Origin of the sequence: Bacillus sp. TE8-1 (assembly GCF_008368855.1) — a bacterium.
Lineage (GTDB): Bacteria > Bacillota > Bacilli > Bacillales > Bacillaceae_G > Bacillus_A > Bacillus_A cereus.
The window spans coordinates 2,305-104,082 of the sequence record NZ_QPET01000001.1; the positions used below are offsets into that span (position 1 = coordinate 2,305).

A 101,778-nucleotide genomic window follows, 5' to 3' on the forward strand; every position below is an offset into this window, starting at 1 on the left:
TGGGAAGAGGACGCAAAAAGGGAAAAATGGTGAAAGTTTTACAGGAAGAGTACGCAAAACGGGAAAGGTGTTGCATGTTTTACAGGAAGAGTACGCAAAACGGGAAAGGTGTTGCATGTTTTACAGGAAGAGTATGTAACGTAGGAAAGATGTTGCATGTTTACAGGTAGGGTACGCAACGCGGGAAAGATGTTGCATAATATTTTTATTAAATATAAAAAAAGAAGACGGAAAATCCGTCTTCTTTATCTAAGGCCAAATAATATCTGCTGATTTGTAAGCCCAGTCAAGGTATGCTGCTTTACCGCCACTACTAAATGAGAGTTCAAAGTCACCAGCCTTAACGCCTTGTGGAAAACCTTCTTTGTTACTTTTCCATTCTAGCGCTGGATCGCCTACTCTAATTTCTTTGTTTTCAAAGTATACTTTTCCGCTAGCTACATGTTTAAGTGAAACATATAGGTTAGATTGGCCACGGTTTTTGATGTACACTTTAAGGTGACCGTATCCTGGGGTAACACTAAACTTAATAGTATCACTGCTTTTTGGCGGGTTATAGTTAGCCCCATTGTAAGTACCGCTATTCTCATCCATTACTCGAGCGCTAGCCCCCGTTGGAAATGAAAAAGCTGCAAAGACAACACTAAACATTAAGGACACAGAAAATAATACTGCACATATTTTGTTCCGTTTCATAACTTAATCCCCCTATCTTCTAATAATTCATCTCAAATTTATTGTGAGATTTGGGTTGAACATATTGAAAATCATTCAGAGGCTGGTGAAATATCTGCTAAACGCCAAGAGTATATACTGCCTATTGAACAAGCTTTTGAGAAATATATGAATATAAGTTTAGATCCTAATAACGAACTCCCAGAATTTGATATCAACAATATAGAAAAACAAATAATGCGAGAAATTAACAATAATTCTAAACATATAATGATGGAAAATGAGCGTACAGAACTTATTAAAATCTTTAATATATTACAAGATGAAATAAATGAGCGAATTAGAGAGTTGATTATTCCAGGTCATAAAAAGAAAAGAAAGACTTCTATATAACAATTATTGAAAAGATATTAATAATTTAAGACAGAATATATAGCCCTTAGTATAAAAAGGAATCTGGTATCTATTAAGATATCAGATTCTTTTTTATGAATGTATATACGAGTGGATATACATTCCAATATAAAATATAATTCAAACTATGATGATATATCATCTGAAATAACGCAAGGTGTACCTCTAGAAGGGGAAATTTAAAGTAGGGAGTAATTGAAATGAATGAAAAAACAAAAGAGACTATTTATGCAATGGCTAAGGGGGCTGCAGGTACTGTACCGGTAGCAGGACCGATGCTTTCAGAACTATTTGGAGTTGCATTTGCAGATCCTGCGAGTAAGAGAAGAACTGAAATTTTGGAAGAAATGGATCGTAGGTTACATGCTCTTGAGCAAAAAGGTTTTAATATAAGTGAACTAGCTGATAATCAAGAGTTCTTAACAATTGCTATGCAAGCATATTCAATAGCTTTAAAAACACATCAAAAGGATAAAAGAGTAGCATTAATGAATTCAATTTCCAATACGCCTAAATTGGGGATAGAAGAAAATGAAAAGTTAATGTTTTTAAATTATATAGACCAATTTAATGAATGGCATTTGAAAATATTATCATTCCTAAATTCTCCAGAATCTTATTTTGCAGCTGAAACAAGACCTAACCTTTTCTCGGGAGGAAAAGCTACAATTTTAGTTTTAGCATTCCCTGAATTAGGAGACAGACGTGACTTTTATGACCAAATAGCCAGAGATTTGAAAAATAGAGATTTAATTGCCTATGACACACTTCATAATACAATGAGTGAAACAGGATTGTGGCAATCAGGTACTACAGAGGGTGGAAAAAGATTTTTAGAGTTCATTTCAGAATAATCTAAGCAAGCGTCTATAACTTAGAAGAATCTGTTTTTATTTTTTAGAACGGATTTTTCTAAGTTTACCAGTGAAAGACTACTTATTTCATAGATTAGTATTATGCTAGATGGTAATCAAATTATACAAAAGGAGAGATTTGATGAGTAAGTTATTTTTAATTGGGAATATAAATTATTATTTCTTTAAATTACTCATAACATACTTAAGTTAAAAACTTGTAAAACACGGTGCTACTACAATCGTAATTGTGTAATGTATAGATATATCGTTAGTATATTTGATTCCGTTTATTCCCACACCTTTTTTTGTGTTGTGGTTGAGTTGTAGAAGCAAGTTGCGTCTTGTTTCATTTGTGAAAGGGCTTCTTTGAGCCGATTAGTGTATATATAGCTTATTTTGCTATGCACCTTTTAATCAACTTGAAGAAGCCCTTGTGTGTTGTCTTCAGGTTTGAGGTTATTGTATAGCCAGCACTTTAGGTAATTATTATATTACGAAACATCATAAGGGAAATTATAAAATAATACTCATTTACATGACACTATTGAAGAAATTAAAGAACTAGCGAATCCTTTATGGATCAGTTCTTTATCAATGTTGCAAGCGCGCAATAAAAACTTCAATACGAAAGCTACGACATTTAATGATATTACTATTTCTGATTTAAGGAATTTGAAAGTAAGCTTAAGTCTCATTTATGCAACAAGGAATATTAGTCGTACAAGTATAGAAGAGTTGAATCAGAGCTTATCCATTCAATCGGGAAAGAAGATTACTTCCTATGAGGAATGGTTGCTTCATGAAAACAGAGGGATTATATGTGAAATGATTGATGAATTTCGAAAGAAAGAGTGGATCCATCCAGATTCAAAATTCCAATTAATGTAGGGGGGATTATTATGACGAATATAATGGAAAGTTTACAAGCCGAATTTCCATTCGAACAATTAGGTTGGAAGATTACATATACATTCGAAAGCCAAGGGCATTTTTACGCGTATATAGCTCCATTTGTTGACGCTCGTGCCATTCAGGACCGATTTGATGAAGTCTTGGTATTGATAGATGGCAAGTGTTCTATGAAAAATAGGGTGAGAAAGCAACAAAATGTACCATATAGATGTTGTTTCGGTACAAACTCATCTAAGTTTATGTATACCAATTGATTTTGCTTATCTTCTTGTTTTCCCATCATAACCGAACAAAACCTCTAAAAATAAAAGAACCTATATAGTTTATAGTACTACATAGGCACTGAAAATGCCCGAAGAAACTGATCAATTCGAAGAGTTTGGCAAGAGTCCTTTGTCGAAGGTCCCTGACTGCTGATAGCAATTATATTTTTTAAATACCGACTGAGTTGATTAAGCCATTTCTCGGTTATCGAAACCAAAAAAGAGATGACGGGCAAACGTTGCGTAGCTTGCCGGGTTGTGTATTGCATCATCTGCACTCATCTCATTGTAACGTCTAGCAAATTCCGGCCTATTGTTGAATATGGGAGTTAACCCCAGTACTGGCGCTAGCGCAGGTGATACATACCACTCGCTGATGTGAGTTGAAGGTGTGTTGCTTAATCCGTCATTGACGTGCACCGCCTCGTGAATCACCGATGAGGCACGGTTGCGCTCCGAGCGGAGTGGAAAGTTGCGGGTAAAGTTTATCCGCGTAGCTGCGCTCGGGGGCCATGGACTGGTGTAGGCGGCAGGGATATCAGGTCTGAGATCGGAGACTGCTTCATCATCAGTGCGAAAACGAAATATCCGTGCACTGTCGCGCAAAGTTGCCTCGACTAATGCGAAGGTATTAGAAATATGGGTAATGCGCGCTGTGTCTGAAGGAACGAAATGGAAATGAGTATCTAAAGCCTGCGTCATTACTGCCTGGTCAGCCGAAGGTAGCGTGCCACTCACTAGGGCAGCCAGCCGATTTCTCGTCACGTTTAACCACTCTAGCGCCTGCGACTTTGCTTTTCCCGCTAACAACAGTTCAGCTAAGCCTTTCCAGTTTTCTTGAATAGATTGAATCCCCCCGTCCACATGAGGTTCCCCTACTGTCACCCATTGGAACTTTAAGTACTTATCGTCCTTAAACAGGTAACCGGCATTGATAAAGGGTCCTCCCCCATCTACAGCAGCATCAATGCCCGCTGCAAATGTGGCCGGCATACCGACCATGTTGCTAATCTGCTTTGGATAGTTCGCATCTACTGAACCCTCCGCCCAGATGTACCGAATGTACTCGTTTCTCTTGAAAAAGTAGCAATAAGAATCGCGATTCAATTCGCCGTTGAACGAGGCGTCAATATTAGAGAATGTATTTGGCAGATTCCACGACGATATCTCTCGGGTGGAGTTTGGATCAAAGGCAGGGGGAGCAGGGCTCCATCTGAATCGCATGTATAGATTCCACAACAATATCTCTCGTGCAGAGTTCGGATCAAAGGCAGGGGGAGCAGGGCTCCATCTGAATCGCATGTATTTTTCACCAAGGAAGAAGTATGCATATCCGAGATAGGGCCCTTTTCCTCGCAACGCCGCATCTAGCTTTGTAGAGGACCCAGCAGGGGCGAAGGAAGATGGGAAGCCAGAAACATTTCCCGGGGGGAAGTTCGTCAAAGGATAAACCCCATCCCTCACGCGATCTGGAACTGTAGCGTAATCATAGACGACGTACTGATCTGCCAAGAAGAAGAACGCCACATTCGTGCCGAGTTCACCGGCAACCGCTGCATCTACGAATTTTTCAGCCATAGTATACTCCTTTCCTTACAAATTATAATTTTTTCACTTGTTCAAGTTTATGTTTATGTCACTTCTAAAATGTTAATTTTATTAAATGATTTTACTTTTAACTAAAAAAATACTTGTAGACGTTGAAAGACAAGCGATTTTGGGCGTTTATTTAATAATTCTCATTATCCAAAGTAATCCCATCTTCCCAGGTTGCTTTGGATAAATTGAGGGTTCTGTTGCAAAGTGCTCTAAACCACGTTACATTTTATAAAAAATGAGTAGGAGTACGACAAGATGAGATATTTTAAAGGAAAACAGTTTAAGAAAGATATCATTTTAGTAGCCGTTGGCTACTATTGTCGTTTTTCTCTAAGCTATCGTGATGTGTCTGAAATTCTGAAGGAACGTGGTATTTCAGTTCATCCACAACGATTATGCGCTTGATACATGAATATGGCAATCTGATGTATCAGGTTTGGAAAAACAAAACGGTACAGTTATCTTGGCGTTTGGATGAAACCTATATTAAAATTAATGGAAAACGGTGTTATTTATATCATACCATTGACAAAGAGGGGGCAAACGCTTGGTATTCAACTACGTAAAAAGAGAGATACACAAGCGATATATGCTTTTATGAAAAGACTGGTTCTCACTACAGATAAGGCCCCTTCTTTAATTTGCGTATTTAAAAAATTACAGAGGATAAACTTTTACAAAAATACCTTTCATCGTACAATAAAATATCTCCATAATCTCATCGAGCAAGATTATCGACACGTGCAGCGCCGTTTCGCTCATTCCTTAGGATTTCAAAGTCTTGAAACTACCAATCACTATACCTTTATCGTTTTACTAATTTCTATTTTACAAGGGAATGATATCCATATAGGTTATACGTTGATTGGTTTCCGTTGGTTGAGCACCATAAAATACATCAATTTCTTTGACAACAAGCCGTAATGGATATCCTTGATTTTCCTCTGGGATGGTCACTTGACCTTCCCATATGAACACACCATTCGCATCAGGGGAGCCAGGATGGAGCACTATTTCATCTAAATTCGGCACGTCCTCCCAACCTATGGTCTCATCCTCAATCTGAGAAAGCTGACGTTGAACTTGGATATTCATCAAACTCGTAACAGGAACTACCGTATTGTTTTGTACGTTTAATTTTTTTGCAGAATAGGTTACACCGCTTATCGAGACATTATAGACGCGAAGCTGGTTTGGGTCCTGTGTGACAGTTAAAGAACGATCGGGTGCAGTTTGAACGATGTCTGCAAGAACTACGGGTGATATACGTAAATCAGCAGGAACGATCAACGATTTTGGTTGGAACCGGACAAGGGCTAGACGAATAAACGGGTAATAGGCATTACCGGTATTAAGTTCCAGGTCACTGTACCACATCTTGCGTTCGCTATCCCAATCTACATCGAAGCAAATGACCTTTACAGTCTCATTTGGGAGTTCGAATAAGTTAACATCATAAACCTCTTTATAATTCTTAAAGTCTGCTATGGTCGGCAGTGAAAGTTCCGGTGATTTACTGATTGGATCTTGACCCCAAAGAGTCAAATAACTGTAAAGAGGCTCACTTTGAGCTGGCAGTTTATTTTCGACTAAAACGACACCAAGCATCTCACCGAGTCCGGAAGACCACCATCCCCGGTCGAGATAAACCCGGACGCCGCCTTTTCGCACACTAGTAATCTCTCCTTCAGGCTCAACTATTTCTTGCCAAGTAAAAGTGGGCAAAACGTGTTTAACTAGAGTCTTGGAAGGCCTTGCGGTGCTAAGGACGTCAATTTCAATCTCTTGAGTATCCCGAACAAGGTCCTGGTTTGGTATGCTGGGTGAGAAGTACTCACGGAAGCGTGTAGTAGCCCTGACTTTATAGCGGACACGCCTGTACTTCGTATCTCCAAAACTATGTTTCGCCACCTTGCTCGCCAAATTTATTTTTTCTTGTTGATCTGGAGAATAAGGTTTCAGATTCTTAAGTATATTTTGCGCTTGATAACTGTTGAACACCAGGCGTGATTCGTTAGGCTCCAAACGTAAGGCATCAGGATTGGCGGCATCCGAAATATTAATTTCTTTTTCTTGCTCCAGCCAAATAGGCAATTCCATCACATGATCACGGAAATCGACGGGGACTAATTCTGGTTCAGGTTTCGTTATGTCGTCAACGCCTTCTTCCCATTCAGCAAGGATATCCACTTTGGAAGTGCTTGGTATATGCACATAGATATTTCCAAAGAGGTATGCTTCTGTTTCTTCCGGCTCACGTGCCTTTATTTGAAGAGTAGGCTGCGAAGGAAAATCGAGCGGCTGCTGAACGGCGTGAACAAGAGTGATTTCCCGATAAGGGGTGAACATCCATGGGCGCCCATTTAAGATGTCTTTTTCCAGAGCAAATCGATTCGCATCGTTCCACCAGGTTTTGTCTTCCTTTACCCACTGCAAAAGTCCCATTTCTTCAAGATTTCCTCCAGACATGGAGCTGACGCGAATGTCGGCTTTGGTTGCCTTAGGGAGATAAATGGTAAGAACCCGGTTGATTTCGTCCCACTTAGGCACAAGGGAGCCTTCAACAATACGCAGGCGGAAGGGTTTAACATCATACCAAGGATATCTATCAAATTCAATGAAAAACAACTCCCCAGTAAAACCAGGCAGTCCTTTAAATACCACACCGGATGCCCATGGGTCAGGCAAGTAAGGAAGAATCAGCTGCTCTTCGGTGTGGACCGCGTAGCCTTCGTTCGATGAAGGGTCCGACCCCGTGCAAATAAAGCGTACGGAAGGCAATGAATAATCATCAAATGTGCCAGCCTCACGAGTTGCCAGGTTATATACATCCTGGATAACGGCACGAATCTGATCCGGGGGCATCCCGCTATTCTTGGCATCAAGAGCTTCATCCAGGAGCCCATGCATCTCTATCATTTCAAGCGAGGCTTTAGGTGCTGCGACATGCCTTTCGTTAAAAGGCTGATAGACACAAGTGGCAACAGCATATTCCTTTGCCGTTTTGTTATAGTTGCTTCGTATGACCAACCTCTCCAATGATTCACCTTCTGCATAGGCAGTCGTATCAGGACTATTCAAATTGCCACTAGGGCTATACAACTGTCTAGGAACAAGTTCCGGAGGATTGACCGGATCAAAGCGGAGGTACTTAAGGAAACCAATGGGCGAATTTTTAAGCGATAACGCTGCTTCAATCTCTTTTGCTTCATCCAAATTTGGTCCATTGCCTGCCAAATCGACTGTTCGGACACGGAATGTATAATCCTTCCCAAAACGGAGACGGGGCAAGGTTCCATTCTCGACCGTGAATTCTGTCTCTAGTCCAAGTCGGGTCATGGCAGTGTTCTCAACTTTCTGTGGCATAGTTTCCGGTTCGGCAGGATTTGGAGCGCTCGAAGTCCGGCTAATACTCTTGCCAGGGCGAGGGGCTGACAAACTCCAGTTATGCCATGTGAAAAGAGACTCGTGAATGTAAAGTTCCTTAACGGGATCATTCGTTGCAGGCGAACTTGTGACGCTTGGTTGTACAAAGCCCTCGTCAATAATCTCAAATGAGGTTGAAGCGTTAAGTATTTTATATTGGCCAAGCCTCCAATGCAGTGAAAACCGATTATCCTTTTCATCTATGACATCCAGGCGGTACCCGCGAACCAGGTCTTCTGCATACAGGGGTTCAATGGTACCACTGGAAAGCTTCTTGTCTAATTCGCCCGATCGGTTGAAAATATCGTTTAAATGTTCGGCATTTTTGCTGCGTACAACTGAGATGCCTCCAGTACGCAAGGGTGATACGCCGGAATTTTCGTTTGCATCAATGGGTTTATCGTTCACCCCTTTTCGATATTGAGCCGCTATACCTGCCGCCAGGTTTAAGGTCTTGAGTGCGGCACCATCGACATCAACTTGAACCAATTCGACTTCGTCTTTTTTAGGGGTCCAAATTCCCCCGCCTATTTCTTTTGATTTAGAATGAGCAGTAAATAGTTCTATACCATTTTCCTCCCAATAATTAAAAGCCGTCCATGGACAATGGTCTTCCGTCCAGGAGGATTGAGAGGTATTTGGATTGCGGGTAGGGGATTGAGATTTCCAACTAGGAACGATACGCAGTTTAAACTTGTCGGAATCCTTACCTGTTTTCGGTATGGAATCAGCAGGGATATATAAGTCTATTATCAGTCCCAAGCGGCGCAAAAGCTCAGGATAATCACCTAAAGAAGAGAGCATTTGATGAAAGTCGATTTCCTGTTCAAAGTGCGCTTTGGCTTCAGGACCTTCAGGCAGTGTAGTTGGTTCTGCCTTTGCTGGACGATAGTGAAAGAGCATGGTGCGGTAATAGGCCTTTTGAACATCAATATTACGGACACCGTCAGGATTTTGCGTGCCACTTGGTCCGGGTGGTGCCAATGGCGGTCCACCAGGTGGGCCTTTTGGAGTTGGTGGTTTAAAAGGAAGTTCCGGTATAATCGCAGGTCCTGTCTTTCCAGAAGCACGCCGCGTACGAGCTCTGGCTTTGGCTTCTTCAAGAGAATTGTTCAACAGTTGGCTTAATTCATCCTCCTTTTTTTCTTTTAAATTGTTGTAAACGAGATCCTGGAATTCGACCAGTTCTTTGATTAATCCATAGATACTCACACATTCTTCATTCGAATCTTCCCTATACGAATCTTCTCCATTCGAGCCGCCTCTTGGACCTCCTCCATTAGAATCTTTTTTTGGTGGAATTGTGCAAGGCAGGTCATTGCGCGCTTCTTTAACAAGTCTTTGATAAAATTTCTTAAGATAATCCAAAACTTCTGTAACCGGATAACTCACGATAGGTCGGTTGGAAAAGTCATCAAACACGTGCGGATGAACGGGAATATCTGATTTGAAAAGTGAAGACCAAAGCTCTTGAATGGGAGGAGGGGACACCCTGATTGCTGGTACCTGCCTCGGCTGTATCCCGTCATGCACCTCGATAGAAAATTGCGCTCGGTCGGGATGCATATTATATGCCCAGTTCAGAAAATCGGGAAATTGGTCCAATTTATTATTATTATTATTTTTATTATTATTATCGGTCGTATTTTCATCAGGATGTAAACGTGGGTTTACATAAACAGACAGTCGCAAATATTGCTTCTTTCCACCCTTTGTCACGATATCCGTTGTCACCCCATTGGGGAGGGCAATCCAGAGAAGACTTTGAGTTGTTACCATAAGTAGCTCCTTTCTAGTACAATTTAATCAATGGAATGAAATTTATAGATTGATAACTTTTATGCAAATGCCATGCAATATTTTTCCCACTCATAAGGATAGCCGCCTTCATATTCAGGCCCCATAATCTGTGCAAAACTGGGATCCCCTGACGCCCCTGCGAACCGGCGTTCGACAGTGAGGCTGATGCTCTTACTAAAGAAAGCAATCTTAACGCCAACCGTCAAAGTGGCTTGCCCCCAGACTTCTGATCCTGTTCCCTTATCACGGTAGGTTAGACCTAGATAGAATTCTACCGTAACCGAAACCAAACCCAGAACTGTCACATTGCCGCCACAGCGAAGGTAACCAGTCAGCTTTACTTCTTCACCGGTCATGCCAAAGTAAATGCCTGCCATAATATGGACACCGCCACTGGCCACTCCTAGATTAATGCTGATATTCCCGCCAAATTCAATGGATGCCTCAATCCCTTGTATTCCCTTAGCACTGAGTGCAAGACTAAAGAAACCGCCGCCTGCAAAGCCCATTACCGAGACAGTGAATGGCTTTTGGCGCTCCGAAATGGAAAACGTTACACCAACAGGCTGATCAACGAAAGGAAGAGACAGAGCAGCAGAAAGATTGATATTCTGTAGGCTGAAAATCCCAACGCCGAAGGCCGGGATGCCGAGTGTGAAGCCTGCCCTAATGCCGGATGCTGTCACATCTATGAAAGGGGGGTCGGAAAAGGCATTAGCAGGTATGATGTTTTTTAATGTTTCCACAAACTCGAGTGGTCCCTTGAATACGAGATCGAGGCCTTCCGCAGTGACGTCCATTTTCTTACCGTTCTCAGCTGTAAACCTTAACAAAGTAAATTTAAGCAACATTGCATTTGCAAATTCCAAAGCAAACTCCTTTAGGTTACCTAGGGTCCTATAGGTAGGAGGCCTGCCGTCAGGCGGTGTAACCATTTGTGCATCTAATGTCAGCTGAGCATTGTTCTTAAATCCTGTAGTACCTCCTTGTGTAAGGAATTTAAAGAAAGGTACTTTATCTGCATCTTTAACCACTGGCTTCCAGAAGAAGCGTGTTTCTATGGCGTTATTTTGCAGACGACGATTCGTTAGCATAGGGGCTTCGAGCTTAAAAGTGGGATCATTCAGTTTATTTACTAATTGTTCGGGTGTTAAAGTTTTTTCCAATTCCTTGACTTTTAATGGATCAAAATTAAGAACTTTACCCAGAATATCCTCTAGTTCGATACCCCCTAGGAATTTTGCACCTACAAACATATGTGTGGGGTCGAACGTGCCTGTTTTTATATCTTGTAATTTATCGACAGGGCCCAGCGCCCGCGACAACCCTGCAATCGATGTATTAGGTGTAATGAGACCGCCAGCCTTCTCTGTAGGTAAGGATAGTTTCAGCGGGTCAGGTGGCGGGTCCGGCAACGGGTCCGGCAGCGGTATCTGTGGCGGATTTTGATATATAGATTTAGCTAGCCTCACAAAAATTTCACCTTTATTATCTGTTCGGTCAAAACCTTTCTTTAAGTAAGTCTGTTCAAAGACTATAGGTTTTGGCTCAAATTTCTGGCCGGTAAACTGTTCAGCGGCAGGAATGGTTACTTTTGCAGACTCAATTTCTGGAAGAAACCTAGGTTGAAAGAAAGGCAAGTTTTTTAACAGGTTATCTTTACTTTCATCAATAAGCTGTGCCCTAAATGTCACGTTTTCAGTTTCGAGTGTGGTTTTTCCCTTACTGTCAGCCTCGGTTTCCGCAAATGCAATAGGCTGTTGTTCAAATTTCGCAGTTCGTTTTTCTAAATTTTCGTTTTTATTATAAGCATTTACAATGTTAACCCATTCCAGCTTTTCTATATCGAGCCGAACGCACATAAGTGGCCTTTCAAAGGAAACGATGTTCCCATCCCAATCTTCTGCGACCATTTTGAAGCGAAATGGCTCATTCCCATCCACTGGAGTGGGCCAGAAGAAAGGTTCTTTATCATCTTTTAGGTGCGGAGTTGTACGATCGGTTATTTTTATCCATTTAAAAGGCATTTCTCGACGGTTGTTTTTGTACACTTGATCTAAATTTTCATAATTTTTAAAAGGCTCTCGGACTTCGATGTATTTATATTGTCGTAGAACCGCTTTCGGACCTGCACCTTCTTGTTCAAATCGTCGTTCAGTAATCTTTACAATGGCTACGCGATGGCCCGTATCACATAGAAATGCTTTTTTTACGGTTTTCACAAATTGGTCTCTGCCCTGAGTCATACGGTGCTGCCATTGCTCTAGGGATAAGTTGACATAGCCAAGGTTGTCATTAACATCTTTTAAGATCCAAGGGTAATTCCATGCACCTTCAATGTTAGCCCAAGCCCCAGCAGATGAAAGCATCAGTCGGCGTATATTGATGGGACTCGGTTTGTAATCAGATGGAAGAGGAAGACCTTGCGCTTTCAACTGCTGGAGCCAGTCTACTACTTTAGGTATCCCTACGGGCTGCTTTGGCAATGAGAAATCTCTGGTTAACTGTACAATTTCATTACGTTCTTGTTGGGTTAAGGAGCTATTGAATTTATCTAGATGATTTGAAGTAGAAATAAGTTGCGTAGTGCCGCCTTCAAGGTAAAAGTTTTCGTTTTCTTTCTTCTTTTCTCCAAGTATTGTATGCCATAACACAAATCGTCCATCTTGTCCCTCAGGTCGAATGATATTATACCAAACCGCAGATTCTTCAGGAGAAAGATAGAGACCTGTCGGGATTTCCAGTGCAGTCTTCCCCTCAAAAATTTCCGGGATATATGGTGTAAATGGCGTAGTCGAATCTGGTAATTTTGGGACAACAGGTTTGTAATCCTTCCAGTTTAGCAGAGTATCAAGTGTGAGCGGCCAGACATCTTGATAGTCTGGAAGCTTGAACACAAGGCGGCTTGGTCCGGAAAGCATGGCTTTGACTGGAGTTGCTATTGCTAAATGCTGTCCTTCATTAAGGACTTCTTCCACGATATGCTGTGGGGGAAAGTGAACGGTTAAGAGCACTGGTTCAAATGCATTACTCCGGACAAGGTGGAGCGGAAATCCTGTAGTATGTACGTTGGCCAGTTCAAAAATCAGGTCCAGAAAGTCTTCCTTACGTGAGGCTCGGATAAAAAGATTAGACACAAATTTCTCTCCCTTCTTAAAGAAAAAGGATTAGCCTGTCGTCGTAAAAAGCTTAATAAATTTTAAAATCCCCATATTAAATACAGATATGCTTAGAGGAATAGTCCTAGACCATTAATAATGGCACCGGACCAAGGTGGGGGTATTAATTAAAAAATTTTTCCAATTCCCTAATTGTCATATACAACTTATTGTCAACGTCATGTTTCTTTTCAAAAAAACAAATAAGCCCAAAAAGGCTGAAACGGTAAGGATTATCAATAAAGGTGGAATAAAATATATTCCTAAAACCTCTCCCCTGACAGGTTCCAGCGTAACAACGTAACTCGTTCACCACTGTCAATTTCCATTATAAAATGAGAGGTAGGTTAAAAGAGTGATAGAGGGGAAGACTTTAAAAGATAATAGAGTGAATTTATCTTTTACGAATCGGCAGCATTCAAACCTAAAAAGATTTTCAGTGAGCTTAAATATGCGAATAAGTAGCTTAGGAGCTTTGTTGTTAGATATAGGACTGTCCGATAAAAAACTTATTAAAGAGCTGGAACAAGAAAGGCTTATACACGGTTCTCAATTGATTGAAGCGAAAGGAGGAGGCAATAAGAAAATCAATCGGGTTAATTTATCACTAACTAATCAGCGATTTATGAAGTTAAAACGACTCTCAATGCGATTAAATATACGACACACAAAACTTGCAGCCGTAATAATTGAAAAATGCTTGTCCAATGTAGGACTGATAAATATGCTTCAAGACAAATACTGCACCCAAAAAGCTTATCGAATTGTTCCTATTAATAATGGTGGTGGTGAACTCACATTTGTATTAACAGGAAGGGATGACTTATGAACTGGGTAAGTTTTATTTCAAGTGGAATGGCCGTGCTTTTTATTTATGCCTTGTTTGCAGAGCAGGAGGAAGAAAACGAACTCGAACTGGACCTTTATCAATGTATCAAATGCAAACGGCACGTTGATTTGAGGAAAATCTAAAAAAATAAAAAAATCTCCCCAAACAAGAAAATATCATTATAGTAACATTCGAAATTAGCTAAAGTTCTCACGGCTTGATGTAATTCTGAGTTGTCTTAAATGCGACGACGTACGAACCCTGAAAGTATGGTCTTCAATGTTCGATTGAGAGCGAGATCCGGATATATAATCATCTTTAGCGTAATCCCATTTAAAGGAACCTTCTTTAACAATGACAAATTTCGCCCATTCTTCATTCCAGTCTAATTCATTAATGCTTGCTATTTCGTATGTATATCCAACCATTTCGTCTTTAACTGCAAATAATTCTCCCTTCATATTTATAAACAAATACTAAATCTTTCTCGTGCAAAATCTCAACTCCTATTAGTCACCTAATTTCCCTAAATACTTTAGCTATCTTTCTTTTAATTCCTGCTTAGACAAATTAACAATTATTGTTTATGATTTTATCGAAGATGAAAAATAGGGGGGCTATTGATGTCATCTGAATTAAATTCAGGTGATTTAAAAATACATATTGAAGGTGAAGGCAAAATTTTTGGTGACCTAGATCTTCTTGTGCAAATTTAAAATCCTTAATTGAATCATTGGATTTTAAATTTGTACAAGAAGATGATTTTGAAATCGACAAAAAACTTATTTGGTTCTACTCGATGCAATTAGTGCTATGCTGAAGATTGATATGCCTGGTTTCGATAACGATGAAACAAAAAATATTGAAGTTGTTCATCAATTCTTATCCTGGGTTTTAGAGCAAAGAATTCATAAGAAACCTCAATATGCTGAACTATTGGATCAAGATAAGGACGATTTAGATCATGATTGGTAAATGGCCATTCTTTAGACATTGCTTTTAAGTATAATGCGAAAAAACAATCCTTAGAATTGACAATCAGCTTCTAAAAGGTTTTTTATAGTTATTTAATGGAGGTTAGGTATATCTTTAGTTTAAACAAGCTAAATTATTAATAGTTAAAAAATTTTATCCGTTTTTCCCTTGTTTTAAAGGGAATATACATAATAAAAAGAACATATATATGATTATCCGAACCCAAAAGTTTCTGATCTCTTGACAGAATATGCAGGAGGGGTAAGAAATTACCCAACGGATGGGAGTTGCACTTCCTGATCATTGAGATCAAAATGTGCCCTATAAGATGGAGATGACTTCCCTGCCTAGAAGCGAAGTGTCTTTTTACAGAAGAGCAAAGGAGGGCTAAGAATGAGCCCAGCGCCAGTACACAGCGGCATACTCGGTGGCTCGTTGATCGTGAACGACTACTACCGGTTCAGCCAGCTTGAAACCATCGGTCCGGCTCAAATCGAGACCGAATCGACGACCCGCTCGTTCAGCACGCTTGACGAACTGCTGGACCACATCCTGGCGACGGCGGAGCAGACGCACATCGTCGTCAACCATGGTTCGCCCACCCAAGGGCTCCTCATCCGCTTCAGTCCCAACTCGCCGTACAACGCCACCGGGCTGGTCGCGCAAGCGCTCGCCAACCTGGTGGACGCGTTAGTGCAAGGGACGCTGCCTCCTTTCGACGGCAGGTTGCTAAACGTAGCTCTCCAGATGGGCGTTAGCCCGCCGGAGGCGCTCCTCCTCCTCGAAAAATTCGTTCGCGTGCGCCAGCGGAATCCGATTCTCCACTTCCGCGGCTGCAACTTGGGCGGGAACACGGCTATGCTGAACTTCTATAAGCTGCTCTTCGGAGCCGCTCTAATCACGGCTCCGAACTGTCGGATGTTCTATCTGCGTATCCGTCCCCGCCGGCCGGCGAGCGGCACATCGATCGCGCAGCTCGCCGTGCAGGCGCCTTCCACGGCCAATACGAGGCGGAGGTTGTTCCAGGCACCAGGTGTGAGTTCTGTGGGCCCACTGTTGGTTGACGTGAGGGACATCGACGGGCATACGAATGTTGACTCGCCGCTCTCGGTACTCGACGATCCTGCTCAAGCTCAGAGGTGGGGGGAACTCTTGACGGGACGCTGGACCAACACGGCGCCGGAATTCGTCCTCCCCGTCTTGTGGAATGACTTCGAGACAAGCTTTCCCTGCCCGCTTGAGGTCAGTTATCGCCAGCGGCTGTCTATGGTGTAACTAGCGACGACAGAATCATTAGCACTACTGCGTCAAGTCCTGGATGTTTTATGCAAGCTCTTATTCAATATAATGGCCCTTTAGTGGAGTAATTTATAAAAACACCCCTTTAGATAACAGATCCAAAGGGGTGAAACACCGTAATTCTTTTTATTTTTTTAATAAAAATCTACGAGCTGTAAGTTTGGATGCTCCTCCCATTGCCCCCATCATTCCTCTCCCAGATCCGGTACTATACCACATGTTTCGAAGAACAGAAGGACTCTTTATTAGAAGAACACAACATCCTATCAGTAATAAGAAATTAAAGAATATAATGTCCTCATTTATTAAGATACTAAGAGTAGCCACGAATAAGAAGATTTTTGCAAGAACAGTAACGATCTGACTTAATAATCCTCGCCACCAAATCCCCAGATATTCATTATCATCAGCGATAACAGAAACACAAGCTAAAGGGCTAAGTAAGTATAAAAACATGATGTCTGCATGGAAAATTGCAACTGAAAACACAAAAGCAATGAACGTAATTGCAAATACAGCTAGTAATATGAGAAGAGCGGCCCCCTGAAAATGAAGTGTTGCAAAGTTTCTAGGATCTAACATTTGTTCAATTTTCTCTTCACTAATTTTACTACCTTCAGAAATCATCCAGTTTCCCATGTTGTAAGCTACCTCTTCTAACAGTATCTTCTGGATAAAGGGCATAGCTGGTATCAATAAGGCACTTTTTAACATGTTAACAATAACTGGTCCGTAAGAAATGGCATCCCCTGCAGCGTTTTTGGACATAACCTCGATAATTTTATATAAAACGATAGTTAAAACAATAGTAGATTTTATGTCCAGTAAGAAGTTATTAACTGTCGAAAAAAACTGAATCTCAGCACCTTTTTTAGCAATAGATCATTACACATGAGAAGTGCCCACTGAATAAAATCTTGCAGCATCTTTTGAATTGCTTCAACAATCTTTTCTTTGAAATCAAACAAGAGTATTCACCCCTTATTCAGCTTTTTTAACCTTCACGATTTTCCATACACCTTCTTGTTTTTCTAGGGTAATCAATTTGTGATCAAAGTCATTACGCTCTATATTAAAAGTAAATGTCTTTTCCGTTTCATTAAGTGAGGTTTCTTTAATTTCTGTATCATATGTAAACAAAAGATTGGATTGTCTTTCTCCATTATCCAGATCTTCAGCCTTGTTCATAGTTAAAAGATATAGAAGTCTTATTTAATCTTCTTCACTTAAATCCTTAGATAGAGAAGGTTTATTTTTTTCTTTGAATTTTCCCCAAGCTATTGCATTGGCTTCGTCACTTGTTTTTGCTTCAGCTAATTCTTCTTGATCATCGAATGAGTATAAAAACACTTTTTATTACTTTAGTTGCTTTCTCTTGTTCAACTTTAGGATTGAACTGTTCACCATTTCCACCATTACATGCAGCCAGGAATATAATCATTATGGCTGGTATTAACAAAGTAATTTTTTTCAACCTAAAGGCTCCCTTCCTTTGCTGAATTTGTACTATTCTTCTGAATTCGTGTCAGAAGCTGCACCCATTGTGGCGAAGAAACTCATCGCAAGCTCTTCTTGTTTTTCAGCTTCTTTCTCAGCTTTCTTTACTTGTTGCTCATGCATTTCAGCTTCAGCTTTTTCTACTGCTTCTCTTCGTTCATCGGATCTAATGTATTCTTCATACTCAGCTTCTTGTTTTTCGAACCATTCGAGCACATCTTTTGTAGGGTTGCTTTTATATTTAAGTTGGCTTACACGATAAGAATTTGTTACATTTGGGAAAAGCTGAAATTGTACTGCTTTTTTTGCTTTAATTGGATATTTTCCAGTGATTATGATTATAGAATCATCGGGACTCATTGTTAAAATTTCATCCACATTCATGAGGTTACGTGATGAATAAGAATAACTACTTGATGAGGATGAACTTGACGACTGACCTTTCGAATTTGAAGTTGAACCAGTTTCCATTCTTGCGGTTGTTTTTCCCATGAGCTCAGAGTAGTATTTTGCTGTTGTCTCATTTACGTTACCTAGGCAGATTTTAATACCACAATTACCAAGAATGGACTCAGCTTGTTCACGACCGTATTTTTCTTGCAATTGAGTTATATTTTGGACTATCGTACAGACTCCAATTTCATAGCCCTGGCAAGTTGCCAGAAACTTCTCATAGTCGGGAAATTTCCCTAGGTTCGGGAATTCGTCAAGAATAAAAACCACAGGTTGCGGTAACTTAGCACCGTGTTCGGCACCCACTTTATATAGTTCTTGGAACATTTGATTAAAGAATAAATTAATTAAACCTTCCAAAGTTGAGTCCATAACCGGAATAATCACGTACAACGCAATTTTCCTTCTTCCCACATCTCCCAAAAGAAGTCTGAAAAGCTTGTGAACCGTGAAACTGAACTAGATGTAAAATCACCAATTGTCGTAAGCATACTAACAATAATATTCGCGCGAGTTTTTTCTTGAGACTTCTTGAATCCAAGTTCATATGCTCTTCGTGCCGGATGAGTCTTATCAAGTCTTAAAAACTGTTCGTCTAACTCACTTGCTCCACTTGCACTTGTTTCTGGATCAAATTCTTGTAGAAAACCCAGAACACCAGCCATGTTACGCTGTACAGGAGGTAGTTCATGAACAGCGTAGAGAATGAGAGCTTTTAGTAAGGAAAATTGGGCATTGTACCAGAAATCTTTTCGTGTCGGATCATTTTTGGAAGCAACAATGGTATTTGCCACAGTAGAAGCCTGTATTTCCTCTCTGACGTAATCGAAAGGATTATAGCGATCTGATGAATAGTCCATCTCCATAAAATTGACTACATGAACCTCGTAGCCTTGTTTTCTCTTAATCTCACTTGTCATTTCAAAGACTTATTGTGATAGGTAAGGGTTTGATGTTATCTCCACCTTTTCCCCCACATCGCACCGTACGTGATGGTTTCCCATCATACGGCGTTCCATCGTTTTCAACTGACACTATAAGTTGTTTTATATTGTAATCGGTTCATTTTCAGACTTAGTACGAAGTTCATTTAATTTCCTTAGTGATTTCTCATTAAAATTGAGCGAGCGAAGTATGCCTTTGATTTTCGCTATGTTGGTCATGTGAATTAACCTATGGACGAATGAGTCGACAATGACTAAGTTGCTGTAAGTATCAGTCCCTCCTTTATTAAGAGGGACTATATGATGACAATGTACTCTGTCGATTCCAATGACATCCCCAATCACATAACATTTTCCATATTGAGCGACATACTTAGATATCCTGTTGTCGTTATACTCGATGCTCCTATTTTTAGAAAAGGTAGCCATAACTTGTTTAAGAACGTCCCTAGGTATGGATTGGAGATTTTCATGGATTTTATTTCTTCCCTCTACTGTGTAATTACAAGTGTTTTGAGAAAAATTCCATGGGTTTTTATGATGCATACCTGTAATAGGAAGTAATGGTGTGTTACAAACCGAATATATTTTGGTATTAGGCAGAATGCCTTTGGCTCGCTTTTGAAACTTCTTAGGAGTTTCACTAAAACAAATTTTCTTACTGTTTTCCCTAAGTCTGTTTTTAATGGATTTGAGAAGAGTGTAGCTAACCTCTGTCAAATTAATGTCGATTTTAGTCGCATATTTGTAGTAATTTTGTATTCCAATAAGGGTAGTGTTATATCTTATAACCGCTTCAGCCGTTGGATTTTCCTGTATCCCTCTAATCTTGTCTTTTAGAATTCGTTTGGTCTTTTGTATAGCTTTGTCTGTCATACTCGTTTTAGCTACATATCCATACCTGGATTGTCCTTGTTGAACTAATTTGACCTTAAATCCTAAGAAGATAGATGAGTTCTTTTTGAGATTTACAACTTTTGATTTATCTTTATTAATATCTAGTCCGAGTCGTTTCTTCAGAAAATCCACGGTAGCATAGTAAAATTTCTTGGCATCTGTATATGTTTTACACATTATTTTGAAGTCATCTGCGTAACGAACGAGATGTCCACCTTTTAGTTTTCGATTCTTACGCGCCCATACAAGCCATCCAGGTGATAGTTTTGCATGTTTAGGGGTGAAATTCTCCCATTGATTGCACACCCACCAGTCAAGTTCGTTAAGTACTATATTAGAGAGTAAAGGCGAGATAATCCCACCTTGCGGTGTGCCCTTAGTAGGAACTCCTTCTCCATGAATTTCAGATTTGAGAATTTTAGAGATTACACACAGAAGTGATTTATCTCTAATTCCCAATGTCCACATCTGTTTTAAAAGTTTACCGTGGTTGACATTGTCAAAGAATCCTTTGATATCAATATCTACGCAGTAATGGTTGCGATACATATTCATAAGACTAACCATTCGACTTAAAGCGTGATGTGTGCTTCTATTCGGTCTGAAACCATAGCTATGGTTATAAAACTTTGCTTCACATATAGGTTCAAGAACTTGTAATATGGATTGTTGGACTAACCTATCCCAGATAGTGGGGATTCCTAAAGGACGCGTTTTACCATCTCCCTCTTTAGGTATATATACCCTCCTGACTGCATTCGGTTTATATCGCTCCAATCTACGTCTAACTTCTTTAATAATTTGTAAATCATTAAGGTACCAGATGTCTTTAATTGTTAACCCATCTACACCAGCAGTTTTACTACCTTTATTGGTTTTAATGTTTCTATATGCTAGTCTAATATTTTCTTCTGAACCAATAATATCCATTAGCTTATAGAAATTGTTACCATTGAGACTACTTGAATATAATTCGTCATACTTAGATTGCATGTCATAATACTCGTTATGTCTCAGCTTTGGTTTCTTCAACATGGGCTGTAGCCTCCTTTTCAAGAGGGAACTACATCTCTTAGTCTTACCCGAATCCATGTTTACCGTTAGTAACTGTTCAGTCTTCAATCGACTAGTGGCTATCCCTCCACGTTCATTAGACGTTTCACAGGTACTGTGCCACCACTTTCACTACCATAAATCCTGGTTATATAACGAACTAATATCATTCGTACTTTCCCACGAAACGCTTCACTGGAAGCAAGCCCTCTGCGTTGGTAGCTTACCACGTTCCATCATTCTTATCTGTACATATACACTTTTAGGTTTCTCCTATAAGCCTGTTATCTTGATATTGCCTGTAACAATATATGGACGTTCATAAAGGAGACTTTTACTAATCCACAATAACGACACTAATTGTGCCAGCATACCTTTCGATATGCTCCCGTTATAGACCCGTACAATCGGAGATTCGTCTGCACATTCAAATCTCGAATTGCATTATTGTGCATTCTAACCATAAGTGTTTTGTAGACTCCCGGCCTATAGGCTACACTATCCACCTCTGGACAGCTTTCGTATCTGTTTGATTTACGGTAACTCTCAGCCGACTTCTTCGAGCTTCATACAATAAAATTCTTGCTAACTTTATTGCATGTCGAAGGTTTAGAGGAAGCTCTTCAAGGCGTTACCCTATCATTTAACTTCTCAGAATGACAGTTCACTGTTGAACTGTTTGTTCGACAGTGCCTAAGCTTTTCACTTAGGAACGTGTCGCACCACCCTTTGGATCAGTAACGACCAAAGAGCATTCTTTTTCATATAACACATTTGTTATAACATAGCTTTGTGTTTTAAATGAACCGGACCTCCAGTTACAAAGTGGTTTCGATTCGGAAGCTTTGAATTCATTGGCTGTACAAGAACGGAATTATTGACAATCCCTAGAACTAAACCGTTATAATCCATATAATTCTGCTTGCTCAATTTGCTTTCTCCCCTTCCGAAACGAGTATACTAGCTTCAATGTCTTTGATAAACTGTTTTGGTGCTACTGCAACAGTCTCACCTTGTTTGAAAATTTCATGTTTATGGGTAAATCTGCTTGAACCATGAATCCCGTATTTGTCAGCTAATTCATATTTACCCTTGCTACCCTTCATGAAGAAAGCAACGTAAATAGCTAACCCGACAGCAGCACTGCCGAGTATGAAAAGAGGATTCTTATCTGCAATTAAGCTATTAGATTGACTAATTGGATGTAGTACGTTTTGGATGATAAAATCCATAGAAGGAGCTTGTGATACATTCGCCTTATTGGCTGCTAGAAATGGAAGTAGACTAGCTATATTGATCACGAACAGTTCAAGAATTACGAGTAGAACAAAGGTTAAAAATATCCGTATTCCAAACGTTTTCATTGTTTTTCCTCCTTTTTGATCACCATTTCAACATGGCTTGATTAATGACCTTCAAACGGTTCAAAAGCCCCCATAAATTCAAGTTTGTTAATTACTGAATTTTTACAACAAGTTTTTTTGTAGGGTAAAGAATTCAAAATGATATCGGAGAGGGAAATAAGGGGACTGGCGAATTGAATAATCAATAGAGAATGCACTATTAAAGACGAATTGAATAAATTAGAGAGAACAAATGAAAGGGGGTATGCACATGGATTGCTGTCTAAACAGACGTACCTTTATTACATTAACTGATGGTTCCGACTTTTGGTACTATCCGATTATTATTGAAAGAACGACAGTTGCTGGCTACCGTTGGGATGGGAACTGTTGGGTGGAGAACGGAATTGACCTAAGAAAAATCCGCTGGTTTAATTGTTTATAAGAAAAAGAGTAATAGAGCGAATAATCAGATGATTTTTATTCCATTATAAATATGACAAGTCTCCAATTTAAACAAAAGGAATATACATCCCATAATGTTAAGGGGGTATATTCCTTTTTAAGATTCCGGAAAGGCAAATAATTTAATATCTAGGGAAAGGAATGCTTGTAACTAAAGGAGCACCAGGAATAATTGGCCATGAAATGTTAAAGTAAATACCCTTACCATTACTTCTACTATTTGCTTCAGTTAATCTAGTAATTTCCACTCCGAGAATGGCAGTAATAAAGGCCAATGGAATGCCGCCTGGAGTAGTTATAACACCCATTTCAGCCAACGTAGTTGCAATGAGACTAGCTTCAGCACCCGTTATTATTGCATCAATTAGATATAGTGTGGCTTGATAATCAAGGGATACTCGCGCTCCACAGACTCCAAATGTAACCCCACTGGTGGATTATAATTGTCCACTCTGTGGAAAACCGGGTATACAGTAGGGTGGCTAACAGGAAATTGATTAGGATACATAGACATATTCCAGTAACCATTGTTTGGACCTATATTAAACATTATTCTTAATGACCTCCTCTTTTTTCATCAATAAGAGTATTCCAGTCTATGTACTTTAGCATAATAGCGTGATAGCGTGACAAAAGGCCCTATTAAAAATCAAATTCTAAACATAGGTCTATGCTTTGTTTAATACAAAGAGTTGAAAAACAACCATGGTTTTCTGAATAACTTCACATAATATTTCCATGATATAGACATCCACCTAATTGAAATAGGAAAACTATTATACATTACAGATGAATAATTATTAGGTAATGGAGGTAGTTATTCAATCTATGGACAATATATTCACAGTAAAAAGGACGTCCTACCTATGACACATACACAATCACCCATTTATATAAGGACAATCAACATTTAATTCTGGATTAATATATAATATCTGGAAAATATAATTAAGGTGAGGAGTGACAGCCTTGTATTATCATCCATTTCCATATTCAAACCAATTGCAGAACCATCATCTCTATTATAAACATAACACATTAGCAAACCCTTTAAGTTATCATTCAAATGCATATCAATCTTATGATCATCAAAGAAATCCGATAATTTACTATAATCCGTATCAAAATGGAAGTTATCACTATAGGCCAGACACTATTAAAGTTGAAGTATATTTAGCGGGAATCTTATGTGAACAAGCTGGTTCAGGAGAATTGAATGATTTAGAAATCTACGGTAATATCATGGCTAACGATACTTTACTATGGAATGTTGATTCAAACCATCATGTGAAAATTTTAGAAAGTAATTTATACCCGATTCAAGTAACAAGACAAATCATTTTAGATTCAGATCAACCTCTAAGAATACACGGTCATTTATGGTCAAATCATTCACTATACTATTGTGAACCATATATTACAAATAATCGACCAGCTGGAGCTGCTGTTTCAGGTATCATAACCGCAATTGATTCTGCCGGATCAGCCGTCGAAAAGGTCCAAAATACCCTTAAGGGTTTTAATAAACCACGATCAGTGGTGCTTGAAATTGATAACAACACCGGCCTAACGTTTACAAAGAGTTCCGAACAGCACCTATACGGTGATTGGGCTGCCATGCCTCCAGATAAGATTCCATCCAAAACAGCGGTTGTATTTGGTTCCCAGAGCCCTGGATCAAGCTCTATAAGAGGGACAGAGGGTTGGATGTGGTTCACGGCACCAGGCCTTGCTATTCGTATTTATTGGGAGAACCCAATGTGGGGAACAAAAAAATGTGATGTAGAAATTTACGGGGAAGATGCTGATAAGTACCGGATTGATAAAAAGTGTAGTAGCAATGATATAGGTGCACTTCTACGTTATGAAATATATCCTCGCTAAAACAGAGCAAAAGGAGGGTGCCCTTGACATATTAGAATTGGGGTCTCTTTTTTTGTTTAATAAACGTATTTCAATAAATATGAATGCTACCTAACATTTGCTTTCCACATTCATTATATAATCTCGTATGGTCTCTTCCGGTTTTGGAAGTAATCCTGCTAGGAACACATCAGATAGTGGACCCATGGGTAAGGGAACAAGATCTGGAAGGTGAAAGAAACTTAATTCGAGAAATTTAAGGAGCTCTCGACGGAGTGACACTTCATCAATAGATGGAAAGCGGATATGATGAACAACGGTATGAAAGCGTTGGTTCGGGGCAGCAGGATTTGAAGTGGCTTGATCAGGCCATTGGCCGAGACCGAGTATAGGATCTTCGATGGTGCTGGTATTAGTTAGGCCCAGGTGTTCCTTCCATATTTTAAGCCTAAGCTCTTTTGCAAAACTCCATACCAGTACGCTGACACCATTCATCATTCCTGGCACGGTAGTCTCATCCACAATACCTAAGTGCATCTCTGAATCTGTGGTATGGCTTCGTAAATTGATGTTCACCGAACCGACTGCGGCATAACAGTCGTCTACAATTATCAGCTTGGAGGTACGTAGATGTCCTTCTCGGGGCCGGTCTGCTGTAGATGATAGACGAAAATGTTGCCAGGGTTATTCTTACGAATCAGGCTGACTGCTTCAGCCCTCATTTTCTCGTGGACATCGGAGATGGATCGCATTTCGTACTTGTGTGAGAGAACCAAAATAATCTTCATGCCCCGATCGGCGGCTTGACGCAATTTGTCGGTCAAAGTGCAAGGCCAGAAGTACTGGTCTTCGATGTAAATATAATGCTGGGCACGATCAATGGCTCGTTCATATGCCAGACGCACTGTTTGTTCCCCTCCAGGGAAAAAGGAATAGATACTTTTACAAGCCAGGGTTCGTAAAACCTGTACATGTTGATTACCTATTGAAGCACCAGCCGGCGGTGGCTCCGCAATGCCTTCTGCCTTCGAACCGCCTGGAACACCTGGTATCGAATGTGGTGCTGTTTCATCGTTCCAGCGCTGACGGAAATTATTCCACACTTGTGCCACGGCTGGCCCTCTTACGGCAACCTGTACGTCATGCCAGGCATCCATAAACTCTTTTTGGCGCTGCGGTGGACTGTAGTGCTCGGGGGTATCCCATCGATTGACGCAAATATCAATCCCCCCACATAGGCACAATTGAAATTGGCTGAACTAAGAATGATGGTTTTCTGGTGATGAGCCCATCACTATCAAGCTAACAAAACAAAACCCCCCTAAAATGAAAAAACGCTATCCTTTCTGTATATTTATTTCTGTATCTGATGAATTACAACTATTTGCTCAAGAGATTCAAAGTTTTTTATCTCCAAATACCTTACGGGATCTTGCTAGAGATGTTGGTTTTGTACAACGAACTAGTAAGTATCAAGCAAAAGATTTAGTAGCTTTATGTGTATGGGTGAGCCAAAATGTAGCTATGACTTCTTTAACTCAATTATCTAGCTATTTAGAAGCATCAACAGAAGTACTCATCAGTCCTGAGGGACTGAATCAACAGTTTAATAAGGCGGCCGTCCAACTTTTACAATACCTACTAGCCGAACTACTAAGCAAAAAATTGGCCGCATCTATGCCGATTTCTTCTCCATACACTTCTGTTTTCAAGCGTATTCGTATTTTAGATTCAACTCCCGGATGTATTTTCATCGGTTTATCCAGGTGCAGGAGGATGCAGCCATACAGCTGGAATAAAAATTCAACTTGAATATGATTTGTTAAGTGGACAGTTCCTACATATTCATACAGGTCCAGGTAAACAACATGATCGCACCTACGGCTCTCTGTGTGTCCCAACTGTGACAGCAAACTATTTATGTATCCGAGATTTAGGTTATTTTCATTTAAAAGACCTTCAAGATATACAAGATAAAGAGGCCTACTATATCTCTCGTATCAAGTTGAATACACGTATGTATCAAAAAAATCCTAATCCTGATTATTTTCAAGACGGAAGAATTAAGAAAGGTACAGAGTATATACAGATAGATATGGAGACGTTAATGAACCCCCTTCAACCAGGACAAACATGTGAAATAGCTGATGCTTATGTAGGAATGATTGATAAAGTGCCAGCTCGTGTAGTTGTTCATCGATTAACAAAACAACAGTAACAAAAACGATTACAAGATCAAATTGTAAGAGAAAAAAGAAAGGAATGACATATTCTCCTCGTAGTAAACGACTCAGTGGTATCAATGTATATATGATAAACACCCCTACAGATATTGTCCCGTTGGGACAAGTACATGATTGGTATTCTTTACGTTGGCAAATCGAAATTTTATTTAAAACGTGGAAGTCATTCTTTCAAATTCATCAGTGTAAAAAGATAAAACCAGAAAGATGGGAGTGCCATTTGTATGGACAGTTGATTGCCATTCTACTCTGTTCTTCTATCGTGTTTCAGATGCGGCAATTGCTTATTATAAAAAAGAAACGAGAACTGAGTGAGTATAAGGCCATATATATGATTAAAAATTATTTTCTTCTTCTTTTCCAAGCTATTCAGAAAGACACCCAAGAGCTATCAAAGGTTCTATTTCGCCTATTCAACCTCCTACAGCAAAACGGGCGAAAATCTCATCGATACGAGAAGAAAATAGTCTTTGATATAGTAGGTCTCGTTTACAATTGTACCATGTCTGATAATCAAGCGGCTTAATTGAAAAAAGGAAACCCGTTAGGATTTATTTCGTATGCAAATCTTTAAAGCACCTACATATAGGATTTCGAAAAAAAGAAATCATCTTGCTTATCGTTGACGTTATATGAGCTTAGCTTGATAGGTATGAGGTGATGGGCTCAAAAACGTGGAACACGATCATCAAGAATGGCTGCCGCCCTTGGGCTATTCATGGCATTGATTTTCTGAACGAACTCCATGTTTTCCACAGGATGTTTGTAAGCTAAACCGGCTCAGACCGGGTAATGTCCATTTTATCACGGCTGAGCCAAAGTGATACCACAACATAGCTCGGACGTTTACCGCCTTGTTGATGAGTGCTATGACTTGCTGGATTAAGGTTGAAGGGCCGGGAAGCGTCGGTTCAAGAAATTGGTCCGGCGAAACCCGTCAGCCAGTCAAGTGAAAATAATCACCGTCTTGCATTGCTGAAATGCGGGCAGCTAAATGGGACATATATGCTTCCCCATCGATGAGGGGGGTGACCTCATTTCCTGAATTAAAGTGAGGGGTTCTCGGTATAATGTCTGCCGGTAGAAACCAGTAATTTGGGTCTGTGTTAGCCACATGCAACTCTTCTCTACTATTATTCTTAGTTATCGCAAAACCATAAACATTGATTAGCTAATGAGTTATGGAAAGAATAGAGCGAATTAGCCAACAAAACTCCGCAGTCCGCCTTCCATAACTGCTTTCTTTATTATTATTCGCTGTGAAATTCTAACTTTCATCAAAATCATTTTTCCCATTGTGGCGCGAAATGCAAGTGTGTTTAAGAAATATGATAGTACGGAGTTTAAATTGCAGAGAATTCGCGTGGGTTTTGATCAGAATATAAAGGAGAGTTGATGCATGAAGGATAGATAATGGATGGGGAGAAAAAGAGCTGGCAAACCAGCCCTTTTTCGAAGGTGCTTCTTCAAATAAATGTGAGGTGGATAGCAGCTATAACGATGGATATAAAGTATTCAGAATTAGGAGCACTTTTAAGGGCCAGCTAAATAAAGGTCGATGGTGCGATCGACAATCGAGCGAAGTGCATTTACCGAATCGTCATCACTAAAGCTATTCTGAAAGACTACTATAAAGTTCGCCTTTGAAAGGTCACCTATATTTCGTTGCACGATTGCCCCTTCAGAAGCGACCCATTCCCTTGACTTTAATGGTCCTAACCCAATTTTTGAATGCGTTACTTTGAAGTTTCTTTCAGGAAGGTGGGGTTTTCGACGCTTGAAATCCAACCAAGATTCGTTATTTCCCAAAGCAGCTGAGACAATCAACATATTCTCCATTAATTTACTATAGGTATTATCATTTTCAGATGTGCTTTTATAGTCCACAAGAGTATGTTGATATATATGAGCAAACAGATTGGCCATATCAAAACATGTAGATGCTTGGGCTGCATCACCATCATTCTCAGTTGGTATACGAATGGGGGGCATGGAACCGGTAAAGGTTCCTCCAACCCAGATTCCGGTCCTGCCTTCTGGGAAAAAAAAACCTCCGGCGGTCAAAGTTCCGTTAATCCAGCTGTAACTAAGTGCCTGGATGCAGGCCGCCGCAGCGTTATTGTCACCTTTAATAATCATGTCTTGGAGGTGCTTTTGGAACGGTGGGAGGAATATGACCTCATGACTAGGGCTCAATGTGAAGATTTGCTCATATATTGGTGACTTCCTTGCATCTTGTTCGTTCACAGGAGTTAATGTTACGTGTGCCTCCCTTAGTATCGAAAGGAATCTATTTTTAATTGTTTCGTCAAAGTCCGATTTTAGCCGCGTATACAAAACGTCTGGTGTAGTTATACCGGAGTCAGTTACAACTTGATTGGCGCTTTTACGCAATTCATATGCTGCGTATAAGACGCCCATTTTGACGAGGCTTGCTGTGTAGAAGCTTTTACCGTACTCTATTCCTGCATGTTTAAAGTCCATAGTTGTGGTTTCGTTGATTGTCACAAATGAGATTGCTGTTCGTTTAATGCTTGGTAATACATCAGCTGCTTCATTAACAGCCCGATCCAAGCACGACTGCAAAAATGGATCAGCCCCAAGTAGTGTCGGATAGGGAACTGGAAATGGGTTTGTCATTAGTTAATCTCCTTTCACTCGGAATGAATCAATTTTCCCGAAAGATAATACTTGTTACTTAGTCCTGAATTAACTTCCCTAAAAGATGTTTAAATACTATCTTTTTGGCTCGTAAATATTTTATTTCCTTTTAGTAGCCGTTGGCTACTACTGTCGTTTTTCTCTAAGCTATCGTGATGTGCCTGAAATTTTGAAGGAACGTGGTATTTCAGTTCTTCCACAACGATTATGCGCTGGATACATAAATATGGCCATCTGATGTATCAGGTTTGGAAAAACAAAACGGTACAGTTATCTTGGCGTTTGTATGAAGACAGAAGAAATTCAGACACCTCAACTGAATCAGCAACAGGTAAATAAGTATATTAATTGGTATCAGCAGAAAATCCTCCAATATAATGAGGAAAATAGATGTAGTTTAAGAGATATTGGAAAGGAAATAGAACTTTTCCCTTCTAATCTTTCGAAATTGTTAACGGGTAAAAGAAAAAGTTTAAGCGGGGAAACACGTAATAAATTAGAGAAGAGGATTGAAAGGCAAGAAGTAGTGAATTTATTGTAGTATAAAAATCTTTATGTTACAGATTGAACAGGGTATCACCAAGTAGATTTCATCTCACTTGGGTAATACCCTGTTCAAATTATAAAAGAAAAAGTGAATTGTAATTTATAAGAGATAATCTTTTTAATATATTTTGTAATTAATGAGTTAAAACCTTCAAATATAAAAAATTTGAAATACTTCTAGTTTCAATTAATTCGTGATATTGTTCATAATTTATTTTTATGGTTAAGCACGAGTTAAATTAAAATATCCTTTGTACGAACCACCATCACCGTTTAGTAAATGAGTTTCTAACTTCTTACGGATTAGATTATGAGACAATTCTTCTGGACGAAGAGCGAGTTGGACCATATCCTTCACTGAAAGATTAACAGTAAATTCTCCTAGGAAGTCATCAGCTGTACCTAGTAAGTTGTTTATTTCTTTTGAGATTACTGGTTCTAATGCTTTTAATGCAACTCCTGCAGCAACTCCTACACCTGGGGTCGATAAGGCTTAGCCCTCCTGCAATACCAAGAGAAGCCTGTTCAACAGCCTTTTTGACTATCCCCATGTGTACATTAGGATCGCCTTGATCTCTTTCAAATAAAACAAAATTTAAAGTTAATCCCATAGGTTTACCATGATAGAGTTCAATGTTGTCAGGAACACTCTGCTTATCATCAACATCTTTGTATAACCTAGTCATACCTGTTGCAGGTTGTGAACCAGGAGCAAATACAGTAAATATAGCATAAATTTCATCTTTTCCGGGCCCATCGGTAGTACCAAAGCAATGAATACCACTATAGGTCATCAAAACTTGATTCATGTCAATGGGACCTATATCGTTCCACCAATAAATTTCACCTTTTTCAAAATGGCTTATTATTCCTCCATCTTCTAACCGGACTTCGTCCGAGGTAGGAAATCCAAGCCAGCTCCTAAATCCCCCCAGTGCATCATACTTTTTACTAATAAAATTAGGAACCCAATAAGCTGGTCCGGCTGCATTTTTGGTATATATGTCACCATTTTGATAGCGGATACGGTAACCCTGTGCATAACCAAATAGACTTCCAGGTAACTCTGGTACAACCCCTAATTTTTCTAAACCAGATATAGGATTTCCTGTTGCTCCTGTTGCACCACCTAACCAATTCCACTTATTTTCAATTGTTTGTTTTGCCTGATTTACAGGAGGATGAAAATGAGGGGCTGAACCAGGTATATCATGACCTGTTACACCTGGCCCTGGCGGTCGTTGAAGTTTACTTACGGGGTTGATCATGTTGAGGATCGACTGGATAACCAAAGTAGTTGTTCATATTGGCTCTTTGAGGGGGAGGTATCTCAGTAATAGTAAAGTTAAGCAAAATAATTTGACCAGATTCTTCAAATCTTAACTTATATTCTGTGCCTCCAGGATGAAAATGGTGTACAGTGATATCTTTATAACCCATATCATCATCTTCATCAATAGGGGGACGGTCCTTTTCATATAAATGACCACCTAAATGTATTCCTTTTTTTGGATCTACATTTTTAATAACTAAAGGTTGGATATCTTTGAAAAAATAAGCACCATGTTCTGGAACAATGACAGCGTTGTTTCTGTCTACATCCCACATTATAGTCTGGAAGTTCGCTCTGAACCAACCATAAATTTCCAATTCATATCCTTCGCCAAAACCTGTACTTTCACAATAAAGAGAGTGCAACTTTACCTCAACTGTTTTAGTTTCATTCCTATTTGTGTTACATGTATATTGATGCGGTATAAAATTAATATCTGGATAGTAGTAGTCTGAAACAAGTAAATATTGGTTATCATTAGATAAGGATAATAATCTAGATTGGCAATAGGGTTGATAGTAGTAGCCTGAAATAAATGGATATAGGTTGTCATCATATAAGGATATTGATCTGGATTGATAATAAGGTTGATAGTAGTGCCATTGTATATAGGGTAAAAATGGATATTGATACAAAAGAGTCACTCCTTAAGTTGTTTTACGTTATTATATTTAAGTTTATAATATATTGAAGTTTGTCTTGTGTATAAATGGGTATTAGTCTCTCACTCAGATATCGAAGATCTGTGTACGTTCTTTTTAGTGAGATTATTATAGAAATCCAATTGCCAAATGGAAATCATTTGCATAGAAATTTATATAGGAAATTACATAATGAAAATTCCTTGATATTAATATCTTGATTGTGTAATATATAAGTATATTGTTAGTTTATTTGATTCCGTTTATTCCCACACCTTTTTTTGTGTTGTGGTTGAGTTGTAGAAGCAAGTTGCGTCTTGTTTCATTTGTGAAAGGGCTTCTTTGAGCCGATTAGTGTATATATAGCTTATTTTGCTATGCACATTATTAATCGACTTGAAGAAGCCCTTTTTGTGTTGTTTTCAGGTTTGCAGGCGGGGTTATTTATTATTCATAAAATAACAAATTAAACAGTAGAGGAGATAGTAAAATGAAAAAAGATTGTAGACACTTAAAACTAGTACCAACAGTAGAGGAACATAAAACACGAATGGAAAAAAATCAGAAATCATATGCTGCAGCAGCAATGTCATCTGAATCCAGAGCAAGAGTGAATCAAATGAGAGAGTGTTTTGAAGCCGAAATTATATTACCGGATGGTAAATTTCAATATTTTAAACCAAACACTCTTAATGAAAAGGAAGCCATTCACGAAATCGCATTATTTATTGAAGGCATTCAGGAAGCAAAAGAAGGCTATCTCATCTTGTGGCGCTTTGTCGGGCAACAAAGTTTTTATCATAGTACAAAGATCGTAGCTGAACCGAAGTATCGTACACTCCTACGTAAGATGAAAGATTATTTTTTTGATTACGAGGAAGTTGTTTATGAAAATGAAAAATAAGAACGAAAGAGGGATATGAAAATGAAAAAAGATAACATGTGGACAGTATTAAATGATCCAAATGAGCGGGAAACAAGAAAGCAATCCCAAGAGCCGGATGATATTTTTGCTGGTATGGATGAGCTATCGGAGATTATAGATGAAGAACTACCATTTTAATAAAGTCGAGGTAGTTTATAGAGGGTAAAAGGGAGAACTAAGTGATGTATTTACTTGGATCTTCCTTTTTTTATTGTAAAAAAAGAACTTGGAGGAAACGATTATGCGTTTAGGAAATGATTTAGTGGCGGGATTTTATCCAACACCACTAACAGAAGGGAATCATTTAATTCAGTTGTTACAAATGGAATCAGAGCGAGCTTATGCTTGTTTTGATCCATGTTGTGGAGATGGTACAATTTTACGAAGTTTTGCAGACGAGGTGAAACAAGTTGGTATACAACTTGATACGTATGGAGTAGAAGTAGATGCAAATCGATATGGAAAAGCAAAAGAGCAATTAGATGTAGTGGTACGCTCGAGCTTTGAAAGCATGATGATTAGTCATGACTATTTTCCACTAATCTTTTTAAATCCACCTTATAATACGGAGCTTCGTACAGATAATGAAAAATCAGAGAAAATGGAGTTCAACTTCCTAAAACGCGCTCACCATTATTTAGCAGAAGGTGGAATTATGGTATATGTTATTCCATATGACAGATTTACTAGAGATGATATCAGTTATTTCTTGGCTAAGAATTATGAGGAAATAGGCTTAATGCGTTTTGATGATGAAAATAAGGAGTTCGATGCATTTAAACAGTGTGTCTTCATCCGTCGTAAGCGTGAATCTACGAAAAATGATACATACTTCAACGATCGATTCGCGAATTTTTGCGAAAACATGTCTGACCTTTCTTTCGTCAAAAAACATGTAAATACATTAGCAGAAATGGTAAATCATAAGGACTGGGCTATACCAGAATTGCGTCATCAAAACAAACTTATTTTTACATCACGAGTGGATTATAAAAGTGCTTATGAAGGTGTGGGAAAATCAGAAGGTATCTCGACATTTAAGAAACGCTTAAATAGAGGAAATGGTTACTCACTTCAAGCTGAAAAAACAGCTGTAGAGAGAGCAAAGATGCCAATTGCTTCTGGACAATTAGGACTATTGCTGATAACGGGTGTGGCAGATGGTTTGCTTGGTGAAGGTGATACACTCCATGCAGTTCGTGGATCTGAAAATGTGTATTATGAAAATTCATTTGAGCAATTGGAAACAACAACCAAAGAAGTTGTATTACAAAAACGCCGTGCGAAATTTATCATTGCAACACCAACTGGCGAAGTCAAAGAACTTGTCTAGGAAAGGAAGAAGGCTATGTCTGTACTATTAGGGATAGGAGCACTATACATTGTATGGGAGTTTAGCAATCGTATATTTCGTATTGCTATTGTACTTACAGTCATTTGTTTATGTGCTTCTCAATTAGGTGCAGGTACATATCTGGAAGTATTAGAGCAATTCTCTGTGTTTCAAGGTGCAGGTGATATGCTACATGCGGCTGAACAATCATTACCAGAGTGGAAACAGTTTATAGATTTTTAACCAATAAATTGAATGAGTGGGACATGAAACGTATCGAATAAGATGCGTTTTTTATTTTAGGAGGGAACTTTATGATGAAGGAAATGATTCAACAAAATACATTTGATCAAGAACAAACACCAGCGATGTTGCAATTAGAGACGGGAACTGTCTCATATACAGCTTTTTGTTTTGCAATGGCAGTAAATCGTCATCATCAAATCCAATTTGTAGTACTAGGTGGGAATGACAGTACATTAAAGTCATTTCGTGCTGCCATATCAATGGGAACTAGTCGCTTGTATTTTGGAGAAGGAAAAAAAAGAAGAATTACATTACGTGTTAGGAAAAAAAATGAATGTAATCTCTACTGGACAATTTGAGTTTATAAATACACAAACAGTAAATAGAAAAAAGGCAATTATTGCGTTTTCTAAAGAATTAGAAGAAAAGTATATTGTTGCAATTGATGAAGCGCCAGAAATGCAAGTAAGAGATTTCTTAATGACTCCTCCGTATGGTCTCCCAATCTTAGAAGAATGGGCGAAGCCAATTTATGAAGAGATGTTAACAAGAAATTTATTACAACCATTAAATGTGTATTTTGATAGGAATGAATTTACTTCTCTATCTATTGCGCAGGTAGCGTTAAAAGAAGAGGATTGTAAAGAGTTTTTATCAGAAATGATACTTACTGGAAAATGTCAATTCCCGCATGAGGGTACAGGTGAAAAAATCAATGAAATTAATGATTTAAATGAATATCTATTGGAATATTCACCTGTCATGCTTGATAAGGTAACAAAATTAGATGAGCCTTTACATCAACCGATGAAAGAACAGGCATTATCTCATTTTGATACATACCAAAGACCATTATTCCCTGTACAGGCACATGTAGCAACAGGTGCAGCAAAAGCATTACAAGTGCAAAAAGGGATCATTATACAAGGGGAAATGTCGAGCGGCAAAAGTGCAATTATGACAGCTACAGTAGATGGATATTTCCATTTGACAGGACAAAAAGGATATCGTACTTGCGTATTTGTTCCACCAACTCTAACTGAGAAGTGGGCAAAAGAAGAAATACGACACTTATTACCAAACGCAGAGATACACCTTATTAAACGCACAGAGGATCTTATTCGTATTCATCAATCTTGGATTCAGGCCGGGAGACCAAAGCCACAAAAAACAACCTTCTTTGTTATTAGTTTTACAACAATGCGAGGAGATTCTATCAAAATGATGCCATTATCTTATAAGCAGACTCCTCTTTCTAAAAAATCTGAGGAAGAGGTGCAAAGATATTATAAGAATGGCTACTACTGTCCAGATTGTGGTGCTAAGTTACGTAAAAAAACGTCTTCTATTATGGTTCAACAAGCTAATGGTGATCAGAAAGAAGTCTACCAGTATAAAGATTTCACAGGAAGTGACTTAGATTCGAAAACAAATAAAAACAGTGTATGTGCTGATTGTAATTCAAACATTTGGAGTCCAAAAGTAAAAACGAAATATGCGAGTTTTAAAGATTGGACCAAATATGAAAATAAATTAGTGCAAGCAATAAAAGAGGGAAATAAACCACTGCAAAAACAACTAGAGTTAGAGAATCGTGTGAAGCCATATGATGCGAAACAATCAGGACGAGCATATCGAAAGGTAGCTACTGTTGAGTATATCCGTAGAAAAATGAAACACTTCTTTGAAGCTTTAATTTGTGACGAAGTCCACGAATTAAAAAGTGAAACAGCACAAGGAACGGCCCTAGGAAGTTTAGCAAAGGTTTGTAAGAAAGTTGTAGTTGGAACCGGTACATTATTTGGTGGGCACGCAAGCGATGTATTCTATACATTATGGCGTTTATTCCCTCAAAAAATGGTGAAAAGTGGTTTTGGATATAATTCTTTAATGGAATGGAATGAAACTTATGGAAACATTGAGAGAACATATTACCATGATGGTGAGGTCACATCTAATATAGCTTCACGCGGAGCACAAGGTACATTAGATAAAACCAAGGTCGTACCTGGTATTTCACCTTATGTGTTTACTCAATTCTTAATGGATACAACCATTAATGTACGCTTAAAAGATGTTTGGCCAAATCCTGTAGAGTTAATTAATGTACCTACGATTCTTGTCGAGATGTCAGAAGAACAAAAACAGGCTTATGAGCATATGAAAGAGTCTTTTGAGAAGGCGATTGAAGGGGCGAAAGGTACACCAGATGTCGGGAAACTATGGCTCACTTATATTCGTACAGGAAATTCGTATCCAGATAATATGAACCACTATCCAAACTATCACTTAGATAATGCGGAAAGAGAATTAGTTTGGTCCAACGAGGAATTCAGATTTGATGAGGATTGTATACAACCGAAAGAGAAGAAGCTGCAAGAAATATTGCATACTGAAATCTCTGAAGGCCGTCCAACCATCATTTATGTATCTGATACAGGATCTACAGTGAAAGAACGAGACATTCAGCCTCGTTTACAAAAGGTTGCAGAGCAAGTACCTGGTGCAAAAGTAGCTATACTTCGCACGAATACAGTTACTCCTCCAAAGCGCAGTGCATGGTTAAAAGAGCAAGTGAAAAACGGTGTGAATGTCATTATCTGCTCGCAAGAATTGGTGAAAGTTGGGTTGGATTTGTTGGCGACACCATCGCTCATTTTCTACCAACTATCATTTAGCCTATTTACGTTAAATCAAGCTGCAAGAAGACACTGGCGTATTGGACAAACTAAGCAATGTAGAACCTTCTATCTGGGCTACAAAGAAACATTCCAAGCTCAGATGGCACAGTTAATTGCTCAGAAGAATAAAGCTGCTGAAGCAATGAATGGTGATGCAACAAGCGATGGACTGAATGCAATGCTTGGTGATACTGGAGGTTTACAGACTCTATTAATTCAAAACATTAAGAGTGGAAATCAATTAAAAGGTTCAACAGAGGAATGGACAAAAGCAGCATCTGATGAATCGAAACGCGTCCTTGCGAACAACGGTAATGTCATTACACCTGTATTTGAATCAATTGAAATTCAATTTACGAATTGGGTGGGAAAATTACCAGGAACTATGGATGTTGCATTTATGAAAGAAGTTCAATTTGTACAAAGGGCTGTTGAATGTATTAAAAAAGAGCAAGTACCTGGAGTTCGAGTGAAGCAGAATGTACTTGAAGTAGATGGAGAGATAGAGGATATCATTCGAACTTTAACAACAATGAATACTGATAAGCGTATGCTTGTACAAAAACAAGATATCACATTCTGGGATTCAGTTATTGTTGAAGTGGATTCCTCAAAAAAGAAAGAAAAACGAAAAAATAAAGTAATCGATGGACAGTATAAGTTTGATTTATTTGGATGATCGAGAGGGGAATATTATGTTTACGAAAATTTTTATTGGTCTATTTTGTTATGTGTTTTTGGTAGTTCGTAATTCAAGGGGAAAATTTCTAATAGAAGAAGCCAAGAAAAAAGAAATGGAAAATAAACCGGTGGAACGCCCTGTTTATTGGTGCCCAAGAGAAAATAAACCTATTGGAAGGGAACAAGAGCGTGTTACTGTTCCAACAAAAGAGATTACCTTAGAAAAGGATGTAGCAAGTATATATGATTTAGTTGCTACATCTGTTCATAAGAATTTGGGTGAGGAAGAGAGTGACAGGTTAAAATATGAGGATATAGAAGAAGTGGAGTATGCTGAAGATTTTCATCATACTCCACTCCTGAGGCTGTTTATGATATTCCTTTTCCAAGTGATGAGGATATACCAGTGGAATTATTAGAATATGAGGACATGTATCCACAACAAGAATATGTTTCAATTCCACCGGAAACGGAACACGTTTTTCCTGTTCAACAAGGAGTAGCTGACATTGAAGATATGGATTTTGTGAGGTGGACTGCAAAAGTAATAGAACAAGAACAAGGACTGACACGGGTCATAAATATGTCTAATAAGAAGCGTTATTGGATTCATACAGAGGGAGAGATATTACCGAAAAATCAATTACTGTATATGGAATTAGAGGTCGATTCACCTTATTCTTATACACTATTTGAATGGAGTAATAGATAACTAGGAAATATATAAATTTATTTCCTAGTTGTATTTTCTTAGTTAAATAGCATGATATACAGCATTTTCTCACTCATTTGTACAAGAATGAAACATTTTTTTATTTTTGTACAAATGAGTGGGACAGAATGATTCACCATATAAGAATATTCGACTATAATGAGGCATTGTACGTCATTGTAATATTAAAATGTATTAAGATTAAGTGATTATAATCTTAATACAGGAGAACTGAGAACTCTTCGCAATATTACAATGCTTAAAATAGATTAAATCCAAACATGAGGATTATATGAAGTGAAAAATATTTATGAGTTAAAAAAATAACAATTTTGAAAGGTGAATGTAAATGATTATTAATTCCCTAAGTAACAATGTAGTAGAAAAATTAGAACAAACGGTGCGCTATGAAAAGAAACAAGTTCAGGTATTACGTGTAAGTAAAAGTAGCTCAAATGTACATGCTTACATGATTTTTCCGGAATTCTCAGAGGTTAAAATTTCAAATACCGAACTGAATGAATATATAGAAAACCTGTCAACAAGCGTGAAGTATGTCATTGATCGCAAGCTGAGTCAACAAGAAATTGAAAAACAAAATCATTCTTTCATTATGACGTGTGAAGTCGAGGAAGATGGTGTAATAGATGATGAAACGATTCATTTTAATACGACATATGTAAAACCACCAACAATTGCAAATAAAGTATTTAAGTTGGTATGTGGATTAGGGAATCGCTTAGATAGCTTAAAAGAATTACATATTACAGTATTAAATAATAATATTAACCGAATTGAAATTGAGTTTTACAATGAAAATGAAACATATGTGGCAGTAGAAAAAGAAGAAATTGCAAATGCTATTATGGGAGCATATACGAAGGCAAATATCTATTATGCAGCAGATCTTTATTATGTTGCGGAAGGAAATCAAATCAAATTAAAAAGCGTTAAACCGAAATTAGCGGGTGATGTATGATGAAACAAGAAAAAGGGATGATTGCAGTCCTATGTACGCTCATTTTAATGATTTTACTACTTATGCCCTTACAAGCAGCTCAGGCTTCTGTAAAAGTAGATTTTAATAAATCGAACGGGAATGACCTTTCGTCATCCTTTCAAGAGGGATTGAATAATCGAGCGAAAAAAACAGAGAAAGATGATTCATTCGGCTCATCAATCATACAAAAGATTGAAGGTATGTATGCACCGGCTTTTAAAGTAGGAGTAAATATCTTTTCTATTTCATTCGTATTAGGCGTTATTGTTATGGTTATGGCATTAATTACAAAGAATGGTCAATGGATGAAGTGGGCGACTGGAAGTATGATTTTCTCGTTTATTAGCATGATGTCCATGAGACTAAGTGTGTACTTCTTGTTTAGTTCCGATGTATTTTCGTTTATGAACATCTTCACGGATTTTTTAGACCTGTTTAAAGCAACAGCACTTATTTTCACACCATTTATGTTAATTGCAGGTATTCGTTTAAGAAAGATTCATGAAAATACGAAACAGCCTGAGTATTATCGTTGGTCTAACCGTGTCATAACAGGATCTTGTTTGCTGTGTATGTTAGCCGTACTCGCTCCATGGCTATTTGCTAATATGTAAAGAACTATATATAAAGATAGGAAAGGTACTGAATCTACATTCAGTACCTTTTATCTACCCATTAAGTTCTTTCTTTCATATTCTTCAAATACTTCTTCTGAAATTGGCGATAGTATGCCGCTCAAATACACAGCGGTATATAAAAAGTATTGCTCATCCCTTGTTTTAATTGTATGAGTACCGTGTTCCTCATTGTTTGGAATAATTCGTTCAATTTTGAGTTGTTTTTTATCACAAATGATCTCTTTTACTCTATATAAATTATGTATCGGTAAACGATCAATATACAAACAAAGGTACTCTAGTAGAAATAGAATAACAGTCATTTGTAGAATGAAAGCAATTTTTAATAGAGTTGGTATGGATGCAAATAATACTAGAAATATAGAGACCAAGAAGATATTTAACTTTGAAAACCATTTTTCGTGTTGATTTAAAGAGATAATACTTTTCTTATTCGGAAACACCTGGAACCTTGTTATAAGAAAAATAATTACAAAGATTCCTTCATAACTAAACCAGGTTTTCCACTCTGTATCAGTAAGTTCTAGCAATATATATATGATACCGGTAGATACGATCAGTGGTACCAGCTGTACCAAACTAAATAGTATGGTATGTTCTAACATTCTTTTCTTGTAGATACGATTAGTAATTGAATCCAAGTTTCTTAACTCCTTCTGCAATTTTCATGATGACACCACCAATAAGAAGATGGTATTCGCCAATTCCTTTTTCATTTACGTACCAACACATATAGTGCCAGATTCCTTCTTTTGCACCATGGTCATGTAAAGGAAAAGGAGATGCGTATTTTTTAGATGACATATTATTATCACCGAAAGGTACCTGTTCTGCAAGTGCAAAACGTTTCTTCGAATCATTTATAATCCAACAACCATAGTTTACAGATCCATACCATATTGCGTCTTTATGAATTGGATCAATAGAAGGTTGTGCTGGATAGCTTTCAGCTAGTATTTGCGCTTTCTCTTCACGAAGTTGCTGATGTATGTGTGAATTCAATGGATCTTCCGTTCCGATTTCATAGGTTTCCTCAAAGTTACCACACTCATAAGGGACAAGGGGATTATTTGAATCAGCTGCTAATTGCAGACTGCAAGAATCTGATTTTGAAAGATAATATACACAGTCTTTGCAAGTGAAAAAGTTTGAAAAAGCTGAATCTGTTTCTTGTTCTGTTACAGTATTATCTACTACAAGTTTTAACATGTCTATCACAATCCTTTTTAGGCTAGTTCGTAAATTAATATAGACGTATCATATCATGCTTATAAACGAATGTAAATATTTACCAAATAAAAATAACCTTATTAATTTTGAAAGGACTGTTTGTATTGAATAGAAATCGAGAATATATTGCTTTGCGAAATTCTATATTAATAGGTTGGTTACTGACATGCATCGTAATAGGCCTATCTATCTATTTTTCTTCTTTTGTTTATTTATTAATCGGATGTTTCATTCTATCGTTAAAATACGGATTAATAGGTACCGTGAAAAATGTGGAAAAACGTTTGCCTACCTGGGCCAACTTTGGCGTCATTGAAAAACCAGTGAATCGAAGAGTGACTAGACCTTTTCAGTTTCGAGGTGGGCTCCTTGTTTCATTAGCATTAGGATTCGTAGAGATGGTGATTAAAGGCTTATGTATCTCATATTTTATTTTAGGATTAGAAACGCATGTATATCGTTTAATGCGCAGAAACGCAAAGATGTAAAAAGGGGGCTTCTATTATGAACGTATTGATATTTGAATTAATTCTCATTGCGGTTCTGATTCCGTTGAATATTGTTGTGAAAAAACATGTACCAAAATGGAAAGGAAAAGCTGGAGAGAAACTGGTAAAACGTATACTAAGTAAATTAGATCCAAAAAGTTACTTTGTGTTACATAATGTGACGGTTTATACGGAGTTCGGTGATACAACGCAAATTGACCATATTGTTATCGCTGAAACAGGTGTATTTGTTGTAGAGACAAAGAACTATGAAGGATGGATCTATGGAAGTGAGAAAGCGGCAAGGTGGAAACAGGGTATTTTTAGAAAGAAATCCTCTTTTCAAAATCCATTTCGACAAAACTATAAGCATATAAAAGCAATTGAATGGGTGATGGAACAACAGTTGCCGTTTGCCAGTTTACCGGAGCAGTTTCAGGGGATTCGTGAGATTATCCAGGAACAAAACAAAATCCAAAACCACTCCTGGATCAACAACAATTAGAAGAAATAGGGCGAATTTTAAACCAATCTTTATGTAGGGAAGAAGAAATACATATAAGCTATTATCGGCAGGGATATATTCACCATGAAATGGTAACGGTAATAAAAATTGATCAATATACAAGAGAAGTGATTACCACTGACGCTTTCCGGAATCGAAGTATATTTACAATTGGGGAAATAGTAGATTGTTGTCTTGAAAAGTAATGTGGATAAGAATAACGTAAAAAGCGCAAGAAAAACATTTGATTGTTTATTCTTGCGCTTTTTACGTTAGTTAATATTTATAAATTGTGATATCTATATCCACGTTCTCTGAATTATAGAAGTAAAAAACTAATGCATCAGGAGTTAAATTTTGTCCCATAAAAAATATCTTTTTATTATCAGGAATTTTGAATCCAGCCCAATTGTAAGATCTTTTGATTTCAACAGGGTTAGTTTCATTTGTTTTAATTGTTTTTTGCTCGCTTTCTAATAAATCAGGATTAAAATTTTTTAAATGTTCTATGTTGAAAAACAATATGATCCCTCCGACATTCTGTTGAAATGATTTAATAAACAAAATTAGTTTGCCAGATTTTCCAATAATTATACGTCAAAACTTAAAGAGGATATATTAAAAAGTAAAGAGAAAATGAGAAAGTAACCCTTGATCCCAGGGGTTACTTTTTTCTTATCGCATCATTACAGGAGGAAAGAAGTGAATAGAAATGTGTTTAGTATTGAAAACATATCGTGTAACGACGAATATATGTACAAATATTTATAGAATGATTGCCGAGATTGCAATTTTAAGACGATTATCTTTTGTTTGGTGTACACTCTATCGTTAAATCGCTTGAAATGACAGATTATTAAAAGAAGGATTACTCTCAATGTCAGTGGCTTCTATTTTTTGTTTTATATATTTTTCAATTCCATCTTCATAAGGTATTTCAATATTATCATGAAATTTCACTACGACTTTCTGTTGCGGATTACTCATTTTTTAGTACTCCTTTTTTGTAAATTGCATGTAATTAATAGGAAACATCAACTACCTTTTGTAATTCTAGCCTACCGATACCACAAATCCACTTCTCCGTCTGGATTAGCATTACTTGCGATAATAGTATGCTGTCCGCAATCTATTATCAAGTTATTTACTTCCCAGGACAGAGGAATGTTATCTCCATCCGAAATTGATGCATTTTCAGCAAGGGAAACTTTTATGTTGATATTGGTCATAGCAGTAAAGTCCGTATTTGGATAATCTGAGCATTGCTGGATTTCATAACATTCCAGTGTTTCGGTTGCCACAACTAGTTCTGAAATATTGTTAATGGACAGTTCGGTATTTTCAATTCCATGGAAATGGCATTTATAACTAAAGGAGCCGTCTAATTGCCTTGTTAGTAACATTCTTCCGTCTAAAGTATCCCCCTCATTCACAGCTACTGGTTTTGTATAACGAGCGTTTCCATTACTTTCTACAAACCAAGATGCAACTGACCAGAAATTACCACCTCCTGCAGCTGAAGGACCCCATTGTAAGACAGGCTGTAGAATATAGCTATATTGTGCGTCCATCAACCCGTTGAATAGGAAGATGGTCTGTCCAGACTGTGTGGTGGGAGCCGGCGGCACAGTCCAGACAGTTGAGAAAAAGTTATACGGTTTGCCTATTCTATTAGTGAACGATGAAGAGGTAATCCAACCACTCACAAGTTCAGAATCTTGGAGAGTAGGCGGACTAAGTGGTAGCTCAATGTCTGTATCTGTTCTTAGGTCAAGTTTTCGAGCTTCGTTGCCATCCCAATTTATTTCTTGTCCCTTTTCTAGTCTGTGTATCAATGATGGATGTCGGTAACCTCCTGGCGTGAGAGCCAGATTATTTGAACGAAGAGGGTTGATAACAGCGTCGCTAGGAATCAGGCGGATATCTTTGTTATTGTTAGGGGTGGACATTGCAATTCCTCCTTTATTTTTGAGTGTAATAATCAATAACTATATCTTTTGATAAGGAAAAAATTTTATACTAGGGTTCACCATATATACCCATCAACTTAAGCTCAAAAATAAGATAAACTTACATTTAAATAAATAAAGAAATTTTTAAAATATGTGTTTTCTTTAAAAATAAGCATACGAAATAAACCCTAACGGGTTTCATTTTTTTACTTATGCAGCTGGATTAGTCAACACGTAGCAAGCGATTCTCTTACTCGATTATGTAGTCAGCTTTATGTAAATACAGCTACACTCTCATGAGTCCGGAAGGACTGAATCAAAGCTTTAATCCAGCAGCTGTCACATTTCTTCGAGAAGTCTTTACTTCTCTTTTCACACAAAAGCTCTGTTCAAATCACTCACTTTCTGCACATATAATCTCTACTTTCAATCGTATCCGTATTCTAGATGCAACAGTGTTTCAACTACCTGATTAATTCGCTACTGACTATCAAGGTTCAGATGGAGTAGTAATAAGGCAGGCGTGAAAATTTAATTAGAATATGATTTACTTAGTGGTCAATTCCTTAACGTGCAGCTTGGACTAGGAAAGAATAATGATAAAACATATGGTACCATCTGTCTTGAAACCGTAGAAGCAGGCGATTTGTGTTTACGTACTCTTGGTTACTTCGATTTAGGGTTTCTTTGCCCATCTCCCGGAAAGGGAGATTGATACAAATTATTCCGAATTTGTGATGGTACCGTTTTGGATTACCTGGATCATTTGGTGCTGGTAAAACAACCATATGTATGATAACAACGAGCTTTCTTAGTCTATCTGAAGGATTACTAATTGATTCTGTAACATAAATGTGTTCGTTTTTGGTACAATATTTCTTTTTAAATTCTAAACGAGATTGTATTGAATTTAGATGTAACTAAATACTGTCTCAAAAGTAATTTGTCACAATATAAATCTTCTACCTTTTTGTTACGTTGATAAATTTATAATTGGTATTTTCTGTCTTATCCCCCTTTTTCGGGGGGCATAGAAACCCATGTAGGGATAAATTCCCACTTATTGTGATAGAATTGTACACATTATTAGTAATAATATAAATACGAAAAGGGGAAACAACGATGAATGAACCAAAGCACATGTTAATTACGTATAGTTCCGAAAAAGCAGAGTCTGGACACGTAGATCCGAATTTCACAAAATTGGTGTACGGAAACAGTAAAAAAAATGGTGAAGTGATTAGAAATAACATAACACCAGGTTCTTATATCTTTTTTAATACCCGAATTGATAATAAAAGATATATTACTTCGTATTTTTATGTAGAAAAAATGTTATTTAAGGATGAACATGATCAAGAAATTAAGGGATTAGGTTGCAGTGCTTCAGAGGATGCGGTAATCGTTATTGGAAGCAGAACATTTTCTAAAATTTTAACAATTCCACTTGTGCTAGATCGAAAAATGATAGGTAAAATTACATCTTTGAGAGCAGATTCGAAATACTTCGCAGCAAAAGAGAAAAAAGGTATAGGTGAACTGGAGGCAATTAAAGATAAAACGTTAAATCCAGCCATTATCACAGAAGAAGAAAAGGAAATGCTAATTGATTTATGTGAAAATAGAGGTTGATCTTGTATAACCTAATAAAAAACGATGAATCTCAGGATTCGTCTTTTTTCACTTCTTCTAGTAGTAATTGATTTGTTACTTATTTATATAATGGGATAGCACCAACAAAACGCGAATTTCGTACGCTAAGGAACCGACTTTTTAATTTGGGTGTTTTTCTGAAATTAGAGGATTTATGGACAAGGATAGAAGGCCCCGCTTGTAGCCTGTACACCTCCACCTTTGATTGGATCAACATCATCATATATTTGTCCAGTGATTTCTTCAGCATGACTTTTTTCCTTTCTATCATCAGTACATCTAATATCTAGTTCATGTATGTTCACACTAGTCCATAAAGAACCTCCATGAGTATTTTTGAATTCAAACTGAAGCAATGGTCCTGGATCATGATTACGATCTGCAAAAATAGTATGATATCTTCCTAATGAAACCGTATATGAAAACGTCATTCTATCCCTTCGATCCCCTTTAATGATAGTAAGTATTGGATTTTTCAATGTAACTAAAACTACACTCTCGTCATCTGCCCATACTATGTCCCAATCTTCAAATGGGAAAGAGAGAGATGCTAAAGTCCCTTCCGGTCTTACACTTGGTATGGCTTTATTTGCTAAAGAAGCTTTTTCTATATCCTTCATTCTATTTAATACACCTCTCTTGAAATTTATTCATTTTTTATTATTTACACCAAGTAGAAAATTTATGTAATTATGTCCTCAAATAATAATGGAACCTTCTTAACGTACAGAAAAATCAAGTTTTTTAAATGCAAAAGTCCTTAGCGTACGAAATTCGCGTTATGTTGGCGGGACTCCATAATGTTTCAGCCCCTTGGCGTGCGCTCCAAGGGGCTGATTTTCGAGAACTTTTATTTTTGAGCATATCAATGAAATACTGGAGTATATGACTAAAATATTTTATAACAATATATTAGGTTTTTCAATGATTTATAGAGAAAAGTATCTCAAAAACGAAGGGGAAAATAATCATCTTTTTATCTCATTTATATTTTCAGCTTATGATTAATTATTGTGATGAATGTATATTTGGTACTGAAGAAATGAAGCTTGACCCTGCGGCTCGACAGAATCATCTACCCTATATATGCCTATTATGCATTTTAACGTTTCGGTACTTCGTTCCCATTCAGTTTTGAAAGATGTTGGTATCCAATTAAAAAAGGGATTTTTCAGATAAACATTGGATTGAAAAGGTTTTTCAATTTCACATATATACTCATCATCTGTTTTTGTTGGGACACACTTACTTATAAACGGTTCTATCAACTGAAATTTACCCAGTTGATTAATGTTGGGAGGAATAAGAAATTCAGTGGTGAAATTAGCTGATCCAATAACTGTAGGTACCCCAATGATATTGTTTAATTTCTGATTGAGAGTTATTGTAACAGGGTCAGCTCCCGCCGAAAAAATATCAATTCCGATATTTCCTAAAACAATTGTTAATGTACCAGTGCCGATAGGAATATCTAGACGTTGGACATCATCGTTGTCTATATTAATCGTAATATTCCCCATAAGAACCCTCCTTTAATTATTTGAATTTAGTGGCCTTATAAATCTCTTTTAATAATGTAACTTTCTTAATGGTTTAAATCCGTTATTCCCTAAAGATTCGCAGATGTAAAACAAGTTGAAACTTTTCATATTTACATCCAAAAATCATATTCATCTACGTTTTTGCCTAGCTTTTTTAGCCCTTTGATTATTTGAGTTATCGTTGAAAACTTAGGTTTATATCTTTTGTCATTACAAAGTTTAGAAATAGTACCTGTACTTAACTTAGATGTTCTTTCTAGTTCGATTTGTGCTATTCCATTTCGATCAAGAAAACGGCCAAATTTAGTGCGTTTTTTTCCTAGCCCGTACACTTGTATCACCTCATCAACATCTTGGCCTATTTCTCATTTTTTTAAACTTAGGAAAAAATTTTAAAACTAAGAAAAAAAGTAAGAAAATGTACAAGCTGTACGCAATATGATGTACCAAAGTAACTATCAAAGTATTTATAAAGGTACTTATTAAAGTTACCCTATCAAGGTTTTTTGTTCATAAATCCATTTGTAATCAGTAGTTTGAAATTTGTTTATAAAGGGGGATAAGGTATGAGCAGTAGGATGAGGATTGAAGAAACTTGTGAGTATTGTAAATGTCTTTTATCAGAGTGGTTATTTTGGAAATGGGAAGGAAAGAAGTATTGTTCAGAGTTTTGTGTAGAATGTGATAAATAGTAAAGGGGACGGGTTTATGCTTACGAGAAAACAAGTAATTCCATTTTGCTCTTTTGTAGATGAATCGTATAAGAATAGTAAACAACAAGCAAAAAAATACAATTCTATAAGTCCATTGGCTTTTTTCCATATGTCAGATCAAATGATGGGCACCTATATTGCAGTTGGTGCAATAGGTAGTGTATTGATTGGTACAGTTTTATTGGAGAAGTACCTGGTACGGAAAGATTATATAACGGAAGCTAAATTTGTCAGTGATGTAATTTTTCATGGAACCCGTATAAGTGGGATTTGTTTAATTGGTTATTTGTTCATTAGAACAATAATAATGTTTTAGGAGGACTATATGGGGATTATAAAAGACTGGATATATAAACGAAGTCTAAGGAATCGGCTTATAGAGGTATTTAATAAGAGTGGTTTATATATTGAGCATCAAACAAGAGGGGGAAAACTTATTATATATCCTCAAATCCATGATGTTATTTGTTCAAATGAAAAGACACGGTATGTATTTACGATTCCAAATGGATTAGACCCAGCGATGATTAAGAAAAAGTGGTTTTGTTTTCAACAAGTATTTGGGGCAAATACTGAGATTGAAGGTAATATTAAAAGGTTTGTATTGAATGTATTTCATACAAATACAGGAATGCAGCCATATAATTATAGTTATAAAATGTGGGAGCCATTATTAAAAAAATATTGTCTTCCTATAGTAGTAGGCCGCGATCAATCGGGAAACCTGGTTGTATATGATATGGCAGGTGCGAATACACCTCATCTTTTAATTGCAGGGGAAACGGGAAGTGGTAAGAGTAGTATGGTGCGTGTCGTTTTATCTACGCTCATACATTATATGTCTCCAGATAAATTACATTTGTATTTGGGCGATTTAAAGAACTCTGAATTTCATTTCTTACGAAGAGTGCAACATGTAAAACAGGTTTGTATGGAAGAAGTTGAAATGGATATTATGATTCAAAAAGTTTGGAAGGAGATAAAAGAACGAAGAAAGATTATGGAAGAATACGAAGTTGATCATATCGATGAGTATAATAGGTTGTTTCCTGGTAATCAAAAGCCATATATACTAATAACGGTCTGATGTTGACCATGTGGTGAACATATGTGACACGGACAGCGATGGAGAGCTAATTTATAGGGAAGTGTACGAATATGCCGGTGTGAATAAAAAGCAATCTTGCGTATATAAATCCTCCTTTGAAGCTGCAGAACTAGAAGCCTCTCAACCGATTAGAAAGCGCGTCTAAATATGATGGACTAGCTTATTCTGCTAAAGCAAGGCAGTATCTGGATTATCTATTAGGGATAAATATAACCAGGGGATACACCACAAAATTAGAATAAAATAAATTCTTATTGTCATCTGTCCATGTACAAATGTGTTGTACAGCCTCGTATATTTAGGGGTTATTTCCATTATTATTTTTCAATTGATAGATATTGTTCCTTCAGAATTTTTACTGGATCTTTTGTTATATTTTTTACTTTCATTAAGTGTGTTGGGCTGTGTTTTTATATTTATCAACAGAAACAGGAAAAATTACTAATATGAGTTAGGCTTTTTATCTTGTTCTGTTAGACAATTGGACAAAATATTTCTTTTAATAAGTAAAATTAATATACTGATTATGAAGGAATATAGTCAAACTAACAGCCAGGTATATTTAAGTAGACCACATAAAATGATTTATTTATTATAAAAACTTAAGGGATTCAAATTTAAAACTCACACATTATGATTTATCTTTTGTCAAAATATGTGGGTTTCTTCTAATTGTTCACTGAATAGCTATGGCAATATTTATCCTCATATACTCTTCAATAACTTGCACACAAGATAGTTTTTATCACTGGATTCGAACAGGAAGTGCATTCTGAACAAAGCCTAAAGTTCTAAGCAAATAAGAAATGTTTAATATATTATTTTTTAGTATAAAGCAATTACATTTGTTAAACATATTAAGGATATAATTCTTATAATTTAGGGAGTACGCTAGATTATACATTGGGGGTAATATGTTTGGAAAAATATTCAAATCAAATGAATTTGAACAGTACAGATTTTAATCATGAAAAATATCTAAAAGAGCCGATTGGAATGTTTTCTTCTGGGGTGTTATTAGAAACAAAATCAAAAATAGATATACATCCTTCACCTAAGATAAGATCGAATTATTATAACATATATCAAAAACCCTTGACTTTAGAGCGCCCTCAGTTGATAGAAGAAAAATATTCTATGGCAGATTTAATTAAATTGAACAATGAACAGTTAGTAAATTTATTGGTAACTATTGAATGGGAGCAAATCACAGATTTATTTCAGTTTAATGATGCAGCGGTAACATTTTATAATGATTTAGGGCGTATAGAAGAACTAATAAATGCTTTATATACAAGAGGGAAATTATATACTAAAGATGATGCAATGGGAATTGAAACACTGGTGGAAGTTATTCGTGCTGGTTTTTATTTAGCGTTTTATTATGTGGAATTTAGTCAATTAAATCAAAGATCTTTTCATGACAAGTGTTTACCCGCTTTGAAAGCAATTGCTGCCAACCCCAATTTTACATGGGGAACAAAAGTACAAAGTACAATTATACAAGAATATGGTCTCTTGATTAATAATGCATCTTGTGATGTTGAGGTAGTTAATTTGGTCTATCCTATTCTAAAAGAGTACTATGATAATTTAGATAAATTCATTGAAAATTCTGAAATAGGAGCTGCTGTGTATGCTCTTTTATCAGGTGTTAATTATGATTTAGAAACTTATTTATTACAAACAGGTAGTAAACCTGAGGATACAATATGGTATGGAAAGATTGATGAATTTATTAATGTAGTTATTAATTTTGCTTTACTAGGAAACGTTACACAAAAAAATTCTTGGATTATTAATAATGGTATTTATCATATAGCTAACCTGGGTAAATTTCATAGTACACCAAATAAAGGGAATCGAGTATTAACAAACGTTTTGGTGATATATCCTTATTTAAGTGAACAATACTTGTGGGCTGTGGACAGAATTTCATTTGTCTATGGAGGGATAGATGCGGATGGTAATGTAATTGAACATGAAAAGATTGTTGAAGAAGGAAAGGGATATTATTTACCTAAAACATATATGTTTGATAATAATTCCATTGTTTTTAGAACAGGAAATGAAATAACTGAAGAAACGGTTAAACGATTATACTGGGCAATAAAAGAAGTAAAGGCACAATTTCATCGTATAATAGTAAGTGATGAGCCAATTGAAAATGAGGGTAATAGTGAAATTCTGGTGAATGTTATTTATAACAATCCTAATGAATATCAATTGAATCGTCTACTATATGTGTATGATACAAACAATGGTGGGATTTACATTGAAAAAATTGGTACACTTTTTACATATGATCGTACATCAAAAGAAAGTATTTACAGCTTAGAAGACTTAGTTCGACATGAATTTACCCACTATTTACAGGGAAGATATGTAGTACCTGGTTTATGGGGAGATAGTGATATATACAATAATGAGCGCCTTACATGGTTTGAAGAGGGTAATGCAGAATTTCTTGCGGGAGCAACGCGTATGAATAATATTCTACCAAGAAGAAGTGTTATCGAAGGTCTTTCTTCCAATCAGGGGGATAGCTATTCAGCATTACAAGTATTACACGCGAGATATGGGATGCGAAATTTATATAATTACTGTTTTGCAATGCAATCTCATATGTATAATAACCATGTTGATATATTTAATAAAATATACAGTTTAATTCGTACAAATGATGTAGTAGGCTATGATGCTTATATTGAATCATTAGGAAAGGACGAAATATTTAATCAGGGTTATCAAGCATACGTACAAATGCTAAAAAGTAACCAAGAACAATACCCTAACCCGAGAGTATCAGGCGACTATCTGTTACAACATTATCCGAAATTAATGTCAGAGGTTGCTAAAATGATTCAAGAGGAATTTGATCTTACAAGTATAGTTATAAAAAAGTATCGTTCCCAATTCTTCAATACATTTACATTGTGTGGGAGTTATATAGGTGGAGTTTCTAAAGGAGAACATGAAGACTGGAAAGTGATGAATAAAGTAGTAGATAATGGATTAAAATATCTTACTGAAGAAGCATGGAGTGGTTATAGAACTTTGACTGCATATTTTAAGAATTATCGTGTCAATTCATCCAATCAGTTTGAGTATGATGTTGTTATTCATGGTGTTAATACGGAAGAGGATGGGTAATAAAATTATTACGAATTAGGATATGATGAAAGTAACAAAATAATTCTAAAACTATTTTGCAAAAGAACACAACTAAGAATACATATGCAATAGGTGTGTCCTTTTTTATTTGTTTTAAAAATTCGGAACCAAAAGGGGAGATAAATGTTGTGTGTTAATGAGATTACACCAACAAATGCATCTTTTTAAAAAGTATGAGAGAGGCATGGTATTGGAATGTCCAGAAGGTGAAAAGCAATCCTTTAAACCTGTTTTAATGATTATCCGAATTAGATTCAGTGTTGTATTTGTTGTAATTATCGAGCGCTAAATTCAATTTATAGTCCATTTGTTTATTAAGTAGGAAGAAGCGCTTATTAGGAGGATAATACATTATGAAATCTTAGATTAGGGTTATTTGTATAACATCATTCGTTTTTCAAATGACTGCATGTAAAAGTTCGACACAAGTAAATGGTTCAAAACCTGTCCAGAAGAAGTAGATTTTTACCGTAGTATTGATGCAGTAGAGGATTTATTAGCGTATTTGGACAATACAGATGCTAATAATGAACCAGAAGACCAAACGCATTTGAGATGCTGATTTATTCACGGAGATAGGGGCATGATGACCGTTATACACTTACTCTTAATGAGCAAGAATGGCATGATTCCCACCAAACATATACGGGACAGTCAGGTAGAGCATCTTATTAGTAACTTTGAACGCCTGGTCAGGAATTGGACATAGCAACTTGGCATTCAAAAGATAATTTTCAGTCAGCCCTACCGGAAAATTAATTGGGCTGTTAACAATGGTCATATTATCGAGAAACCTTTTAAATGAGCAATAGTTGATCCTGCTATATCACTTGCCTCTATCACTGCTTGCTATATGTGCCCCTTAGCATGTCATTGTTACAGCTACATGACTCGCTTAACTGATTATTGTCTCAGTATTACCTAATCCAGATTCATTAATTTTTAAATGGCCGATATCTGGTGGCATTTGACGTGGTAACAGCGCCGTGACTGGCGAAGAGCTAGGTAAACGTGTCTCGATTAAACCGACCAGGTTGTCGCAAGGTGACCAGGAACTGCAAGATACCAAAAGCTTTCCAATCCAGGGATTAACATAGTATCTGTAAAGTTGATTTCAGGGCCAACAGCATTTAAAGTGGAAACTAGCGGTCCCATGGTATCAATATTTAAATTTGAAATTAAGCTTGTGTTCTAAAAAACAGAATAGGAAAAACTATTATTGAGTGATCGGTGAATTTTACATCGTTAAAAAGAAGCTCCCGTGTGGGAGCTTCTTTTTTGGTTATATTTTCATGAAACCACTGTCACTTTTTGAATGTGTTGATACGTAAATTTAAATGGATTATTATTCACGAGACATAAACTTGCTTCTTTATAGAAAGTAAGGATTATACATATATTGACATTGTATCTTTAATCCTTTTTTGACACACTGCGCAGAAAGAAACTCCAAGATTCCGCATCTTGCAATCATATTCAGGTCGATATAGTCCACAATGATAATAACCAGCACCTTCAAATGTTCCAACTGTTCCAGTAGGTACTGGGCTTTGATTTGAATTACACTGTGTACAGTTTGAATTTGGCATTGTAGGCATAGTTGTATTTGGAAGAATTAAATCTTTCCATTTATTTGTTGTAATATCGGTATCAGCTGTGATATTAGGCTCAGAAGGTTCGACACCTGTATAGCGATCTCTATCTGTGTCTTGACCACAACCTGCATAATATGAGTACTCATCAGCAAGCCCAAAAATGGTATGACCCATTTCATGGATTAGGATTTCAGCTGCTTGTGGTGCTGTAGAAGCAACTCCTATTGCTCCACCAGAACCGCCGTAAATAGGAGAATTTACTAAAATCATTATAGCGTGATATTCTGGTACCTCACTACTTGCAACTGAAATAGCAGTAGAAACATCTGCTGTTAATAGACGCTGGATGTTATTGGTACAAAAGGTTGAATCAAAATAGGTGCGCACCGTCGATCCTGAACCTCCACAATTTGCTGGATCATCGGCCCCGCTATCAGTTGAGGCAACATCAACTCTATAGATGTTAATACCATTCCACAATTGGTTAAAAGGCGGTGTTGCTTGAAGTATATTTATAAAGTCTTGAACATTCGTTCCGAAAATTGATATTTCATCTTCCTTATACCCATCTGAAAGTATCACAAGGTTAAATCGCTGGTTCGGTGAACCATTATCGATGACCTTCGTGGTACCAATAACATGTCCATCTGAAGTGCTCATTCCTTCACCTCATTTGTATCGGGATTGGCGTGAATAAGAAAACGTGCAAGTTCCGTAGCCGGCTGCAAGTTAGAGCTATTATTTGTAATATTAAATTGCTGAATTGCTTTCGTAGGACTTCCAAATAATGCAACACTGTGCCCTTCACTAATATCTGGTACTAATAAGATCAAGGTGCCTTTTGGGTTTTCCACTTTTCTTCTTTGAATAGAATTTTCACGTTCATTCGTAAAGACTTCTACTTCTTCGTGAAGCCGCTGGCGCGTTACTCTATGATAGAGCGAACGTCCATTATTATCCTCCAAAGAATACCAAAAACCTGAATGTTCCCTATTTTCTTGAATATTATCAGATGGTGGTGGAATAATATTTACTTTGTGAGATGAAAGTAGTTTTATATTATCACCTTCATAAGAAAAAATAAGGCGTATAGACTTAACTATTTTGTTTTTTTTGTTTACATCATCCGAAATTTGTGCCAAATTAATCATTCCTTTTACAAGAATTAATAACAAATTCGTTTTATATATTTTCCACTTTTATATGTTGTATACGTTTTAAATGCCCGTTTTCTCGAGGGTATAGTACAAATATATAAGGAAGTATTTAGATACTAGGAGTGCTAAATGAAAATGAATATAAGATTATTCTTTTGGGAATTCACCTAGAGATATGTTCGGTACATATCTCTAGATGAATTTCTAGTTTTAAAATTAAGATTTAAATATGTATAAGTTAATATAGAAGAACTTTCATATATTTAATGATGAAGTTCATAATTGTCATTAAGTAAGTGCTAACTAATAAGTATTTACTTTCAGGGATGTTGAGATTGAAGGTTATATATGTTCATCAATTTTAAAAAACAAGTTATCTCATAAAAACGATAAAAATAGGCTTCGGTGCTTTAAAAACACAAAATATCCATTTAGGGGTACTTTAAAATCTTATTTGATGGATATGGGCTGTACCTCTATAAATAATCATTCAAACTTTATTAGTAAAAAATACATAGTTAATCTTATTAGAATTAACAGATGGTTTAATCTCTACATTGGATGTTATTAGTTCAAATCGTTAATAAAAAAATTTTAATGAGGAATTATAATTATGTACATCTAAGCGAAAGGAAGGAATTTGATGAGTATAAAGTATGTAAATACACCTGGTTGGCTACTCGTTAATTTTTTGAATGAAGAGGAACGAGTTCCATTGGTACCTTACCTAAAAGTTGAATTTTACTTAGCGGAAAATGGTAAAGAGTATTTTAAGGTGCTTGAAGGAAATCATATTAGTAAAGAGGGATATGTCAATCAGGGGGATAGTAATAGATTTTTTAGTGATGTAAATCCGTTTCTTCCTGAAGGATTAGTTCATTTCGTGAAAAATACAAATCAACTCTGGTATTATAATGAGCAATGGATAGGGCCACTGAATGCTTCAACTGATGCTTCAAATCCGTTGCCGGTAGGGACGTTTGATTTAAAAATACCTGATGAGCCACATGGAGTATTCAATCCCGAGTATTATTATTCTACCACTTGGTTTCCTATTGATTATGAGACAAATAATTTCTTACATCCAAATGTGGAAACTTCAGCTCCAGGATGTACCGTAATGGACGTTGCAAAATGGGAACACATTTATAAATATTTAATAATTCGAAGAAAAGGTGATAATAAAAGCGTAGGAACGATTAAAGTTTTTGAAACTGAAAATGATAGAGAAATTTAATATGTAGTGATTACCATCCACACCCATTAAATTAAGACGTTTTAATCTAACTAATTATCAAAAAATGTTATTCTTTCTAAATAATCTAGATCAAAAAAGGATGACATTTTCTAATGAATCTCTCGATTTAAGATGTATTACAACCATTTACGGAAGAATAACCACGATATCTTACATCTATATTTTTAGAGAGATTTGTAAGAAAAATTAGATACATTAGGCAGAAACGTAAGTTTTTCAACTCAGACATTTCCCTTTTGATCGGTCAACGGATGGAGATTAATCCTTTAGAATGCCTATTATATAATAGGTTTTTATGTAAATACGGGTTCTTTAATTAGCTCTGAAGGCTTAATTAAACGTTTAAAGATCAAATTAGTTTTTTATAACAGATTTTTTAGTAAAACAAATAGTTTGTGAACAAATATCTAATTATCTTTTCTCTTATTTTTCATGAATTTGTATTTTAGATGCACCATATTTTGAGTGCCGAATTCTTTAGAGGATATACTCAGGCAACTGTAATCAAAATTCTAATAGAGTAGACCTACATAATGGTGGAGGTCTACAATTAAACAATTCTTAGTTGTGCGAGGAGATAACCTCCTTCTTTTTGGCTTACATTCGTCTGAATTCAGTTTGGAGCTAGAGGGGGATTCTAATTGTACTTAAAAAACTGGTATGGCATAGTGGTGGAAATAGTGAAGAAACAAGTCACTGCCTTTTAACAATTCGTTACGTTTCAGGCGACATGGTTCACTCCTAGGAAGCAAGTGTCGACCGGTTAAAGTATATGTTTGGATGCAACGAGCAGCAAGCGAGGAATTACTCCCGCATCATAATATAACAATGTTTTGAGAATAAATTTATGATCAGCGGGCATTAATATACTGTGTTATCGCTGTTAAGGGTGACCTGAAACTGGCGCATAACGCAAGCCGTAGTTAACGTAAGTAATAGACTACCTAGAGAGGAGTACAGTAAAATGAAGATTGACAAGAACATCCCGAGCCCTCCACCCACTTCCTTCGAAGTCGATATATCCGCAGCTGTAGATAATTCGGGATTTACTGGTGGGCTGGGTGGCCCTAACCAGGGAGGGCATCAGGCACCAAATTGGTATATCCAGTATGGCATGGATATCGGAGCCGACGAGGGCACCCAAGTATACGCGGCATTCGATGCCCACATTACGAAGTTCACACCGCACAACCCTGAACAGGACAACGGCGGAGTGTACGGCGCGCAAATTTTCATGCGCGCCCCGAATGATATGATGGGTGGTTTCTACACACACCTAACGGACGTGCCGTCGGGAATATCCGTCGGAACAACTGTCTCCCGCGGTGACCTGCTTGGTCGAGTGCATCGATTTGGCGGAATTCCACCTCACCTACATCTAGCACTGGTCGAAATCATTGGCGGGGCACCAGGCGGGCAGTACGTCGGCGTGGATCTCTACCAGTTATTCCTAGACTTGGAATCGGCGGAGCCGGGAACGGTCATTCCCGTAAAGTTTTGGCAGGATGGGTCCGCTCCCTCAATTGTGGAATAAAACTTAAATTTTTAAACGACTTTATTGAAATGATTTTTAGTATAGTGAAGTATATTACATCAAGATTGAATAAGCATATCTCCTTCTAAAATTTAGAATGTGGTTATGCTTATTTGAATTTTTAAAATTTCTGTAGTCTTTTCAGAATAAATTAATTAAAAATAAAAGACTACATACTTTACGAGAAAAAGTATAAAACAAAGGAATTATATAAGGGGGTAATTGATTTTGGAGAAGGACGTAGCCATAGTGGGAGACATATCCGCAGATGTGAAGCATCGAGGACCTTAAAAATAAGAATAATAAACTAAACAAAGGATTATAAATTAAATAAAATAATCAGCTGTCTAGAAAACTATTAGACGATACAATATCGGGGTTTGTAAATAAGAGTAATGGAGAAAAATTCGATGCACTAAAATGCATTACGTTTATAAAGGATAAAAAGAAATAATATTGTAAAATCTTAAATTTCGTATATAAAATTAATAAGAAGTATGGTATGATAAAAGTAACAAAATACTTCTAAAACTATCTTGCAAAAGGACACACCTACGCATACATATGCTATAGGTGTGTTCTTTTTTATTTGTTATGAGATTTCAAGGCTCAAAAGGGGGATATATATTGTGTACCACTAGTATAGCATCTACTAATGTTTCTTTTGAAAAATTGAAAAGTCAGGAAGAGAATGAAGAAAACATAGTGTCAATATGTCCAAATTGTAAGAAACGCTCATTTAGAGCGCTTTATAATGATTATCCAAAATGGATACAGTTTTGCCTATGTTGTAATAATCGAGAAGTAAATACAATAGAGAGTCCGTTTGTTTATTAGATGCAGCTATTTACTTATTTTTATTAGGAGGAAGAAATTTCGATATGAAAATATGGATTAAGGCTATTTGTATAACATCATTCGTATTTCAAATGGCAGCATGTAGCAATTCGACGCAAACAAAAAATGATTCAAGACCTGCCCAAGCAGTACAAAACGGGATACAACAGCACTTGGAAGGGAAAGGTATTGTTGATATTCCAGAAGCTTATAAGGGGAAAATAAAAGGCTTAGAGACTGTTAAAGGGAAGGTATTACATATAAAGGACGGAGATACGTTAGACGTGAACGTAAAGGGGCAGAAACAGACGGTAAGGTTACTGTTATTGGATACCCCTGAGTCTGCATCTCAAAAGATCCCACCACAAAAGATGGGAAAAGAAGCCTCTTCCTTTTTAAAGAAACAGCTAGAAGGGAAAAGTGTAACTTTGGTTTATGATCGGGGACAAAAAGAAGACAAATACGGTAGGAAATTGGCTTATGTATTTTGTAACGGAATACATATTAATGAATTAATGGTCAAGTCTGGTTATGGGATTATAGCTTATATTTCTAGACCTAATACTACATTTCTACCTGAAATGCTAGAAGCAGAAAAAGAAGCAAAAGAATTAAAGGCTGGTGTGTGGAGCATTAAAGGATTTGTAGATGAAAAGAATCGGCATTATAACCGTAATGATGCAGCTTAATATCAATACTTATTCCAAAAGAAGGTTTCTTGAATGAATGGGAACAAAAGAAACATGCTCTTATCTTTTTTTATTTCTACTTTCTTTATTTTTTTGAGTCTATTTCCATTTAGCAGTTATGAATATGTATATGTTATATCAAAAATTGGAGCTGCAGCAGGTGTAATAAATATTGTCATCATGAGTGTGTTCTTGTATTTTCAAAGCAAAAAAATGAGACATCTCTTAAATTAATATGAAAAAAGTGCTCATTTTCCTTACTCGTATATAAAAGAAAAGGGTAAGGAAAACCGAAAGGGGAATGTTTTAGATGGGTCAAATACCAGGGTTCTTGAAGTTCGTTTTAGCAAAGGAAAGACGATATGTATATTTGGCTGTAGCAGAAAAGAAAAACAAACGAGTGAAAACACATATTGTATATAGATTCGGTTCACTAGAGACAGCATTAGAAACTATGTACGGAATGCGTGATGATTTTGAGAATTGCTTTCCACCAGAGTTGAAAGATAAGGGGTATGACTAGGAAGATCTAAATGATTGGATACTATTCATTGAAACCGGTTATTCCAAATACGGAAATAAGTTAGTGACATTTTAAATAGATAATCGAGATAATATCACATCCTTATTATAAAACCCTTAATGCAACTAAAATCGTGTGAGGAGAACATAAAATGGAATGGATTCGTAAGTACTACATTGCAATTGCTTGGACGATAGCTGCTAGTGCAATGTTAATTAGTTTGTTTTTTAGTGAATGGATGAAGCTGCCGCCATGTGATTTGTGCTGGTACCAAAGAATGGCCATGTATCCATTAGTATTAATATTGGGGATAGGAATGTATAGAAAAGATCCGCACGTCAGCACGTATGCATTTCCATTTGCGTGTATCGGTTTAATGTTATCTGTATATCAAATTACAATTCAAGCGTTTCCTATTAGTGAGATGAAGATTTGTTCTGTAGGGGTTTCTTGTACAGAAGATTACTTAAATTTATTCGGTTTCATCTCGATACCTATGTTATCTTTTGTTGGATTTTTAGCAATTATAATACTTATATATATTAAATCTGATAGGGAGACAAAAAAACAAACAACATAGTGGTTATGAATAATGTACTCAAGTAAACACAACATACTTAAAAATAGATAATTAAAATAAAACGAAATTATAAAAGGAGAAATTAAAATGACAACTATTCAAGCAAGTAATGAAATGTACAAAATCCCAGAGGCGGATGTAGAATTATTAAAGATTATGGCTCATCCAGTTAGGTTACAAATTGTGAAGGAGCTAGAACACCGCAAAATTTGTAATGTAACACAATTAACAGAGCTATTAGATGTCCCTCAATCTACCGTATCACAGCATTTGTCTAAAATGCGCGGGAAAATTTTGCGTTCAGAAAGAAGAGGATTAGAGATGTACTATCATATTGCAAATTCCAAAGCATGTCAGATTGTTAGTGTGTTAGGTTTATAGAAGAATATTAGATGGTAAAACAAGAATCTCATTTCATTTTGGGGTTCTTTTTTTACTAAAGTCCTGACAATTATAGTCTTAATATTATGAATTTTATTGATATATATTTGAAAATACGCCTATGAAATTATAAATCCTGTTATTATATTATTAAAATAATATATGATAATTGGTAATGAGGGGGTAGATTATGAATATAGCAGTCAAAGGAAATGAACAGATTCTAGGCTTATTAAATGATTGGTATGTGGAAATCCGTGCGCGGCGCGTAAGTAATGCACATCGTTTAAAAGAAGAAATTGATGATAAAATGCAAAATATAGAAGAAGATCAGAACTTATTATTATACTATTCGTTATTAGATTTTCGTCATCAATATGTAATTGATAACTTAGGTGTTTCTACAAACAGTTTTGATAAAGTAGAGTCTTTTGAGATTCCTTCTAACAATACTTTAACTTATTATTATCATTTCTTTAAAGCTATCCATGCTAGTGGAACTGGTAGTTATAAGGTTGCAAAAGAACACTTTGATCAAGCTGAAAAGTTATTAGAGCTTATCAATGATGACGTTGAGAAAGCTGAATTTTATTATAAGTTAGGTGCATTCCATTTTGATATTTGTGATTCACTAGTCTCTTTTCAGTACACAACAAAGGCAAAAGAAATGTTTTTAGCACACGCTGATTATGAGCGTAATGTCGGTTTTTGTGAGAACTTGTTGGGGTTAGCTTGTATAAACTTAAAAGAGTGGTCATTGGCAGAGGAACATTTTGCGGCTGCAATGGACAAGTTCCAAAAAGTCGGAGAAGATAAGTTTATTATTATGGTGCGCCATAACTTGGGTTGGATGTATTCTAAACAAAACCTATCATCTTTAGCAATTCGTTATTTATCTGAAGTCATTGAAAAGTCTCCAAACCATTACAAAGCCATGTATGCAAAGGCATTGGAACATTACAAACTGGATGAGCGAGATGTCGCAGCAGAACTCATCGTGAACGGTTTAAATATTAGTAAGAAACTAAATCAAGAAGAGTTCATACATAGATATCTCATTTTACAAGAGCTGAACAACGGTTCACCTACTCAAATACTTGAAACCGTAGTGCTAGCAGGAATTGATTACTTCGAAAGAGAAGGATTGTATGAAGATGTTCAAGAGTCTTATGAGACCCTGGGAACAAAATTTTATGATGAAAAGAATCATCATGCGGCGAGTAACTATTTCCATTTAGGATTGCAAGCGAAACGAAAATTTTTTGAGGAAGGAGCTTTAAAATGAAAAAAGTAGTATTGAGTTTAATGGGAATTGTCACCGCTATAACCTTGACTATAGGTGTGACGAATATAGCGAAGACTCCACAATCTTACGAAGTGATTCAAGGTATTTCAATTGGAGATCACGGTGGTTGATACACTAATTTAATGTATAATAAAAAGGGCTAGGATTAATCATCTAGTCCTTTTTTATTGATTGGATTTTTTAATTGATCCTTATCAGCTTTAATACTAGGACAAGTTTTCTTAAGGTTCAATTCGTAAAATTAGTAAGACGTATGCTGTGATTCAATTCGAAATCTACTGCGTTTTTGGTTCAAATAAGAAAAAATACGATCGGGGAGTAAAGGTCAATAAAAAATCATATCAGGAGCTCTCAAGGACAACTATTGCAAACAAATAAGAATTTTGTTCTCACTTAAAGCAAAAACAGCGTGAAACTATATCAACTTGGCTGAGAGAAGCTTATATTGAGAAGATTAAGGTTCATAACCGTAGATTGAAACCAAGAGAACATGAGGGTGTTCTAGAAATTGTAATGAGTAAAATCTATGATCATGAAATTTGGATTCCGGATTATAAGGTCGAAAAGTATTACAAAGGAAAAATAAATAAATGGTATAACAAAAACATTTCATTGGAAGAAAATGATAGGGGGAGATATTAAACATGATATCGGAAATGTAATTATCAAGCTTAGTATAATTTTTTATTTAAGAAGAAAATGATTAGACGTAACAAATCAAAATAAGGGGAAATTTGATTATGGATATGAAGGAGAAAGTAGATTCCGTTGAGAACGCTCTAATATTTGAAAACCAAAAGAATAATTTAATAGATGAATCCGTAATAAGTAATAATATTAATGGTTTAACAGCAACGGATGCAGTGTCAAGAATAGATTTAAGTGGGTATAAATCGGCGATAGATGCGGTTTCAAAAATAAGCTCTTTTAGTTATTTGTTAAATAGTAGAGGATATCCAAATTTAGAGGGGACAGATTTAATCATCTAATAAGTGACGCATATGGTACTACAGACCGTGACTTTATGTATAATATCCAGATCATGGTAATGAATATCATGACCTGGTATTTTCCTCTTTAACGATTAATTCGGTAATGAAGTTGCCTCATTCAAATCTGGATTTCCGTGATATTGCCAAATTTCGGCATCAGCGCCTCCAATTTTTGGGGGCGTCCAACTAGGTAAACAGTTTGTTTCTGTATTGTTTCTTGGCCAACTAGCTACCCAAACATGTGAGGTGTAGTTGTTGAGAGGTAATTGATCATTTGTTATCGTTCTCCATTCCCCAGGCGATGAGTAAATACCTACAAAGCCTGAGGCACCTACACGTTCGTTCACCCCATCGATAAAACCAATAATAACTTGATTATTGAACTCGCACCAGTTAATTCCATTTATATTTCCGTCAGCACTGTTATACCAGCCTGAGTCAGTATTTTCAACATCTCCAAAAATAGTTTTTTTTCGAATGTTTGGATAACTAAGCCAAGCATCAACCGCAGCAGTGCCTTGTTGCATTCCCCAGTCATGTGCGTCTTGTAATGTATTTACCGCATGGGAGGAATATCCGTTGATTCTTCTACCACTACTACAGGTGTAAGATGATTGAGTAGAATCTGGATTCGCAAACTTCGGCCCAAGAATAAACCAATAGCCATACGTATTTTGCCTATTACGGTCAATTAAAAATTTTGCATTAGTATCAGTATTCCCTGTATTCCCTATATTTCCAAAGCAAATATTCAAGGAACTATTATATACCCACGAATCTCCTTGTACAGAACCCATACCCATCTCACCAATATAAAAATCATCCGTACATGAATCACTTTGAGGACTAGTATTAGAATCAACTCCATGGTAATTTGTCAAGGTACTCACTCCTTTAAAATGTCTATTTATTGAACAATTCCCCCTTTTTAAAGGGACCTTTTATATTTTGCGAAATTTGATACTAATAACTACTGTAAAATATAGGAAACTCGGTTATGTCCTAACCAATGGTATGTAAGGTGGTAATTTGTATAATCTTAAACGTAAACTCCTACAGTAGGTTCGTCAAACACCTGGTCGTTCATTTCTTTGATGCTAATTCCCAACAACTATGAAAGTGCTAGGAACGCCATTCGACAGCTTCTTTTTCATATTTTTTGGGGAGTTGTTATTCCTAGCTAGTTGGTTTTCTGCCTTTTGAATCATTTTTAAATAATACACCACTATATAAGGGGAATAATGGAATAATTACTCTTTCTCGAGGCTGTTAATATTAATACCATCATTAATAGTTTCATCATTGACTAGACCAGAGGTAATCAAATCATTTTCATCTGTAAATGAAAGAAAAAAATTTGGTGCAGTGGCATTGGTACCTAGCTTTAATTCAACTACGGATTGGAAGACATACGGTGCTACTGTAGCGACTAAAGAGACTATCGTTAATAAAATAGAAAATCTTAAGGATAAACAGTATTCAAAAACTTTAGTGATTGCAAATAGATACGATGGTATCGATTTACCTAAGAATACTTGCAGAGTCTTAATATTAGATTCCAGACCGTACTTTGAGTCATTGTATGAGAGTTATTTAGAAAAGTGCCGCTGTTTCTCAGATAGATGTCCCGTGTTCATTCATATAATAAAGTACATCTAGTTTAGACTGGGCTGGGTAGAATGTATAGCACTTTTCAAAGACCTTTTCACCTGAAGACTCATATATCGTCTAATCCACTCACGAAGTACGCTAGGGTTAACTCCTATCGATTTAGCAATTGTTTTTCCACTTTCTGTACCATCTAAATATCGTTTTACCGTTTGGATTTTTTCTTTTGAAGAAAATTTAGCCATAAAAAATGCATACTCCATGAAAGGGTGGTTGTTTTTATACGAAGAATTAATAAATTATTGTTCAGAAAGTAAACAGTCAAGAAATGAATCTAATATTTATATTTTAAAACAATCTACCCCATCAATTGTACAAGATTATAGCCAAAAAAATTAAAGAACATATTGAGAAGAGTATGATTGTTACCATTCATAATCATTTGTGAGGTTTAAAGCGATTGGTATTTAAAGAGAATGACGGTAACGTGAAAATAGGTATACCAAAAAACAAAAGAAAGCATACATAAGAACTTGATTTGGGGTATTTTAACTAATTTTTAATTGCTAACAATACGTTCAAAGCAACACTGCAGCAAGATATAAATATATCCATTGACCTTTTACTTTGATAAACGATGCATCTCTTCCCTAGAATTTGTATTTTATACCTTCCTATTTTGTGGAAGTAGTCTTCTATCGAAAAAAGATAAAAATCGATCTATTCTGCTATATTTTTCACTTTTCTTAATTTGTTGTAATTCAAAAGGATGAATATTTTCATACACGATTGGAAAGACTCTTATACGGAGGTTGATTTTCCCATGAATACTATTAAATCCCAACGATATCTTCCTGCTCAACTTACCCATCCACGCGTACAACGAGGCTACTTACCTAATGGCACAGCCGGAACTAGGCGTACCTTAGAATTGATGGTTAATTTGATAAGAGAGGGGGCACGAGATTTTTACGTGCGACAGGCCGCTATCGATATTCTTTTAAACTCCGCGGTACCAGCCAAAGCCTACTTGGAAGAAATAGAAACTTTGTTTCGTTGGGTACAACGAAACATCCGATATACCAAAGATCCTTATCGGTCGGAATTATTAACAAGTGCCCTACGAATCCTGCAACTCCGAATTGGTGACTGTGATGATATGACTGTTCTTCTCGGTGCCATGCTAGAATCAATTGGACACCCAGTAAGGATAGTGGTGGCAGGCTATAGGCGTGACAAGCCTGAACTATTTTCTCATGTGTATCTTGAAGTGTACTATCAGGGGCGATGTATCCCACTAGATCCAACGATGTCTTACCCGATGGGGTGGGAAGCTCCTTGGGCAATCCGAGCGATGATGCCAATTCACAACTACAATATTGTTGTTCCTACCTTTAAAGGATGTTGCTCCCACTTAAAAGAAAAGTGAGCTCAAACTTCAGATTAGAAATTTTGATAGAAGAATAAACGACAAGGGATATTAGATCCCTAGTAAATCTGTCTGTAAGAAGTATAGGAATTGGATACACCTATGCATTTTAAGAAAACATTACCATTTAGAAGATGCAGATGATATGCACTAAAAATCATCCGCAACCATCTGACATCAGCCCTACATTTATAAAGGAGGAATTTAGCCCGTGTCAAGAGTACAAAATTATCAAGAAAAGCTTCACTGGCCCTTATATGATTCAATCTTTTTCAAGTATCCTATTACTGAAAAAGAACTAAGTAATCCCCTACCTAAGCGTTTTTTTACTGATATTCAGGGTAAGACAAAGCTAGACACTAATATGGATCAGGCTGCTGTATTACCATCGACTAACACTTATGAAGTCCGTTCCCTTCGTCTTGTAGTTGGTTCTGGATTTGGAACAGTACCAGAAACCAATTTTTCTTTAGATGCTGAGGATCCAATCAAAGAAGATTTGGGTAATGATGAAAAAAGAAACTCCTCCAAAAAAGGAGGGTACAACTCATATTATAGTCCCTGTGCTATTGATCAGTTAGATACCATGATGCGACAGCTTCTCTCAAGTCTAGTATATAGTTCTGTATTGTCCCTTATCGTGGGTGAAAAGACAATGATCCAGGCACCTAGCTTTATGTTCCCTTCTGGTGCCGGCATTTTCCCATTGGCAACAAACGGTGAACCAACACCGGTTGCTACCTTCCGATTAGCTGAGCCTATCCTTATTGATCGGCAGCAAAATTTCCGAGTGGAGCTTAACCTACCTTATGGATGGCCGAAAGCTTGGAGTGATGCGATTGGATGGAGCGGAGGATGCGGATATAAGACTGATATTCGTATTTGGGTTATTTTGGATGGATATTTAACAAGAGACGTTCAGTAAGAAAAAGGAGTGCTTAATAATGAATCATCTAACTCAAATCATGGGCCTGGGTACACCAGGTGAACTCCGGAATGGTCCGGATGGGCGTGTCTACGGATGGGTGGAGGGTCTTGACAGTTACGGAAGGCGCAGAGGTGGATGGACACCGTATAATCGTCTACGCCGTAGAGTCTACCGTCTTTGCGCTTATACGTTTCCTAAGCACTTTGGCAGACGTCCTGTGATTCGTCCAGCAGGTCCTACCACCCAGATTCGTCCAATTTATTCGAAAATCGTTAGAGCTACTACTACTTCATTACCTCGGATTCAACGACCTCGCGCGGTCTCACTGCGCGGTCTTGGTGCGCCAGCGGAAATTCAAGGGCTTCTGGGTGTGGGATATCCGGGTGTGACCATTCAAGGTCCCGATGGACAACTTTATGGGTGGATTTCAGGCTATGATGGATTAGGCACACCCCTCGGATTCTGGGGAAAGCTGAAACGACTAGCTAAGAAACTCGCCAAGAAAGTACTGCCAATGGCAAGCAACTTATTGCCCTTTGTACCGGGGGTAGGTCCAGCGGCAGCTACTGCCCTGAAGGTAGCTCGTGGTGCCGGATTACTTGGGATTGCTCAAACAGGTACTCCTATTTATCGTGGGATAGATGGATCTCTCTACGGGGTTCAAGGAATAGGAAATAATATAATTCACGGATTGGAAGCAGATCCAATTCACGGATTGGGAGCAGATCCAATTCACGGATTGATCCAATTCACGGATTGGAAGCAAATCCAATTCACGGATTGGAAGCAGATCCAATTCACGGATTGGAAGCAGATCCAATTCACGGTTGGGAGCAGAACCAATTCACGGATTGGAAGCAGATCCAATTCACGGATTGGAAGCAGATCCAATTCACGGATTGGAAGCAGATCCAATTCACGGATTAGAAGCAGATCCAATTCACGGATTGGAAATAGATTTAATTCACGGATTAGAGTCAGATCCAATCCATGGTCTTAATGGCTATATTTCTAAGAAAAACGGCTTACTTGGATACGAACAGGCTCGTCCGCCTACAACACCGATGTTTAGGACGCCAACAAATACTCCAGATTTTTGGAAACCCCACTGGTAAAGAGGTGAGTTTTAATGAATCGTTTTAAAGACTTGAACCGGGGGGCACAGACATCAAAAGAAATCCCGTTTGACCATATTGTAAAGTTTAAGTTATGTGGTGAAGCAGGTAACCGGATTCAACGAGTAATCAACATTAGCTCAGAGGGCCCCTTTATTGCTACTCATATGAGCTTCGGTTTGATTCTAAAAGGTTATGGTACCATTGAAAAGGATATTGATCAAACAAGATTAGCAGCTGGTGAATCTAACCCAATTAAGGAATACCAATGGATGGGAGAAGTCCAACGGATTAAGAGCCTAAGAGAGGCTGCTGAAGATTTTCTCTTCTATTATTCTCTAGTTGACAGTGCTACTGGACGTGAACTTCAAAGTGATAAGTTACTACAGCTCGCAACTATTGGACGGGGAGATGGCGTACGACCTTTCCGGGAGCTACCTCAGCACATGCTTTTCCAACAATGTTCAACTGTGCGTGTCGAGGTGGAGGAAATTATACAAGCTAGTATTTACAAGGAGGCAGAGTTATGTTTCGTCCTACAGGGGTACAAAATTCTGATATGAATTTTTGTAACAATTGCGGTAGTCCTGTGGATACTGGATGGTTTGATAATTCTTCAATTAAACAGGCTCCTCTCATTCTTAATGATGAAGTGGTGCTTGCACATTATAAAGTGCCTTCTAATTATTGTGGTCAACTTGTATACTTCAGCCAATATGCATTCCCTATTAGTGAGGGAGGGGACATGTTTTATACTCCAAATTACGAATGGTCTATCCGTCTTGATGGAAGCCCTTTAGCTCCTTATACCTCATTAGACCATATCGTTAATCCTTGGGGAATTCATGGTTTCCCAATCAATATAAGGTTGAACGGAGATAACAAGATACAGTTGGTTGTTCGATGTATAAAGGAGAAAGGAAATCTATCTCGTGTAGGCGGACGTCTTATGGGGCGATATTGGTATAACGGGATATAAGGTTGAGTCTGATAGGAGAGGCTATGCCAGGGATTCTACCAATTCATTTTATGAATTCTTATTATTTAAAGGAAAAATTTGTGCAAGAGGTGACGCACATGACGTACGTGTATCATTCTGGCAGGAAATCTTCAATAAAACGTGATATGCACGATAGTGGAGTGCTCTCCTCCGAAGGGGTGGGTATAATACTTGGTGATACTGTTGGAAACCAATTTATCATTATTAATAAGGCAATAAACCAACTTGCACTTTATGAACGTGGTAAGCTCAACAAGGTATTTAAAGTGGCTACGGGTAAGTATCAGTCTCTAACACCTGAAGGTAAATTCAAAATCGTAAATAAAATTAAGAATAGACCTTACTATAAAGGTGGGATTCCTGGAGGTGATCCACGTAATCCACTTGGAACCCGGTGGCTTGGATTAAATGCCAGGGGAACATGGGGTACAACATATGCCATCCATGGAAACAATAATCCGAGTTCCATTGGGAAACATGTCAGTCATGGCTGCATCCGAATGTTTAACAATGAGGTGGAAGAGCTATATGATAGAATCACTTTGAATACTCCTGTAGTTATTACAACATCAAAAAAAAACTTTGACTCTATTGCGGTAGAGAATGGGTTTAAAATAACAGAGACTAACAGAGGTTATCCGCCAATTAGATCAATGGTAAATGGGATGCTAAGTTGTTCATGCAATTGCAACGAATGTTAGGTGACAGTATCTGATGGATCATCAGATATATTGGAGAATACTCAAAATTGTATTTAAAATCAAGTATTATGCCGTGTTTTCGACAGTTCTTTGCTGACGAAATACTGGTATCCCTGTTTTCGTTCACGTTTTTAAAGAACATTATCCATTTTGTTAAATGCACCATAAAGTGGCTCTGCCGAGATACATATAATTTCGGGTAACAAGCGTGTTGAAAAAATAAAGTCGTTTAATTTTGTTCCAATAACTATAATAACCACCTATCAAATATTTGATAGGTGGTTATTATAGTTATAAAAAATGATTATGTTGTTTATGCGTGATTATAATGTGAAAAATATACATAAATAATAATATAGGATTTATTATTTATTAAAACATAGTGGTTACTGAGTTGTACTAAACAAGGCATATATAATAACTATTGATAAGAGTTGAAAATTTTATGACTAAAATTGTGAGTGTGCAATTAAAAGAGGTTTATTGCGAAACTGTGGGGAGTAATTTGGGAGCGGAATTAGAAATATTCGGTTCACTCGGGGTAAAGCTATATTCTTCTATTGGGGGAGATATATTTAGTAAGACTTTGTTTTTTGCAGAGGATCTTCCACTAGCTATCCAAGTAGGCCACCGTAAAGAACTTGGCGGTTCGTAATCCTCGTTACTGTAGTTTTGATTCTTATTCCCGTTATTCACTTTAGTCACCACCCCGAAGCATGCACTGATTAAGGAACGATTTATAAATACCCAGGCATTATCTGTAATAGTATTAGAGGGAAAATAAATTAATTAATCCTAAATAGGGAAGTAAACAAAATTCCAGAGTAAGAAGAGGATAAACAGGTACTTAATAGGGAATTGTAAACTAGGGTTAAGTGAGAAAAATGGAGCATATTCTTAATCACTTAATCCAAAAGCAATAATTCACATGAAAAATAGAATTAGGAGAGATATGAGAAGATGAAAAAACAACGAAAAAAATCATTCAGCCTGTTACTCACTCTGGTAATAATCTTTGTACTATTTTATCCATCTAATGGTAATGCGAATGTCACACAAATTATTTCGGTTACAGATACCGTTACAAATAATAGTGGAACCTTAACGAGGGAAAGGGTTGAGGATGTAAAAGCCTCTCCTGCTTCAAGATTAGTTGCACCCAGAACAGAAGTAACATTATCAACTGAGACCCCTAATGCCACCATCTATTATACAACCGATGGCAGTAATCCAACGGAATCTAGTACAAAATATACCGGGCCAATAACAATAAAAGAAACAGTACAAATTAAAGCCATTGCTGTAAAAATGGACCTAGAGAATAGTGAGATAGCTTCTTTTCATTACACCATAAAAAAGGATGTTATCAGAATACATGACATTCAGGGAGAAGGGCATTACTCCCCATATGAAGGGCAAAATGTCAAAGATATTGTTGGGATTGTGAACTTTGTAGCAGATAACAATAACTTCTATATGCAGGAGTTAACGCCTGATAAAAATGATAAAACAGCTGAAGGTATATTAGTTTATAAAAAGCTTCATGGAGTAAAAATTGGAGATGTCATAAAAGTCAGTGGCCAGGTTAAGGAATGGGTATTAGAGGGCTACGAGAATAAACTTGAAACCGACTTGCCTGTAACAGAAATTAATGCAAGCTCCATTCAAGTTACAGCAAGTAATCAGAAGCTCCCAGAACCTGTTATTATCGGTAAAGACCGTATCCCACCTGCAGAGGTAATTGATAATGACAGCTTCTTAGTGTTTGATCCTGATGAAGATGGCATTGACTTCTATGAGAGCTTAGAGGGAATGCTTGTCCAAGTAGACGACGCAAAAATTGTAGCACCTCAAAAGTCCGGAGAGTTGGTTGTTATTCCAGGAACAATGGAAACTAATACAACAGCTGGCGGTCTGCGTATATCTGAAAATGACTTTAACCCTGAAAGAATCTTCATCGATATTAATGACAAAAGCTTTATAGCTAAAATGAGCGATCGCTTTGAAGGATCGATAAAAGGGGTTATTAGCTATAACTATAGCAACTTTAAATTACTGAGTAAAAGAGAAGAATTACCAAAGCTTGTACGAGGTTCAAATGAACGCGAAACAACGACTATTACTCCTAATCATAAAAAATTAACTATTGCTTCTTATAACATAGAAAATTTTTCAACTCAAACAGATGATACAAAAGTCACAAGACTGGCAGAAGCAATTGTAAAGAACATGAAACAGCCGGACATTATCGGCCTGATGGAAGTACAAGATAATGATGGACCAACAGATAGTGGCACGATTGATGCAAACAAGAGTGCAGCAGTATTGATAACTAAAATTAAGTCTCTAGGTGGACACGAATACATCTATACAGATATCGAACCAGAAGACAAAGCGGATGGTGGTGAGCCTGGAGGAAATATCCGCGTAGGATTTCTGTATAATCCACACCGTGTATCGCTTATGAAGGGCACAAAAGGAACTGCGCTACAAGCAGTCGGCTTTAAAAACAATAAGTTGACTCTAAACCCTGGCCGTATCGATCCAACAAATCCAGCCTTCCATTCGAGTCGAAAACCATTAGTAGCTCAGTTCAAATTTAATGGGAAAGACGTTATTTTAGTTGCGAACCATTTTAACTCAAAGAGAGGAGATGATCCATTATTTGGAAAAGTTCAACCTCCTGTATTTTATAGTGAAGAGCAGAGAATGAAAATGGCTAATATCGTCAATAGCTTTGTGAAGGATATTCAATCAAAGAAGAGAAATGCCAATATTGTTTTATTAGGGGACTTTAATGATTACGAGTTCTCTAAATCTTTACTAACATTAAAAGGAAAAGAATTAGCAAATATGATTGAAAAAGTTCCGGCAGAAGAGCGTTATACCAATAACTATCAGGGAAATGCACAGGTCCTTGACCATATTCTTGTATCAAATAATTTGATGGCGCATACGCAGGTGGATATTCTCCATATTAATTCAGGGTTTATGGAAAAGCATGGCCGTGCAAGCGATCATGATCCTGTTTTAATCCAGACCCTCCTAAGATAATGCTGATTTGAATGTTGAAGGGATAATGATGTACCAAAGGATACATTAACAAATTGGAAATCTGTATGACTAAGTTTATTGGTCATTTAAAGGGTAATTTAAGGGGAATTGCCTGAGAGAAGGAACAAGTTGAACACGCAATGTAGGTAAATGGATTGAACATTATAACAAAGCCCAAAAATAACTAGTATTAATTGCAATCCAACAAAAAACGAATTTTTGAGGGCATTTTTCATCTTTTATAAATGAATCCTATATAGCATTACATGAAAAAAAACCGCCTCAGGGCGGATTTTTTTTCATAAAACGATTCTTTAGTAAAGTATCATTTAACCAATACACAGGCTCCATTAACTGTTATGAAATCTGTTTTGCCATGGTTATTGTGAACATGGCATGATACGAGTGTAAATTAGAATCATGTACTGGTAGAAAGAGGAATGTTGCTGGAAACCACTGATATACGGCTATCCAAACTTACTTATTTTTCATTAGTTTGCATAACTTATCTAATAGGGATTTATAAAAAACAAGTGAATAAATCTCAAAACAAAAAGAATACTTATATCATTGAGACGGAAAGAGAAATTTAGTAGTTACATTTTGAAATTTGTATTTAAATAATATTTAGCAGAACGTTTAGCTAAACCGGCTATAATAAAAAGAATTAAAGGAAATGCTCTATTTCGACATTACAACAATTAAATTTTGTAAAATACACCATCTATTTAGTCTTAAGGAGTTAAAGTAAACTGTTTCGCATTAAAATGTTATATATTAGATATGTTCTATAAGCAATCATTTATAATATTAATATGTATAGCTGAACATACCAGAAACTAAAAGATATTTATACTGATGAAAGGTAGGGTATATGATGCCTTTATAAAAGCTTGGAAAAATAATCACTAACAACTTCGCACGAAATACCAATTTTACGAACAATAAGGTATATAAATAAAAATCTAATACAGTATTTAGGGATTTCTAGCTCAATTGCATGAATCTCAGTATATTGGTATGTGTCTATATAATTCATATTTTATATAGGAATCATTAAATACTGAACAATTCATTGAAAATATTCATAGTAAATTACCTTTTACTATATAGGATTTTTTCTTATGGTGATCTAATTAACTCCTCATAATTATGATTAAATTAACCAATGCATGTTAGATAACGAATTTTAAACTGTTTTCATATATTGATTTTTTGCATGAATTTATATATAAAAATTGTTTTATTTTACATACATTTATATGTAGTTTTTGCACTAATTTTTATGGTTTTATACAAAATTATCACTTAGTTAGCTATAATTTTCATTTGAATAACTACACTATACGATTCAGTTTTGAGTATATTTTAGTATTTCATAATTTAATTATATAAATAAGTTTGTGTAAAAATTGAATTTAACGCGAACTTGTGTTCGGTACTCTTTTCTGTTATAGTATATATGAGGTGATTTTTATGGATTACAGTAAACAACGTCAAAAATCCGTACATCGTAAGAAATTATACGAGAATTTAATTGAAATGCCCTTTTACATAGAAGAATTTGTGGAGTATAAAGAATTGCATGATGCCTCTCCCTCCACCCTACTGAATTATGTATATGATTTTAGAGTCTTCTTTAATTGGCTATTATCTGAACAAATTATTGAATTTAAGCCTATTAAAGACATATCCTTCTCTGATTTGGAGAATTTAAAGAAAAAAGATGTTGAGAACTTTATGAGGTTTCTAAAACTACAACAAAACATGCAGAATTCCTCTGTTAACAGAAAAATTTCGGCCTTAAAGTCTTTATTTAAGTACCTCACCTCCCTATCAGAGAATGACGATGGAGAATGCTATTTTTATAGAAATGTAATGGCTAAAATAGAAATACATAAAGATAAAGAAACATTAAATGCTCGTGCAAAACGTATGAGATCTAAAATATTCCATAATGATGACGATCAAGAATTTTTGAATTACGTAAAGTACGAACATGAAAAGTCTTTAACAAAACATCAGTTATTCTATTTCTTAAGAGATAAAGATCGTGATGTAGCTATCCTTTCCCTTTTTCTTGGTAGCGGTATTCGTGTAAGTGAATTGGCCGATCTTCGTATGGAAGATATAAACTTAAAAGAAAGACTGATTGATGTAATCCGAAAAGGAAACAAAGAAGATTCTGTATGGATTACACCAATTGCATTGAATGATTTAGAAAAGTATATGGAAATTAGAGATAACAAATATGCTCCAGGGAAAGAATTAAAAAATGTGTTTTTATCGAAGTATAAACATACTGCACAGCCTCTTTCGGTTAGGGCTATCCAAGATATCGTTGAAAAATATACTAAGGCGTACGGTAAAAGAATGTCTCCTCATAAATTAAGACATACATTGGCAAATAAATTATATATGGAAGAAAAAGACTCGTTACAAGTGATGCAACAACTTGGGCATACCAGTCAAGATACAGCTTTGCTATATACACAACTTGGGGAAACAACTATTAAAGATAGTTTAGGCAGAATAGGAAAGAATAAGGAATAAAAGTTCAGCAATACAAAATTGCTGAACTTTTATTATTTTCATTGATAATAGATAGTGATTTAAAATTTATATTAAATTCACTTCATTTTGATATTTATTATGTAATAAATATATAGTTTAAATTATACTTTAGTTAGAACTAAAGAAAAACACATTTTATAAACTAATGAAAGAATATGAAAGCAAATTGGATTGAGCTAGCCAATATCCAGTTCTTTGTTTTTGTAACAACACTTTTGGAATATATATCAATACTGCACTTCTCCAGCTGCTTTTTTACATAAAACTCATTCGAACATACCCTATTTTGAAACAATTCCTATAGAACAATTAGCATTATACTGGGTTCAATAAGACATCCCAATAGAATTTACTCTATTGGGATGTTTTTGAATTATTTAATTAAAAGAGATAGAGTAAAAATCATGTACGAAATACATGTAAGTAACACCAGAAAGAGTATAAACTTCGTATGAGATACATATCGTTCTATCCTTTTTCTCATTTCAATTTGTCTTATTTTTTCAACTTAGAAGGGTCAATTTGAATTTCCCCCTTCCAGGAACCAGCTACCTTTCCAATTCTATCTATATTTACATCCAATGTAAGTGGCTGTTTAAAGGAACCTTTTCCATCAGGACCTTCCACAAATGTAAGGACACTCTCCGGTCGATCTTTATCACGAATACCTACATGTTTTAGTTCTTGTCCAGCTGCTTTTAGCTTGAATGATAGGCCACTTTCTCCTTGAATAAATGGTAATTGTGAGAAGCTTCCATCTTTTCCATAGTATTCTGGGTTTTCTTCTTGTTGACCATTTTTCTTACCTTCGTTTTTTAAATTTAATCCATTTGTATCAAACTCAAATGGTACTAAACTCCCATCAGCTTTTTCAATTCTATAATGAACGGATATACGTGAATCTGCAATATATAATTCCTTAAAATGTACCGTCACACCTTGGTCTGTAATTTTCTCATCAATCGGAATGTACTGGCCATTTTTCATCATATCTTGTGTGACACCATTCTCATCTTTCATACCTTCGTTTACAACCTTATCATTTGAAACTTCATTGGAAAAATACGAAGCAACATTTGTGGCTGCCACTTGTACTTGTGGAATCATAGCTGTTGTGAAAAGTCCTGCTGCAGCTACTGCAGCATACATAACGCGTTTTGATTTTTTATTCATATTTGTAAACAATCCCTTCTTCTGTTCAGTTTTTTTATTTATATAAGAAATATTTTCTAGTTTTGTGCGACTTTCAAATGTTTTCCATGCTTGATCGATATCAATGTTGATGTCTTGTGATGAGTGTATTGTTTCTTCCTCTAACATGACATGTTCCCATTGATTTAATTTACTAATTTCAAGTAATGTATCTTGGCACACTTCACATGTATCTAGATGTTTTGTAAACTCTCTTCTTGTATGATGAGGAAGCTCCCCATCTATAAATGCTTGAACAAATCCCTTATCATAACAATTCATTTTTTATGCCTCCTCTATTTGTTTATACATCTTACGAAACTTCTGTTTGGCTCGGATTAATAGTGTTCCAATAGAAGATATGTCAATCTGAAGTACATCTGCAATCTCTTTATATTGAAAACCAGAAAATTTCATTAACAATACGGTTCGATCTCGTTCATTCATATTACTAAGTACGTTTTGTACTTTTGTAATCTCTTCTTTTCTAATCCAATCATCAGCTAATGATGATATAGGTTGCTCCTCATGGTATTGTATGGTTTTTTCTATTCTTGCCTGATGTCTTTTTTCGGATCGTAGATATTTATATGCAACATAAGTAGAAGATTTTATAAGCCAACCAGGTAAACTTTCAATTGTTTTCCAATCATTTCTATATAGCTGTAAAAATACTTCTTGTGCTAGTTCTTCAGCAATAGGTTGATTTTTAACAATCCATAGAATTTGTTTCACAACGTAAACATAGTATTGTTTAAATACATCTTCAAATGTCACATCCGAGACAGGCCTTTCTTCCTTTTTTATCTTTAACATGTCAGTTAAAACCTCACTCTCATTTGATACCTGTATTATAAAGAACCCGGAAAAACGAGTTTTGTGACAAAAATGTTTATTTTTTTATTATGTACGAAAAAAAGCATTCATCTTTCAAGTAGATGAATGCAAAAATTAGAATTGTTTTGGATTTCCCTTCCTGTCCTCACCAAAAATAATTCACCATATTTCCCTTAAAAAATGTGAAAGGAAATATCTTCTGTAAATTATATTAGTTCAAATATTATTCTGAATTTCATCTAATGTTTTGGGATTTACTTTTTCCCCATCTATTGTCATCTTTATTTTTTGTTTTGGATTTGCTGTTACTACCCAAGCATTCGGTAAATAACGATCTTCATGGGATAAAGTAGAAGGTGAATTTATAACCTTTCCTCCTAAATATAACGTAGCCGAAGATCCTCCATCCATTGCCATTGCATTTATAGCTCCTTTTTCATATAGAATATCTTGACACTCTTTTAACGTAGCTCCTATACTATGCGTCTGCCTACCGTCAATGACTAGAAACATAATTGTGCCATCTTCTTTTTGGGCCATAATACTTCGCGGAGCAGAACCCCAGCCACCGTCTCCTTCTGTAATCATTTTTTCTCCATTTACAATTAACTGTGGCATAAATCCTGCTGCTGAAACGACTTGTTTATCCAAAAGTTGTTGGGTTGAATAATTTCCTGTTATCATTTGCCCAAACTTTGTTAAACCCGTAATAATTGTAGGGGTATTTCTATCCATATTCGTATCAATAGCTTTCCCATTTTCTATTACTATGCCAGTTGCCACATTTCCTCCACCCCTCCCTGTTTCATCAGCAAATCCACTTGCATTCACAGCAACAAGTGCATGATTACGTTTTGCCATTACACTAATTTTTTCTCCCCTGTTAGTGCCCTGTGTTCCTTGATGGCTAACAAGTTTAACATTGAAGGGATTGCTTATGGTAACTAACCTTCCTTCGAAAAGAAAACGACTATCTTTATTGCTTTTAATTGTTTCTACACCAATTTCTAATGGCTGATTTTTTAATTCTTCTAATCTTTTTCCTGCTATTTTTTTATAAATATGCTCATCACTGTTTGACCATTTCGGATGATTAATTCTATCTTGCAGTTTATCTAGTTCCTTTTGGGATAGGAATGTATATGTCGCATATTGTGGATGCTGAGAAGTTAGTATGCTCCCAGCGATTGTTATACGAAGCTCTCGGCCATAGCTAGTACCAAATAATATTCCTATGCCAATAAGCATGAAAATAGAAAATAGAAGCAAAATTCGTTTGAAGATTTTTCTTAGATGTTTCATAGTTTTATCCTCCGGTATTAATTACATTCAATGAATCCTTTAAAATATTTTTTAATAAAGACAAAAGCGTTTATTTTCCTCATTCCCGAGTTCCCCACTAAGTCTTAGCAAGCAATGCAAAATACTTATTTTACATTTCTTATTTATTTGAGTGTATACTTACAAATTTAATAACGTTTTTGCAACCATGAAATAAATTACTAATCCTGTTCCGTCAACAAATGTTGTAATAAATGGACCTGAAACAACTGCAGGATCTAGTTTTAATTTTCTTAGAATCAAAGGTAAAACAGCTGCAACAAGAGAGGCCCAAATAACAATAAATAATAAAGTGGTTGCTACAACTTGTGAAACTTCTGTTCCAACTCCTAACATATAAGCGCGAGTGAGCCCAGCTATCCCAAGTGCAAGTCCAAGAAGCATACCAATTGCAAATTCCTTTTTCATTACACGGAAAATGTCTTTAAATTTCACCTCTCCAATACCAATTGCACGAGTAATTGTTGCTACAACCTGTGTTCCTGTATTCCCTCCAGTACCTACTAATAATGGAACAAAGAAAGCAAGGGCAACTACAGTTTCAATTTCATCTTCAAAATACTTTAATACCGTACCTGTGTATGCCTCAGCAACAAAAAGAAGTAATAACCATGGTAGACGTTTTAAGAAAATGCTCCAAATGCTAGCTTCAAAGTAAGATTGATTCAATGGTTCACTTCCGCCTAACTTTTGAATATCTTCTGTAGCTTCTGCTTCCATAACATTCATTACGTCATCAAATGTTATAATACCAATCATTTTATTATTTGCTGTTGTGACAGGTATTACTGCTAAATTATAATTCAGTAGCTTTTTTACAACTTCTTGCTGGTCAACTTCAGCGTGTACTGAAATTACCTCTTGAATCATGATAGTAGATAATATTTCTTCATCTGTTGCTAGTAATAACTCATGTATGGAAACGATTCCCTTAAGATAACCGTGATTATCAAGAACATAACTATAAGATATTGATTCTACATTTTTAGAATGTTCCCTAATGTACTTCAATGTCATTTTTACTGACCAATTTCCTCTAACTGCAACAAAATCACTTGTTACAAGACTTCCTGCCGTTTCAGGTTTGAAAGTCATCAATTTTTTCACGTTATGTTTTGTGATTTTATCTAGATACGCCATTAATTTAGCTTGTTTTTCCGGATGAACCGCTAGCAGTAAATCTACTAATTCATCAATCGGTTGTAAATTTAGTAACTTTTTAGCTTTGTTTTCAGATAAGTGAATTAAGATATTATATTTTTCTTCTGCACTCATATATTGAAGAATTTTAGAGCTTTTTAATACAGGAATCGTATTTAGCAATATGACTTGATTTTCAATTGAAAACTGTTTTACTTCTTGTGCAATATCATACGATGGATGACGTAAAACTTTCTCTGCATCCAAGTTATTTTTGGTTATAAGTAATTCCTTTAATAATTTCTTCATGTTAACTCCTCCTCATATTGCTAAGGGAGACTCTAGAGTTTCATGAGTGGTTTTGTTTTATTTTATCTGTCTTAAATTTTTTATTAGATCAATAATAGTTACATTGCAATCAATTCATTATTTAAAATTACCTCCTTTTTGAATATAGACAAGATAAAACAAATAACATTAAACAGAAAAACCTTTACTCAAAAAGGAGTAAAGGTTTTTTACAATACAAATAAATGATTATTAAGACAGCTCTGCCAAAATCACAGAGGTGCCTTTCTATCAAATCGTATACCACTCCCTCGTTGAGTTTTAGCACTGTATAGCATAGGTTTTTATAACCAGCTACATTAAGAAGGGCCTTAATCCGACCGTTCCTGTTGACCCATTGGCGTCTCTCGACATTTTTGGGCAGCAGCGTTTCTCTATACAGGAGCCTCACCTAACAAAGCTTATTGAATTACTTCAAAATTTAAACCAGAATTTAATATTTGTCAACTGACTTTCAATTCCATTCATAAAAAAATCTTTTATAGAAAATGAAATTATATTTTATTATAAATTTAAAATTCCTCTTAAAAAACATAGAATTCAAATAGATTTAATTCGAACAAACGTTATAAAACATATGAACCTAATCAAATTCCAACTTTATAACAGAAGATAAATAATTAGTCATTCTGTATATCAAAAGAACATTCTTAAAAAAATCTTCTTTTATGATTAAAATCTTCTTTACCATTTATCAAATTTATATGATTAAATTACTTAATCGAACTATACACTACAAGTCGAAAATATGTATTTATACGAAATGATTACATACATTTTCGTACATCATTTCTCAAAGGGCTATAAAACAATAAAATATATAAAATTAGCAATACGGTTACTTGACAATCAAAAAAAATATATTTATGCTTGCCACACGAAACAAATACATAAAATTTATATTGCTGAACCTGTTAGGTGAGGCTCCTATACAAACACAGGCTATTGCCCAAAAATGTCGAAAGACGCCAATGGGTAGAACAGGAATTGTCGGATTAAGGCTCTTCTTAAGATAGCTAAGTAATGAATTTTCATTACTTTACGTTGTATAGTGCCAAAGCTCTACTAGGGGGAGAAAAGCCTTATTTAGTCATGCCATTTTAAATCCCTCTAGTTACATACTAGGGGGATTTTTGCGTTAAAAAAAACAGGGAGTAAGCGATAGAATCTTCCTAAACACAAGTCATATTTATTAATTGACGAGAACAAGATTCTATTCATTAGCAAATGTAATATTATGTTTTGTTTTAAATTAGGAGGATATTAAAATGAAAAAAATATTAAAACTCGATTATTTATTGCTCCTTCCTCTATTCATAACATGTACTTTAGGTATTATCATGATGTATAGTGCGAGCTCCATTGTCGCTGTCCAGCATTACGGTTATAACAGTAGACACTTTGTTGATTCTCAATTAACAAAGCTACTTTTAGGAACAATAGGATTAATAGTTTGTGCTATACTCCCATATGAAATATGGAAAAAACGAATAATCTCCATCTGTATTATGGTTGGGGGGATTTTTTTATTAATTATGGTTTTATGGAAAGGAAAAGTGGTAAATAATGCTCAATCATGGATCTTTGGAATACAGCCAGCTGAATTTCTTAAATTAGGAACAATACTTGTAACAGCCCGTTTTTTTGCACTACGACAAGAACAAGCTAAAAATAACTGGAGTAGTATGGGAAAACTTTTATTTTTTTTAGCTACAATTTTTTTCTTATCTTTAAACAACCAAATTTAGGATCTGCACTTTTAATATTAGGTATAGGTTTTAGCATATTTCTTTGCTCAGGAATAAATATAAATCTACTAATCAAAAGAACTACCATCGGTTCTATTTTATGGTTACCTATTTTATATTATTTGATTCAATATAGTTTATCAGAAGTTCAAAAGATACGTATTACTACGATTTTCAATCCCTTTGTTGATGCGCAAGGAAATGGATACCAGCTTGTAAATTCTTTTATTGCCATAGGCTCTGGAGGAATCACTGGTCGTGGATTTGGAAATAGTATACAAAAAACAGGTTATCTTCCAGAACCACACACTGATTTTATAATGGCAATAGTTTCTGAAGAACTAGGATTTATTGGTGTATTTATTCTATTGGCTGGAGTTTTGACTATAGTACTTCGCTCCTTAAAAATTGCACAATTATGTGTAGATCCATTCGGCAGTTTTATAGCGATTGGTATAGGATGTATGATCGGTATGCAATCTGTTGTAAATTTAGGTGGTATTACAGGACTATTTCCTCTTACAGGTACCCCATTTCCATTTGTAAGTTTTGGTGGAAGCTCTTTAATGGTTAATTTAATAGCAATAGGAATATTAATTAATATTTCAATTTTCAACAAAATTAAGTCTAATAATTAGAATATATATTATGTAATATTTTTCAGAAAAATATTACATTCAACCTCATTGAGTAATCTATATTTAAAGAATTTCTAATTAATTTTTTAACTGTATGAATACAAATATCTATGTTCATTTTAATACAAAAAAAAGGCAAGCATAAATTTATGCTTGCCTTCCGTTCTCAAAATCAATTACACCTAAAACAACGTGTGGTTAACCAAATTCAGATACTGTCTTCTAAGCCCTATTTTTTATTTTTCTAAAACAATTCCTGCTATTTCATTAGCATATTTTTTAGAGTCAAATTCATCATAGTTGCTTAGTACCACAACAGACAAATATTCTTTTGGAAACCGCATGAAGTGTGAGCGGTAACCTGCCCAACTTCCTGAATGTTCCAAGTATCGAAAGTTAAAACCTTCAACAAGCCTTAACCCAAAAGCATAATCTTCATTGTAAATAATTGTATCCCCAGTTGAAGAAATTTTCGGACCTATTTCGCTCATTCTTTTAACGAGATTTTTTCCACCAACGGTACCTGTAGTTAAATTTTCTCCCCATTTTACCAGGTCTTCAACTGTTGTATGAACTGCCCCATCCCCTGTATGTTCCCAAGGGCTTTCATAGATTTTATATGTTCCTTGCTCATTCCTCGAATATCCACTAGCAATTGAAATAGTAGCTGGGTAGCAATCCACAATCGCTGTGTCTTTCATGTGTAAAGGATCAAAAATACGTTCCTTTACAAACTGATGTAGGGACTTGCCACTTACCTTCTCTACCACTAGTGACAATAAAAATTATCCTGTATTGCTATACTCAAATTTTGTGCCAACAGGGAACCTTGCAATTTGATGCCCATTAAGGTGTTTTAGCGATTCTTCCACAGTTAATATATCAGTAAATTCAATATTTTCTGCTCCAGCCAATGCCATGTAATCAACTAGTCCACCAGTATGATGAATTAGATGTCTCAATTTTAAATAGTTACAATACTTGTATTGCTTCAATAATATATAAACATTCTTAAGAATGTCATTGAAATGTATCAATAGATTCTAGTGTAGCAAAATAAATTGTGCTATGATGTGAGCAAATATAAAGCTATCTAACGGAGGGATTCACATGCCGCATGTTGTGTTTCGTGGAATTACTACTGAACAATTAAAATACATAAGCAAGCCATTAGTAGAAGAGCTCGCAGAGATTTGTGAGTGTGATACGGATAATTTTACGTTGGAACTACCAAGTTCTACGTTTGTATTCAATAGAGAAGAAATAGAAGCGTTTCCTCTTATTGAAGTGAAATGGTTCGAGCGTGGACAGGAAATTCGTGATCGATTTGCCAAGGCCATTACTACATATGTAATGGATTTTGGACTTCCAGAAGTAGAGGTTGTATTTACGGTTTTCACAGAATCAGCGTATTATATTAACGGGAAGCATTGTGCAAGTTAGAGCTATTTGAAAGATTTTTGTAACATTTATAAGGGGTAGAACCACGCTATCAAGCTAACTAGACAAAATACCCCCTAAAAAGAAAAAGGCGTTATTCTTTCTGAGAAATCATAGGAAAGGATAACGCCTTTATATCAACATGGGGTATAGCCAAGATACGTGTAAAAACAGGCCATAGACTCACATTTATTTCCAATTACTTTTAAAATCAGCTATTATATCCCCATAAAATTACAGCTTATATGATATTTAGCTAATTGTCTAAAGAAAATGTATGCATAGCTTTGCTGTGTGTTTTATCAATGTAGTTTTTGGATAATGTTTGGTCAAGTCGATACTAATACCCTCGATAGACGAAAGAAAATTAAGAGTGTTCCGAGAAAAAGTAATTAAAAAACGATCTTAATTTAATAAATTGAGTTATCCTTTCATACAAAAATCTGATTATTTATGTAATTGGCATTCCATTAAAACGCTCATTTACAGAAGAACATTATTCAAGTGAAGCCCTCTATAATTCAATTACAACACCTTGAAAGTTTATGATACTATCTTGATCATACTTTTTATATTTAATGTTTTAAGGAAAAAAGCTATACTATAAGCGAAACTAAAAATCAGAAAGGAAACACCAGAACATGGAAAATTATTTGCTATTTATCCTAACAGCACTCCTTATTATAATGATGCCTGGTCCCGGTTTTGCTTTAGTTACAAAAAACACTATTTCTCATGGTAGAAATGGTGGGATAAAGACCGTCTTAGGAACGGTATCTGGAATGATGATTCATACAATAATGGCTACACTAGGACTCTCTGCTATCTTAATGAAATTTGCTATGCTATTTACATTAATAAAATATGCTGGGGCATTTTATTTAATTTATTTAACTGTAAAGTCAATTAAAAGTGCCTTTTCTAAAAAAGAAGATATGTCAGGTTCAGTGGAAATAAACTCTAAGGATATTGGAACGGTTAAAAGTTTTAGACAAGGATTTACCACGGCAATCTTAAACCCAAAAACGGCTGTATTTTTCCTTAGTTTTCTACCCCAATTTATTGTGAGTAATCAAAGTCATTTCTTCCAATTTCTTTTGTTGGGATTCACATTTACGACTTTGACAGCAATATGGTATTTATTTTATATTTCTCTAATACGTCAATTAAGAACTTTTTTAAGAAAAGAAAAGGTGAACCGTACAATAGAGGGTATTACTGGCACAGTATTATTAGTATTTGGAGTTAGGTTATTTTTCCAAAAATAAATATGTAATAGAGAGAGTTTAAAACTTTCGGTTTTTCCAATAAATGAATCAATATAAAAAGTATGGCTTTCAAACAATAAAAAATGAACAAACGGGTGTGTTTGTGGAATAAGCTTCAATAAAATAAAAGTTTACATTGGAGTTTTGAATCATTTATAACTAATTTTGTAATAAATTTCTCAATATAAATATACTTGTTAGTTACAGCTCTAATATTCAAAATTAACAAAAAAACAAATTATACTAACAATATGATCGTTATCCTTTTGTTTACTCCTTGTGCTAAAGATAAGATTGTGTTTCCGAATCTTATCTTTTTATTTTTGGATTTTAGATACAAGAAAAGGAATCCTTAATAGCTTAAGGATTCTGTAACAGGAAAGAACAAACATATAATAATAAAAAGAATTACTTATATTATAATTTAAAAATAAGACAAAGATGTTGAGAAAACTTGGAATGGATTGAATATTTACATGTGCTTATTTATAATTGATTAAGAGTTGGAGTAGTAATCTGTCATCTGTTCCTTTTTTAAAGAAGATTGATCTCAATCTTCTATTTTTTTGTGTTTTTTCCTCTTCTCTCGAAAAAAGGAAAAAGAATTACTTAAGAATTGTTGAAATTACTTGCTTATAGGCTAGTTGTTGCTTACCATGAACCATCATTAGGAAGGCAAATTTATCTGTTGCAAGGATCTGCCCACGTACTGGAAAGCCATTCTTTAAAAATACAGTAACTTCCCCTTTTTTCTCTTTCAATTGTTCATACATATCTTCTTGTAAGTTATACATAAAATACGCCCCCTATTTGTATTTACTTTTCTTTTAATACTTGCTGCTCATTGTTATCTATTTGTATTTCCCACCCATCTTCTATTTTTCTAAACCATTTTCCTATTTTGCTTACATAGTATTTTTTCACTTCACCGTACGGAATCCAAATTTCACATTCCTGTATTTGATTCATCACTTTATGAAGAATCTCATCATGTTCGTATTTTCTAGGTTTTCGATGTTGCGTTCTTACAAACTGTATGTATTCCATACATAACTAATTAGAAATATAATCTTTTTGTTTTTTTCGGAGATGTGGCCACTTTTTATTAGTCTGAAGGAGTTTTCCGTTTATCATTGTATGGTTTTTCATCAAAACTCATCCCCTTTTACCATCTAAATGTATATATACAATTATCGTATCACATTTAAATTAAAATACGGCTCTAGATACATATTTCGCAAGAAATCTATCCGAAATAAAAATAATATCCCCATTTCACATAAAATAGTATCCAAAATAGACGAGATCGAATCCATTAAGCGAATTAATTAGAGAGTCCCACCAATAAAACGCGAATTTCGTAGGCTAAGGATTTATTTCTTTAAAGAACTTGATTTTTTCATACGTTAAGAAGATTCCTTAAACGGTATTTGATGTTTGTTATGATACTTTGTTTTTGGCAATGATCTTTAGAACTAGTTTTTGACCGTATTTTTTAAGTTTTGTTAGAACTAAATAGAGTTCCTTAAACGTTCGTTTTTAGAATTTGATAATCGAGTATATTTTATTGGAAAATTAGAGTTGACCATAAAACTAATATCCGATATATTGGTTTTATGAAAAAAGATATTATTAAACCCATTAAACGTATGTCATTTAGAGATGAAGTATATCAAACTTTGAAAAAAGCAATCGTTACATTAGAGTTGCAACCAGAGCAACGCTTAAATGACAAAGAATTAGCAGAAGAATTTGGAATTAGCCGTACTCCAGTTAGAGAGGCGTTGAAGCGTCTTGAGGATGAAGGACTTGTTGAATCTATTCCAGGTTCAGTTACTCGTGTTGCACCATTAAATATTGAGGAGGCGAAACACGCATTTACTGTGGTAGCAGTTTTACACTCGTTAGCTGCTCGTTTAGCAGTACCATTATTAAAAGAATCGGATATTCAAGAATTAGAGTTCAGTAATAAGGCTTTACTATTATCTATTGAGAAAAAAGATATTATAAAATCAATTGAAGCTGACGAGCTATTCCACAATGTTTTTTTAGATGTGGCAGGAAATCCTGAAATCATTCGTGCGTTAGAACGAAGTATATCTAAGATTCAACGTCTCGAAATTTCTCAGTTCACTTCGATAAATGGTCTAAAGTCAGTAGAACAACATCAGCAAATTATAGAGGCTTGCAAAAATAAAGATAACGAAACAACAGCGCATCTTGTAGAACAAAACTGGTTAAGTCTTGAGAAATTAATGACTTATGAGGCAGATTGAGATGAGAAATTTGCGCCCTATTTTTTTAGGTGTATGTGCTGCTTTCTTTTTTGCTTTTACATTTATATTAAATCGAGCAATGGAATTATCAGGTGGTAGCTGGATATGGAGTGCTTCATTAAGGTTTATTTTTATGCTTCCATTCCTTTTACTTCTTGTTATGAGTCAAAAAAAATTAAAAATATTATTACAAGTTATGAGAGAGGATTTAAGTGCATGGTTTTTATGGAGTTTTGTAGGTTTTGGTCTATTTTATGCTCCATTATGTTTTGCCGCTGCACATGCACCAGGATGGATTATTGCGGGGACATGGCAAGTTACTATTATATCAGGATCTTTGTTAGCTCCTCTTTTTATCCAAACCTATCAAACACCAGATGGAATTATTAAGAAAAGAGGAAAAATTCCAATGAAGGGTATGAGTATGTCATTGATTATTCTTCTTGGTATTTTCCTTATGCAAATGGAACAAGCAAAATCGCTTGCTGTAAAAGATATTATGTTAGGTATTATCCCTGTTATTGTAGCTTCTTTTGCTTACCCACTCGGGAATCGTAAGATGATGGAGGTTTGTGGAGATCGTCTAGATGCTTATCAACGTGTCCTTGGAATGACGTTAGCTAGCTTACCATTTTGGTTTTTATTATCCTTGTACGGTCTTTTTACAGCAGGAATACCTAGTAAGGAGCAAACTATGCAATCTATTTTAGTTGCTATTTGCTCTGGTGTAATTGCAACTATCTTATTTTTTAAAGCGACTGATATGGTTAAAGGAGATATGCAGCAACTTGCAACTGTTGAAGCAACACAATCTATGGAGGTGCTTTTTGCTGTTATTGGAGAACTAATCTTATTACATTCTTCATTCCCCTCTATTTTATCTTGGTGTGGCATGTTTGTAATAATGCTAGGAATGATAGCACACAGTTATGTTTCCCATAAAGGTGAAACGGTGCATAACCAAAATATTAGTGCTTAATTGATATTTTAAAATGTACAGTATCAACCCTTTTCTAGCTAGTAAAAGTACTGTTATTATTATAAGTTTTATGTCAGAAATTGATTAAGTAAAAGAATATGAACAAAAGCCGATACCCTTAATTTGTAGGGAAATCGGCTTTTTCTTTATAAAAATTTTTCTTAGCTTCCTTTACATTAAAGGATTAGTTTGTATATTTGAGGAGATGTGCGAGACAGGTGTATATTTAGGATAATCTAATATTTTCCATTCGAATATGATAGAATAGAAGTATATCCAAAATGGAGGAATAGCAAATGAACTCAAACACAAAACAGTTTATTTATGATATCCAGCAAAGAAAGAACAATTATATAGAAAATGCTTTAATAGCAATACAACACCCTAAAAAAGAGCAATCTGAACAGGTCATTCAAAATATAGTCGAGAAGATGGATATGATGATCAGTTTAGTTACTACTTACATGGCTATTGAATCAGAATCTATAAAAGAATTAAAAGAGCTTCAGGAAGAAATTATTCATGCCCAAGCATATATTCAAAAACGAAAGTTTGAAGAAACACAGAGATAAAACCCTGTGTTTTTATTTGGTGGCCTATGACGCTAATCTGTTATAAATCAAATTACACGTAATTTGATTATTGTTTTGGCATAATCCATACAATTTGTTGAATCCGTACAATATATGGCACCGTATCTTCAATGAGCAAGTGATCTGGTTTCACATCCTTTAACATTCCTCTTACATTACCTCTTACAGTTTCAATAACCACATGTTTACCAATTACTGATTGTAATGTCTGATATACGTAGGGATTAGGCACACTTACCATATTTTGTTCACTAAAGTCATTTCCCTCCAAATAACTCATTCTATAAGACTCCCTTCTAACTTTCATTCTTTCTCCTAATATATGATATAAATCTTATATATATGCTAGAAGGATAATTCATTATAGGAACGGAAATAACATTTTAATAAGGTACGGTTTCTATTCCTAAATTGCTAAAAAACTATTTATATAGAGTTACTTTTACTAGTTAATAGATGATGATATAGGGGTATCTTGAATGTACATCTAATTACATTTTAGTTAAACTCCACATTTAATAAGGTTTTACTGAGGACTAAAAAAGAGAGCATGGCTCTCTTTTTTAGTTATTTACTATTTAGTTTTGTTTCAAATTAAATTAGTTGAAGCGTTACTAAAATTTTGTTCAGAAAGTTAACTAGATTTTCATGCTACTTTTATTTTATTTTACATAAGAGCAACATCTCTTATTCCTTGCAATATAGCAGTTGCTAATCTTTTTAAAAGTTTTTAGAATTTTACTTGTGCATGTGTAGTAGTTTCTGTAAATTTATCAGATTGACTAGCTGAAACTCCAAACGTAAGAGGTGAAAACGATATAGACGGAGAAACTTGGAATGTTGTTTCTTGATGCAAGTACTTACCATAAGCATCTATCTGAGTAGTAGCTGCTAATTTCTCAACTGTATAATAAGAGAATGCGGATAAAGTTAGTATTTTTTCGTTATAACAAGCGTAGGATTTAGTAACATCATTAGGTAAATCAATATTTAAAGCATAGCCAGAAGGTCCCTTTGACCATTTGTTACTGTCCTTCGTATAAGTTGCATTCTTAGATTTAGTTTTATTACAATCATACTTTAGCTTCCATTTTTGTTGTCCGTATTGTGATCCTGGAGAAGGAGCCCAAAAAGAACTGTTAACACCTGTACCTATAACATCTATTTTTCTATTACTAGGCATAACACTCCATTCTATGGAAGTTTTTACCCTGTACTTTTGTTTTGCTTTTAAAGAGACAATATTAGTTGTAACCTTTTTATAAGATGTGGTATTCGTATCGCTAGAAAGTTTTTCCACACCATTGCTTTTTTGTACTCTTTTTGCTTCTTCTAGTTGAACTTCATTTAAATACGTGTTCTTATCAATTTCAATTTCTTTACTTGAATTATTAACTCCATTTTCAGTAACTTTAATAAACTTTTCTTTGGTAGCTACAACTTGGCCATCAATTTCTAAGTTTTTCATTATTTCCATTTCAGGCATGTCCGAAATTTCTTCTTTAGTGAAACCTAAAGACTCTAAATGTTTTATTTGTTCTACATTTAACTCAGCAGCTTCAACTTTAATACCATCCAAATTAAATACTATAAACCCCATCAAAAAACCAACAAATAAGTATATTTTTTTCAAAATAATCCCCCTGGTTATTTTTATGTTTTAATTAAATTATATAAATAATACAGTTTTTGTATTTCAAATGTTTTACTATTAAATTCGAATTTTTATAAATCTGCTTGATAAACCATATATCGACCACTAGCAAGGGTAACGAATACTTGATTATCTTTAATTTTTACTACAGTGCCGTTAGAAGTATAATTATTTAATTTTGTTTTTGCTTTAACAGAAATTTTATTATTTCCATCAATCTGAACCAAAAGCATCTGACCAGTGGAACTAATTACTATTGCATGTTTATCCTTGAGGGCCACCACTTTATTCCATTTATAATTTTTACTTTCTTGATCAGTCAGTTCTGAACTCTCAATCTTTTCCCCTTCTTTATTAAAAAGGGCGAATTTTGCACCCTCTCCAACAGCTATTATAGTACCATCAGAAAGTCTGTCAATTGACGTAATATCATGTTTTGTTGATCCCCAATCCCCAAAGTTGATGACGTTTCCATTTGTTAGTGACATGACTTGATATTTCCCTTTATCACCTACCATCAAGATCAGGTGTCCACATAACTGAATTGAATCGTTAATATTCCAATCATTTGGCCATTTCCCTGTTCGTGTTACGCCATAAGAATCACCATCAAGGATAGCATAATAACCTTTATCGTAAACTAATAAAAGCCTTCCATCCAATAGTTTCTTAACAAATCTCGGATTACGTTTGTCCGATAGTTGCCCTTGTTCAACTAAACCTGCAGATGAATCTACAACTTTCCATTTTCCTGATGTACCCGCAATAAAAAAGTTACCATCAGATGTTTTTGCAATGCCCTTTGTAGGAAAAGAAGGTTTGTTCTTTTCATGTGAAACCATTAATCCACCAGATTCAGTGCTTAATACAGCTAAATCAGTAGAATTTCCAACAAAAATAGTATCCCCATCGATACCTACAGCTTCCTGGATAGTGCCAATTCCATCCCATTTATTACTCACAACACCATACAGATTTGCTGCACTTGCACTTGTAGGTAGTATCAATAAAGCGCTTGCAAGTAATAATGTAGATAATTTCTTGAGTTTAATCATATTTCCACCCCTATCAAATATATTTTATAAATCATATATAAATATATTAACACATTAGGTAATAAAAGGTAGCCGCTATAACGTATTTATCAAAAGGATTCAGAATAATTAATTATATCATTCGATATGTATATTTGATTATAAAGGTTGCCCTTTAAATATTAATAAATATAAAATTTAGCTATGAAAAATTATGCAGAAAGGTTAAGTAGGGGGCGCATCACATGCCCTATTAAGCTAAGGTATGGTACCCTATGACCTTCCGATCTTGTTGGCTACATGCTTGGTATTTTGTATGTTGTTAAAAATACGTATTCCAAATAAACCTTGATAAGATGTGTTTTTAAAGATTATACAGAAAAGTTTTATCTATTATTTTACTGACCCTGTTTATTTTTGTATTTCAACAATAAAGATAAAAGTGACTCCGATTATATGATTTTAAAATGAATGTCGTCTGTTATACCTCTATAACGCTGACTGTTCAGAGCATGCTCTGAACTTTACCATTTTAGTCCAGAAGACTCCTGCCTCAAGGTGGTTAGATTTTTCTGATTCCGATTTATCATAACGAACTGCAAATGCAAGTTTAGAAATATAACTCCCTGTTATCACAATTAGCATATCTGCTAATTGTAACCCAACAAACTCCTTAGAATCCTAGTCTACTATTATATTGCTAAATCCATACTTCTAAATAATTTAGAAGGTTTTCCCTGATTAAGAATTAGTGTGGTCCTTCCTTTTCTTGGTCATATTATATCTGTACATCTAGATTGTCACGTTTTGAATAAACAATTAGGTTTTGCTAGCTACATTTTTATATGAATCTTGTTATAAACAAGATTCATATAAAAATGCATAAATTTCTTTCTTATAAATTAAGATTGTCACTTGAATTATAAAGATGAGGTTCTATCCTAAAATCTTTCTCAGACTATTTCATAGTCCATTTCTGAAAAAAGCGCTCTGTTTTATTGGAGGGGTTGTAAAAAAGACCACCTTTTTATTTATGACAAAATTAAATTTTTATATAAAAGACACACAATTAAACAAACATAACTACATATGATATATTGTATCCTCTCTTTTTAGATTCAATATTCTTTACAAAAGGGCACTTTCCTAAGTGCTCTTCTAATTACATACCAAATAGCGTTTATGTTTAAAATAATCGCTACAGAGCAATTGGACACATTCCCCAATTTATTTATCCCTATATCCATGTTAAAACTCGTTGTGAGTATGACATAACTCAATCTAGTGAAGCACTGTAACATTTCATGCAGGGCTTCTTTTTTCATCAAGCCGTTAGTTAATTGCACCGACTACCTTGACGTACAAAGTAACGTTTTTGTTGAATTTCCTTAAAATTATATATAAATATAATCAATAATTAGTTATACCATTAAAATTCCTAAAAGTTAATATTATAGAATCGACAATTGCAATAACTTTACTTCCAACATAGTCATACTTCTCGATTCTCACCCCCTTGGAGTGCACCTTTTTTCTATATAAATCTTGATCAAAGAGCGCTTTGAAAAGTGCTTATTTTATTTAAAAACTACACCAAAATGAAAGAAATACGCATACAATGTCGTGTATTCTTTTTCAATGTTTGTTTAGGTGAAAGAGCACTCTCCAGAGCGCTCTTTCATTTTTGAAAAGGATTTTATTTAAAATATAAAAATAAAAACATATTTAGTTAAACCACTCATACACTTTTATAGGTGTTGTCATTTGGTCATGGAGTGCTCATCAGGCACTCCTATTTTTCCGCTTACTAAATAACTACTTTGTTAAAATGAACACTTTATATTTTATAATTAAAACTTTTTAATATAAATACAAGCTGTAGTCATTTTCTTTAGAGCTAAATCAAGATAAAAAAGGCACTGTACAATGGGAGAATTTTCGTTTGTTTTACTAAAATATATTGAAGAATTTTGTTATTGACTTAGAAGACAAAACACGTTACCTCGACTGCCTTATTACAAATTCGTTAGCTATCAAAATTAATGATTAACCCAGATGCCACACTTCAAACAGTGCTTTAAGACGTTAAGTGGCGGGTAGTTCACATAAGTATTACCTACTCAAATGTTCGTTTTTTTCAGTAAAAAGAAAGCACCTGCGCCAGTAGGGACTCTCGTAATGTGAGAAATATTTTTCAATGAGCATTGAAATTAAAATAAGTTACAAACCTATAAACCTGTCTTTCAATTCAATATATGAACTGCACCCCAATTGTTAGACACAGTCTAACAATTGGAGGTGCAGTTTTTCTATGGCTAAATTTACAGCTGATGAAAAAATACAAATCGTTCTACGTTATTTGAACGGAAATGAAAGTTATCGAGAAATAGGTAGATCGCTCGGTATAAGTGACACAATCATTTTGAATTGGGTAAACCAATATAAACAGAATGGTCTGGAAGCTTTTCTAAAACGATGTACAAATTACACACAACAATTTAAACTAGACGTACTAAACTTTATGATTGAAAACGGTATGTCCTTATTTGAGACGGCAGCTATCTTTAATGTTCCTGCCCCTTCAACGATTTCGGTTTGGAAAAAACAGCTCGAAACACAAGGAATTGATGCCCTTCAATCTAAGAAAAAGGGGCGTCCATCCATGAAAAAAGATTCAAATAAACAATTAAAACAACCTCTAGCTGAAGAGTCAGTCGAAGCACTTGAAGCACGCATTAAACAGCTTGAGATGGAAAATGAGTACTTAAAAAAGTTAAATACCTTAGTTCAAAACAAGGAAAAATCACAAAACAAAACAAAGCGCAAGTAGTCTATGAATTAAGGCATAAATATTCGGTGAAGGCACTCGTGGAGCTAGCTACTATTCCTCGAAGCACGTATTATGATTTAGTAAAGAAAATGAATCGTCCAGATGTAGATGCCGATTTGAAAGCTGAGATTAAAGCGATTTATGAGGAAAATGAAGGTCGTTATGGTTACCGTCGCATTCGTGATGAATTAACGAATCGTGGCCAGAAAGTGAACCACAAGAAGGTACAGCGCATTATGAAAGTGCTTGGGTTAAAGTGTGTTGTGCGTATGAAGAAATATAAATCCTATAAAGGAAAAGTCGGTAGAATTGCACCTAATATTTTAGAGCGTAATTTTCATACAGATGCACCGAATCAAAAGTGGGTAACAGACATCACAGAGTTTAAATTATTTGGAGAAAAACTGTATGTATCACCTGTATTAGATTTGTATAATGGTGAAATTATTACCTATACAATTGGTTCTAGACCGACGTATTCGCTTGTTTCAGACATGTTAGAGAAAGCATTGGAACGTTTACCTGAAACCCACCAGCTACTGATGCATTCGGATCAAGGATGGCATTATCAAATGAGACAGTACGTCCGGACACTTGAATCAAGAGCTATCGTCCAGAGTATGTCTCGAAAAGGCAACTGTTACGACAACGCAGTAATAGAAAATTTCTTTGGGATTATGAAGTCGGAGTTCCTCTACATAAAAGAATTTGAAAATGTAGAGCACTTTAAAATAGAATTAGAAAAATATATAGATTATTATAATACGAAACGGATTAAGGCAAAATTAAAAATGAGCCCGGTACAATACCGGACTCACTTTTATCAAGCTGCCTAATGAAATAACCGTGTCTAACTTTTAGGGGTCACTTCATCCCAATAAGTGCTCTCTTTTAAAAAATATAGGGGAACATATTGGAAACCGTTCAGTATCATTATATGATGATTCTCCTCAACTAAAACTAATATAACCATTAAAACCGGTTAATGTGTAGTTTTTATATAACAAAGAAAAAAGCATTCGTTATGGATGCTATCCTTATCTCCTTCACAACTCTTTGGACATATAAAACCTAAAAAGAGTCTTATGAAACTCGTACTGTAATTTAGGTATTTTATTTAGCTAATTGAGATGCCGTCTGTTATCTTTTCTCTTTTTTGTATTTCCAATTACAATAAATTAATGCGCATTCTGCCCTATTGTAATTGCATGAAGCTAAGAAATACGAAAAGACCGATAGACAAAAAAATCCTCTGTAGTCATATGATTTTTTCTTTTTTATTAGTAAAAGTCGGTTTTCCCCCACTCCCTACTGTCTCAGAGGTACGACATAAATATTCCTCTTTCGCCCTTAACTTTTACATATGTTTTATCAAATCTTCAGGAATTGCTTGTTAATCTAAAATGGATATTTGTTAAATCCTTTTCTATAAATCAATCCTTACTTACATTATTTTTTGCATATAAAAGGTTAAGAAGCTGCATATATTCATCTTCTTGTCCAATATCAAATCGTTTCCCTTCAATCATTTTTCCATATACCTTTTTAGTCATAATTAAAGAATGTATCGCATCTGTTAATTGATATTCCCCCCCAACACCAGGTTGAAGCTTTTTTAATAATGGAAAGATATCCGGTGTGAAAACATATCTACCAATTACTGCAAGATTAGATGGAGGGTTTACTTTTGGTTTTTCAATAATATTTGTAACATCTATACAATCTTCTTTTACAATATTGCCTTCAATAATACCATACTTTTCTACACATTCATTTGGTACCCTATGAATGCCTATAACACTATTTTTCTTATCTTCATAAATTTTAATTAACTGGCTTAAAGCGGTTTCTTTATCCGAAACTACAATATCATCTGGTAAGAGTACAGCAAAAGGTTCATTACCAATAAATGTTTCACCTAATTTTATCGCTTCACCAAGTCCTTTCGCATATGGCTGTCTTATATAATGAATTTGAATCTCAGGGACAGTAAGCTCTTTTAACAGGTGAGATTTTTTCTCTTTTTCCAAAAAAGCTTCCAATTCTAATGATTGATCAAAGTAATCAACTATTAAATCCTTTCTGCTAGAAAGGACAATTAATATTTGCTCAACACCCGATTTCACAGCCTCTTCCACAATATAATGAATCGCCGGTTTATTCCCTATAGGAAACATTTCTTTTGGAATTACCTTTGTAATTGGAAGGCTCCTCGTGCCGTAACCAGCTGCTGGAATAATTGCTTTTTTAATCACTAATCTCTCTCCTTCAATTGTTTATAACAATGTATTCAGCACCCTCTGTACCTGCGCATAACGAAATCAAAAGAGGCCTTTACCTTCTGCCTACTTTTATTGCTTATATGAATAGGCCCTTTTACTTGTCACCAATCCAACTTGTCCATCAATATACTGTTACAACTAGTACTAAGTTTAGAAAGGTGATTAGCATATGAATATATGTATTATAGGCTCTGGTTATGTTGGTATCACATCAGCAGCAGTATTAGCAGACTTAGGGCATGATGTTATATGCGTAGATAAAAATCAAGATAAAATTTACTCTCTTCAAAAGGGAGAATGCCCCATTTATGAACCTGATTTAAAAGAACTTATTCACAAAAATCGAAAACGATTACAATTCAGTTGTGATATTGATAGTGCTATTCGACAATCGCCCATTATTTTTATTGCAGTAGGGACTCCTTCCACACCCAGTGGAAAGACGGATTTAAAATATATTTATTCTGTTATCGATCTACTAGTTCCAGCTATAACATCGTATAAAACTATTATTACCAAAAGTACAGTTCCACCAGGTACAAATCAACAAATATGTGAAAAACTTATTAAATCTGGGGTTTCATCATCCCTATTCAATATTGTTTCTAATCCTGAATTTCTTCGTGAAGGTTCTGCTGTTCGTGATATGCTCATCCCAGATAGAACTATTATAGGAATCCAAAAAGGTGACACAAAGTCGTTAAAAATTATGCAGAAGATATATAAAGGAATTAGTGCTCCTTTCGTTTGTACTGGTCTAAATGAAGCAGAGATGATTAAATATACATCCAATGCATTTTTAGCTACAAAAATATCATTTATAAATGAAATCGCTCGGATTTGTGATGCATATAATATTGACATTGTTGAGGTGGCAAAAGGAATTGGGCATGACTTTCGAATTAACCCTCATTTTCTTCAAGCGGGAATGGGATATGGAGGATCATGTTTCCCAAAAGATTTACATTCACTCATCTATACAGCAAATGATAGGCACGTAGCAGTTCCTATTTTACAAGCTGTACAATCCATTAACTCCACACAAATAGATCTCTATGTTGAAAAAATCCGAAAAGCTATAAAAGAACCCTTTTTAAAAAAAATCACGGTGTTAGGAATTGCCTTTAAGCCAAATACTGATGATATTCGTAGCTCTCTTGCCGTAATACTCCTTGAAAAATTGATTCCTCTTGGCTATGATCTACATGCTTATGACCCAAAAGCTCTTCTTCCTCCACATTTAAAAAGACAAGTTACACAGCATAATAACCTAGAATCTTCAATCACAAATTCTGATTGCATTATTATCGCAACGGAATGGGATGAATTTAAAACACTTAATTGGAAACTAGTCAAACAGGTTATGAGGGGATGCACAATCGTAGATGGACGCAATTGCATTGAAAAGGATGAAATAGAAAAATACGGATTACAATATATTGGAGTGGGTCGGTCATGAAAATACTTGTAACAGGAGCCGCTGGTTTCATTGGTTCACATTTGTGTCAAGCGTTACTTAAAAATAGTGCATATCATGTAGTTGGAATTGATTATTTCATCGGTCCTACTCCAGCCACTTTAAAGACAGATAATATACAGTCTCTCAAATTGAATTCACGTTTTCAATTCATACAAGAAGATATTTTAAATACAGATTTATCAAAACTATTACAGGATATAGATGTTGTTTATCATCTAGCTGCTATTCCTGGTGTGAGAACAAGTTGGGGAAAAGATTTTCAGTCTTATGTTTCAAATAATATAATGGTTACACAGCAGTTGCTTGAAGCCTGTAAACACATAAAATTAGATAAATTCATTCATATATCAACATCTTCTGTTTATGGTGAAAAATCTGGCGCAGTTTCTGAAGATTTATTACCTACCCCGCTATCTCCATACGGTGTTACCAAATTAAGTGGTGAACACTTATGTCATGTTTATCAAAAAAATTTTCACATACCAATTGTTATTTTAAGATATTTTACAGTTTATGGGCCAAAACAGCGTCCTGATATGGCATTTCATAGATTAATTAAACAACTGCTAGAAGATAAACCTCTCACAGTATTTGGTGATGGAACACAAACACGTGATTTTACCTATATCGATGACTGTATACGAGGAACGGTGGCCGCTTTAGAAACAAAAAAAAGTATACTAGGTGAAGTTATCAATATCGGTGGAAAAGAACAAGCTTCCATTTTAGACATCATTTCTATGTTAGAAAAAATATCAGGGAAATCAGCAACCAAAAAATTTCTAAAATCAGTTCCTGGGGAACCGAAGCAAACATGGGCAGATATATCTAAGGCCCGTACATTACTACACTATTCTCCTACAGTTTCTCTATCCGATGGATTGGAAGCAGAATTTCATTATATAAAACAACTATACAAAGGAGATTAGTTTATGAAAATTGCATATATATGTACAGAAAAATTACCCTCTCCGGCAATTAAGGGTGGAGCAATTCAAATGATGATTGATGGGGTGTCCCCCTATATAAGTCAAGATTATGAACTTACTATTTTCTCTATTTCAGATCCAGGTCTTCCAAATCAAAAAACACAAGATAATGTCAATTACTTGTATTTTCCTCAAAAAGAATATGAACAGCATGTTATAAGAACACTCCAAACCAATACCTTTGATATTATACATGTCTTTAATCGCCCTAAAAATATACCTTTATATAAACAAGCTTCTCCACACAGTAAATTTGTATTAGGTCTTCATAACGATATGTTTGCTGAGCATAAACTATCTATTTATGAAGGCAATATTATCATTGAAATGGTTACCGCCATTGTGACCGTTAGTAACTATATTAAACAAACTGTGATTGAAAGATTTCCACAAGCTGAAGAAAAGATTTCAATTGTCTACTCTGGTGTTAATTTAAAACAATCTCCCTCCATCTGGACACCAACAGGGCAAAAGATAAGAAATGCATTTCGGAAAAAATATGGCATACAAAATAAAAAGGTGATACTATTTGTTGGCCGATTATGCAAAAATAAAGGACCTGACTTACTCATTCATGCTATGAAGAAAATTATTCAAACACATAAGGATACGGTACTTGTAATTGTTGGTGGTAAATGGTTTAGTGATAACCGAGTAAATAAATATGTTAAAAGATTATATAAAATGGCTAGGCCAATTAAAGAACACGTAATTTTCACCAAATTTATTCCAGCAGATCAAATTCATAATATTTTTCTAATGGGGGATATATTTATATGTAGCTCACAATGGAACGAACCATTGGCACGTGTTCATTATGAAGCAATGGCAGCTGGAATCCCAATTATTACAACAAACCGTGGGGGAAATGCTGAAGTTATAACAGATGAATATAACGGATGCCTAATAGAACAATATAATAACCCATTAGAGTTTGCCAGACTTGTCAATGCTTTGCTATCTCAACGAGAATTTGCCCAATGGATTGCTGAGAACGGCAGAAAGGTTGTGGAAGAAAACTTTACCTTTAAACATACAGCGACAAAACTTGATCAGGTATATAAACAAGTCGCAGAATCCACAAATCAGCCTTCTAAAAACTTATTACGCCCTCTCAAAATTCAAATCATTTAAAACACCATTGTTATCCACTTTAATTAAGGTCCACGAAATTTAAACGTAGAGCTAAATAGAATTAAATTTTTTTGATACAAATACATTTTTCTTTCCGTACAAAGTTTTTTTATAGGGTAAACTCGATGGAGTAAGAATGCTGCGTTAATCTTTTTCCCGTTTCTTTAACGAGATGATTTAATATGGCAAGGAAACAATTAAATACAAAATGACTACAAATAATTGTTCTCGCAATTAAGGTTTTTTATCCTTCATTCGGCCAAGTGCAAATTTGTATACCTTATCGATTAATATGAATTACATCTTGTTTCCTTGTGAAATTTCTATACTATAAAATAAAAATATAGGTAATGCCTAGTCAACTTCTTCCTATATTTAGAAGTTCATATTCTTACCTATTAAATATGTAGAGAGCAAAAAACGCTTGGGGAAACCAAGCGTTTTTAAGTATTAATTATTTTATGCGTCTTCTTCTTCATCCTCCTCTTCTTCGTCATCTTCGTCACATCTTCGTCATCTTCGTCTTCGTCTTCTTCGTCATCTTCGTCATCTTCGTCTTCGTCATCTTCGTCATCTTCGTCTTACCACG

At 35.5% G+C, this 101,778-nt stretch carries 87 protein-coding genes, 17 pseudogenes and 2 riboswitches; of the genes and pseudogenes, 62 read left to right on the top strand and 42 right to left on the bottom strand.

Annotated elements, in window-relative coordinates; translation table 11 throughout:
* Positions 1-249 precede the first annotated feature (249 nt).
* A complete protein-coding gene (locus tag DN404_RS00020) occupies positions 250-696 on the bottom strand; it encodes a hypothetical protein (RefSeq protein ID WP_149214490.1) in 447 nt (148 codons plus the stop codon).
* 147 nt (positions 697-843) lie between these two features.
* Between DN404_RS00020 and DN404_RS00025 the strand changes: the two genes are divergently transcribed.
* The 4 genes and pseudogenes from DN404_RS00025 to DN404_RS00040 form a co-directional block, all read left to right on the top strand.
* Positions 844-1,068, top strand: a complete 225-nt coding sequence (locus DN404_RS00025; RefSeq protein ID WP_255444810.1) for a hypothetical protein — start codon at positions 844-846, stop codon at positions 1,066-1,068.
* A gap of 221 nt (positions 1,069-1,289) precedes the next feature.
* Positions 1,290-1,943: a hypothetical protein gene (locus DN404_RS00030; RefSeq protein WP_149214491.1), complete on the top strand. Its 654-nt coding sequence runs from the start codon at positions 1,290-1,292 to the stop codon at positions 1,941-1,943.
* Between the two features lie 546 nt (positions 1,944-2,489).
* Positions 2,490-2,834 carry a hypothetical protein gene (locus DN404_RS00035; protein ID WP_149214492.1) on the top strand — a complete coding sequence of 115 codons (345 nt, stop codon included), beginning with the start codon at positions 2,490-2,492 and terminating at the stop codon, positions 2,832-2,834.
* A gap of 11 nt (positions 2,835-2,845) precedes the next feature.
* Positions 2,846-3,033, top strand: a pseudogene (locus tag DN404_RS00040) (Rad52/Rad22 family DNA repair protein); the annotation flags it as partial.
* A 277-nt stretch (positions 3,034-3,310) separates the two neighbouring features.
* On the opposite strand, the gene DN404_RS00045 reads toward DN404_RS00040, so the two are convergent.
* Positions 3,311-4,699, bottom strand: coding sequence for a hypothetical protein (locus DN404_RS00045; RefSeq protein ID WP_149214493.1), 1,389 nt, complete (start codon positions 4,697-4,699; stop codon positions 3,311-3,313).
* A gap of 276 nt (positions 4,700-4,975) precedes the next feature.
* Here DN404_RS00045 and DN404_RS00050 point away from each other — a divergent pair.
* A pseudogene (locus DN404_RS00050) lies at positions 4,976-5,644 on the top strand (IS6 family transposase).
* Here the strand turns inward: DN404_RS00050 and DN404_RS00055 are convergent.
* Entirely contained in the window at positions 5,549-9,925 is a 4,377-nt protein-coding gene (locus tag DN404_RS00055) for a hypothetical protein (protein ID WP_149214494.1), read from the bottom strand. The pseudogene DN404_RS00050 and the gene DN404_RS00055 overlap by 96 nt on opposite strands.
* Before the next feature lie 59 nt (positions 9,926-9,984).
* Entirely contained in the window at positions 9,985-13,083 is a 3,099-nt protein-coding gene (locus DN404_RS00060) for a hypothetical protein (RefSeq protein WP_149214495.1), read from the bottom strand.
* A 376-nt stretch (positions 13,084-13,459) separates the two neighbouring features.
* Between DN404_RS00060 and DN404_RS00065 the strand changes: the two genes are divergently transcribed.
* Both DN404_RS00065 and DN404_RS30335 read left to right on the top strand, forming a co-directional pair.
* Complete coding sequence (locus tag DN404_RS00065) at positions 13,460-13,933, top strand: hypothetical protein (protein ID WP_149214496.1); 474 nt, start codon at positions 13,460-13,462, stop codon at positions 13,931-13,933.
* Positions 13,930-14,076 (top strand): hypothetical protein, encoded by a 147-nt coding sequence (locus tag DN404_RS30335; protein ID WP_179951835.1) that lies wholly within the window; start codon positions 13,930-13,932, stop codon positions 14,074-14,076. Before DN404_RS00065 ends, DN404_RS30335 begins: the two co-directional genes overlap by 4 nt.
* 54 nt (positions 14,077-14,130) lie before the next feature.
* Here DN404_RS30335 and DN404_RS00070 read toward each other — a convergent pair whose 3' ends face one another.
* Complete coding sequence (locus tag DN404_RS00070; RefSeq protein ID WP_149214497.1) at positions 14,131-14,406, bottom strand: hypothetical protein; 276 nt, start codon at positions 14,404-14,406, stop codon at positions 14,131-14,133.
* A 340-nt stretch (positions 14,407-14,746) separates the two neighbouring features.
* Here DN404_RS00070 and DN404_RS30340 point away from each other — a divergent pair, with 340 nt between their 5' ends.
* On the top strand, positions 14,747-14,908 hold the full coding sequence (locus DN404_RS30340) for a hypothetical protein (RefSeq protein WP_179863309.1): 162 nt from the start codon (positions 14,747-14,749) through the stop codon (positions 14,906-14,908).
* Positions 14,909-15,301: 393 nt separating this feature from the next.
* Positions 15,302-16,183, top strand: coding sequence for a hypothetical protein (locus DN404_RS00075; protein ID WP_149214498.1), 882 nt, complete (start codon positions 15,302-15,304; stop codon positions 16,181-16,183).
* 150 nt (positions 16,184-16,333) lie between these two features.
* On the opposite strand, the gene DN404_RS00080 is transcribed toward DN404_RS00075, so the two are convergent.
* From DN404_RS00080 to DN404_RS00100, 7 genes are all read right to left on the bottom strand, one after another.
* On the bottom strand, positions 16,334-17,086 hold the full coding sequence (locus DN404_RS00080) for a conjugal transfer protein TrbL family protein (protein WP_370512792.1): 753 nt from the start codon (positions 17,084-17,086) through the stop codon (positions 16,334-16,336).
* 627 nt (positions 17,087-17,713) lie between these two features.
* Entirely contained in the window at positions 17,714-18,544 is an 831-nt protein-coding gene (locus DN404_RS30780; protein ID WP_255444862.1) for a type IV secretory system conjugative DNA transfer family protein, read from the bottom strand.
* On the bottom strand, positions 18,541-19,077 hold the full coding sequence (locus DN404_RS30785) for a type IV secretory system conjugative DNA transfer family protein (protein ID WP_255444812.1): 537 nt from the start codon (positions 19,075-19,077) through the stop codon (positions 18,541-18,543). The genes DN404_RS30780 and DN404_RS30785 overlap by 4 nt, the downstream gene beginning before the upstream one ends.
* A gap of 126 nt (positions 19,078-19,203) precedes the next feature.
* The gene (gene ltrA, locus DN404_RS00090; RefSeq protein WP_149214500.1) at positions 19,204-21,033 is read right to left on the bottom strand and encodes a group II intron reverse transcriptase/maturase; all 1,830 of its coding nucleotides are present in this window, start codon (positions 21,031-21,033) and stop codon (positions 19,204-19,206) included.
* A 724-nt stretch (positions 21,034-21,757) separates the two neighbouring features.
* Positions 21,758-21,823, bottom strand: a complete 66-nt coding sequence (locus DN404_RS30790; RefSeq protein WP_255444864.1) for a hypothetical protein — start codon at positions 21,821-21,823, stop codon at positions 21,758-21,760.
* 5 nt (positions 21,824-21,828) lie between these two features.
* Entirely contained in the window at positions 21,829-21,981 is a 153-nt protein-coding gene (locus DN404_RS30730; protein WP_218944511.1) for a hypothetical protein, read from the bottom strand.
* Entirely contained in the window at positions 21,978-22,415 is a 438-nt protein-coding gene (locus DN404_RS00100; RefSeq protein ID WP_149214501.1) for a hypothetical protein, read from the bottom strand. The genes DN404_RS30730 and DN404_RS00100 overlap by 4 nt, the downstream gene beginning before the upstream one ends.
* A gap of 250 nt (positions 22,416-22,665) precedes the next feature.
* Between DN404_RS00100 and DN404_RS00105 the strand changes: the two genes are divergently transcribed.
* Positions 22,666-22,839: a transporter gene (locus DN404_RS00105; protein ID WP_098559513.1), complete on the top strand. Its 174-nt coding sequence runs from the start codon at positions 22,666-22,668 to the stop codon at positions 22,837-22,839.
* Positions 22,840-22,981: 142 nt separating this feature from the next.
* On the opposite strand, the gene DN404_RS00110 is transcribed toward DN404_RS00105, so the two are convergent.
* Entirely contained in the window at positions 22,982-23,167 is a 186-nt protein-coding gene (locus DN404_RS00110; RefSeq protein ID WP_142307836.1) for a hypothetical protein, read from the bottom strand.
* A 661-nt stretch (positions 23,168-23,828) separates the two neighbouring features.
* Between DN404_RS00110 and DN404_RS00115 the strand changes: the two genes are divergently transcribed.
* The gene (locus DN404_RS00115; RefSeq protein WP_149214502.1) at positions 23,829-24,743 is read left to right on the top strand and encodes a hypothetical protein; all 915 of its coding nucleotides are present in this window, start codon (positions 23,829-23,831) and stop codon (positions 24,741-24,743) included.
* 90 nt (positions 24,744-24,833) lie between these two features.
* On the opposite strand, the gene DN404_RS00120 is transcribed toward DN404_RS00115, so the two are convergent.
* Positions 24,834-25,229 (bottom strand): hypothetical protein, encoded by a 396-nt coding sequence (locus tag DN404_RS00120; RefSeq protein ID WP_149214503.1) that lies wholly within the window; start codon positions 25,227-25,229, stop codon positions 24,834-24,836.
* A 104-nt stretch (positions 25,230-25,333) separates the two neighbouring features.
* Positions 25,334-25,834: a hypothetical protein gene (locus DN404_RS00125; RefSeq protein WP_149214504.1), complete on the bottom strand. Its 501-nt coding sequence runs from the start codon at positions 25,832-25,834 to the stop codon at positions 25,334-25,336.
* Between the two features lie 238 nt (positions 25,835-26,072).
* On the opposite strand from DN404_RS00125, the pseudogene DN404_RS00130 reads away from it, so the two are divergent.
* Positions 26,073-27,491: pseudogene (locus DN404_RS00130) on the top strand (IS4 family transposase).
* Between the two features lie 1,007 nt (positions 27,492-28,498).
* Here the strand turns inward: DN404_RS00130 and DN404_RS00135 are convergent.
* A complete protein-coding gene (locus DN404_RS00135) occupies positions 28,499-29,605 on the bottom strand; it encodes a hypothetical protein (protein ID WP_149214505.1) in 1,107 nt (368 codons plus the stop codon).
* 115 nt (positions 29,606-29,720) lie between these two features.
* On the opposite strand from DN404_RS00135, the pseudogene DN404_RS00140 reads away from it, so the two are divergent.
* Both DN404_RS00140 and DN404_RS00145 read left to right on the top strand, forming a co-directional pair.
* Positions 29,721-29,917 (top strand): annotated as a pseudogene (locus DN404_RS00140) (IS6 family transposase); the annotation flags it as partial.
* Positions 29,913-30,167: a hypothetical protein gene (locus tag DN404_RS00145; protein WP_149214506.1), complete on the top strand. Its 255-nt coding sequence runs from the start codon at positions 29,913-29,915 to the stop codon at positions 30,165-30,167. The pseudogene DN404_RS00140 and the gene DN404_RS00145, both read left to right, overlap by 5 nt.
* 228 nt (positions 30,168-30,395) lie before the next feature.
* Here DN404_RS00145 and DN404_RS30795 read toward each other — a convergent pair whose 3' ends face one another.
* Genes DN404_RS30795 through DN404_RS00155 form a run of 3 tightly spaced genes read right to left on the bottom strand, consistent with a single transcriptional unit; the run spans position 30,396 to position 32,140 of the window.
* Complete coding sequence (locus DN404_RS30795) at positions 30,396-30,521, bottom strand: hypothetical protein (protein WP_255444818.1); 126 nt, start codon at positions 30,519-30,521, stop codon at positions 30,396-30,398.
* Between the two features lie 43 nt (positions 30,522-30,564).
* A complete protein-coding gene (locus tag DN404_RS00150; RefSeq protein ID WP_149214507.1) occupies positions 30,565-31,440 on the bottom strand; it encodes an LGFP repeat-containing protein in 876 nt (291 codons plus the stop codon).
* On the bottom strand, positions 31,421-32,140 hold the full coding sequence (locus tag DN404_RS00155; RefSeq protein ID WP_149214508.1) for a hypothetical protein: 720 nt from the start codon (positions 32,138-32,140) through the stop codon (positions 31,421-31,423). The genes DN404_RS00150 and DN404_RS00155 overlap by 20 nt, the downstream gene beginning before the upstream one ends.
* Positions 32,141-32,636: 496 nt before the next feature.
* On the opposite strand from DN404_RS00155, the gene DN404_RS00160 reads away from it, so the two are divergent.
* From DN404_RS00160 to DN404_RS00190, 8 genes and pseudogenes are all read left to right on the top strand, one after another.
* Positions 32,637-33,050: a DUF6018 family natural product bioysynthesis protein gene (locus tag DN404_RS00160; RefSeq protein WP_149214509.1), complete on the top strand. Its 414-nt coding sequence runs from the start codon at positions 32,637-32,639 to the stop codon at positions 33,048-33,050.
* A gap of 21 nt (positions 33,051-33,071) precedes the next feature.
* Positions 33,072-33,209, top strand: coding sequence for a hypothetical protein (locus tag DN404_RS30345; protein WP_179951836.1), 138 nt, complete (start codon positions 33,072-33,074; stop codon positions 33,207-33,209).
* 103 nt (positions 33,210-33,312) lie between these two features.
* Positions 33,313-34,404 (top strand): DUF6094 domain-containing protein, encoded by a 1,092-nt coding sequence (locus DN404_RS00165; protein ID WP_149214510.1) that lies wholly within the window; start codon positions 33,313-33,315, stop codon positions 34,402-34,404.
* Positions 34,405-34,419: 15 nt separating this feature from the next.
* The gene (locus DN404_RS00170; RefSeq protein WP_000114819.1) at positions 34,420-34,647 is read left to right on the top strand and encodes a hypothetical protein; all 228 of its coding nucleotides are present in this window, start codon (positions 34,420-34,422) and stop codon (positions 34,645-34,647) included.
* A 71-nt stretch (positions 34,648-34,718) separates the two neighbouring features.
* Positions 34,719-38,010, top strand: a pseudogene (locus DN404_RS00175) (DEAD/DEAH box helicase).
* A gap of 16 nt (positions 38,011-38,026) precedes the next feature.
* Positions 38,027-38,724 (top strand): annotated as a pseudogene (locus DN404_RS00180) (transposase).
* A gap of 349 nt (positions 38,725-39,073) precedes the next feature.
* Positions 39,074-39,703, top strand: a complete 630-nt coding sequence (locus DN404_RS00185; protein ID WP_149214511.1) for a hypothetical protein — start codon at positions 39,074-39,076, stop codon at positions 39,701-39,703.
* Positions 39,703-40,338 (top strand): hypothetical protein, encoded by a 636-nt coding sequence (locus DN404_RS00190; protein ID WP_149214657.1) that lies wholly within the window; start codon positions 39,703-39,705, stop codon positions 40,336-40,338. Before DN404_RS00185 ends, DN404_RS00190 begins: the two co-directional genes overlap by 1 nt.
* A gap of 50 nt (positions 40,339-40,388) precedes the next feature.
* On the opposite strand, the gene DN404_RS00195 is transcribed toward DN404_RS00190, so the two are convergent.
* Both DN404_RS00195 and DN404_RS00200 read right to left on the bottom strand, forming a co-directional pair.
* A complete protein-coding gene (locus DN404_RS00195; RefSeq protein ID WP_080450259.1) occupies positions 40,389-40,967 on the bottom strand; it encodes a hypothetical protein in 579 nt (192 codons plus the stop codon).
* A gap of 19 nt (positions 40,968-40,986) precedes the next feature.
* Positions 40,987-41,571, bottom strand: coding sequence for a hypothetical protein (locus tag DN404_RS00200; RefSeq protein ID WP_149214512.1), 585 nt, complete (start codon positions 41,569-41,571; stop codon positions 40,987-40,989).
* Between the two features lie 125 nt (positions 41,572-41,696).
* On the opposite strand from DN404_RS00200, the gene DN404_RS00205 reads away from it, so the two are divergent.
* The 3 genes and pseudogenes from DN404_RS00205 to DN404_RS30355 all read left to right on the top strand — a co-directional run bounded on the left by DN404_RS00205 (position 41,697) and on the right by DN404_RS30355 (position 42,791).
* A complete protein-coding gene (locus DN404_RS00205) occupies positions 41,697-42,080 on the top strand; it encodes a hypothetical protein (protein WP_149214513.1) in 384 nt (127 codons plus the stop codon).
* Positions 42,081-42,096: 16 nt separating this feature from the next.
* Positions 42,097-42,504: pseudogene (locus tag DN404_RS00210) on the top strand (nuclease-related domain-containing protein); the annotation flags it as partial.
* Positions 42,487-42,791, top strand: a pseudogene (locus tag DN404_RS30355) (YolD-like family protein). The pseudogenes DN404_RS00210 and DN404_RS30355, both read left to right, overlap by 18 nt.
* A 70-nt stretch (positions 42,792-42,861) precedes the next feature.
* Here DN404_RS30355 and DN404_RS00215 read toward each other — a convergent pair.
* The 3 genes from DN404_RS00215 to DN404_RS00220 all read right to left on the bottom strand — a co-directional run bounded on the left by DN404_RS00215 (position 42,862) and on the right by DN404_RS00220 (position 44,534).
* Positions 42,862-43,107, bottom strand: coding sequence for a hypothetical protein (locus DN404_RS00215; RefSeq protein ID WP_149214514.1), 246 nt, complete (start codon positions 43,105-43,107; stop codon positions 42,862-42,864).
* A gap of 309 nt (positions 43,108-43,416) precedes the next feature.
* Positions 43,417-43,572, bottom strand: coding sequence for a hypothetical protein (locus DN404_RS30360; protein WP_179951838.1), 156 nt, complete (start codon positions 43,570-43,572; stop codon positions 43,417-43,419).
* A gap of 71 nt (positions 43,573-43,643) precedes the next feature.
* Positions 43,644-44,534, bottom strand: a complete 891-nt coding sequence (locus DN404_RS00220; protein ID WP_149214515.1) for a hypothetical protein — start codon at positions 44,532-44,534, stop codon at positions 43,644-43,646.
* Positions 44,535-44,747: 213 nt separating this feature from the next.
* Between DN404_RS00220 and DN404_RS00225 the strand changes: the two are divergent.
* Both DN404_RS00225 and DN404_RS00230 read left to right on the top strand, forming a co-directional pair.
* Positions 44,748-45,225: pseudogene (locus DN404_RS00225) on the top strand (IS4 family transposase); the annotation flags it as partial.
* 434 nt (positions 45,226-45,659) lie between these two features.
* On the top strand, positions 45,660-46,169 hold the full coding sequence (locus DN404_RS00230; RefSeq protein ID WP_149214516.1) for a hypothetical protein: 510 nt from the start codon (positions 45,660-45,662) through the stop codon (positions 46,167-46,169).
* Positions 46,170-46,342: 173 nt separating this feature from the next.
* Here DN404_RS00230 and DN404_RS00235 read toward each other — a convergent pair whose 3' ends face one another.
* From DN404_RS00235 to DN404_RS00245, 3 genes are all read right to left on the bottom strand, one after another.
* The gene (locus DN404_RS00235) at positions 46,343-46,810 is read right to left on the bottom strand and encodes a hypothetical protein (protein ID WP_149214517.1); all 468 of its coding nucleotides are present in this window, start codon (positions 46,808-46,810) and stop codon (positions 46,343-46,345) included.
* A gap of 384 nt (positions 46,811-47,194) precedes the next feature.
* Positions 47,195-47,710: a hypothetical protein gene (locus DN404_RS00240; protein ID WP_149214518.1), complete on the bottom strand. Its 516-nt coding sequence runs from the start codon at positions 47,708-47,710 to the stop codon at positions 47,195-47,197.
* A 131-nt stretch (positions 47,711-47,841) separates the two neighbouring features.
* The gene (locus DN404_RS00245) at positions 47,842-48,063 is read right to left on the bottom strand and encodes a transcriptional regulator (protein WP_088294478.1); all 222 of its coding nucleotides are present in this window, start codon (positions 48,061-48,063) and stop codon (positions 47,842-47,844) included.
* Positions 48,064-48,439: 376 nt separating this feature from the next.
* Here DN404_RS00245 and DN404_RS00250 point away from each other — a divergent pair, with 376 nt between their 5' ends.
* The 5 genes and pseudogenes from DN404_RS00250 to DN404_RS00270 all read left to right on the top strand — a co-directional run bounded on the left by DN404_RS00250 (position 48,440) and on the right by DN404_RS00270 (position 53,015).
* Positions 48,440-48,760: a hypothetical protein gene (locus DN404_RS00250; protein WP_149214519.1), complete on the top strand. Its 321-nt coding sequence runs from the start codon at positions 48,440-48,442 to the stop codon at positions 48,758-48,760.
* A 9-nt stretch (positions 48,761-48,769) separates the two neighbouring features.
* Positions 48,770-49,528: pseudogene (locus tag DN404_RS00255) on the top strand (FtsK/SpoIIIE domain-containing protein); the annotation flags it as partial.
* Positions 49,524-49,791 (top strand): annotated as a pseudogene (locus DN404_RS30800) (type IA DNA topoisomerase); the annotation flags it as partial. The pseudogenes DN404_RS00255 and DN404_RS30800, both read left to right, overlap by 5 nt.
* Before the next feature lie 679 nt (positions 49,792-50,470).
* Complete coding sequence (locus DN404_RS00265) at positions 50,471-52,705, top strand: collagenase (RefSeq protein ID WP_149214520.1); 2,235 nt, start codon at positions 50,471-50,473, stop codon at positions 52,703-52,705.
* Positions 52,706-52,856: 151 nt separating this feature from the next.
* Complete coding sequence (locus DN404_RS00270; protein WP_255444825.1) at positions 52,857-53,015, top strand: hypothetical protein; 159 nt, start codon at positions 52,857-52,859, stop codon at positions 53,013-53,015.
* Between the two features lie 1,099 nt (positions 53,016-54,114).
* Here DN404_RS00270 and DN404_RS00275 read toward each other — a convergent pair.
* Entirely contained in the window at positions 54,115-54,981 is an 867-nt protein-coding gene (locus DN404_RS00275; protein WP_149214521.1) for a M64 family metallopeptidase, read from the bottom strand.
* The gene (locus DN404_RS00280; RefSeq protein ID WP_149214522.1) at positions 54,978-55,463 is read right to left on the bottom strand and encodes a hypothetical protein; all 486 of its coding nucleotides are present in this window, start codon (positions 55,461-55,463) and stop codon (positions 54,978-54,980) included. The genes DN404_RS00275 and DN404_RS00280 overlap by 4 nt, the downstream gene beginning before the upstream one ends.
* Before the next feature lie 658 nt (positions 55,464-56,121).
* Between DN404_RS00280 and DN404_RS00285 the strand changes: the two genes are divergently transcribed.
* The 11 genes and pseudogenes from DN404_RS00285 (at position 56,122) to DN404_RS00335 (ending at position 63,575) form a co-directional block, all read left to right on the top strand.
* Entirely contained in the window at positions 56,122-56,715 is a 594-nt protein-coding gene (locus tag DN404_RS00285) for a hypothetical protein (RefSeq protein WP_149214523.1), read from the top strand.
* A gap of 985 nt (positions 56,716-57,700) precedes the next feature.
* Positions 57,701-58,270, top strand: a complete 570-nt coding sequence (locus DN404_RS00290) for a M23 family metallopeptidase (protein WP_149214524.1) — start codon at positions 57,701-57,703, stop codon at positions 58,268-58,270.
* Between the two features lie 881 nt (positions 58,271-59,151).
* Positions 59,152-59,796 carry a thermonuclease family protein gene (locus tag DN404_RS00300; protein ID WP_149214525.1) on the top strand — a complete coding sequence of 215 codons (645 nt, stop codon included), beginning with the start codon at positions 59,152-59,154 and terminating at the stop codon, positions 59,794-59,796.
* Positions 59,797-59,829: 33 nt separating this feature from the next.
* Positions 59,830-60,030, top strand: a complete 201-nt coding sequence (locus DN404_RS00305) for a hypothetical protein (RefSeq protein WP_149214526.1) — start codon at positions 59,830-59,832, stop codon at positions 60,028-60,030.
* A gap of 76 nt (positions 60,031-60,106) precedes the next feature.
* A pseudogene (locus DN404_RS00310) lies at positions 60,107-60,394 on the top strand (hypothetical protein).
* Between the two features lie 76 nt (positions 60,395-60,470).
* Positions 60,471-60,899, top strand: coding sequence for a disulfide oxidoreductase (locus DN404_RS00315; RefSeq protein ID WP_149214528.1), 429 nt, complete (start codon positions 60,471-60,473; stop codon positions 60,897-60,899).
* An 87-nt stretch (positions 60,900-60,986) separates the two neighbouring features.
* The gene (locus DN404_RS00320) at positions 60,987-61,280 is read left to right on the top strand and encodes an ArsR/SmtB family transcription factor (RefSeq protein WP_000207870.1); all 294 of its coding nucleotides are present in this window, start codon (positions 60,987-60,989) and stop codon (positions 61,278-61,280) included.
* A 190-nt stretch (positions 61,281-61,470) separates the two neighbouring features.
* Complete coding sequence (locus DN404_RS00325; protein WP_149214529.1) at positions 61,471-62,565, top strand: Rap family tetratricopeptide repeat protein; 1,095 nt, start codon at positions 61,471-61,473, stop codon at positions 62,563-62,565.
* Positions 62,562-62,696 carry a hypothetical protein gene (locus DN404_RS30805; RefSeq protein WP_255444830.1) on the top strand — a complete coding sequence of 45 codons (135 nt, stop codon included), beginning with the start codon at positions 62,562-62,564 and terminating at the stop codon, positions 62,694-62,696. Before DN404_RS00325 ends, DN404_RS30805 begins: the two co-directional genes overlap by 4 nt.
* A gap of 218 nt (positions 62,697-62,914) precedes the next feature.
* A pseudogene (locus tag DN404_RS30810) lies at positions 62,915-63,228 on the top strand (transposase).
* A 98-nt stretch (positions 63,229-63,326) separates the two neighbouring features.
* Positions 63,327-63,575, top strand: coding sequence for a hypothetical protein (locus DN404_RS00335; RefSeq protein WP_255444832.1), 249 nt, complete (start codon positions 63,327-63,329; stop codon positions 63,573-63,575).
* Between the two features lie 95 nt (positions 63,576-63,670).
* Here DN404_RS00335 and DN404_RS00340 read toward each other — a convergent pair whose 3' ends face one another.
* Both DN404_RS00340 and DN404_RS00350 read right to left on the bottom strand, forming a co-directional pair.
* The gene (locus tag DN404_RS00340; RefSeq protein WP_149214530.1) at positions 63,671-64,459 is read right to left on the bottom strand and encodes a hypothetical protein; all 789 of its coding nucleotides are present in this window, start codon (positions 64,457-64,459) and stop codon (positions 63,671-63,673) included.
* A gap of 736 nt (positions 64,460-65,195) precedes the next feature.
* Positions 65,196-65,431 (bottom strand): annotated as a pseudogene (locus tag DN404_RS00350) (transposase); the annotation flags it as partial.
* A gap of 689 nt (positions 65,432-66,120) precedes the next feature.
* Here DN404_RS00350 and DN404_RS00355 point away from each other — a divergent pair.
* From DN404_RS00355 to xerS, 9 genes are all read left to right on the top strand, one after another.
* The gene (locus DN404_RS00355) at positions 66,121-66,615 is read left to right on the top strand and encodes a transglutaminase-like domain-containing protein (protein ID WP_255444865.1); all 495 of its coding nucleotides are present in this window, start codon (positions 66,121-66,123) and stop codon (positions 66,613-66,615) included.
* Positions 66,616-66,826: 211 nt separating this feature from the next.
* On the top strand, positions 66,827-67,540 hold the full coding sequence (locus DN404_RS00360; protein WP_149214532.1) for a hypothetical protein: 714 nt from the start codon (positions 66,827-66,829) through the stop codon (positions 67,538-67,540).
* Positions 67,541-68,370: 830 nt separating this feature from the next.
* Complete coding sequence (locus DN404_RS00365) at positions 68,371-68,658, top strand: hypothetical protein (RefSeq protein WP_149214533.1); 288 nt, start codon at positions 68,371-68,373, stop codon at positions 68,656-68,658.
* Between the two features lie 14 nt (positions 68,659-68,672).
* Positions 68,673-69,221, top strand: a complete 549-nt coding sequence (locus DN404_RS00370) for a hypothetical protein (protein WP_149214534.1) — start codon at positions 68,673-68,675, stop codon at positions 69,219-69,221.
* Entirely contained in the window at positions 69,185-69,637 is a 453-nt protein-coding gene (locus DN404_RS00375; RefSeq protein ID WP_149214535.1) for a hypothetical protein, read from the top strand. The genes DN404_RS00370 and DN404_RS00375 overlap by 37 nt, the downstream gene beginning before the upstream one ends.
* Before the next feature lie 23 nt (positions 69,638-69,660).
* A complete protein-coding gene (locus DN404_RS00380; protein ID WP_304520259.1) occupies positions 69,661-70,359 on the top strand; it encodes a L,D-transpeptidase in 699 nt (232 codons plus the stop codon).
* Positions 70,360-70,804: 445 nt separating this feature from the next.
* On the top strand, positions 70,805-71,014 hold the full coding sequence (locus DN404_RS00385) for a hypothetical protein (RefSeq protein ID WP_149214536.1): 210 nt from the start codon (positions 70,805-70,807) through the stop codon (positions 71,012-71,014).
* Between the two features lie 305 nt (positions 71,015-71,319).
* The gene (locus DN404_RS00390; RefSeq protein ID WP_149214537.1) at positions 71,320-73,413 is read left to right on the top strand and encodes a chitobiase/beta-hexosaminidase C-terminal domain-containing protein; all 2,094 of its coding nucleotides are present in this window, start codon (positions 71,320-71,322) and stop codon (positions 73,411-73,413) included.
* Positions 73,414-74,889: 1,476 nt separating this feature from the next.
* Positions 74,890-75,966 (top strand): tyrosine recombinase XerS, encoded by a 1,077-nt coding sequence (xerS, locus tag DN404_RS00395; RefSeq protein WP_149214538.1) that lies wholly within the window; start codon positions 74,890-74,892, stop codon positions 75,964-75,966.
* Between the two features lie 516 nt (positions 75,967-76,482).
* On the opposite strand, the gene DN404_RS00400 is transcribed toward xerS, so the two are convergent.
* The 4 genes from DN404_RS00400 to mgtE form a co-directional block, all read right to left on the bottom strand.
* Entirely contained in the window at positions 76,483-77,460 is a 978-nt protein-coding gene (locus DN404_RS00400; protein ID WP_149214539.1) for a DUF4179 domain-containing protein, read from the bottom strand.
* A 3-nt stretch (positions 77,461-77,463) separates the two neighbouring features.
* A complete protein-coding gene (locus DN404_RS00405) occupies positions 77,464-77,994 on the bottom strand; it encodes an RNA polymerase sigma factor SigX (protein ID WP_149214540.1) in 531 nt (176 codons plus the stop codon).
* Between the two features lie 237 nt (positions 77,995-78,231).
* Complete coding sequence (locus DN404_RS00410) at positions 78,232-79,317, bottom strand: phosphodiester glycosidase family protein (RefSeq protein ID WP_149214541.1); 1,086 nt, start codon at positions 79,315-79,317, stop codon at positions 78,232-78,234.
* 159 nt (positions 79,318-79,476) lie between these two features.
* Positions 79,477-80,805 carry a magnesium transporter gene (gene mgtE, locus DN404_RS00415; protein ID WP_149214542.1) on the bottom strand — a complete coding sequence of 443 codons (1,329 nt, stop codon included), beginning with the start codon at positions 80,803-80,805 and terminating at the stop codon, positions 79,477-79,479.
* Between the two features lie 279 nt (positions 80,806-81,084).
* A riboswitch (M-box (ykoK) riboswitch) is annotated at positions 81,085-81,250 on the bottom strand.
* A gap of 497 nt (positions 81,251-81,747) precedes the next feature.
* A riboswitch (M-box (ykoK) riboswitch) is annotated at positions 81,748-81,924 on the top strand.
* A gap of 263 nt (positions 81,925-82,187) precedes the next feature.
* Between mgtE and DN404_RS00420 the strand changes: the two are divergent.
* Positions 82,188-83,230, top strand: a pseudogene (locus tag DN404_RS00420) (FtsW/RodA/SpoVE family cell cycle protein).
* 236 nt (positions 83,231-83,466) lie between these two features.
* Here the strand turns inward: DN404_RS00420 and DN404_RS00425 are convergent.
* Positions 83,467-84,195: pseudogene (locus DN404_RS00425) on the bottom strand (serine hydrolase domain-containing protein); the annotation flags it as partial.
* Positions 84,196-84,340: 145 nt separating this feature from the next.
* Here DN404_RS00425 and DN404_RS00430 point away from each other — a divergent pair.
* Positions 84,341-84,673: a DUF1904 family protein gene (locus DN404_RS00430; protein WP_149214543.1), complete on the top strand. Its 333-nt coding sequence runs from the start codon at positions 84,341-84,343 to the stop codon at positions 84,671-84,673.
* Positions 84,674-85,311: 638 nt separating this feature from the next.
* A complete protein-coding gene (locus DN404_RS00435; protein ID WP_149214544.1) occupies positions 85,312-85,938 on the top strand; it encodes a LysE family translocator in 627 nt (208 codons plus the stop codon).
* A gap of 605 nt (positions 85,939-86,543) precedes the next feature.
* Here the strand turns inward: DN404_RS00435 and hfq are convergent.
* Both hfq and DN404_RS00445 read right to left on the bottom strand, forming a co-directional pair.
* Positions 86,544-86,732: an RNA chaperone Hfq gene (gene hfq, locus DN404_RS00440; protein ID WP_149214545.1), complete on the bottom strand. Its 189-nt coding sequence runs from the start codon at positions 86,730-86,732 to the stop codon at positions 86,544-86,546.
* A gap of 22 nt (positions 86,733-86,754) precedes the next feature.
* Positions 86,755-87,087, bottom strand: a pseudogene (locus tag DN404_RS00445) (transposase).
* 467 nt (positions 87,088-87,554) lie between these two features.
* Here DN404_RS00445 and DN404_RS00450 point away from each other — a divergent pair.
* From DN404_RS00450 to DN404_RS00460, 3 genes are all read left to right on the top strand, one after another.
* Positions 87,555-88,214, top strand: coding sequence for a GntR family transcriptional regulator (locus tag DN404_RS00450; protein ID WP_149214546.1), 660 nt, complete (start codon positions 87,555-87,557; stop codon positions 88,212-88,214).
* 1 nt (position 88,215) lies between these two features.
* Positions 88,216-89,193, top strand: coding sequence for a DMT family transporter (locus DN404_RS00455; RefSeq protein WP_179951840.1), 978 nt, complete (start codon positions 88,216-88,218; stop codon positions 89,191-89,193).
* Positions 89,194-89,489: 296 nt separating this feature from the next.
* Positions 89,490-89,765, top strand: coding sequence for a hypothetical protein (locus tag DN404_RS00460; RefSeq protein ID WP_149214548.1), 276 nt, complete (start codon positions 89,490-89,492; stop codon positions 89,763-89,765).
* A gap of 67 nt (positions 89,766-89,832) precedes the next feature.
* Here DN404_RS00460 and DN404_RS00465 read toward each other — a convergent pair whose 3' ends face one another.
* From DN404_RS00465 to DN404_RS00475, 3 genes are all read right to left on the bottom strand, one after another.
* A complete protein-coding gene (locus DN404_RS00465; protein WP_149214549.1) occupies positions 89,833-90,066 on the bottom strand; it encodes a YuzF family protein in 234 nt (77 codons plus the stop codon).
* A gap of 450 nt (positions 90,067-90,516) precedes the next feature.
* A complete protein-coding gene (locus DN404_RS00470) occupies positions 90,517-91,419 on the bottom strand; it encodes a hypothetical protein (RefSeq protein WP_149214550.1) in 903 nt (300 codons plus the stop codon).
* Between the two features lie 92 nt (positions 91,420-91,511).
* Positions 91,512-92,495 carry a hypothetical protein gene (locus tag DN404_RS00475; RefSeq protein ID WP_149214551.1) on the bottom strand — a complete coding sequence of 328 codons (984 nt, stop codon included), beginning with the start codon at positions 92,493-92,495 and terminating at the stop codon, positions 91,512-91,514.
* Positions 92,496-94,785: 2,290 nt separating this feature from the next.
* Here DN404_RS00475 and DN404_RS00495 point away from each other — a divergent pair.
* Positions 94,786-96,140, top strand: a protein-coding gene (locus tag DN404_RS00495; RefSeq protein WP_149214552.1) for an IS3 family transposase whose coding sequence is annotated in 2 segments (ribosomal slippage) — positions 94,786-95,254 and positions 95,254-96,140 — 1,356 coding nt in all. Because the reading frame shifts where the segments join, the coding sequence is not laid out codon by codon here.
* A gap of 597 nt (positions 96,141-96,737) precedes the next feature.
* Here DN404_RS00495 and DN404_RS00500 read toward each other — a convergent pair.
* Complete coding sequence (locus DN404_RS00500) at positions 96,738-97,559, bottom strand: UTP--glucose-1-phosphate uridylyltransferase (RefSeq protein WP_149214553.1); 822 nt, start codon at positions 97,557-97,559, stop codon at positions 96,738-96,740.
* A gap of 196 nt (positions 97,560-97,755) precedes the next feature.
* Here DN404_RS00500 and DN404_RS00510 point away from each other — a divergent pair, with 196 nt between their 5' ends.
* Genes DN404_RS00510 through DN404_RS00520 form a run of 3 tightly spaced genes read left to right on the top strand, consistent with a single transcriptional unit; the run spans position 97,756 to position 101,189 of the window.
* Positions 97,756-99,045, top strand: coding sequence for a UDP-glucose dehydrogenase family protein (locus tag DN404_RS00510; RefSeq protein ID WP_149214554.1), 1,290 nt, complete (start codon positions 97,756-97,758; stop codon positions 99,043-99,045).
* Positions 99,042-99,995 carry an NAD-dependent epimerase/dehydratase family protein gene (locus DN404_RS00515; RefSeq protein ID WP_149214555.1) on the top strand — a complete coding sequence of 318 codons (954 nt, stop codon included), beginning with the start codon at positions 99,042-99,044 and terminating at the stop codon, positions 99,993-99,995. Before DN404_RS00510 ends, DN404_RS00515 begins: the two co-directional genes overlap by 4 nt.
* 3 nt (positions 99,996-99,998) lie before the next feature.
* Entirely contained in the window at positions 99,999-101,189 is a 1,191-nt protein-coding gene (locus tag DN404_RS00520) for a glycosyltransferase family 4 protein (protein ID WP_149214556.1), read from the top strand.
* The last annotated feature ends 589 nt before the right edge of the window (positions 101,190-101,778 follow it).

Excerpts from the sequence above, each read along its gene's own strand:
- mgtE (WP_149214542.1), bottom strand. The coding sequence starts at position 80,805 with ATGAAGAAATTATTAAAGGAATTACTTATAACCAAAAATAACTTGGAT.
- xerS (WP_149214538.1), top strand. The coding sequence starts at position 74,890 with ATGGATTACAGTAAACAACGTCAAAAATCCGTACATCGTAAGAAATTA.
- DN404_RS00520 (WP_149214556.1), top strand. The coding sequence starts at position 99,999 with ATGAAAATTGCATATATATGTACAGAAAAATTACCCTCTCCGGCAATT.
- DN404_RS00300 (WP_149214525.1), top strand. The coding sequence starts at position 59,152 with ATGAAAATATGGATTAAGGCTATTTGTATAACATCATTCGTATTTCAA.
- DN404_RS00190 (WP_149214657.1), top strand. The coding sequence starts at position 39,703 with ATGAAACAAGAAAAAGGGATGATTGCAGTCCTATGTACGCTCATTTTA.
- DN404_RS30360 (WP_179951838.1), bottom strand. The coding sequence starts at position 43,572 with ATGAGTAATCCGCAACAGAAAGTCGTAGTGAAATTTCATGATAATATT.
- DN404_RS00380 (WP_304520259.1), top strand. The coding sequence starts at position 69,661 with ATGCCAGGGATTCTACCAATTCATTTTATGAATTCTTATTATTTAAAG.
- DN404_RS00370 (WP_149214534.1), top strand. The coding sequence starts at position 68,673 with ATGAATCGTTTTAAAGACTTGAACCGGGGGGCACAGACATCAAAAGAA.
- DN404_RS00045 (WP_149214493.1), bottom strand. The coding sequence starts at position 4,699 with ATGGCTGAAAAATTCGTAGATGCAGCGGTTGCCGGTGAACTCGGCACG.
- DN404_RS00240 (WP_149214518.1), bottom strand. The coding sequence starts at position 47,710 with ATGGGGAATATTACGATTAATATAGACAACGATGATGTCCAACGTCTA.
- DN404_RS00385 (WP_149214536.1), top strand. The coding sequence starts at position 70,805 with ATGACTAAAATTGTGAGTGTGCAATTAAAAGAGGTTTATTGCGAAACT.
- DN404_RS00100 (WP_149214501.1), bottom strand. The coding sequence starts at position 22,415 with ATGAAAACGTTTGGAATACGGATATTTTTAACCTTTGTTCTACTCGTA.
- DN404_RS00195 (WP_080450259.1), bottom strand. The coding sequence starts at position 40,967 with ATGTTAGAACATACCATACTATTTAGTTTGGTACAGCTGGTACCACTG.
- DN404_RS00230 (WP_149214516.1), top strand. The coding sequence starts at position 45,660 with ATGAATGAACCAAAGCACATGTTAATTACGTATAGTTCCGAAAAAGCA.
- DN404_RS00510 (WP_149214554.1), top strand. The coding sequence starts at position 97,756 with ATGAATATATGTATTATAGGCTCTGGTTATGTTGGTATCACATCAGCA.
- DN404_RS00475 (WP_149214551.1), bottom strand. The coding sequence starts at position 92,495 with ATGATTAAACTCAAGAAATTATCTACATTATTACTTGCAAGCGCTTTA.
- DN404_RS00355 (WP_255444865.1), top strand. The coding sequence starts at position 66,121 with ATGGTTAATTTGATAAGAGAGGGGGCACGAGATTTTTACGTGCGACAG.
- DN404_RS00435 (WP_149214544.1), top strand. The coding sequence starts at position 85,312 with ATGGAAAATTATTTGCTATTTATCCTAACAGCACTCCTTATTATAATG.
- DN404_RS00145 (WP_149214506.1), top strand. The coding sequence starts at position 29,913 with ATGAAGACAGAAGAAATTCAGACACCTCAACTGAATCAGCAACAGGTA.
- DN404_RS00465 (WP_149214549.1), bottom strand. The coding sequence starts at position 90,066 with ATGAGTTATTTGGAGGGAAATGACTTTAGTGAACAAAATATGGTAAGT.
- hfq (WP_149214545.1), bottom strand. The coding sequence starts at position 86,732 with ATGTATAACTTACAAGAAGATATGTATGAACAATTGAAAGAGAAAAAA.
- DN404_RS00250 (WP_149214519.1), top strand. The coding sequence starts at position 48,440 with ATGCTTACGAGAAAACAAGTAATTCCATTTTGCTCTTTTGTAGATGAA.
- DN404_RS30335 (WP_179951835.1), top strand. The coding sequence starts at position 13,930 with ATGAACTGGGTAAGTTTTATTTCAAGTGGAATGGCCGTGCTTTTTATT.
- DN404_RS00335 (WP_255444832.1), top strand. The coding sequence starts at position 63,327 with ATGGATATGAAGGAGAAAGTAGATTCCGTTGAGAACGCTCTAATATTT.
- DN404_RS00290 (WP_149214524.1), top strand. The coding sequence starts at position 57,701 with ATGAAGATTGACAAGAACATCCCGAGCCCTCCACCCACTTCCTTCGAA.
- DN404_RS00430 (WP_149214543.1), top strand. The coding sequence starts at position 84,341 with ATGCCGCATGTTGTGTTTCGTGGAATTACTACTGAACAATTAAAATAC.
- DN404_RS00030 (WP_149214491.1), top strand. The coding sequence starts at position 1,290 with ATGAATGAAAAAACAAAAGAGACTATTTATGCAATGGCTAAGGGGGCT.
- DN404_RS00315 (WP_149214528.1), top strand. The coding sequence starts at position 60,471 with ATGGAATGGATTCGTAAGTACTACATTGCAATTGCTTGGACGATAGCT.
- DN404_RS00325 (WP_149214529.1), top strand. The coding sequence starts at position 61,471 with ATGAATATAGCAGTCAAAGGAAATGAACAGATTCTAGGCTTATTAAAT.
- DN404_RS30340 (WP_179863309.1), top strand. The coding sequence starts at position 14,747 with ATGCTGAAGATTGATATGCCTGGTTTCGATAACGATGAAACAAAAAAT.
- DN404_RS00305 (WP_149214526.1), top strand. The coding sequence starts at position 59,830 with ATGAATGGGAACAAAAGAAACATGCTCTTATCTTTTTTTATTTCTACT.
- DN404_RS30805 (WP_255444830.1), top strand. The coding sequence starts at position 62,562 with ATGAAAAAAGTAGTATTGAGTTTAATGGGAATTGTCACCGCTATAACC.
- DN404_RS00025 (WP_255444810.1), top strand. The coding sequence starts at position 844 with ATGAATATAAGTTTAGATCCTAATAACGAACTCCCAGAATTTGATATC.
- DN404_RS00105 (WP_098559513.1), top strand. The coding sequence starts at position 22,666 with ATGGATTGCTGTCTAAACAGACGTACCTTTATTACATTAACTGATGGT.
- DN404_RS00020 (WP_149214490.1), bottom strand. The coding sequence starts at position 696 with ATGAAACGGAACAAAATATGTGCAGTATTATTTTCTGTGTCCTTAATG.
- DN404_RS00200 (WP_149214512.1), bottom strand. The coding sequence starts at position 41,571 with ATGTTAAAACTTGTAGTAGATAATACTGTAACAGAACAAGAAACAGAT.
- DN404_RS00220 (WP_149214515.1), bottom strand. The coding sequence starts at position 44,534 with ATGTCCACCCCTAACAATAACAAAGATATCCGCCTGATTCCTAGCGAC.
- DN404_RS00285 (WP_149214523.1), top strand. The coding sequence starts at position 56,122 with ATGAGTATAAAGTATGTAAATACACCTGGTTGGCTACTCGTTAATTTT.
- DN404_RS00165 (WP_149214510.1), top strand. The coding sequence starts at position 33,313 with ATGCGTTTAGGAAATGATTTAGTGGCGGGATTTTATCCAACACCACTA.
- DN404_RS00375 (WP_149214535.1), top strand. The coding sequence starts at position 69,185 with ATGTTTCGTCCTACAGGGGTACAAAATTCTGATATGAATTTTTGTAAC.
- DN404_RS00135 (WP_149214505.1), bottom strand. The coding sequence starts at position 29,605 with ATGACAAACCCATTTCCAGTTCCCTATCCGACACTACTTGGGGCTGAT.
- DN404_RS00275 (WP_149214521.1), bottom strand. The coding sequence starts at position 54,981 with ATGAGCACTTCAGATGGACATGTTATTGGTACCACGAAGGTCATCGAT.
- DN404_RS00400 (WP_149214539.1), bottom strand. The coding sequence starts at position 77,460 with ATGAATTGTTATGATAAGGGATTTGTTCAAGCATTTATAGATGGGGAG.
- DN404_RS00170 (WP_000114819.1), top strand. The coding sequence starts at position 34,420 with ATGTCTGTACTATTAGGGATAGGAGCACTATACATTGTATGGGAGTTT.
- DN404_RS00110 (WP_142307836.1), bottom strand. The coding sequence starts at position 23,167 with ATGGGTGTTATAACTACTCCAGGCGGCATTCCATTGGCCTTTATTACT.
- DN404_RS00075 (WP_149214498.1), top strand. The coding sequence starts at position 15,302 with ATGAGCCCAGCGCCAGTACACAGCGGCATACTCGGTGGCTCGTTGATC.
- DN404_RS30345 (WP_179951836.1), top strand. The coding sequence starts at position 33,072 with ATGAAAAAAGATAACATGTGGACAGTATTAAATGATCCAAATGAGCGG.
- DN404_RS00150 (WP_149214507.1), bottom strand. The coding sequence starts at position 31,440 with ATGATCAACCCCGTAAGTAAACTTCAACGACCGCCAGGGCCAGGTGTA.
- DN404_RS00405 (WP_149214540.1), bottom strand. The coding sequence starts at position 77,994 with ATGTTAAAGATAAAAAAGGAAGAAAGGCCTGTCTCGGATGTGACATTT.
- DN404_RS00455 (WP_179951840.1), top strand. The coding sequence starts at position 88,216 with ATGAGAAATTTGCGCCCTATTTTTTTAGGTGTATGTGCTGCTTTCTTT.
- DN404_RS00450 (WP_149214546.1), top strand. The coding sequence starts at position 87,555 with ATGAAAAAAGATATTATTAAACCCATTAAACGTATGTCATTTAGAGAT.
- DN404_RS00390 (WP_149214537.1), top strand. The coding sequence starts at position 71,320 with ATGAAAAAACAACGAAAAAAATCATTCAGCCTGTTACTCACTCTGGTA.
- DN404_RS00235 (WP_149214517.1), bottom strand. The coding sequence starts at position 46,810 with ATGAAGGATATAGAAAAAGCTTCTTTAGCAAATAAAGCCATACCAAGT.
- DN404_RS00460 (WP_149214548.1), top strand. The coding sequence starts at position 89,490 with ATGAACTCAAACACAAAACAGTTTATTTATGATATCCAGCAAAGAAAG.
- DN404_RS00160 (WP_149214509.1), top strand. The coding sequence starts at position 32,637 with ATGAAAAAAGATTGTAGACACTTAAAACTAGTACCAACAGTAGAGGAA.
- DN404_RS00320 (WP_000207870.1), top strand. The coding sequence starts at position 60,987 with ATGACAACTATTCAAGCAAGTAATGAAATGTACAAAATCCCAGAGGCG.
- ltrA (WP_149214500.1), bottom strand. The coding sequence starts at position 21,033 with ATGTTGAAGAAACCAAAGCTGAGACATAACGAGTATTATGACATGCAA.
- DN404_RS00410 (WP_149214541.1), bottom strand. The coding sequence starts at position 79,317 with ATGAAACATCTAAGAAAAATCTTCAAACGAATTTTGCTTCTATTTTCT.
- DN404_RS30795 (WP_255444818.1), bottom strand. The coding sequence starts at position 30,521 with ATGGTCCAACTCGCTCTTCGTCCAGAAGAATTGTCTCATAATCTAATC.
- DN404_RS00185 (WP_149214511.1), top strand. The coding sequence starts at position 39,074 with ATGATTATTAATTCCCTAAGTAACAATGTAGTAGAAAAATTAGAACAA.
- DN404_RS00515 (WP_149214555.1), top strand. The coding sequence starts at position 99,042 with ATGAAAATACTTGTAACAGGAGCCGCTGGTTTCATTGGTTCACATTTG.
- DN404_RS30785 (WP_255444812.1), bottom strand. The coding sequence starts at position 19,077 with ATGACAAGTGAGATTAAGAGAAAACAAGGCTACGAGGTTCATGTAGTC.
- DN404_RS00055 (WP_149214494.1), bottom strand. The coding sequence starts at position 9,925 with ATGGTAACAACTCAAAGTCTTCTCTGGATTGCCCTCCCCAATGGGGTG.